General features: G+C 54.9%; 89 protein-coding genes and 1 riboswitch. Of the genes, 59 read left to right on the top strand and 30 right to left on the bottom strand.

What is annotated here, in order from left to right:
- The first annotated feature begins 132 nt into the window (after window positions 1-132).
- From IXC47_RS13125 to IXC47_RS13115, 3 genes are all read left to right on the top strand, one after another.
- Window positions 133-876 (top strand): phosphoribosyltransferase family protein, encoded by a 744-nt coding sequence (locus tag IXC47_RS13125; RefSeq protein WP_175624844.1) that lies wholly within the window; start codon window positions 133-135, stop codon window positions 874-876.
- 75 nt (window positions 877-951) lie between these two features.
- A complete protein-coding gene (gene trmL / locus IXC47_RS13120; protein ID WP_195875894.1) occupies window positions 952-1,434 on the top strand; it encodes a tRNA (uridine(34)/cytosine(34)/5-carboxymethylaminomethyluridine(34)-2'-O)-methyltransferase TrmL in 483 nt (160 codons plus the stop codon).
- Between the two features lie 89 nt (window positions 1,435-1,523).
- Window positions 1,524-2,006: a copper chaperone PCu(A)C gene (locus IXC47_RS13115; protein ID WP_195875893.1), complete on the top strand. Its 483-nt coding sequence runs from the start codon at window positions 1,524-1,526 to the stop codon at window positions 2,004-2,006.
- Window positions 2,007-2,074: 68 nt separating this feature from the next.
- Here the strand turns inward: IXC47_RS13115 and IXC47_RS13110 are convergent, their stop codons facing one another.
- Both IXC47_RS13110 and IXC47_RS13105 read right to left on the bottom strand, forming a co-directional pair.
- Window positions 2,075-2,530 carry a DUF411 domain-containing protein gene (locus IXC47_RS13110; protein ID WP_175624841.1) on the bottom strand — a complete coding sequence of 152 codons (456 nt, stop codon included), beginning with the start codon at window positions 2,528-2,530 and terminating at the stop codon, window positions 2,075-2,077.
- A 68-nt stretch (window positions 2,531-2,598) separates the two neighbouring features.
- Entirely contained in the window at window positions 2,599-3,447 is an 849-nt protein-coding gene (locus tag IXC47_RS13105; RefSeq protein ID WP_175624840.1) for a ferritin family protein, read from the bottom strand.
- Window positions 3,448-3,800: 353 nt separating this feature from the next.
- Here IXC47_RS13105 and IXC47_RS13100 point away from each other — a divergent pair, with 353 nt between their 5' ends.
- The 4 genes from IXC47_RS13100 (at window position 3,801) to IXC47_RS13085 (ending at window position 7,503) form a co-directional block, all read left to right on the top strand.
- Window positions 3,801-4,382 (top strand): glutathione peroxidase, encoded by a 582-nt coding sequence (locus IXC47_RS13100; RefSeq protein WP_175624839.1) that lies wholly within the window; start codon window positions 3,801-3,803, stop codon window positions 4,380-4,382.
- Between the two features lie 222 nt (window positions 4,383-4,604).
- The gene (locus tag IXC47_RS13095; RefSeq protein WP_175624838.1) at window positions 4,605-5,294 is read left to right on the top strand and encodes a response regulator transcription factor; all 690 of its coding nucleotides are present in this window, start codon (window positions 4,605-4,607) and stop codon (window positions 5,292-5,294) included.
- On the top strand, window positions 5,281-6,531 hold the full coding sequence (locus IXC47_RS13090; protein ID WP_175624837.1) for a sensor histidine kinase: 1,251 nt from the start codon (window positions 5,281-5,283) through the stop codon (window positions 6,529-6,531). The genes IXC47_RS13095 and IXC47_RS13090 overlap by 14 nt, the downstream gene beginning before the upstream one ends.
- Window positions 6,532-6,786: 255 nt before the next feature.
- A complete protein-coding gene (locus IXC47_RS13085) occupies window positions 6,787-7,503 on the top strand; it encodes a TerC family protein (protein ID WP_175624836.1) in 717 nt (238 codons plus the stop codon).
- 96 nt (window positions 7,504-7,599) lie between these two features.
- On the opposite strand, the gene IXC47_RS13080 is transcribed toward IXC47_RS13085, so the two are convergent.
- On the bottom strand, window positions 7,600-8,007 hold the full coding sequence (locus tag IXC47_RS13080; RefSeq protein ID WP_175624835.1) for a hypothetical protein: 408 nt from the start codon (window positions 8,005-8,007) through the stop codon (window positions 7,600-7,602).
- A gap of 157 nt (window positions 8,008-8,164) precedes the next feature.
- Between IXC47_RS13080 and IXC47_RS13075 the strand changes: the two genes are divergently transcribed.
- A complete protein-coding gene (locus tag IXC47_RS13075; protein WP_195875892.1) occupies window positions 8,165-8,626 on the top strand; it encodes a ProQ/FINO family protein in 462 nt (153 codons plus the stop codon).
- 41 nt (window positions 8,627-8,667) lie between these two features.
- On the opposite strand, the gene IXC47_RS13070 is transcribed toward IXC47_RS13075, so the two are convergent.
- On the bottom strand, window positions 8,668-9,462 hold the full coding sequence (locus tag IXC47_RS13070) for a sulfite exporter TauE/SafE family protein (RefSeq protein ID WP_195875891.1): 795 nt from the start codon (window positions 9,460-9,462) through the stop codon (window positions 8,668-8,670).
- A 413-nt stretch (window positions 9,463-9,875) separates the two neighbouring features.
- Between IXC47_RS13070 and IXC47_RS13065 the strand changes: the two genes are divergently transcribed.
- Window positions 9,876-11,123 carry an MFS transporter gene (locus IXC47_RS13065; protein WP_175624832.1) on the top strand — a complete coding sequence of 416 codons (1,248 nt, stop codon included), beginning with the start codon at window positions 9,876-9,878 and terminating at the stop codon, window positions 11,121-11,123.
- 5 nt (window positions 11,124-11,128) lie between these two features.
- On the opposite strand, the gene IXC47_RS13060 is transcribed toward IXC47_RS13065, so the two are convergent.
- Window positions 11,129-11,692, bottom strand: a complete 564-nt coding sequence (locus IXC47_RS13060; RefSeq protein WP_195875890.1) for a PhaM family polyhydroxyalkanoate granule multifunctional regulatory protein — start codon at window positions 11,690-11,692, stop codon at window positions 11,129-11,131.
- 63 nt (window positions 11,693-11,755) lie between these two features.
- The gene (locus IXC47_RS13055; protein ID WP_175624830.1) at window positions 11,756-13,027 is read right to left on the bottom strand and encodes a branched-chain amino acid ABC transporter substrate-binding protein; all 1,272 of its coding nucleotides are present in this window, start codon (window positions 13,025-13,027) and stop codon (window positions 11,756-11,758) included.
- A 90-nt stretch (window positions 13,028-13,117) separates the two neighbouring features.
- Here IXC47_RS13055 and IXC47_RS13050 point away from each other — a divergent pair, with 90 nt between their 5' ends.
- The 4 genes from IXC47_RS13050 (at window position 13,118) to IXC47_RS13035 (ending at window position 17,862) form a co-directional block, all read left to right on the top strand.
- Window positions 13,118-14,191, top strand: coding sequence for a DUF3108 domain-containing protein (locus IXC47_RS13050; RefSeq protein WP_195875889.1), 1,074 nt, complete (start codon window positions 13,118-13,120; stop codon window positions 14,189-14,191).
- 37 nt (window positions 14,192-14,228) lie between these two features.
- The gene (locus IXC47_RS13045; protein WP_195875888.1) at window positions 14,229-14,981 is read left to right on the top strand and encodes a DUF3108 domain-containing protein; all 753 of its coding nucleotides are present in this window, start codon (window positions 14,229-14,231) and stop codon (window positions 14,979-14,981) included.
- A gap of 122 nt (window positions 14,982-15,103) precedes the next feature.
- Window positions 15,104-15,811 carry a 7-cyano-7-deazaguanine synthase QueC gene (gene queC / locus IXC47_RS13040; RefSeq protein ID WP_195875887.1) on the top strand — a complete coding sequence of 236 codons (708 nt, stop codon included), beginning with the start codon at window positions 15,104-15,106 and terminating at the stop codon, window positions 15,809-15,811.
- Window positions 15,812-16,191: 380 nt separating this feature from the next.
- Window positions 16,192-17,862 (top strand): L-lactate permease, encoded by a 1,671-nt coding sequence (locus tag IXC47_RS13035; RefSeq protein WP_195875901.1) that lies wholly within the window; start codon window positions 16,192-16,194, stop codon window positions 17,860-17,862.
- Window positions 17,863-17,931: 69 nt separating this feature from the next.
- Here IXC47_RS13035 and IXC47_RS13030 read toward each other — a convergent pair whose 3' ends face one another.
- Window positions 17,932-18,384: a hypothetical protein gene (locus IXC47_RS13030; RefSeq protein WP_195875886.1), complete on the bottom strand. Its 453-nt coding sequence runs from the start codon at window positions 18,382-18,384 to the stop codon at window positions 17,932-17,934.
- Between the two features lie 255 nt (window positions 18,385-18,639).
- Between IXC47_RS13030 and IXC47_RS13025 the strand changes: the two genes are divergently transcribed.
- Entirely contained in the window at window positions 18,640-19,272 is a 633-nt protein-coding gene (locus IXC47_RS13025) for a CDP-alcohol phosphatidyltransferase family protein (protein WP_124574401.1), read from the top strand.
- A 323-nt stretch (window positions 19,273-19,595) separates the two neighbouring features.
- Window positions 19,596-19,877 (top strand): hypothetical protein, encoded by a 282-nt coding sequence (locus IXC47_RS13020; RefSeq protein ID WP_175624825.1) that lies wholly within the window; start codon window positions 19,596-19,598, stop codon window positions 19,875-19,877.
- 35 nt (window positions 19,878-19,912) lie between these two features.
- On the opposite strand, the gene IXC47_RS13015 is transcribed toward IXC47_RS13020, so the two are convergent.
- The 3 genes from IXC47_RS13015 to IXC47_RS13005 are packed head-to-tail and all read right to left on the bottom strand — an operon-like array spanning window position 19,913 to window position 23,869.
- The gene (locus tag IXC47_RS13015; RefSeq protein WP_195875885.1) at window positions 19,913-21,157 is read right to left on the bottom strand and encodes a multifunctional CCA addition/repair protein; all 1,245 of its coding nucleotides are present in this window, start codon (window positions 21,155-21,157) and stop codon (window positions 19,913-19,915) included.
- A 6-nt stretch (window positions 21,158-21,163) separates the two neighbouring features.
- Window positions 21,164-21,877: a glutathione S-transferase family protein gene (locus tag IXC47_RS13010; protein WP_195875884.1), complete on the bottom strand. Its 714-nt coding sequence runs from the start codon at window positions 21,875-21,877 to the stop codon at window positions 21,164-21,166.
- A 42-nt stretch (window positions 21,878-21,919) separates the two neighbouring features.
- The gene (locus tag IXC47_RS13005) at window positions 21,920-23,869 is read right to left on the bottom strand and encodes a lytic transglycosylase domain-containing protein (protein ID WP_195875883.1); all 1,950 of its coding nucleotides are present in this window, start codon (window positions 23,867-23,869) and stop codon (window positions 21,920-21,922) included.
- 115 nt (window positions 23,870-23,984) lie between these two features.
- Between IXC47_RS13005 and IXC47_RS13000 the strand changes: the two genes are divergently transcribed.
- Window positions 23,985-24,539: a 5-formyltetrahydrofolate cyclo-ligase gene (locus IXC47_RS13000; RefSeq protein WP_195875882.1), complete on the top strand. Its 555-nt coding sequence runs from the start codon at window positions 23,985-23,987 to the stop codon at window positions 24,537-24,539.
- Between the two features lie 59 nt (window positions 24,540-24,598).
- On the opposite strand, the gene metF is transcribed toward IXC47_RS13000, so the two are convergent.
- The 5 genes from metF to metK all read right to left on the bottom strand — a co-directional run bounded on the left by metF (window position 24,599) and on the right by metK (window position 29,694).
- The gene (gene metF / locus IXC47_RS12995) at window positions 24,599-25,450 is read right to left on the bottom strand and encodes a methylenetetrahydrofolate reductase [NAD(P)H] (RefSeq protein WP_175624820.1); all 852 of its coding nucleotides are present in this window, start codon (window positions 25,448-25,450) and stop codon (window positions 24,599-24,601) included.
- Window positions 25,447-25,791, bottom strand: coding sequence for a phage holin family protein (locus IXC47_RS12990; RefSeq protein WP_124574394.1), 345 nt, complete (start codon window positions 25,789-25,791; stop codon window positions 25,447-25,449). Before IXC47_RS12990 ends, metF begins: the two co-directional genes overlap by 4 nt.
- A gap of 109 nt (window positions 25,792-25,900) precedes the next feature.
- Complete coding sequence (gene ahcY, locus IXC47_RS12985; RefSeq protein ID WP_195875881.1) at window positions 25,901-27,340, bottom strand: adenosylhomocysteinase; 1,440 nt, start codon at window positions 27,338-27,340, stop codon at window positions 25,901-25,903.
- A gap of 26 nt (window positions 27,341-27,366) precedes the next feature.
- Window positions 27,367-27,445: riboswitch (S-adenosyl-L-homocysteine riboswitch) on the bottom strand.
- A gap of 55 nt (window positions 27,446-27,500) precedes the next feature.
- Window positions 27,501-28,448, bottom strand: coding sequence for a M14 family zinc carboxypeptidase (locus IXC47_RS12980; protein WP_195875880.1), 948 nt, complete (start codon window positions 28,446-28,448; stop codon window positions 27,501-27,503).
- Window positions 28,449-28,530: 82 nt separating this feature from the next.
- The gene (metK, locus tag IXC47_RS12975) at window positions 28,531-29,694 is read right to left on the bottom strand and encodes a methionine adenosyltransferase (RefSeq protein WP_195875879.1); all 1,164 of its coding nucleotides are present in this window, start codon (window positions 29,692-29,694) and stop codon (window positions 28,531-28,533) included.
- A 171-nt stretch (window positions 29,695-29,865) separates the two neighbouring features.
- Here metK and IXC47_RS12970 point away from each other — a divergent pair, with 171 nt between their 5' ends.
- The 7 genes from IXC47_RS12970 (at window position 29,866) to IXC47_RS12940 (ending at window position 36,006) form a co-directional block, all read left to right on the top strand.
- On the top strand, window positions 29,866-30,759 hold the full coding sequence (locus IXC47_RS12970; protein WP_303049233.1) for a lysophospholipid acyltransferase family protein: 894 nt from the start codon (window positions 29,866-29,868) through the stop codon (window positions 30,757-30,759).
- A complete protein-coding gene (locus IXC47_RS12965) occupies window positions 30,756-31,655 on the top strand; it encodes an LpxL/LpxP family acyltransferase (RefSeq protein ID WP_195875878.1) in 900 nt (299 codons plus the stop codon). The genes IXC47_RS12970 and IXC47_RS12965 overlap by 4 nt, the downstream gene beginning before the upstream one ends.
- Window positions 31,656-31,703: 48 nt before the next feature.
- Complete coding sequence (gene dapF, locus IXC47_RS12960) at window positions 31,704-32,555, top strand: diaminopimelate epimerase (protein ID WP_195875877.1); 852 nt, start codon at window positions 31,704-31,706, stop codon at window positions 32,553-32,555.
- Window positions 32,556-32,671: 116 nt separating this feature from the next.
- Window positions 32,672-33,340, top strand: coding sequence for a DUF484 family protein (locus tag IXC47_RS12955; RefSeq protein WP_195875876.1), 669 nt, complete (start codon window positions 32,672-32,674; stop codon window positions 33,338-33,340).
- An 8-nt stretch (window positions 33,341-33,348) separates the two neighbouring features.
- Entirely contained in the window at window positions 33,349-34,308 is a 960-nt protein-coding gene (xerC, locus tag IXC47_RS12950) for a tyrosine recombinase XerC (RefSeq protein WP_195875875.1), read from the top strand.
- A 103-nt stretch (window positions 34,309-34,411) separates the two neighbouring features.
- Entirely contained in the window at window positions 34,412-34,945 is a 534-nt protein-coding gene (locus tag IXC47_RS12945) for a Fur family transcriptional regulator (protein ID WP_175624812.1), read from the top strand.
- Between the two features lie 5 nt (window positions 34,946-34,950).
- Window positions 34,951-36,006 (top strand): CobW family GTP-binding protein, encoded by a 1,056-nt coding sequence (locus IXC47_RS12940; RefSeq protein WP_195875874.1) that lies wholly within the window; start codon window positions 34,951-34,953, stop codon window positions 36,004-36,006.
- Window positions 36,007-36,103: 97 nt separating this feature from the next.
- Here the strand turns inward: IXC47_RS12940 and IXC47_RS12935 are convergent, their stop codons facing one another.
- Window positions 36,104-36,646, bottom strand: coding sequence for a hypothetical protein (locus tag IXC47_RS12935; RefSeq protein WP_195875873.1), 543 nt, complete (start codon window positions 36,644-36,646; stop codon window positions 36,104-36,106).
- On the opposite strand from IXC47_RS12935, the gene dksA reads away from it, so the two are divergent.
- From dksA to IXC47_RS12875, 12 genes are all read left to right on the top strand, one after another.
- Window positions 36,627-37,079, top strand: a complete 453-nt coding sequence (gene dksA, locus IXC47_RS12930; protein ID WP_175624809.1) for an RNA polymerase-binding protein DksA — start codon at window positions 36,627-36,629, stop codon at window positions 37,077-37,079. The two genes, IXC47_RS12935 and dksA, sit on opposite strands and share 20 nt — an antisense overlap.
- Window positions 37,080-37,176: 97 nt before the next feature.
- On the top strand, window positions 37,177-37,842 hold the full coding sequence (locus tag IXC47_RS12925) for an ABC transporter ATP-binding protein (RefSeq protein ID WP_195875872.1): 666 nt from the start codon (window positions 37,177-37,179) through the stop codon (window positions 37,840-37,842).
- Window positions 37,842-39,056 (top strand): ABC transporter permease, encoded by a 1,215-nt coding sequence (locus tag IXC47_RS12920; protein WP_195875871.1) that lies wholly within the window; start codon window positions 37,842-37,844, stop codon window positions 39,054-39,056. Before IXC47_RS12925 ends, IXC47_RS12920 begins: the two co-directional genes overlap by 1 nt.
- An 18-nt stretch (window positions 39,057-39,074) precedes the next feature.
- Window positions 39,075-39,314 carry a hypothetical protein gene (locus IXC47_RS12915; protein WP_195875870.1) on the top strand — a complete coding sequence of 80 codons (240 nt, stop codon included), beginning with the start codon at window positions 39,075-39,077 and terminating at the stop codon, window positions 39,312-39,314.
- Between the two features lie 129 nt (window positions 39,315-39,443).
- Window positions 39,444-39,938 (top strand): DUF3299 domain-containing protein, encoded by a 495-nt coding sequence (locus IXC47_RS12910; RefSeq protein WP_195875869.1) that lies wholly within the window; start codon window positions 39,444-39,446, stop codon window positions 39,936-39,938.
- Between the two features lie 9 nt (window positions 39,939-39,947).
- Entirely contained in the window at window positions 39,948-40,319 is a 372-nt protein-coding gene (locus IXC47_RS12905) for a hypothetical protein (RefSeq protein ID WP_195875868.1), read from the top strand.
- 73 nt (window positions 40,320-40,392) lie between these two features.
- Entirely contained in the window at window positions 40,393-42,420 is a 2,028-nt protein-coding gene (locus IXC47_RS12900; protein ID WP_195875867.1) for a TonB-dependent receptor, read from the top strand.
- Between the two features lie 179 nt (window positions 42,421-42,599).
- Window positions 42,600-44,009, top strand: coding sequence for a hypothetical protein (locus IXC47_RS12895; protein WP_326838402.1), 1,410 nt, complete (start codon window positions 42,600-42,602; stop codon window positions 44,007-44,009).
- 122 nt (window positions 44,010-44,131) lie between these two features.
- Window positions 44,132-44,668 (top strand): ATP-dependent protease subunit HslV, encoded by a 537-nt coding sequence (hslV, locus tag IXC47_RS12890; RefSeq protein WP_175624801.1) that lies wholly within the window; start codon window positions 44,132-44,134, stop codon window positions 44,666-44,668.
- A gap of 59 nt (window positions 44,669-44,727) precedes the next feature.
- A complete protein-coding gene (gene hslU, locus IXC47_RS12885) occupies window positions 44,728-46,077 on the top strand; it encodes an ATP-dependent protease ATPase subunit HslU (RefSeq protein ID WP_175624800.1) in 1,350 nt (449 codons plus the stop codon).
- 44 nt (window positions 46,078-46,121) lie between these two features.
- Entirely contained in the window at window positions 46,122-46,322 is a 201-nt protein-coding gene (locus IXC47_RS12880; RefSeq protein WP_175624799.1) for a hypothetical protein, read from the top strand.
- Window positions 46,323-46,471: 149 nt separating this feature from the next.
- Entirely contained in the window at window positions 46,472-46,801 is a 330-nt protein-coding gene (locus IXC47_RS12875; RefSeq protein ID WP_124574372.1) for a cupin domain-containing protein, read from the top strand.
- 62 nt (window positions 46,802-46,863) lie between these two features.
- On the opposite strand, the gene IXC47_RS12870 is transcribed toward IXC47_RS12875, so the two are convergent.
- The 5 genes from IXC47_RS12870 to IXC47_RS12850 all read right to left on the bottom strand — a co-directional run bounded on the left by IXC47_RS12870 (window position 46,864) and on the right by IXC47_RS12850 (window position 49,635).
- Entirely contained in the window at window positions 46,864-47,859 is a 996-nt protein-coding gene (locus tag IXC47_RS12870) for an NAD(P)H-dependent glycerol-3-phosphate dehydrogenase (protein WP_195875865.1), read from the bottom strand.
- A gap of 7 nt (window positions 47,860-47,866) precedes the next feature.
- The gene (locus IXC47_RS12865) at window positions 47,867-48,316 is read right to left on the bottom strand and encodes an SH3 domain-containing protein (protein WP_195875864.1); all 450 of its coding nucleotides are present in this window, start codon (window positions 48,314-48,316) and stop codon (window positions 47,867-47,869) included.
- 71 nt (window positions 48,317-48,387) lie between these two features.
- Window positions 48,388-48,882, bottom strand: coding sequence for a protein-export chaperone SecB (gene secB / locus IXC47_RS12860; RefSeq protein ID WP_124574369.1), 495 nt, complete (start codon window positions 48,880-48,882; stop codon window positions 48,388-48,390).
- 75 nt (window positions 48,883-48,957) lie between these two features.
- On the bottom strand, window positions 48,958-49,221 hold the full coding sequence (grxC, locus tag IXC47_RS12855; RefSeq protein ID WP_175625206.1) for a glutaredoxin 3: 264 nt from the start codon (window positions 49,219-49,221) through the stop codon (window positions 48,958-48,960).
- A gap of 12 nt (window positions 49,222-49,233) precedes the next feature.
- Window positions 49,234-49,635 carry a rhodanese-like domain-containing protein gene (locus IXC47_RS12850; protein WP_175624796.1) on the bottom strand — a complete coding sequence of 134 codons (402 nt, stop codon included), beginning with the start codon at window positions 49,633-49,635 and terminating at the stop codon, window positions 49,234-49,236.
- A gap of 106 nt (window positions 49,636-49,741) precedes the next feature.
- On the opposite strand from IXC47_RS12850, the gene gpmA reads away from it, so the two are divergent.
- The 4 genes from gpmA (at window position 49,742) to IXC47_RS12830 (ending at window position 54,264) form a co-directional block, all read left to right on the top strand.
- Entirely contained in the window at window positions 49,742-50,488 is a 747-nt protein-coding gene (gpmA, locus tag IXC47_RS12845; protein WP_175624795.1) for a 2,3-diphosphoglycerate-dependent phosphoglycerate mutase, read from the top strand.
- A gap of 83 nt (window positions 50,489-50,571) precedes the next feature.
- Window positions 50,572-51,936, top strand: a complete 1,365-nt coding sequence (locus IXC47_RS12840) for a murein hydrolase activator EnvC family protein (RefSeq protein ID WP_195875900.1) — start codon at window positions 50,572-50,574, stop codon at window positions 51,934-51,936.
- 2 nt (window positions 51,937-51,938) lie between these two features.
- Window positions 51,939-53,420, top strand: a complete 1,482-nt coding sequence (locus IXC47_RS12835) for a S41 family peptidase (protein WP_175624794.1) — start codon at window positions 51,939-51,941, stop codon at window positions 53,418-53,420.
- 91 nt (window positions 53,421-53,511) lie between these two features.
- On the top strand, window positions 53,512-54,264 hold the full coding sequence (locus IXC47_RS12830) for a HesA/MoeB/ThiF family protein (RefSeq protein WP_175624793.1): 753 nt from the start codon (window positions 53,512-53,514) through the stop codon (window positions 54,262-54,264).
- 12 nt (window positions 54,265-54,276) lie between these two features.
- Here the strand turns inward: IXC47_RS12830 and IXC47_RS12825 are convergent, their stop codons facing one another.
- A complete protein-coding gene (locus IXC47_RS12825; protein WP_195875863.1) occupies window positions 54,277-55,083 on the bottom strand; it encodes a type IV pili methyl-accepting chemotaxis transducer N-terminal domain-containing protein in 807 nt (268 codons plus the stop codon).
- A gap of 286 nt (window positions 55,084-55,369) precedes the next feature.
- Here IXC47_RS12825 and IXC47_RS12820 point away from each other — a divergent pair, with 286 nt between their 5' ends.
- The 3 genes from IXC47_RS12820 to IXC47_RS12810 all read left to right on the top strand — a co-directional run bounded on the left by IXC47_RS12820 (window position 55,370) and on the right by IXC47_RS12810 (window position 58,100).
- Entirely contained in the window at window positions 55,370-56,005 is a 636-nt protein-coding gene (locus IXC47_RS12820; RefSeq protein WP_195875862.1) for a Spy/CpxP family protein refolding chaperone, read from the top strand.
- 99 nt (window positions 56,006-56,104) lie between these two features.
- The gene (locus tag IXC47_RS12815) at window positions 56,105-56,824 is read left to right on the top strand and encodes a response regulator (protein ID WP_230089544.1); all 720 of its coding nucleotides are present in this window, start codon (window positions 56,105-56,107) and stop codon (window positions 56,822-56,824) included.
- Window positions 56,817-58,100 carry a sensor histidine kinase gene (locus IXC47_RS12810; protein ID WP_175624790.1) on the top strand — a complete coding sequence of 428 codons (1,284 nt, stop codon included), beginning with the start codon at window positions 56,817-56,819 and terminating at the stop codon, window positions 58,098-58,100. The genes IXC47_RS12815 and IXC47_RS12810 overlap by 8 nt, the downstream gene beginning before the upstream one ends.
- Window positions 58,101-58,116: 16 nt before the next feature.
- Here the strand turns inward: IXC47_RS12810 and pabB are convergent, their stop codons facing one another.
- From pabB to IXC47_RS12795, 3 genes are all read right to left on the bottom strand, one after another.
- Complete coding sequence (pabB, locus tag IXC47_RS12805; protein ID WP_195875861.1) at window positions 58,117-59,958, bottom strand: aminodeoxychorismate synthase component I; 1,842 nt, start codon at window positions 59,956-59,958, stop codon at window positions 58,117-58,119.
- Window positions 59,959-60,098: 140 nt separating this feature from the next.
- Window positions 60,099-60,674 carry a nucleoid occlusion factor SlmA gene (gene slmA, locus IXC47_RS12800; protein ID WP_175624788.1) on the bottom strand — a complete coding sequence of 192 codons (576 nt, stop codon included), beginning with the start codon at window positions 60,672-60,674 and terminating at the stop codon, window positions 60,099-60,101.
- 54 nt (window positions 60,675-60,728) lie between these two features.
- Complete coding sequence (locus IXC47_RS12795; protein WP_175624787.1) at window positions 60,729-61,454, bottom strand: pyrimidine 5'-nucleotidase; 726 nt, start codon at window positions 61,452-61,454, stop codon at window positions 60,729-60,731.
- 54 nt (window positions 61,455-61,508) lie between these two features.
- On the opposite strand from IXC47_RS12795, the gene IXC47_RS12790 reads away from it, so the two are divergent.
- Window positions 61,509-62,447 carry a TraB/GumN family protein gene (locus IXC47_RS12790; protein WP_195875860.1) on the top strand — a complete coding sequence of 313 codons (939 nt, stop codon included), beginning with the start codon at window positions 61,509-61,511 and terminating at the stop codon, window positions 62,445-62,447.
- A gap of 236 nt (window positions 62,448-62,683) precedes the next feature.
- A complete protein-coding gene (locus IXC47_RS12785; RefSeq protein WP_195875859.1) occupies window positions 62,684-64,360 on the top strand; it encodes a putative bifunctional diguanylate cyclase/phosphodiesterase in 1,677 nt (558 codons plus the stop codon).
- 67 nt (window positions 64,361-64,427) lie between these two features.
- Here the strand turns inward: IXC47_RS12785 and argB are convergent, their stop codons facing one another.
- Window positions 64,428-65,321, bottom strand: coding sequence for an acetylglutamate kinase (gene argB / locus IXC47_RS12780; RefSeq protein WP_175624784.1), 894 nt, complete (start codon window positions 65,319-65,321; stop codon window positions 64,428-64,430).
- 230 nt (window positions 65,322-65,551) lie between these two features.
- Here argB and IXC47_RS12775 point away from each other — a divergent pair, with 230 nt between their 5' ends.
- Complete coding sequence (locus tag IXC47_RS12775) at window positions 65,552-65,767, top strand: cysteine-rich CWC family protein (RefSeq protein WP_195875858.1); 216 nt, start codon at window positions 65,552-65,554, stop codon at window positions 65,765-65,767.
- Between the two features lie 8 nt (window positions 65,768-65,775).
- Here the strand turns inward: IXC47_RS12775 and IXC47_RS12770 are convergent, their stop codons facing one another.
- From IXC47_RS12770 to IXC47_RS12760, 3 genes are read right to left on the bottom strand one after another with little or no spacing between them, the layout of a single operon-like run.
- A complete protein-coding gene (locus IXC47_RS12770; RefSeq protein ID WP_175624782.1) occupies window positions 65,776-66,501 on the bottom strand; it encodes an SPOR domain-containing protein in 726 nt (241 codons plus the stop codon).
- On the bottom strand, window positions 66,495-67,277 hold the full coding sequence (locus tag IXC47_RS12765) for a type III pantothenate kinase (RefSeq protein WP_195875857.1): 783 nt from the start codon (window positions 67,275-67,277) through the stop codon (window positions 66,495-66,497). The genes IXC47_RS12770 and IXC47_RS12765 overlap by 7 nt, the downstream gene beginning before the upstream one ends.
- Before the next feature lie 2 nt (window positions 67,278-67,279).
- Window positions 67,280-68,071, bottom strand: a complete 792-nt coding sequence (locus tag IXC47_RS12760) for a biotin--[acetyl-CoA-carboxylase] ligase (protein ID WP_195875856.1) — start codon at window positions 68,069-68,071, stop codon at window positions 67,280-67,282.
- A gap of 107 nt (window positions 68,072-68,178) precedes the next feature.
- Between IXC47_RS12760 and IXC47_RS12755 the strand changes: the two genes are divergently transcribed.
- From IXC47_RS12755 to IXC47_RS12695, 13 genes are all read left to right on the top strand, one after another.
- Entirely contained in the window at window positions 68,179-69,312 is a 1,134-nt protein-coding gene (locus IXC47_RS12755; protein WP_195875899.1) for an MlaE family ABC transporter permease, read from the top strand.
- Window positions 69,312-70,175, top strand: a complete 864-nt coding sequence (locus tag IXC47_RS12750) for an ABC transporter ATP-binding protein (RefSeq protein WP_230089543.1) — start codon at window positions 69,312-69,314, stop codon at window positions 70,173-70,175. The genes IXC47_RS12755 and IXC47_RS12750 overlap by 1 nt, the downstream gene beginning before the upstream one ends.
- 9 nt (window positions 70,176-70,184) lie before the next feature.
- Complete coding sequence (locus IXC47_RS12745; protein ID WP_195875855.1) at window positions 70,185-71,099, top strand: MlaD family protein; 915 nt, start codon at window positions 70,185-70,187, stop codon at window positions 71,097-71,099.
- Between the two features lie 23 nt (window positions 71,100-71,122).
- On the top strand, window positions 71,123-71,728 hold the full coding sequence (locus tag IXC47_RS12740; RefSeq protein ID WP_175624778.1) for an ABC-type transport auxiliary lipoprotein family protein: 606 nt from the start codon (window positions 71,123-71,125) through the stop codon (window positions 71,726-71,728).
- Window positions 71,698-72,852, top strand: coding sequence for a VanZ family protein (locus IXC47_RS12735; RefSeq protein WP_195875854.1), 1,155 nt, complete (start codon window positions 71,698-71,700; stop codon window positions 72,850-72,852). The genes IXC47_RS12740 and IXC47_RS12735 overlap by 31 nt, the downstream gene beginning before the upstream one ends.
- A gap of 52 nt (window positions 72,853-72,904) precedes the next feature.
- The gene (locus tag IXC47_RS12730; protein WP_175624776.1) at window positions 72,905-73,225 is read left to right on the top strand and encodes a (2Fe-2S) ferredoxin domain-containing protein; all 321 of its coding nucleotides are present in this window, start codon (window positions 72,905-72,907) and stop codon (window positions 73,223-73,225) included.
- Window positions 73,226-73,286: 61 nt separating this feature from the next.
- A complete protein-coding gene (locus IXC47_RS12725; RefSeq protein WP_175624775.1) occupies window positions 73,287-73,913 on the top strand; it encodes an alpha/beta hydrolase in 627 nt (208 codons plus the stop codon).
- Between the two features lie 121 nt (window positions 73,914-74,034).
- Window positions 74,035-75,183, top strand: a complete 1,149-nt coding sequence (locus tag IXC47_RS12720; protein ID WP_175624774.1) for a D-alanyl-D-alanine carboxypeptidase family protein — start codon at window positions 74,035-74,037, stop codon at window positions 75,181-75,183.
- Between the two features lie 183 nt (window positions 75,184-75,366).
- Entirely contained in the window at window positions 75,367-76,218 is an 852-nt protein-coding gene (locus tag IXC47_RS12715) for a D-amino acid aminotransferase (RefSeq protein ID WP_195875853.1), read from the top strand.
- Between the two features lie 58 nt (window positions 76,219-76,276).
- A complete protein-coding gene (locus IXC47_RS12710) occupies window positions 76,277-76,573 on the top strand; it encodes an HP0495 family protein (RefSeq protein WP_175624772.1) in 297 nt (98 codons plus the stop codon).
- A 10-nt stretch (window positions 76,574-76,583) separates the two neighbouring features.
- Window positions 76,584-77,234: a lipoyl(octanoyl) transferase LipB gene (lipB, locus tag IXC47_RS12705; protein WP_175625201.1), complete on the top strand. Its 651-nt coding sequence runs from the start codon at window positions 76,584-76,586 to the stop codon at window positions 77,232-77,234.
- Between the two features lie 136 nt (window positions 77,235-77,370).
- Window positions 77,371-78,366, top strand: coding sequence for a lipoyl synthase (gene lipA / locus IXC47_RS12700; protein ID WP_175624771.1), 996 nt, complete (start codon window positions 77,371-77,373; stop codon window positions 78,364-78,366).
- Between the two features lie 59 nt (window positions 78,367-78,425).
- Window positions 78,426-79,745 carry an MFS transporter gene (locus IXC47_RS12695; RefSeq protein ID WP_195875852.1) on the top strand — a complete coding sequence of 440 codons (1,320 nt, stop codon included), beginning with the start codon at window positions 78,426-78,428 and terminating at the stop codon, window positions 79,743-79,745.
- 75 nt (window positions 79,746-79,820) lie between these two features.
- Here the strand turns inward: IXC47_RS12695 and IXC47_RS12690 are convergent, their stop codons facing one another.
- Entirely contained in the window at window positions 79,821-81,674 is a 1,854-nt protein-coding gene (locus IXC47_RS12690; protein WP_195875851.1) for an ABC transporter ATP-binding protein, read from the bottom strand.
- Window positions 81,675-81,839: 165 nt separating this feature from the next.
- On the opposite strand from IXC47_RS12690, the gene IXC47_RS12685 reads away from it, so the two are divergent.
- The gene (locus tag IXC47_RS12685; protein ID WP_195875850.1) at window positions 81,840-82,286 is read left to right on the top strand and encodes a DUF4149 domain-containing protein; all 447 of its coding nucleotides are present in this window, start codon (window positions 81,840-81,842) and stop codon (window positions 82,284-82,286) included.
- Window positions 82,287-82,796 lie beyond the last annotated feature (510 nt).

Here is an 82,796-nt window from a genome sequence, read left to right as displayed (position 1 = left end):
TCGTCGGAAAAAAGTTTGAGGGCTTTCGGTTTCTTGGGCTTTTTTACTGTGCTCATCGATGTAGTCATGGTGTTTCCCTTTCGGTATCATCTCATGACCTTCGGCACACAAAAAATCTGACAGGCTCGCGCGATGCTTTATCGTTTTATTGACTGGTCTCGTCGTTTGGCCCGGCATCTGCCCGCTGGCCTGCCCTCGTCCTGCGCGCTCTGCGGCATCGCTGGCGCGGCAGCCTTGTGCACACCCTGCCATGCGCAATTCTTCAGCCACCGCCCGCCACGGTGCACCCAGTGCGCCTACCCGCTGCCTGACGGCGAACACGCACCACGCGTATGCGGCACCTGCCTGCGCGCACCGCGCGCCTTCGATACGACCATCGTCGCCAGCGATTACAGCGCGCCTATAGACCACCTGGTACTCGCGCTCAAATTCGGCAATCAACTGGCACTGGCGCCCTTGTTTGCCCGATTGATCGCTGATGCACTGTTACGGGACCGCAGTTTCTCGCTGCCCACCATCATGGCCGCCGTGCCACTCGGCGAACAACGCCTGGCCGAGCGCGGCTTCAACCAGGCGCTGGAAATTGCCAAACCCTTGTCCAAAGCCATTGCGATCCCCTTGATGCCGCAACTTATCTCGCGCAGCCGTGAAACTGCCATGCAATCCAGCCTGGCGCCAGACGCCCGCATACGTAATATGCGCAATGCCTTTGTATTGGATCCGCAAGCTGCCGAATTGGTACGCGGCCAGCACGTCGCCGTAGTCGATGACGTCCTGACCACCGGCGTAACCCTGAATGAAATCGCCACCTTGCTCAAACGCTACGGGGCGGCACGCGTAAGCAACTTCGTGTTTGCCAGAACTCCGCCACGCTGAAGCCGCCGCAAAAAATCCCAACCAGCAGCGCACTTTCGCAATAAACTGGCGACCTGTACGCTAAGGAGAAGCACTTTGTTTCATGTAGTACTGGTCGAACCAGAAATCCCACCCAATACCGGCAACATCATTCGCCTGTGCGCCAACACTGGCGCGCAATTGCATTTAGTCGAACCACTCGGCTTCCCGCTGGATGACGCCAAGATGCGTCGCGCCGGACTCGATTATCACGATTACGCGGAAATGAAGGTACACGCCAACTGGCAAGCCTTCCTGGACTCGTTCCCGCCGGAACAACCGCTCAATACCGAGCGCATGTTTGCACTCACCACGCATGGCTCCACACCGTTTGCCAGCATGGTTTTCCAGCCTGGCGATGTGTTTGTCTTCGGCTCAGAAACCAGGGGACTGGAAACCAGTTTGCGTGAATCGTTCCCGCCATCGCAACGCATACGCCTGCCGATGCGCCCGGACAATCGCAGCCTGAATTTATCAAATACCGTCGCGGTCGTGGTGTATGAAGCGTGGCGACAAAACGGTTTTGCCGGCGGCCAGTAATCGCTGCCGGGCATCACTGCCTTTTACTTTTACGTTAGGATAAGGGCTCTTTTTATTCGTCGCCTGCATCTTGCTAACCGAGGAACTCAATGAATCTGCGTCAACTTACTTTCGCCGCCATCACTTTATGCATCAGCGCCAGCAGTATGGCGCACGACTATCGCGCTGGTGATATCTCCGTTAGTCACCCTTATGCACGCGCGACCGTTGCCGGACAAACCAGTGGCGGCGCCTACCTGACACTGGAAAACAAAGGCAATAGCGCAGATACGCTGGTATCCGCCAGCTCCCCCGCTGCCAGCTCGGTAGAAATCCACTCCATGGCGATGACAGCTGATAACGTCATGCGCATGCGTGAAGTCGGCAGCCTGGACATCAAGGCCAAGGAAAAGATCACCATGCAGCCAGGCGATGGCTATCACATCATGCTGATAGGCCTGAAGGCTCCGCTCAAGACTGGCGATAAATTGCCGCTGACACTGACCTTTAAAAAGGCAGGAAAGATAGAAGCAGCAATAGTGGTTGAAGAAAGCGCTAAAAAAGCAGACAAGATGGAACATCACCATCATTGATTGGCATTACTCCAGACAAATAAAAAAAGGACGTTTAAAAACGTCCTTTTTTATTTGTGCTGCTGAAATTACTTGGCAGCGTAGCGGCTAAACACACGGGTCTTGCCATCAGCCTGGAATAACAAAACATCATAAGCGTCAGCACCATGCCCTTCCACTTCCATACCCGGTGACCCCATAGGCATACCCGGTACAGCCAGACCTTTGGCTTTCGGCTTCTCGGCCAGCAAGCGCTTGATATCTGAGGCCGGTACATGACCCTCCAGCGCGTAGCCATCAATGACACCGGTATGGCAGCTACCCAGTGCGGATGGCACACCATACTTGCTGCGATACTCAGCGGTATTCGGCACATTATGACCATTCACCTTAAAGCCATTCTTTTCCAGATGGGCGATCCACTCGGTGCAGCAACCGCAAGTCGCACTCTTATACACATTGATTACCGGCTGCGCTTTGGCAAACGAAAGTCCGGGCAACACACCCGCCAAAGCCAGTGCACCTAATACTGTACGTCTTTGCATGATGAGTCCTTTCCAATAAACAAAAAGTCGCAAACAGACTTGCGGCTTTTAGGTTCAGCTGTACGAAATCAAGCTGCTTGTGCAGCAGGCAAACGTGCAACGATTTCTTTGCGGTAGCGATTCAATTCCTGCACGGTACCGAAGGTGCGCTCAAACAGCAGCGACATATTGTGCAGGATGCGATCAACGACTTTCTTTTCCCACTCGCTGTCGAACTTGATCTGGCCATCGAGCCAGCGTTCCAGCCACTCAGGATCAGGCAAACGCGATTGCACAGTATCGTTAGGGAACAGGGACTGGTTCACGTGCAGATTGGTCGGGTGCAGCGGTTTTTCGGTACGACGGGCCGATGCCATCAACACGCCGATCTTGGCAAACGCAGCACGTGCGCTATCACCAACTTCGACCAGTGCTTTTTTCATATAGCGCAGGTAAGCACCACCGTGGCGTGCTTCATCCTGGCTAATGATTTTGTAAATTTGCTTGATGACCGGTTCTGTGTGCCAGTCGGAGGCACAACGGTACCAGTGGTTCAAACGGATTTCGCCGCAGAAGTGCATCATCAGTGTTTCCAGCGCAGGCGCCGGATCGAATTCGAAACGTACGTTATGCAACTCTTCTTCGGTCGGAACGAATTCCGGACGGAAGCGACGCAGGTACTCCATCAGTACCAGCGAGTGCTTTTGTTCTTCAAAGAACCATACCGACATGAAAGCGGAAAAGTCACTGTCACCGCGATTGTCACGCAAGAACATTTCGGTTGCAGGCAGAGCAGACCACTCTGTAATCGCATTCATGCGTATGGTTTGTGCCTGCTCATCGGTCAGTTTGGAGCCGTCGAACTGATCCCACGGAATATCTTTTTCCATGTTCCAGCGAACCTGCTCTAGCGATTTAAACAATTCTGGGTACAGCATACGCGCCTTAAAAATTGAGTTAAGTCTTTGATTCTACCAAGAAATTCAGCGCCTACCCAGCCTCAGCGGCTAAACATAAGCGTATTTCTCTGAAAAAACACTGCCTGATTCGATTCTTTTCAAGTATCGAAAAGGCGTCTATCCCGCGCCGTTACTTGTTTTTTTAATGTTTTCTTAACGAACGGGGCTAATGCAAAAAAATCTCATTCAGCACAAAAAATTAAACATTCCGACACCGAAATTCACCGTTTTCGTGCTTTCTTTCAGCTTAGAAGATTATTTTTTCAGCGCCATGACAAACCGACAGTCTTGGTGCAATATGAGTCACGCTTCTTGCCCCATCACCCACCATCATGACAAAACAATTCATCCGCCCGCTCGTAAGCCTTATTTTTCTGGCCGGTCTCGGCCTCGGCACGCAGGCCTACGCCCAGACCAGCAGCCCCGCAGCCTGTCCAGCCACGTTGAACTACACGGTTGCCCGCCTGCAAGATGAGGCACCACAAAATCTCTGCCAGTACGCAGGCAAAGTGATTCTTGCTGTCAACACCGCCAGTTATTGCGGCTTTACCGTGCAATATGAAGGGCTGGAACAGCTGTATGCCAAATACAAGGATCGCGGCCTGGTGATACTGGGCTTCGCATCCAACGATTTTGGCCAGCAGGAACCAGGTGCAAACAAGGAAATCGCCGAGTTTTGCCACAATACCTATGGCGTGAAATTCCCAATGTTTGCCAAAAGCTCGGTGATAGGCCCGAACATCAATCCCTTCTATAAATCACTGATGGCGAACGGTGCGACGACACCTAAATGGAACTTCCATAAAATCCTGCTGGATCGCAGCGGCAAGGTCGTCGAAAGCTATCCGTCGAAAGTGACACCTGCTGACAAAAAGCTGGTGGCAGATATAGAAAAAGCATTGGCGCAAAAATAGAACAATTTCGATGCGGGCAGAGTCAAAAGCCATAGCCGAACAACAACGGTGCAATGCGGAATTTCTGCAAGACCTTGTACGCGCAGGCATAATGACGATGCGCGCATCTGGCCACTTTTCAGGCCGATGCACTAGCCATCTCTCGGACGATAAAACTGAGTGATTTTTTCAGACCAGACACATATTTCATAGATAAAGAGGCGAGCAATCGCCATCACCACCATGCGCATTCTGATTATTGAAGACAATGCCGATATCGTCGCGAATCTGTACGCTTTCCTTGAGCCGCGCGGCTACGTACTCGATTCCGCTGCCAACGGATATGCAGGCTTCGCGCTCGCAGCACAACATGATTACGATGCCGTCATCCTCGACATCAAACTGCCCGGCATAGACGGCCTGACACTGTGCCGCAAGATGCGCGATGAATTGCAAAAAGACACTCCGGTACTGATGCTGACCGCACGCGATACGCTGGACGACAAAGTCGCTGGCTTCGACAGCGGCGCAGATGACTACCTGGTCAAACCATTCTCGCTGCTGGAAGTGGAAGTGCGCCTGAAAGCACTGGTGCGTCGCGCCCGTGGCAAAAACCAGGGCACCAACTTCCTGAGCGTAGGCAATCTGGTATTCGACACCTCGACCTACCAGGTCAAACGTGACGGCATTCCTATTTCACTGACCAAGACCGGCTTCAAAATCCTGACCTGCCTGATGAAAGAAGCACCGAAAGTCGTATCACGCGAAACCCTGGAGCTCGAAGTCTGGGGCGATCACCCACCTGATAGTGATGCACTGCGCACCCACATTCATGCATTGCGCCAGGCACTGGATAAATCGCATCCGTTTGCCATGCTGCGCACCGTACAAGGCATAGGTTATCGCCTGGTAGATGCGGATGAAGCGCCCTAGTACGCTGCGCCGCCGCATAGTTGTAGCCTATCTTTACTTTGCGCTGGCGGTTTGTACTTTCGTTGGTGTCGTCGCTTCAGTTGCAATTGTCGGCATAGAAGATTTACTGGTCGACGAACACCTGCGCAGCATCGCTGCGTGGGCCTCGCCACGCCATGCAGCTGGGATGCCGGTAGAAATGCCATCCGACGTCAGCTTCTACCACGGCACCGCCATCCCGCCTGAATTACACAACTTGCCATTCGGCGTTGCCAAGCGCGTATTCGAAGATCAATACGTGCATTTACTGGTCGGGCAGGATGCCGCTGGCCCTTATGTCGTGATCGACCGCGCCAGTGAATACAAAAATATCGAACACGTGATCTTCGCGATGCTGGGCGCTGGTTTCCTCGGCTTCGTCGCACTCTCCCTCTTCCTCGGCAGCTTCATCGCGCGTGGTTTTGTCGATCCCATCATTACGCTGGCCGATGCGGTAATGGACAAAAAGACCAATGCCGAACTGCCCCTGCTGAATCATCAGGATGAATTGGGCGTACTGGCACGCGCCTTCGCCGAACACACGGCCGAACTCAAGCAATTCCTCGCACGGGAACGCTTCTTCACCGGCGACGTCAGCCACGAACTGCGCACTCCGCTCACCATCATCATCGGTGCCGCCGAACTGCTGGTTGAGCAAACCGCTGACCAGCCTGCAGTGCAGGCACCGGCACGACGCATCATGCGCGCTGCCAAAGAAGCAACAGACTGCGTCAGCGTGCTCTTGCTGCTGGCCCGCCGTCCGGACACCATAGACCGGCCGCTCACTTCCATTTCAGAAGTCATCCGTGCCGAAATAGAACGTGGCCAGCCACTGGTACGGGACCGGCCTATCAGCCTGCATTTCCAGGAAGGCAAGGATTTTTCGGTATTCGGACGCAAGGAACTGCTGTCATCAGCGATCGGCAACCTGATCCGCAATGCCTGCGAATACACTGACGAAGGCTCGGTCGTCGTCTCCATCCAGGACCACAGCGTGCTGGTCGAAGACACCGGCCCCGGCGTGCCGGACATCATCCGCGCCCGCCTGAAGAACGACCCCACCCAACCCGCACTTATAGGCTCAGCCGGATCAGGTCTCGGCCTGGCGCTGGCCATCCGCATTTGCGAATACCTCGGAGCCAAGCTTGAGCATGACGACAGGCCGCAAGGGGGTAGTATTTTCCGCATCCACTTCCAGTCAGTTTTAACGAAAAAATAACGCTAATATCACGTTAAATTGAGTTCTTCCGAGCTAACCTGCGCCTGCGTGGGGGACGTTCGCAGCTGTAAATAACCGTCCCTTCCGGTCTGGGTTTTTGTCTCTATACTGGACTTAAGCCCATACGTATTGATTAGTAGGAAATTTGCACACGTTAGCAAGTAGTGGCCAAAAGATGTTTGTGGTTTCCACGGACAGATAACTACATGGTCGTATGCCGACTGCCGCTTATATTCAATAAACTTTGAGGAAGACATGGACTTACTAGGAACTCCAGCATTTTGGGCCGCACTCGGCAACATCATCCTGATTAACATCGTGCTGTCCGGCGATAATGCAGTCGTCATTGCATTGGCCGCTAAATCACTGCCACCAAAACAAAAGAAAATGGCCGTCATCTACGGTAGTGCTGCCGCCATTATCCTGCGTATCGTTCTGACCATTTTCGCGCTGCAATTGCTGACCCTGCCTTACCTCAAACTGGTAGGCGCGGTTCTGTTGTTCTACATCGGCGTCCAATTGCTGGCCGAAGACGGCGGCGAAGAAAACATTGAAGGCCACTCCAACCTGTGGGGCGCCATCAAAACCATTCTGATCGCCGATCTGGTCATGAGCCTGGACAACGTCCTCGGCGTTGCTGCAGCAGCAAACGGCAATGTCGTATTGCTGATCATCGGTCTGGCCATCAGCGTTCCGCTAATCGTGTTTGGTAGCGCACTGGTACTGAAGTTGATGGAAAAATTCCCTATCATCATCACACTGGGCGCAGCACTGCTGGGTTACCTGGCTGGCGAAATGCTGTTCTCTGACACAGCAGTCACACCTTGGATCGCAGCGAACATGCCACACCACGAAATCGGTTTGTTCGGCAGCAGCCACCTGAGCATTCCAGGTCTGGTACTGGCTATCGGCGTCGTCATCGTTGGTACCTACCTCGGCAAGCGTCACCACAAAACAGAAGCAACAGCTTAATAAGCTGTGCGCCGTCGTCCAGCGACGACGGCTGCAAACAAAAGGGCGAACCGATTGGTTCGCCCTTTTTGTTTATGCTGACTGAAATGTCTCGCTTCAATATTTCTTCAGATTAAAGCTGTGATCCGTCACCAGTCGTGTCATCGCCAGCAATGGACTCAGCCCCAGTACCAGTTGGGTTAATTTATCGCCGGGCAAAGCCCAGATCTGTGAGCGTGGCGCGTCCACCTGCGTCACTGCAGTAATCAGGGGCGCAACCCATTCCGCTTCCGGCGTCACATCCAGCAGGACGTCGCCTTCCGACGTGGTATGCATATAGATCTCGCCGCCTTCGGTCAGCTCAAAGCAAATTCCCCAGCCGTTGTTCTTATTGCCTTTGATCAGATACTGGATATTGCGGTTCTGATGGTCTATCCATGCTTCCACGTCATACGTGGTCTTCAGGACTATCCACGGCCGCGCCAGCGACTGATCCTGCGCTTCTTCATCATCTTCGTACATCATCGCGTTTCATTTTTGTATGGATAAGGCATGCAGCACTGTACACCGGGTACGAAAATTCGGTAGCATCACTGTGGACAAAAAACACACAACTGCAGGCAATTCCGCTCCGTCGTGCTATCCTGCGCACCCTGGATACCCAATTGCTGAACCGCTGTAAATGACGACTACCGAAACTACGCCTAACCCAATTCAATCTGCCCGTACCTTGCTCAAGGAACTGCAGGAAAAATTCACCGTGTTCGGCGAACACCTGCCGCTGGCCATCGGCATCGACAAGCAATTGATCGCGCAAATCCCGGATGTCAGCCGCAAATCGCTGCGCACCGCACTCGGCATACACACCAATTCCCTGCGTTACCTGAAGGGCATGGAAAAAGCGACCGTACGCTTCAACCTGGATGGCAGCAATGCAGATGAAGTCACGGACGTCCATCGCACACACGCGACCACGACGCTGAAAGAACGCTTCAAAAAGAATGCAGAGCACCGCAAGGCACAGCGCCAGGCTGAAGAAGCCCAGCGCAAGGCCGCAGCAAAACAGCGTGAAGCAGAAGAAGCTGATCGCCTGCGCGCAGAAAAACTGACCCAGTTAGCAGAGAAATTCTCGCGCAAGAACTGATGCCCTGACTTGCCTGCACTTCTGCAGGCAAGCCCTCTCTCCTACCAGTAAGTCCACAACATCTTCGCCGCCAGCACATACAGCAGGCAGGCGAAGATGCGTTTCAATACTGGCACCGGCAGGCGATGTGCGAGTCGCGCACCGAAAGGTGCAGTAAAAACACTGCCGCAGACTATGCCTGCCAGTGCAATGATGGAAATGAAGCCGACTGCATCATCCGGCAAGCCCGGTACACTCCACCCCGAAATCACATAACCTATGGTACCGACCACGGCCAGGGGTATGCCCATCATCGCACCAGTACCTATGGTTTTCTTCATAGGCACACCGCACCACAGCATGAATGGGATAGTCAGGAATGCACCGCCTGCAGAAACCAGGCCGCCGATGATGCCGATGATGAGACCAACGAAAAACAAAGGACCGGCGGAAGGCAGTGTACGCGCCGCTTTCGGTTTCTTGTTCAACAGGATTTGCGTCGCGCCGAAGAACACGATCACGGCAAAACTCAGGGCCAGATGACGTTGCGGTATCCATGCAGAGACTGAAGTCGCCAACAAACTGCCGACTACCAGCCCGGGAGACATACGTTTGACGATATTGAAATCGACGCCATCGAACTTCAAGTGCTCACGCACGCTGGAGCCGGAAGTAAATACGATGGAAGCCATACAGGTGCCGAGCGCCAGATGCACGATATGGTCAGGTGCGAAGTGCTGCGCCGCGAACAAGGCCGCCATGATAGGTACCAGCGTCATACCGCCACCTATGCCCAGCAAACCGGCTAACACGCCGACAAATGCACCTGCCAATACATACGCCAGAAACCAGACCATGCCCGCACCCTTGTGATTATTTTTTATCTGCGAACTGTAGCAGTATCAGCGGCAATGAGAGCAACATTTTTTCTCTAAAAAACAGAGCATCACTCTCGCATTACAGAAGGTCGATTATTCATTAGCTGCAACAGATATATACGCCAGACGCCATACCGACAGCACCATGCATAAGTAAAATGGCAGCTACCTGCCTCTGTACTTTGCTGATTCCGTGCCGCATCCGGCAGCACTTTTAAAAAAGTATTAGACTAAGCAACGCAGAATCCTCATGCATCTGGTCGTCCGCTTAAAAGAATTCAAACTCTCGCGCCACATATCCACACGTATCCAGCACCCGTATCAGATTTTCTCGCTAGTCCGGATTCACGTCATCCCAGACAGCCCCTACAATATTTATTCAGCAGGTTCTATTGCACTCTTCTACCCACACTCCCGTCATCAAAAATGAACGCCTGTTCTTGCTGACCATCGCCGGCATACAGTTCACGCACATTCTTGATTTCATGATCATGATGCCGCTTGGTCCGCAACTGATCAGGCTGTTGCACATCGATACCCATCAGTTCGGCCTCTTGCTGTCGTCTTATACATTTACTGCAGCCGCATCCAGTCTGTTGGCAGCGACCTATATTGATCGCTTTGACAGACGCAAACTGCTGCTGGTCCTGTACGCCTGCTTCATCATCGCCACGCTGTGTTGTGGACTCGCGCCCAACTTTACCTTCCTGCTCATCGCACGTGCATTGGCAGGCGCGTTTGGCGGCATCCTCGGTGGTCTGGTGCAAACCATGGTTGCTGATGTGATTCCATTTGAACGTCGTGGCAAGGCACTCGGTACCGTGATGGCGGCATTTTCGATTTCGACTGTGGCCGGTGTGCCGCTGGGCTTGTTGCTGGCGTCTACCTTCACCTCGCTGGGATGGCGCGCGCCCTTCTTTTTCATCGTGCTGCTATCAGGGATTTTCTGGTTCATCGGTTACAAACTGCTGCCCAACCTGACCGCGCATTTGCACAACAAACCAGTCGGCAATATCTTCCAGCGTATCTTTGCGGTCGCCAAAGAGCCGCGACATCTAACCGCCTTTGCCTTTATCGCGATGATCATGATGGCGGGCTTTACCGTCATCCCCTACATCGCCTTATACATGACGACGAATGTAGGTTTGCCAGAATCATTCATCACCGTGGTGTATCTGTGCGGTGGTGCGGCGACTTTCTTTACTTCGCAGCTGATAGGCCGCATGGCGGATAAGTACGGCAAGCTGAAGGTGTACAGGATCGTGGCGGTCGCCTCATTCATCCCCTTGCTGATCACAACTCATCTGGTGCCGATTGCATGGTGGCTAGTGCTGATCAACTCGACGATATTCTTTATCCTGGTTCCGGGTCGCATGGTACCGGGCATGGCGATGGTAAGTGCAGTGCCGGAGGCGCATGTACGCGGCACGTTCATGACATTGATTTCATCGGTGCAGATGTTGTCATCCGGGCTGGCGACGCTGATTGCAGGCCTGATCATTACGCGTACGCCTAACGGCCAGATCGAACACTATGACACTGTCGGTTATCTCGCAGTGGCATGCGGTGTACTGACCATCTGGCTGGCACATAATTTACGGATACCACCCGACCCTGCCAGCAACAAACCTGCGGCTTAAGCGCTTCAGGGTTTTGCAACAGGCGTGCGTTTTTTTGCAGGCTTGTTAGCGGAGGATTTCGCTGCGGGCTTTTTAGTTGCCGTGCTTTTCCTGGCTGCAGGCTTGGAAGCTGTTTTCTTTTGCAAGGCAGCTTCTTCTGACATCACGCTGCGGACCGCCTGATTGAATTGATCCTGCAACATATTCCACCAAGCTGCAGGATTCGCAGTGCCAGCGCTGCTATGCAAAGGATCGGATACAGTAGCAACTGATGGCTCGACCGGTGCTTCTGCTTTGGGCGGGGCCGCAAAGGTCTGCCCCATGCTTTGCAGGGTGCTGATCGTCGCGCTTTGCACTTCCAGCGCCTGTATCGTCCCGCGCAACATATTCATATTCGCAGTCAACCAGGCTTCGACCGCTTTTAAGTCGGTGATTTGCTTATTGATTTCTTCCACCGACAAAGTCGGCATCACCATCCCCGGAATCGCACCAGCCGGTGGCTTCATTCCACCCCACATATTCTTGACGAATTCCATGGTGTCGGCCATGGCATCGAAGCCGGGAAGATTGGGCATATTGGGCTGAGTCATGACTACGCTCCTGGATGCAATGCAGGTCTAAGTACCCTAAGCGTAGCAGATAAAGTGGCCTGGCTAGCGCAATGGGCGCTGCATCTTGCAACTGGTCGGCAAGGCGGTGCGGGCTGCGGGCAGATACAACTCCGTCTTGAAACCATAACCACTGCCTTCGTTATCGAAGCGCATGCCACCATCCGATTTCTTGCGCATCACCGATACGTATAGAGGCTGGATCAACTGATGATCGGCGGCGTGCATGGTCGCTTCGTGGAATGCGTTCTGATAATGCGCACCTTCCAGCGCTTTCGCCACGGCCAGCGCATCGGTCGACTTCGCTTTTTCTATCGCCGTCACCAGCATCTCTATCATGAGGTGCATGCGCAGATGTACATAATCATCCTTGGGCTGCGGATAGCGCTCACGGAATGCGTGATAGAAGCGATCACTGGCGCCATCTTTCGCGCCGTCACCCACATTCGGATGCCACTCGGCCACTGCACGTACCCGATCCACACCAGCATCACCGATGGCAGCGGGGGCGCCCAGGCCATTACCGTAAAAGGTGTAGAACTTGGTATTCAGACCAAACTCTTTTGCTGCTTTTACCAGCAAGGTCAGATCATTCCCCCAGTTACCGGTGATCACCGCATCAGCTCCGCTGGCCTTGATCTTCGCAATATAGGGCGCGAAATCCTTGATCTTGCCGATAGGATGTAACTCATCACCGACGATCTGGATATCCGGTCGCTTCGCGGCCAGTTGTGTACGCGCTGCCTGCGCGACCAGACGGCCGAAGCTGTAGTCCTGTCCGATCAGATAAATACGATGAGCGCGGTTATCACGCTTGATGACTTCGGTTAATGCATTCATGCGCATATCGGCATTCGCATCAAAACGGAAATGCCAGTAGCTGCATTTCTCATTCGTTAGCGCCGGATCGACCGCTGAGTAATTCAGAAAGAGCACGCGATTATTCGGCAGCCGCTGATTATGCTTGTTGACCGCATCGAGCAAGGCGGCCGCAACTGCCGAGCTGTTTCCTTGAACTATAAATGGTATGCGCTGGTCGGTCAGTCGCTTGAACTCGAGCAATGATTCTTCTACGCCCAGTTTGTTATCAAAGATTTCCAACGCCAGCGGATGTGCACCATCCGGCAGCTTGACGCCGCCGCGCGCATTAACCTTATCTATAGCCACTTGCAGGTTACGCACGACCGCCTCACCCGCGTTGGCAAATGCACCAGACATGCCATCTATCATGCCTATGCGTATGGGTTCAGCCGCTTGCGCCACGGTGCAGGCGCACAGCAGGACGCACGCCAGTATATTTTTGCCTTGGATTTTCAATGCAGGACTTTCTTAAAACGGCCATTTTACGCGGCTGCCTACCAGCCCGCTTGTGCACCGAATCGCGGCCCTTGCGTTTACACTAGCGCCATGACGACAGAGATACCGCCATCCCCGCATAAACAGCCGCGCAAAAGGCTACTGACTGGCGGGCTATTGGTTTTGCTGGCATCCCTGTTGCTGCACCTGATCATCATTTCCTGGGCACGCGGCTTGCTCGTACTGCCATCTGGCAAACCACAAGATGACACCATGGTCGTCGCCGCAACGCTGGAAAGCGAAGCACCCGTCATCCCAAAACCGAAAATAGTCGCCGCCAAACCCAAGCCACGCCCGCGCCGGCCTGCCCCTGCTCCGGTAATTGAGTCGCCTGCGCCTGTCGCCGAAACGACCAGCCCGCCGGCCAACGAGCCATCCACAGCAAGCACCAGCGACGACAAAATCGTGGCAGAAGAAACACCAGAGCCAGCCGCGCCGGAAGCGGAAACAGGCATCGCCTACAAAATCGATTTGCCACCTTCCGCCAGCCTGAAATATGACATCCAGAAAATCCCTAAGGAAGGGGCGCCTACTTATGGCAGCGGCACCATCAGCTGGCGTACCGATGGTCAGCTATACACGGTGGATGGTGAATTTGGCGTGCTGTTCATTACCGCCTTGCGCTTCAGGAGCAGCGGCAGCATCACAGACATCGGCATCGTGCCCGAGCTGTATAGCGAAAAGCGTTTTCGCCGCTCCGAAACCAATACACACTTCCAGCGCGATCCTGAGTTGATCAGTTTTTCCGCATCGACCAAATCCTATCCGCGCACCGGTGGTGAACAAGACCGCGCCAGTATCATCTGGCAGTTGGCAGGTATAGGACGCGGCGATAGTGAAAAATTCGTTGCCGGAGCCAGCATCGATTTATTTGTCGCCGGTACACGCGATGCAGAAACATGGCACATACTGGTGATCGGCCAGGAAGACATCGTGGTCGACGGCACCACTATCAGCGCCTGGCATGTAGCACGCGCGCCTAGACGCGGCTCCTACGACCAAAAACTGGATATCTGGCTCGCGCCGCAATTAAACTGGTATCCGGTACGCCTGCGCTATACGGAAGCCAATGGCGATTATCTGGACATGTCCTTAAGCAATCTGAACGTTTCCCCGTCACACTAGTCATATAAACTTAACAATATTTCATTTTGGTGCCCCAATGAAGCGTAACCTTTACCGTAATCTGGAATCCATGTTGCTCGCCACCGTGATCGCTACCTCAGCGAGCGTCACACTGGCCCAAACACCCGCCAAGCGCAGTTTCAACCTGCCGCCATCGGCCGACCTGAACTATGCAATCAATGCCAACCAGCGTGGCTTGCCGCTGAACGGCACCGCCATCATCCACTGGAAGACGGACAAGGCAACTTACTCGATAACAACTGAAACCAAAGCCATGCTGCTGGGCAAGATACTGGAAGCCAAAAGCGAAGGCACTATTGATGCATATGGCCTGGCACCGTCGACTTCGACAGAAAAGCGTTATCGCAAAGATCCAACCACCGCGACTTTTAATCGCGACGCCAAAACCATCACCTTTACCGCATCCGACGCCAGCTATCCGATCAAGGGCGGCGAACAGGATCGCAACAGCATAGTCTGGCAACTGGCGACCATCGCACGCAGCACACCGAATAAATTCAAAACCGGCGCCAGCATTCCGGTAACCGTAGTCGGACAAAAAGATGCGGATGCGTGGGTCTTCAAAGTCAACAAGGCCGAGAAAATCAAAACCGCGACCGGCGATCTGAACACAGTGAAAGTCAGCCGCGTCATCAAGGATGGCGACCATGCACAGAAACTGGATATCTGGTTTGCGCCGTCCATGGAATGGTATCCGGCACGCGTACGCATCACCGAGCCTGAAGGCGACTTCATCGAACAAACCCTGACCAAAGTCGATCCGGTATAAGCAACAGACATAGCGAAAGTTCAGCTGGGCATATAATTCGGCCTGGCGCGGCGATGTAAACTATCGTCCGCGATAGATACTCGCTGTCGATTTTTTGCTGTTGTTTGTTACTGAAGGAAATTATGAGTTCTACAGATGGTGCGCTGGTCTTGTTCAGCGGTGGACAAGACTCCACGACTTGCGTCGCATGGGCGCTGAACCGCTACGCCAAGGTTGAAACCATCGGTTTCGATTACGGCCAGCGGCATGCCGTCGAACTGGAAGTGCGCCCGAGCGTACTGCAATCCTTGCGCGGCATTCATCCGGAGTGGGACAAGAAGCTGGGCGAAGATCACATGATAGATCTGTCGCTCATCTCCAAAATATCCAACACCGCGATGACGCAAGACGTAGAAATCACCATGATGGAAAACGGCTTGCCGAACACCTTTGTACCCGGCCGCAATTTACTGTTCATGACTGTCGCGGCGACTGTCGCCTATCGCCGCGGACTTGATGTGCTGGTCGGTGGCATGTGCGAAACCGACTTCTCCGGTTATCCGGACTGCCGCGACGACACCATGAAAGCATTGCAGGTCGCACTCAATCTCGGCATGGCAACACGCCTCAAGCTGGAAACTCCACTGATGTGGATAGACAAGGCTGACACCTGGCAACTGGCACAAGACCTGGGCGGCAATGCGCTGGTCGACCTGATACGTGCTGGCACCCATACATGCTATCTGGGCGAACGTGGTGCCTTGCATGACTGGGGATACGGTTGCGGCAAATGTCCGGCTTGTGAGTTACGCGCACGCGGCTATGCGAACTTCATTGCCCCAGCAAAGTAAGCATGTAGTAAGGCATATTAATTAAACGTTAAATTGCAACAGTCGAAAACTTCGACGACCACGTGCACATCAAGAAACATCTTGATGGATCACTCTCCCCCATCCCTCTGTAACTCCGCATTCCAGACGCGCCAGACCGGTGCGTCTCCTCTTGCGCACAACCCGGCGCACTACCTAATTCACGCTTGAAAATTTGCAGCAGCGTAACTGCGCAAAAGAAGTCTCAGAATCCTCGGATTGAGGTATCAAAATATCGTATCGATGGGTTAAATTTATGCATCAATGTGCTTGTGAGTGGCTGATATGGTGGCGTGCCCCTGCGCTGCAACGATCAGCGAGGGTTAAAAACTATAGTTACCCAATCAAAGGACACGACCATGATATGGCAACAGATTTACGATCCGCTTAACAGCTTCGGCTTCTCCACTATCGCCGCCGGCATCCCGGTTGCAGTACTTCTCGCAGCACTCGCATTTTTCCACATGAAAGCCCACCTCGCGGCGGGTCTCGCACTCGTCGTCGGCATCGTCATCGCCGCATTTGTATTCGGCATGCCGGTTGCAATGGCGGGTAAGGCAGCAGGCTACGGCATCGCCGCAGGTCTGTTCCCTATCGGCTGGATCGTGCTGAATATTATTTTCCTGCATCGCCTCACTACGCTGAATGGCTATTTCAAGGTGCTGCAAAACAGTATCAGCGGCATCACCGAAGATCGACGTTTGCAATTGTTGCTGGTCGCGTTCTGCTTCGGCGCATTCTTTGAAGGTGCAGCAGGCTTCGGTACTCCCGTTGCTGTTACCGGTGCGATTCTGATCGGCCTTGGCTTCTCGCCGCTGGCTGCTTCCGGCCTGGCGCTGATCGCTAACACGGCACCTGTCGCGTATGGCGCGCTTGGCGCACCGGTGATTGCGTTGTCGGCTGTAACCGGTATCGACTTGCTGCATCTGTCGTCGATGATCGGTCGTCAATTGCCGTTCTTCTCGGTATTGGTTCCGTTCTGGCTGATCTGGGCGTTTGCCGGTTTCCGTGGCATGCGCGAAATCTGGCCTGCGATCCTGGTCGCTGGTGTGTCGTTTGCGATCCCGCAATTCGTCGTATCGAACTACCACGGCCCTTGGCTGGTAGACGTGATCGCCGCGATTGTGTCTATGGGCTCGCTGACTCTGTTCCTCAAAGTATGGCAGCCGAAGAAAATCTGGACCTCGACCGCCCTGCGCAATCGCAATGACAATTCCAAGGATGACATCAAGCCTGAACCAGAATCGGAACAGAAACCAGTACTCGCCAATATCAGCGTCGCGAAATCGTGGATGCCATGGGTGATTTTGTCGGTGTTCGTCTTTATCTGGGGTACGCCATTCTTCAAGAAAGCAATCGACGCAATCTGGTCATGGAAGTATGCGATTCCAGGCCTCGACAAGATGGTTATGAAAATGCCGCCGGTAGCCAAAGAGCCTTTCCTCGAAGCCGCAGTGTTTAACTTCAACGTGCTGTCGATGGCAGGTACCGGCATCTTGGTATCGGCGATCGTTGCCGGTGTGTTGATGGGCTACTCGTTTAAACGTCTGCTGCAGGAGTACTGGCAAACCATCAAACTGGTGCGCTATTCCCTGCTGACGATTTGCGCCATGTTTGGCGTCGGTTACCTGACCAAGTACTCCGGCCTCGACGCTACGCTCGGCCTGGCGTTCGCACATACCGGTGTGTTCTATCCCATGTTCGGCACCCTGCTCGGCTGGCTGGGCGTGGCTTTGACCGGCTCGGATACGGCTGCCAACGTGCTGTTCGGCAGCTTGCAGAAAACCACCGCAGAGCAGCTGGGCTTGCCACCAGTCCTGATGGCATCTGCAAACAGCTCAGGCGGCGTCATGGGCAAAATGATCGATGCGCAATCGATTGTGGTCGCATCGACGGCAACCAAGTGGTACGGACACGAAGGCGACATCTTGCGCTATGTCTTCTTCCATTCGATTGCGCTGGCTATCCTGGTCGGCTTCCTGGTCACGCTGCAAGCCTATGTGATTCCATTCACATTGATGGTTGTTCAGTAAAACCTGTAAAAATGCACACGGCAAAAAGGCCCCGGTATGGGGCCTTTTTTATTGTCTGGCGAATTCCGTTTAACGCGGTGCAGGCATGTTCGGATACATCGGCTCAGGCGCTGGCGCCGCAGGTGGCGGTGGGTCTGGCACTATCGTCGTGGTCTCACGCAAGATACCGCCACCACTTACGCTGCCACTGATCGTCGTATCGCGACCACTCATGCGTACCAGGCAATCCTGCCTGTCGGCATCCGGCAAGGCATTGCAGCGTATGCGTGCATTTTGTTGATAGACCAACGCATCGTCATCTTTTAATTTACCGTGGCGCGCTTCATTCAACGCAGCACCGACATCGCGCAAACAGGTCGCCCTATCCTGTGTCGACCGGCCATCCATACAATCGGCCCGGTCTTGCTTATAAGTGCTAGTAGCGGTGTCAGCCGCTGACGCCAGACTCGCGGCAAAAGCAAGGTTCAAAGCACACAGAGAAAAACCCAGTGCCTTATACATGGCATTTTTCTTGAATTGCATGGCAGCCTCCAGTGAAGGAAAGTTTCAGTCTAAAACCCCGATTTTGTATCGTATGTGCGGTAACCGACTTATACCTGCTTGGAATTGCATCATAACAAGCGGACGGCTGAACCGGTGCGCTAATTAAAATCCTGGCTATTTCCGTGCACAACCATTTAATTCAATGACATACTTGCCGCTACAACACGGCCGACGAGGGTGTAGATCCTTCATTCCGGTCGGCAATTAAAAATAGATTATTCAAGAGAGACCGTAATGCCTCCATCCAAAGCGCCTCGCAAGCATTTTTCCATGTTGCGCGGCTTTCACCTGGCTGATTTTTTTACGCTGGGTAACGCAGCCTGCGGTGTAGCGGCCGTATTTTTTGCCATGCTGTATATGGCCAGCCAGTCCCTGCATCATTTCTATGCTGCGGCGGCGATGGCACCCGCTGCCTTTATATTCGACGTCCTGGATGGTCGCATCGCGCGCTGGCGGCGTCAGCATTCGGCGATGGGGCGTGAGCTGGATTCACTGGCCGACGTAATTTCGTTTGGACTGGCACCGGTTACGCTCGGTTTCGCAGCGGGTCTGACTGGTGGCTGGGATTGGGTTGCAATGATTTACTTCGTCTGCTGCGGCGTCAGCCGCTTGGCTCGCTACAACGTCACGGCCGAAAGCCTGTCCGAAGGTGCAGATAAGGTGGCTTACTTTGAAGGTACGCCGATACCGACCAGCGTCATCATTACCGGCATCCTGGCGTGGCTGGCATCCATAGGCAGCGTAGGAGCAGCCATTTACGGTGGCGTATGGCAAGTCGGCCCATGGGAATTACATCCGTTAGCATTGCTGTTTGCACTGTCCGGTACCTTGATGATCAGCAAGACTTTGCACATCCCGAAATTCTGATCAGTTGTAAGCAGCTGCGCTGTCCTATAAACGATAGATCAGCGCAGCCAGCACGACTGCCGCGGCAGAAACTGCGGTGAAGGTATCAAGCAAATCCAAAATAGTCCCCTTCTGCAAAAATTGATGGCTGTCATCAGCTTAGGCAGGGAACACATCATTTCCAACGAAGTCTTTGTTGGACTCTTATGCGAAAAACGCATATTGCCTTGTATCCATTGTTTTGTATCAAATGTAACAAGGCGTAAATGCGTTGGCGGATTAAGCTGAATAATCTTTCAATGGATGCTTCAAACACGTATTCGTGCTTGTAAAGGGGAGTAACCATGAAGAAAAAGCTTATCGCACTGACGATAGCACTGGTCGTCGTCAACGCCACCGCCGCACAACTATCTGCCGAAGCCTATAGAAGCAAGCATGCGCAGGACAAGACTGCGTCTTACAAGGCACCGGTACAAAGCATTACCAAATCCGAAGCGCAAGCAGCCAATATGGCGCTGATCGTCGAAAACTTCGAACGCATAGACGCCAACAATGACGGCATCGTCACACGCAATGAGTTGCGTGCCTATGTACTGTCGACCCGCCGTCACGTACCGATGACCTGAAACAGGCTAGCCTGAAGACTGCATGCATACTGCGCTTATTCTTCAGGCGCGGTTTCCTTGATCGCAGCGGCAACTGCCCGCACGCGTGCTTCATGAATAGCTTCCGGTATGCGCTGCTGCTGATCCGGATATCGCTGCCGCGTTAGCTCGGCAATTTCCCCACCATTCACCGTTAGCGCTACTGTCAGCGCCGCCTGCAGATACGCTCTTTGTGGAAACGGTTTCTCTGTAAAACCGGTACGTCCGCGATGGTCGCACTCGGATGCCACCAACATATCGAGAAAGCGTTGCGGCTTACGGAAAGCATCGCAACGCTCCAATAAATTCACTATCGTTTTTGCACGCAGTTCCAGCGCACGTCCGACATTGCCGTGTTCACGCGCTGTCATCAATGCCAGGTCACGACATTCGTTCGGGATTTTCAGGCGCTTACAAACCGCATCCACCAGCTTCACGCTATGCATTTCATGGCCGTGATGGCGCGGCCACATCTCGGGCGGTGTGACGCCCTTGCCGAGGTCATGCAATAAGGCTGCGCAGCGCGTAGGCAGATCAGCATGGATGCTGGCCGCGTAATCGATCACCAGCATAATGTGCGCCCCGGTATCGATTTCCGGATGATAGAGCGCCGGTTGCGGCACGCCCCACAAGGCATCCAGCTCCGGCAGTATGCGTTGCAAGGCGCCGCAATCGCGCAGCACCGCAAACATCCGTGACGGACGCACTTCCATCAGGCCACGCGCCAGTTCCTGCCATACTCGCTCTGGCACCAGCGCATCAACTTCACCGGCCACCACCATGCCTTGCATCAGTTCATTGGTTTCCGGTGCTACTGTAAATTCTGGAAAGCGCGCGGCAAAGCGCGCAATGCGCAATATGCGCACCGGATCTTCGGAGAAGGCTGGTGACACATGGCGGAATATGCGTTGCTTGAGATCACGCTGGCCGCCGAAAGGATCGACGATGCGGCCGTCTTCATCCTGCGCCATCGCATTGATGGTGAGGTCACGGCGGATTAAATCTTCTTCCAGCGTCACGCTGGCATCGGTATGGAAGACGAAACCCTTGTAACCAGGCTCAGTCTTGCGCTCGGTACGCGCCAGAGCGTACTCCGCGTGTGTCTTCGGATGCAGGAAAACCGGGAAGTCTTTGCCGACCGGGGTATAACCTTGCGCAATCATGGCCTCCGGCGTTGCGCCGACCACCACGTAATCGCGATCCTTGACGGCCACGCCCAGCAATTCATCGCGTACTGCGCCGCCAACGATGTAAGTCTTCATATCAGTTCAATCGGGATAGCTGTCGTACTTTTCGATATGGTCAGTCTCGGCCAGCGCACCGGTTATCCACTGCGCGACTGCAGGGTGTGCCGCGACCCGTTCGACATAGGCATCCAGTGCCGGTGCCAGCACGACTTCGTAGGTACGGAAACGCATGACCACAGGTGCGAAGTAGGCATCGGCAATAGAGAACTCACCAAACAAGTATTCACTAGGTCCGGACATGGCCAGACAGGTTTCCCAGATTTCGCTGATACGACCGATATCTGCCTGCGCTTCCAGCGTACGTCCCTTGCCTGGGAATTTGGCACGTATATTCATCCACATCGCGGAACGAACGCCGGTAAAGCCGGAGTGCATTTCGGCACAAATCGAACGCGCCAGCGCACGTGCAGCCACATCTTCCGGCCACATTTTCTTTTCCGGGAATTGCTCCGCCAGGTATTCGCATATCGCCAGCGAATCCCAGATCACGGTTTCACCTGCCAGCAATACCGGCACCCTGCCCGCGGCTGAATAATGCGCGATCTGCGCCGTCGTATCCGAACGATCCAGCAAGACTGAAATTTCCTGGAACGGGATATTAAAAGCCGTCATCGCCACCCACGGGCGCATAGACCATGACGAATAGTTCTTGTTCGCGATGACCAGCTTCAGGCCATTTTTTTCTGCATTACCCAGTGTTTGCGATAAGGTCGGATCGAGTTCTGTCGTTTGCATAGTGTCCGTAACGATAAAGTTCTTATATATTGCTGTGCTGTTTTACGGCAGATCCGTTGGTACAAATGCAGTCGGTGTGACGCTACCCAGGCGATCCTTCAATGATTGCGGTTTGCTTTCAAACATCGCTGCATAGTAAGTCGCATTGGAGAGTACTTTTTTCACATAGTCACGGGTTTCCGAAAACGGAATCGACTCTGCAAAAATCGCTCCTTCCACCGGACGCGTCAGCGTCGAACGCCATGCACGCGGACGTCCCGGACCGGCGTTGTAAGCAGCTGTTGCCAATGTTTGCGAACCGCCCAGATCGTTCAGGACCATATTCAAATAACTGGTACCGAGCAGGATATTGGTTTCAATTTCATTGACTTGGCTATGCGCGTAATCGGTCATGCCTATCTTCTTGGCGACATGACGCGCAGTAGTAGGCATCAATTGCATCAGACCCGATGCACCCACATGCGAACGTGCATCCATGATGAAACGGGATTCCTGGCGGATCAGGCCATACACCCAGGCCATTTCCAGACCCAGCTTTTGCGTGGCGGTGCGCATGACGTCGCGATACGGCGATGGGAAGCGTTGCGTGAAATCTACTTCTATCTTGGTGCGATCAGAAGTATTGACCATGCGATCCAGCACTTCACTACGGCGTGCGAATTCGGCGGCAGCCAGATGCTGGCGCTCATTCATCTTGCGTAGCTCCCAGTTCCACTCGCGATAACCTTCGAAGCGCAAACCCAGATCAAAGAATTTGAAAGCGCGACGGAAGCCCTGATTGGCCGCCATCGGCGCGATCTCTTCTTCAGTTACTGGTGTCGCACGTGGCGGTATCGTGATTTTCTGACCCAGCTCTTCCAGTGCCAGCTGGCCATAGAAATTGGTTTGTGATGCGATCGACTGCATCAATGCATTCGCCTCATCGCGCTTGCCCTCTTCGCGCAGTGCGCGCGCCAGCCAGTAGGTCCAGGTCGCATCGTCGCGCAATGCGGCAGGCATCGCTTCGACGCCTTGTTTGACCAATTTCCAGTCACCGGCACGCAAAGCGGCGCGGATTTTCCATTGATGACCTTCAAGTGATAACGGTGCATTACCTGCCTTGCGCCAGTAATCTGCCGCCTCCGGCGCCAGCTTCATCGAAGCCTGCAAGGCAATTTGCGCCCAGCCTTGAGCTTCCTGCTTTTTATTCAGCAACAGCGTGTTTCCGGATAAAACTTCAGCGGCCTGTGCCGGATTATTTTTTGCGATGCGCCCCAGCGCGACGATAAACACTTCATGCTTCACACGACGGAAACCCACGCCCTTGGAAGTAATCAGCGCTGGTTTTTCCATCGCCGTCACCAGCGAACCATCATCTATGCCAGTGAACGGCACCAGGCGGCGCACGAAATCGGTAGAACCGGTTTCTGCTGCCAGGCGGATCTGCGCCCACAAATCATCTTCATTGAACTGACTGTTTTCCATCAGCATGCCGATCAGCGCAACGCAACCCTCACCATAGTTCTTCGGCACGGTCAGCAAAGCACGCGCATCCACCGCGACATTCAAGCCCTTCTGCGCCTTGGACATCAGCGCATAGCATTTCAGCTGGGTGTCGTCATTCAACTCGAACAGCGGATATTGTTCATCGAAGGTGACCCAGTCGCGGCGCTTGCCAACTTCAAGCAGCCAGTCATTGCGCAGGCGGTCAGCGATGGCACTGCCGCTATATTTATTCAGATACGCCAGGATTTCAGTCGGGCTGGCATCCTTGATACGCGGCCTGAGCTGGTAGTAATCAACGTAAGACGGGATGGAGTAATTACCGAGCTTGGATGCGATATCGGCTGCACGCACAGCATCACCGCGGCGTGATGCATCACGCAATGCTAAAAATGCATCGTCATCACTGGCAAAGCCCGCCGCGCGCTTTTGCGCATGCGCCGCCGGTACCAGGAACACGGCGGATGCCGCCAACAGCATGACGCGTGCGAATAATTTATGCGAAAACATGAATATCGTGACCCCTATTTTTTATCCTGCTTATACTGGAACCCAGGCCGGATAGCTATAAAATGAGTTCCCATCTCTGGCACCTAGAATAGCACGCGATTCTCTTCCCGTACCCATGCAAAATAAGCTCGATTTACGTCGTACCCTGCTCTCAAAGCGTAGCGCACTTGCCGCGGATCAACGCGCCCTTTTTGACCGTCGCCTGGGCGATAAAATCATGCAATGGTGGCGTAGTGAAAAGCCAGCCAGCCTGGGTGTGTACTGGCCTATGCGTGGCGAACCCGATGTACATCAGGCGTATGCAGAATTGCATGCAGCGGGCGTACAACTGGCCTTGCCGCTGATCGCAGGCGACAACGTCCCCCTGCAGTTCGTGGAATGGGCGCCGGGTGAGGCATTGCGCAAGGACAGGTTAGGCACCGACATTCCAGTCGCTGACAATCCACTGATACAGCCGCAAGCACTGCTGATACCTTGCCTCGGCTTCAATGCAGACTGTTTCCGCCTCGGCTATGGCGGCGGTTTTTACGACCGGACGCTGGCAGCAGAACCACGACCACGCACGCTGGGTGTGGCTTATGCATTCGGTGAAGTCGACTTTGCCTCTGAGGTATATGACATCGCCCTCGACGCGGTCGTGACGGAAGAAGCGACCTTCCACGCCCGCTGAAATAAAAAATGCCCTGTCCATTTCTGGCACAGGGCACTCCTGACTTTCTGACTTGCTGCTTATTTCTGCGACAAATTCAAACGTGTCCAGATAGTCTGCGTCGCCGCGGCCTGGTTCAATGAGTAGAAATGCAAACCAGGTGCGCCACCTGCCAGCAAACGTTCGCACAGATCCGTCACCACATCGAGACCGAAGGCGCGTATCGATTCAGCATCATCACCGTAGCTCGCCAGCTTGAGGCGTATCCAGCGCGGGATTTCAGCGCCACATGCATCAGAGAAGCGCATCAACTGCGAGTTATTGGTGATCGGCATAATGCCCGCAGTCACCGGTATATCGCTACCAGCCTTGCGCGCATCATCGACGAAACGGAAGTAAGCATCCGCATTGTAGAAATACTGCGTGATCGCCGAATCGGCACCCGCTTTGGCCTTACGGACAAAGTTGGCGATATCGTCTTGCGGCGATTTGGCTTGCGGATGCATTTCCGGATAAGCGCCGACTTCAATGTGGAACCAGTCGCCGGTTTCAGCGCGTATGAATTCCACCAGTTCATTTGCATAGTGAAATTCACTGGACGACATATCCATGGAACCGTAACCACTAGGCAAATCACCGCGCAAGGCAACGATGCGCTTGATGCCATGCGATTTGTATTCGGCCAGGATCGCACGCAGGCTTTCACGCGAGCTACCGAGGCAGGACAAGTGCGGCGCGGCATCCTGCCCGGCACCACGGATTTCCAGCACTGTTTCCAGTGTGCCTTGTTGCGTCGAGCCACCGGCGCCGAACGTGACCGAAAAATACTTGGGATTCAACTCAGACAGTTTGGCGCAAGTGACGCGCAGTTTTTCCACACCCACAGGTGTCTTGGGCGGGAAAAACTCTATGCTGAAATTCTGTTCTTTCATTTTTCTTGTAGTAAAAGCGCGGACAATATCCACGAAATAATGCTGTACAGGATCGCTCCGCCTACCGCCGACCAGAAACCAGCGACATGGAAACCACCTACCAGTTGCGAGACCGCCCAGAACATCAGACCGTTGATGACGAAGATGAACAAGCCCAGTGTCAGCAAGGTGACAGGCAAGGTCAGCAACACCAGTATCGGACGTATCAGGGTATTCACCAGGCCCAGTATCAGGGCAGCGATGATGGCCGTGCCGACACTATCGACCCTGATGGATGACATCAGAAAGGGAAGCGCAAAAAGTGCCGCTGCATTGATTGCCCAGATGAGGATGATGCGCATACGATTTCTCCTTTTTTCAGTACTGAACGTCAGGAAATCGCTGCCCCATATACGCTATGGGGCAGCTCAGGCAAAACACTGAACGACTATAACCTACTACTGCAAGTGCTTAGTAGCGATAGTGCTCTGGCTTGTAAGGGCCCGCTTGCTGTACGCCGATGTAGTTAGCCTGTTCTGTGGTCAGAGTCGTCAACTGTGCATTGAGTTTCTTCAATTGCAGGCGTGCGACTTTTTCATCCAGATGTTTAGGCAGGGTATAGACACCGACCGGGTAGTTTTTGGTGTTTGCGTACAGTTCGATTTGTGCAATCGTTTGGTTCGCGAACGACGAGCTCATCACATACGATGGGTGACCGGTACCGCAACCGAGGTTAACCAGGCGACCTTCAGCCAGCAAGATGATGCGTTTGCCGTCAGGGAAGATGATGTGGTCGACTTGCGGCTTGATGTTTTCCCATGTGTATTGTTTCAACGCAGCGACTTCGATTTCATTGTCGAAGTGACCGATGTTGCAGACAATCGCCTGGTCTTTCATCTTCTTCATGTGCTCGTGGGTGATCACGTGGTAGTTACCGGTACAGGTAACGAAGATGTCGCCGTGTTCTGCCGCGTATTCCATGGTCACGACGCGATAACCTTCCATCGCTGCCTGCAATGCACAGATAGGATCGATTTCAGTTACCCATACTTGCGCGGACAGGGCACGCATCGCTTGTGCCGAACCTTTGCCGACGTCACCATAACCAGCGATGACAGCGATCTTGCCGGCGATCATGACGTCGGTCGCGCGCTTGATACCGTCTACCAGCGATTCGCGGCAGCCGTACAGGTTGTCGAACTTGGATTTGGTAACGGAGTCGTTAACGTTGATAGCCGGGAAAGCCAGTTTGCCTTCCTTGTGCATTTGGTACAAACGATGCACGCCGGTGGTGGTTTCTTCCGTCACGCCGAGGATTTGCGGCAGGCGTTTCGAGTACCAGGTCGCGTCTACAGCCAGGTGTTTTTTGATCGAATTGAACAAGCAGATTTCTTCTTCCGAACCTGGGTTGTTCAATACCGATGCGTCTTTTTCAGCACGGGTACCGAGATGCAGCAACAAGGTTGCGTCGCCACCATCGTCGAGAATCATGTTCGAATAAACCGGCGCACCTTTGTCGTCGTTCGGCCATTCGAAAATGCGGTGGGTGTATTCCCAGTAGTCGTCCAGTGTTTCGCCTTTGACTGCGAATACTGGGGTACCAGCGGCAGCGATTGCTGCAGCTGCATGATCTTGTGTCGAATAGATATTGCACGATGCCCAGCGTACTTTTGCACCCAGCGCTTCCAGCGTCTGGATCAGTACTGCGGTCTGGATCGTCATGTGGATGGATCCGGTGATGCGTGCGCCCTTCAACGGTTGCGCTGCCGCGAATTCTTCGCGGATGGCCATCAGGCCTGGCATTTCGGTTTCAGCAATACAGATTTCCTTGTCGCCCCAAGCGGACAAGGACAGATCGGCGATAACGTAATCGGAAAAATTGGTAGAGGAAGTCATTACTGCGGCGTTCATCACGCCCTCCTTTCGTTAGAAAAAAAGAAACGTGAGCGCGGTTGCAGGTACTGACCGCATCAAGCCTGGCAGATCGAACGACCTGTCGCAACGCTCCTTGATGCGGGTGCCATTTTAATCGAAAAAAACGCGCGCGACCACCTCAGGCCGCTAACGATTGTTATTTCTTCAATGGCTCTGAGCTAGGCAGGGATACCGAATGGACCTTGGCCAGCTCCGACTGGGATTCCACGTTTTCAGTGATCCAGCGCAACATATCGAGCCAGATGCGCTTCACTTCGGCATCTGATGGCATTTTTTGTGCATTCGGCAACTCGATGGTGATTACCGGCACATTTTTATGCACCCCGCTGTAATTTCCCAGCGAGCCCGGATAAACACCGACCCGGTTCAGCAACAAACGGCCAAAACGGCGCGGCGGTTGCGCCGGGCCATCAAAATCCAGCACGCCAAACGGTGCATGGACGGAAATAATAACGTCTGGCCGGAAGCGCAGCATTTCATCGTGCACCCATTTGCTTTCAGGCTCGGACAAAGGGGCAGAACCGGGGAAACGACGCGGGTCCTTTTTGGTCCGATTCGCCCAGTAGCGCGGTGCATCCTGCTGCCAGCCTGGGGTCGGGAAATTACGGTTCAAATCCACACCATTCGCATTCACACGCTTGGCCTTGGGCGCCAGGAAACCATCCGGATTCACCACCGGCACTACGCTCCAGTCAAATTGCTGTGCGGCCGCAGTCGGCATCCATTGCAACCAGCGGAATACCACCGAAACCGAGGTCAGCTCATCACCGTGGATACCCCCCATCAGCAGCACGCGCAATGGCGCTTGATTTCGTTTGGTCTTTTTTGCCGGGATCTGGCGCGCCAACAAGGGGAAACCCTGCAGCGAATTGACACCTGTAGGCAACAACTCACTCTGCATGCACATCGCGTTGGATACACCCGGCATGCGTACGACCAGGCGTTTGCACCAGTCAGCAGGATGTGCCGGCGGAGTAATAGTAGCGGAAGCATTGCTGGCACTGGCAGGCAGGCTGAACCCGACAAAGAGCGGGAGCAAGAGGGAGATACGGAGGATGTGCCTGGCTAGGGGTGCGATATGCATCAGCGCCTCTGAAAACAAAAATGGTCGGATTAATTCTTTGCAGAATTCTATCCGACCATCGAACAACACTACAGACTAATTATTACAAACCGGCTGCTGCGCGCAGCGCTGCGGCTTTGTCAGTACGTTCCCAGCTGAACTCTGGCTCTTCACGACCGAAGTGACCGTACGCTGCAGTTTTTTGATAGATAGGACGCAGCAGATCCAGCATTTGCACGATGCCTTTTGGACGCAGGTCAAAGTGTTCCTGCACCAATTGAGCGATTTTTTCATCGCTGATTTTGCCGGTACCGAAAGTGGTGACCATGACCGAAGTCGGTTTCGCCACGCCGATTGCGTACGAAATCTGGATTTGTGCACGTTCAGCCAGGCCAGCTGCAACGATGTTTTTCGCTACGTAACGACCTGCGTATGCGGCGGAACGATCCACTTTCGATGGATCTTTACCGGAGAATGCACCGCCACCGTGTGGCGCTGCGCCACCGTAGGTGTCAACAATGATCTTGCGACCGGTCAGGCCGCAATCGCCTTGCGGGCCGCCGATGACGAAACGACCTGTCGGGTTCACCAGGAAACGTGTGTCTTTCAGCCATTCTGCTGGTACGACTGGTTTGATGATGCTTTCGATGACCGCTTCTTCGATGTCTTTGTGCTGCATTTCCGGCGCATGCTGGGTCGACAACACGATGGTGTCGATGGAAACAGGACGACCGTCAACATAACGCAGTGTAACTTGCGATTTGGCATCCGGACGCAACCAAGGCAGGCGACCATCTTTGCGCAATTCGGATTGACGCTCAACGATGCGGTGCGCGTAGTGAATCGCAGCAGGCATCAGTTCCGGGGTTTCATTACAAGCGTAACCAAACATCAGCCCCTGGTCACCAGCACCCTGGTCGAGATCAATACCTGCACCTTCATCCACGCCTTGCGCGATGTCCGGTGATTGCTTGTCGTATGCGACCAGCACGGCACAGCTCTTGTAGTCAATACCGTAATCAGCGTTGTCGTAACCGATGCGTTTGATGGTTTGACGCGCGACTTCGATGTAGTCGACGTTAGCGAAGGTGGTGATTTCACCGGCCAGGACAACCAGACCAGTGTTGCACAGTGTTTCTGCAGCAACGCGTGCTTTTGGATCTTGCTGGAAAATTGCGTCGAGGATCGCGTCGGAGATTTGATCCGCTACTTTGTCCGGATGGCCTTCGGAGACGGATTCAGAGGTAAACAGGTATTCATTTGCCATTACAGGTTCCTTAGTACACTTATTTAAGTTGGCTTGATGTCGCGGTCAACCTAATGAACCTGCGACGCTTTAGCGAAATTTATATACCGCCTCGCAAGTTGTCATTAACTCGGCGGTTGCTACTTTGTGCTATTTTACGCCTCTTGAAAAAAATCGGCAAAGACTCTTGTTATAAGAGCACGATGCACGACCCGCATGCTTGTTTTCCTCTTCCGCCTGCTGTCCTTCCTGCCCTTGCCGCTACTGCATGCGATCGGGCTTGTGATCGGCTGGGCGGTCTATCTGGCATCCGGTTCATACCGCCGCCGCCTCAAGGAAAATATCAAGCTGGCAGGTTTTGACCAGCATTTGTCGAAAGCGGTCGGCGAAGCAGGCAAAAACATGCTGGAGCTACCCTTCATCTGGTGCGCGTCGCCGGAGCGCGTCCTGCGCTCCATCCGTATCGAGAACTGGGATATCGTTGAGCAGGCCGCCGCTGCCGGTAAAGGCATCATCTTTCTGACACCCCATCTTGGTTGTTTTGAAATTTCGGCACAGGTTGCCGCTGCCCAGTTGCCAATTACCGTGCTGTATAGACCACCACGGCAGGAAGCTTTAAAACCACTGATAGAAGGTGCACGTGCGCGTCACAACCTGTCACTGGCCCCCGCCAACCTGAGTGGCGTACGCACCTTATTTAAAGTACTGAAGCGCAATGGTGCTATAGGATTGCTGCCGGACCAGGTTCCGCAAAACGGTGAAGGCGTCTGGGCTGACTTCTTCGGCAAACCGGCTTACACCATGACCCTGCCAGCCAAAATGCTGGAAATGACGGGGGCCGCCATGATCCTCGCATTTGCCGAGCGTCGTCCTTATGGCCAGGGCTATGTCCTGCACCTGCAACAATTCAGCATCCCCGAAGGTTTACCACTGGAAGCACAGGTGCGCGCCATCAATGCCGCGATGGAGCAATTAATCGCACTGTGCCCGGAGCAATACTTCTGGAGCTACAACCATTACAAAATCCCGGCTGGCGTCGCAGCACCGCAACGCGCCGAAACAACCGAGAGCGGAAGTACTTCATGAGATTCCTCGTTGCCCTGATGTGGTGCCTGCACTGGCTACCACTGCCTGTCATAGCGCGCCTGGGCGAAGTCATAGGCAATTTGCTGTACGCCTACAAAAAATCACGCCGTCGCATTACCCTGATCAACCTTGCCCTGTGCTTCCCCGAAAAGTCGGAACAGGAGCGTGAAGCGATCGCGAGAAAGCACTTCCAGAACTATGCCCGCAGCGTGCTGGAACGCGGCATCCTGTGGTGGGGTTCGGAAGCACGTTTGCGTAGATTAATCGTAGTGGAACCAGGCGTACCTGTGGAAGCCATCAAGGCCAGCCCGACTATTCTGCTGTGCCCACACTTTGTCAGCCTGGATGTGGCCGGTGTCGCCGTGATGCTGGAATCGTCGCTGTGCTCCATTTATACACAGCAACTGAATCCGGTCTTCGATGAAGTCTTGCGCAAAGGACGCTCACGCTTCCGTCCGGTCAAACTGTTTTCCCGTAATGACGGCATCAAGCCCATCATCCGCGCCATGCGCGATGGCCTGCCCTTCTTCATGTTGCCGGATATGGATTTTGGTGAAAAGGATGCTGAATTCGTACCGTTCTTCGGCGTCCCAGCTGCCACACTGACCGCACCAGCACGCATTGCTGCCGCGACCAATGCCAAAGTCATCCCGGTCATAGCGACCTATCTTCCCGGCTACCGTGGCTGGAAAGTGACTTTCTATCCGGCATGGGAAAACTATCCGGGCGACGACATTACCGCAGCGACCCGCTACATGAACGCCTTCATCGAAGAGCGCGCACGCGAAACGCCATCGGAATATTTCTGGACCCACAAGCGCTTCAAGACGCGCCCGGTTGGCGAACCCAGCTTCTACGCCAACAACAATACCGACGAAGCACCGCCTGCTTACTAGAACTCATGCAGGCAGTACGCACTTGCCTGCCACGGCTATAATCGCAATATGAAACTCAAATTCACAAAAATGCATGGCGCAGGTAACGATTTCGTCGTGATTGATGCAATCAATCAGGCGATCGATTTCACTCCAGCGCAATGGCAATACCTGGCGGATCGCCGTTTTGGCGTCGGTGCTGATCAAATGCTGGTAGTCGAAAAACCGCAAGCAGCCGGTGTCGACTTCCGCTATCGCATCTATAACGCCGACGGCGGCGAAGTCGAGCAATGCGGCAACGGTGCACGCGCGTTCGTCCGCTTTGTTACCGACAAAAAACTCACCGACAAACACTCGATCAAGGTCGAAACCATGTCGGGCATCATCGAACCTCGCCTCGAAGCGAACGGCCAAATCACGGTAGACATGGGCGCACCCATCCTGACGCCGGAAGAAGTACCGTTCGACACGACTGATTTGCTCTGCAAAGCTGAAGGTGAAGACAACTTATGGCCGCTGGATGTCAAAGGTGAGACCATCTGGATCTCCGTCGTATCGATGGGCAATCCGCATGCGGTGCAAGTCGTGGCTGACGTCGAGACAGCACCGGTGCGCGAAGACGGCGTACTGATAGAACACCATCCGCGCTTCCCGAAACGCGTCAATGCCGGCTTCATGCAAGTCCTGGATCAGCATCACATTAAATTGCGCGTATTCGAACGCGGCGCAGGTGAAACCCTGGCTTGCGGTACCGGTGCCTGCGCTGCTGTCGTCGCCGGCATCCGCCGTGGCTTGCTGGCATCGCCAGTCAAAGTACAAACCCGCGGCGGCGAATTAGTCATCGCCTGGGGTGGCCATGATGCACCAGTCATGATGACCGGCCCGGCCGTCACCGTATTCGAAGGCGAAATCGAGATTTAAGGACACTGCGCGGAATTGTTTTCCGCGCCCGGTTGTCGGTTAAAATCATTGCCAATTAAAGCAAGGCCGCGTCGCACAGGTGACGCGCTTTCTAACTACACTCACAGACACGACAAATGACTTCTCCACTGGACTCCAATACCGTTGCCGATTATTTGCTGGATAACCCGCAATTCTTTGAAGAACATGCCGAGTTATTGTCCAGAGTTAAATTATCGAGCGCACTCGGTGGCCGCACCCTGTCGCTGCAAGAACGCCAAATGGACGTCTTGCGTGAAAAGCTCAAGGTCATGGAACTGCGCCTCGCCGAACTGATGCGCATAGGCCAGGAAAACGACCAGATCACACATAAGTTTCACACCTGGACGCGCGCGCTGTTGCAGGCACGTAATGACGTCGATCTGCCGCACACGCTGACCACCGGCTTACAAAGCGCATTCTCGGTACCGCACGTCACGCTGCGCCTGTGGGGTGTATCGGAAGCATATGCACACACATGGTTTGCGGCACCGGTTTCCGCTGACTCACACCTGTTTGCCAACGGCCTGACCACCCCTTTCTGTGGCAGCAACAACGACTTTGAAGCAGCATCGTGGCTGGAAGATGCACCGGCGATCCAATCGGTTGCACTACTGCCATTGCGCCTGGACGAGGCGACCGAAGCGTTCGGCCTGCTGGTACTCGGCTCGCCCGATCCGCATCGCTTCACCTCCGACATGGCCACCGACTTCCTGACCAACATTGGCCAGACTGCCAGTGCCGCCTTGTCGGGCATGCTCGATTAAATCGCATCGTGAGCCTAGTCAGCAATCAGGCTTACCTTGACGGTTATCTCGATAACCTGATCAGCCAGCGCCAGCTGGCAGCATTGACCACCGTCAGCTACCGTCGTGACTTGCTCGAACTGATCGCTTTCACGACGGCCAGCGACAGCAAGGCGACGCTGACCAGCGTCAGCCATTTCCAGATCCGTAAATTCGCTGCGCAATTGCACGCGCAAGGTTTGAATGCGCGCTCCATCGCGCGCAAACTATCTGCCTGGCGCGGCTTCTTCAATTGGCTCTCCGAGCAAAATGCCATCACCTCGAATCCAGTCGATGGCATCAAGGCACCGAAGCGCAGCAAACCGCTGCCGAAAGCACTGGCCGCAGATGATGCGGTACGACTGGTAGCCGAACCTGCGCCAGGCAAAAACGCCGACTCCGCGATGCAGCGCTGCAATCACGCGATGTTTGAATTGCTGTACTCGAGCGGTCTCCGCGTCTCCGAGCTGGTCGGGCTGGACCTGCGTTATGCGCAAGAAGCGCGCTACGTCTCGGCGGGCTGGATAGATTTCGATGCGCATGAAGTCATGGTGACCGGTAAAGGCAACAAGATGCGCAGCGTACCGATAGGCCAGGCGGCGATGGATGCGCTGCAAGCATGGCTGGCAGTGCGCGACACTCTGGTCAAACTGGACCCGCATCCACTCTTCCTCAGCGAACGCGGCACCCGCGTCTCGGCACGCGTGGTCCAGTTACGGCTGAAAGCACATGGCCAGGCCATAGGTTTGCCGACTGATGTACATCCGCACGTCTTGCGCCACTCCTTTGCGTCGCACGTACTGCAATCGTCCGGTGACCTGCGTGCGGTACAGGAAATGCTGGGCCACGCATCGATCGCGGCCACGCAAATCTATACCTCGCTCGACTTCCAGCGCCTGGCCCAGGTATACGATGCAGCCCATCCGCGCGCCAAGAAAAAGCCCGCCTGAGCATATTGCAGCAGCACTCATCCATAGATATAGCGCAGACACTTTGCAACTGAATTGCAAATTTGCGGCATAATCTAGTCACTACCCATCGAAGCTGTCCATTATGAAAAAATTATCTTCCCCGGATTACCCGGCACTGGCCGAGAGCCAGTTGCGTGAAACATCGGTACGCGCCACCGATGCCCGCATCAAGGTATTGGCAGCCTTGCTGGGTGCGCCCTATGCGCTGTCGCACCAGGATGTGCAGGACAAGCTGACGGATATGGACCGCGTCACTTTGTACCGCGCGCTCGATTGCCTGACCGATGCCGGACTTGCGCACAAGATCGCCGGTGACGATCGCGTGTTCCGTTACAACGCAGGGGCCGAGCATAACGAACCCGGCAATCACAATGCCTCGCCACAACATCAGCACGGCCATTTCAAATGTACGCGCTGCGCCAAAGTATTTTGCATCGACAATGTCGATGAACAATTGTTTGCTGCAGACAACAAGGCCAGCAGCAAATCTCCGACCGCAACCTTGCGCCAGCAATTGCAGAATGTATTGCAGGCGACGCTAGGAAAAGGTTTCCAAAGTCACGAAATCGAGCTCACCATCAAAGGATGGTGTGCAGATTGCGCTCACCAGGTTTAATTCATATGGCACTGATCCCTACTACCATCCTGACCGGCTTCCTCGGCGCAGGAAAAACCACCCTGCTCAACCGCATCCTGCAAGAGCCGCACGGCTTCAAAATTGCGGTCATCGAAAATGAATTCGGCCAGGAAAATATCGACAATGAAATCCTGGTGCAGGACGGCACCGAACAAATTGTAGAAATGAATAACGGCTGCATTTGCTGCACCGTACGCGGCGACCTTATCATCGCACTCACATCACTAGCGCAAAAACGCAATGCCGGTGAACTGCAGTTTGATCACGTCGTGATTGAAACCACCGGCCTCGCTAATCCTGGCCCGGTCGCACAAACCTTCTTTGTCGATGAAGAAGTCGCTTCCGAATACCTGGTCGACGCCATCATCACCGTGGTCGATGCCAAGCATGCGATGCATCAGCTCGACAGCTATGAAGAAGCGCAACGCCAGGTTGGCTTCGCAGATAAATTACTGCTCTCCAAAACAGATCTGGTCAGCGCTGATGAATTGAAAGTACTGACAGAACGTATCAGGCGCATCAATCCGCGCGCACCAATCAGTACAACTAATTTTGGCAGTGTAGCGATCGCCGATGTACTCGACCTGCGCGGCTTCAACCTCAACGACAAACTGGAAATCGATCCAGACTTCATCGCGGCGGAAGAGCATGCACACGAGCACGATCATGAGCACGGCCACGATCACAGCTGCGACGCACACTGCGAACACGATCACCACGACCATCATCACGGCCATCACAGCGATAACATCGCAGCCTTTGTCTTCAAAAGCGATCGTCCTTTCAATACTGAAAAACTGGACGAGTTCCTGGGCAGCCTGGTGCAGGTCTTCGGCCCGCGCATGTTGCGTTACAAAGGCGTACTCTGGATGGATGGCGCTGACCGCAAGGTTGTGTTCCAAGGCGTGCACCAGATCATGGGTACCGACATAGGCGCCAAATGGGGGGAAAACGAAGTACGCTCTAACAAAATGGTGTTTATCGGGCAGAATCTGCCGAAAGAAACGTTTATTTTCGGATTGGAACAATGTTTGGTATAAACTACCGTGGTTTTGAGCTCAGGGTATGGCTACCTGGGTGTTGCTAAAGGTGTGAGTCTCGCACGCAGGGCACGATAAGATCCGAGTGTGGGAAAGTTCATTGAGGACAAGGGACTATGAACGCAACCGTCACAAAATCTGCAAAAAGCGCAAAAAAAATTGCCCCAAAGAAGGCTACTGCGACTACTCGTGCAAAGCCTGTTAGCAAGGCACCCGCCAAAAAAACCGCTGCGAAAACAATCGCAGGCAAGGCCGTCAAGCCCGCCAGCAAAGCGGCCAAACCGGTCGCCAAACCAGCAGCTAAAGCGGTGAAAAAGACACCGGCCAAGAGTGCGGTAAAATCGCCGACAGCCGCTGTCAAAACAAAAGTTACAGCAGCAAAAGCAACAGCAGTAAAATCAAGCGCCGTCAAAAGCGCAAAACCATTGGCTAAACCGGCAGCAAAGCCGGCCGTCAAAGCGAGCCCAGCAACAAAAGCCACGGCTACCGCCAGCAAAGCGGCAACCGTGACAGCAAAACCGATTAAAGACGCATCTCGATCGACAACGGCAAGCAGTTCCAGGACTCCTGCCAAGGTCGCAGATAAAATTGAAAAACCCGTAGTTTTGAAGGCAAGCGAAGTGGCAACCAAATCAAGCAAATCAACATCCGTCGCAGGCGACACCACATTGTTAACCGAAGCGCAAATCCTCAAGATGGGCGAAAAGGACTACATGAATGACGCGCAACTCGCATTTTTCAGAGATCGTCTGCAGCAACTCGAAAAAGAGTTATTGAAAAACGCCGATGAAACCACCGAGCATCTGCGCGAAACCGTGCTGGTCCCTGATCCAGCCGATCGCGCAACGATAGAAGAAGAACATGCACTCGAGTTGCGTACCCGTGACCGCGAACGCAAGTTGTTGAAAAAAGTCCAGCAATCGCTGCTCAGCATCGATTCCGGCGAGTACGGCTGGTGCGAAGAAACCGGCGAACCTATCGGCGTTCCACGCCTGCTAGCTCGTCCGACCGCGACCCTGTCGCTGGAAGCGCAACAACGTCGTGAACTGAAACAAAAACTGTACGGCGACTGATCACAGGCGGGGTCAGCCGATCCCTCCATCTGTTTACCTGTAAAAGAAAGCGCGCGGCGCACTATCCGCGCGCTTTGTTTTTTTGTAGAATGCAACCATGTTGCAAATAGCCAATCTGACGCATCGCTATCCCGGCGCGCCCACTCCCCAACTCCATGTCCCGGCTTTTACGCTGGCGCAGGGTGAGCACGCGATCGTGATCGGGCCATCCGGCAGCGGCAAGTCCACCTTGCTACACCTGATCGCCGCCATCCTGACGCCGCAAAGCGGCGACATCACAGTGGCAGATACGTCTATTGCAACACTAACGCCACGCGCAGCCGATCTGTGGCGCGGACGGCATATCGGTTTCCTGCCGCAAAAACTGGCGCTGATACCCAGCCTGAACGCACGCGACAACATCCTGCTCTCAGCTTATGCCAGCGGCCAGGCCAACGACAGCAGCCGAGCGGATGCCTTGCTCAGCGCACTGGGACTGGGCGACAAAGCCACCGCCAGACCACATCAATTAAGCCAGGGGCAAAAGCAGCGCGTCGCTTTGGCACGTGCCATGTTCAACCGCCCGCAATTATTGCTGGCGGACGAACCGACTGCCAATCTGGATGACTCATCTTGCGATGCAGCCATCGCCCTATTGCTGGCGCAAGCCAATGAGATAGGCGCATCACTGGTACTGTCGACGCACGATGCCCGTGTATTACAAGCACTACCGCAAGGCAAAGTATTACGCCTGCAGGCGCCCGTAGCAGGAGCATCCATCTGATGACGCTCAATGCCTACACACTGGCGCTGCAATCGCTGCGACACAAGCCGCTTGCCACCATCCTCAATGTGCTGTTGATGGCCATCGGCATTGCAATGATGACTTTTGTGCTGTCTGCGTCCACGCAACTTGCCGACAACGCATTGCGCGATGCGGAGGGAATAGACCTGGTCGTTGGTGCCAAAGGTTCGCCACTGCAATTGATACTGTCGTCCATCTATCATGTCGATACGCCGACCGGCAATATTCCGCTCTCAGCAGAAGAGCTGTTGAAAAAGAATCGCATGGTGAAGGCCGTCATGCCGCTGGCCTTGGGCGACAGTTATCACGGCTTCCGCATCGTCGGCACCAATACCGACTACATCACGCATTACAAAGGCGAGCTGGCCAAGGGCAAATTGTTTGACGCACCCATGCAAGCCGTATTCGGCGCGCAAGCTGCACAGCGCACTGGTGCACAGCCTGGCGCCAATTTCTTTGGCTCACACGGCCTGGCTAGCGCAGTTGAAGTACACGACGATGCACCCTTTGAAGTCGTCGGCATCCTGCAGCCTACCGGCACCGTGCTGGACCGTCTGATCCTCACACCAGTAGCCTCGGTCTGGCAAGTACACGACAAAACACACGGACTGGACGCCAACGATCCGCAGGAAAAAGAAGTCATGGATGAGTCGCGTGAGTTGACCGCACTGTTGGTGCAATACGCATCGCCGTTGGCGGTTGTCACCCTGCCGCGTTTCATCAATAGCCAGAGCGAACTGCAAGCGGCACAACCGGCACTGGAAGCAGCCAAGTTATTCCGCCTGCTCGGCGTCGGCATCGATGTCTTGCGCGGTATTGCACTCATCGTCTTGCTGTCTGCTGCGCTGTCCATGTTTGTCGCGCTGTACAACGCACTGGAAGAACGCAAAATCGACCTCGCCATCCTGCGCACCCTGGGTGCGACACCGGCCAAACTATTTATATTGTTGCTGACCGAAGGTATCTTGCTGGCATTGATAGGCGCAGCTGTAGGCTGGTTGCTCGGCCATCTTGCAGTTGAAATATTGGGTCGCATACTGAGCGCAGATCAGAATCTGTCATTGTCCGGCTTTGTTTTTAGCGCGGATGAGGCATGGTTATTATTGGTTGCAGTTGGTACAGGTTTGCTGGCAGCGCTACTGCCCGCCCTGCGCGCTTATCGCACCGACATTGCCAGCACACTGGCGCACTAATTTGGGAACGGAACCGATATGAAATATTTATTGATCACCTGCGCCGCGCTCCTGGCGTTTTCTGCGCAGGCGCAAGACAGTGAGAAAGAGCACAAGAAAGAAACCATTGCCCAGCATCAGGCAATCGCAGCCGCGCACTATGCTGCGGCACGTTGCATCAGCAAGGGCAAGGATGAAAAAGTTTGTCATGCGGAACTTGCTAACGCCTGCAAAGGTCTTGCATTGGGCAAGTTGTGCGGCATGAAGCATGTGCATTAAACCCTGCCCTGCTATATGACACGGCCGGTACAATGTCTAGAACTCATTTCACAAATAGCCGCGTTCGCACTCGCGGATATTTGTGAAATGAGTTCTAACCACACTTTACGACTACTTGACGGAATGACCATGCGCCCTGTTACCAGTATCCTGTTGCTCGCCTTGCTGGCACCGGCATTTGCACTCGCTCAAAGCCAGCAACACGTCGCGCCACCAGGTGTCGGCAATACGCCCGGACAAATGCCGGTGCTGTACGACATCCAGGGCGTGACTTCGTGGAGCACGCTGGCAAAAGTGAAGCAGGTGAAGGTAAAGAATCGTATCCTGCCTGAATTCAGCAAAGACATAGCAGCGCTGAACAATCAGGAAATCAAGGTACAGGGCTTCATGATGCCGCTGGAACCGGGCGAGAAACAAAAGCATTTCCTGATTTCGCTGGTGCCGCAAAGCTGCAGCTTTTGTCTGCCGGCCGGACCGGAAGGCGTGGTTGAAGTGAAATCAAAAACCCCGGTCAAATACACACTGGAACCCATCATCGTCTCCGGCAAAATGGAAATCATGAAAGACGATCCCATGGGCTTGTACTACCGCATGAATAACGCAACACTGGCTTCAAATAAATAAGACTTCAACGTGAAATCCGCCCTCCCGTCATCTGCCAACACGACTCGCCGCCTGTGCTTCGCCGCACTGCTGGTCGCGCTCGTGCTATTTGCGCAGTGGATGGGCTTGCGACACCGGATAGAACACGCAGACTGGGGCAGCATCCAGCACCACCAGATGGAAGAGCACGGCACCGCAGTAGCGGAGCTGGAATACGCTGGCGATAAATCGCACTCCTGTATCCTGTTCGATGGCATGGCGCTGGCCGATGGCGCGCCACTGCTACCCTTCTCCCCCGTGCTGCAAACCAGCGTACGTGTACTCGCACTGTGGGCAGCCTACATTTCGTGGGATGCACCACTACTCTGTCACTTCTCTTCCCGCGCCCCGCCAGCGGCGTAAACGTAACCATCTCCTGCTGCAATCAGACGCCGTCTGAATTGCACTCGCATACATTCGTTTTCAAGGAAGTAACATGATCGCCCAACGTACCCTGTTGGCCAGCGCCGTTCTGTCCGCGCTTGCCTCCCTCTCCAACTCCGCTCTTGCGCAAGAGCAGGAAAAAATCTTGCCGTCCGTGGTCGTCACCGCCTCGCCCTTCAGCAATGAAGAAAACGCACAAATCATGGCGCCCGCCAAAGTGCTGTATGGCGATGAACTGCGTGAAAAGCTCGGCAACTCATTAGGCGACACCCTGTCGCAAGAGCTCGGTGTATCGGCTTCGGCATTCGGTGCCGGTGCTTCGCGCCCCATCATCCGCGGCATGGAAGGCCCACGCGTCAAGATCCTGCAAAACGGCATGTCGGTCATGGATGCATCCAGCCTGTCGAACGACCATGCGGTGGTCGGCGAATCGGCGACCGCGCGCCAGATTGAAATCCTGCGCGGCCCGGCGGCATTGCTATACGGTTCCGGCGCCATCGGCGGCGTGGTCAATATCGTGAATGACCGCATTCCGACCATACTCAACAGCAAACCGACCGGTGAAGCGGAAGCCCGTTTCGGTACAGCCGACAAAATGAAAAATGGATCTTTCTCGATCGATGGTGCAGCTGGCGCTATCGGCTTGCATGTCGATGGCAATGCACGTGATGCAGATGACTACAAGATCCCTGGTTACGCCAATGCCAGCGATCCTGCCCAGGGTTCAGGTCGCCTGCCCAACTCGTATGCGCGTTCCAACAGCGTAGGCTTTGGTGCTTCCTACATCCAGGACTGGGGCTACATCGGTGCGTCGGTCGGCGCGGACGACAATCGCTACGGCATCCCGACCGAAGAGAAGTCCTACATTACACAGAAGCAAACCCGCTACGACGTCGCTGGCCTGATCAAGAATCCATTTGGAAATTTTGAGTCCTTCCGCTTCAAGCTCGGCTACACCGACTACAAGCACACGGAAAACCTGGAAGACGGCACACCTGCAACCGAGTTCAAAAACAAGGCTAGTGAAACACGCTGGGAATTAACGCATAAGCCACTCGCAGGCTGGCGCGGCACTTTCGGCCTGCAAACCGAAAACTCGGAGTTCTCGGCCTTGCCGGTAGATGATGATCACGGCCATGGCCACAGCCACGCCACGGTTCCGGTCACCAAGAGCCAGACGATTGCAGGCTTCCTGGTCGAAGAGCGTGATTTCGGTCCGGTCCGCGCCAGCGCGGGTGCCCGTATCGAATCCGTCAAACGTCGTCCGGATGCAGCTTCCGGCCTGGTGCAACGCGACTTCAACCTGGGCTCCTACTCGCTCGGCGGTTTGTGGACCTTTACCCAGGGTTACGGCCTCGGCCTGACCGCATCGGTGGCACAGCGTGCACCAGCTATCGAAGAACTGTATTCGAACGGCCCGCATGAATCGACCGCCACCTACGATATTGGCGACGCCAATCTGCGCAAGGAAACTTCACGCAATATCGAGCTGAGCCTGCAAAAGACCGAAGGCCTGCTGCGCTGGAAAGCCAATGCCTACCAGAACCGCGTGAAAAACTATGTCTATGGACGCACCGACGGCACCATGGTGGATGACCACGGTGATGCTGACCCTACCGGCGAATTCCTGCAACGCTTTTGGTCGCAAAACGACGCCACCATCCGCGGCCTGGAAGCCGAGGTCAGCTACAACCTGCGTGGCAACGGCTTCTCATGGCGCACCTTTGCCGACACCTCGCGCGGCACTTTGAGCGGCGCTGGCAACCTGCCCCTGCAGCCGACCACCCGCTTCGGCGGAGAGATCGGCTACCGCGAAGGCAACTGGCGCTCCGGCCTGAAGGTTTTGCATGCAGAGAAACAGAACCGCCTGGCCAGTTTTGAGACCTATGCCGCACCGTCCTATACCCAGGTCGATGCCAATCTGTCTTATACGCAAAACTTCCAATCGACACCTATCACCTGGTTTGCGATCGCCAAAAATCTGCTGAATGAAGATATACGACTATCAACTTCGGTATTACGCGAAGTGGCACCGTTGTCCGGCCGCAGCCTGATTGTTGGTGTACGTACCAGTTTTTAAGCCGTTTTGTATCGCGGTAGCCTGAATTTTGGCTACACTAGTGACCTGCCCTCATCGGCAGGTCGCTTACTGCTAACCTGTGTTACCTTTAAGCAGATTTTTTGGTGCCGCCTCGAAAGAGGCCTCTTACAACTTGACGTGCTCCTCAGAATTGCACGCCATTGCTTACCAGGATAGACGTGGGGATTTTCTCGCTCTTTGGCAAGAAGGATAAACAGCCGGCTCGCAAGCCGACTGAGGCGGAATCTTCGCAAAAGAAACGCGAAGACTCGCGCGTCCAGGCAAAAAACGAAAACGACTACGTACAGCGCATGGCGGCACACGCCACTGCGATGAAAATCGATGCCATCGAATCAGAAATGTCATCGGAATTCGTCAAGCCGCTGCCCTTCAGCGGCAACACCATGCCCGGGCCTGCCAGCCAATTCCTCAACACCAACGTCCGCAGCCCCGATACCCAGGCCACCAAAGTCCCTGACACCGCAACCCATCTGGGCCAGCCCTCGATGCTGCCCGACATCATGGGTGCCAGTACCGCCTTCCTGCTCGGCGCAGAAACCGTCATCGGCCCGGTCGCCATTTCCAAATCAGAAGCTCCGCTGGCCATAGAAGAAGCCGCCATCCTGTTTGCCAACGGCCAGACTGACCTGATAGAACCGGTACTGCTCAATGCCATCGCCGAAGACTCATCTGGTGAGGCCCGATTAACGGTATGGGGCATGTTGTTCGACCTGTACCAGGTCACCGGCCAACGCGATTTATTTGAAAACCTGTCGATAGAATTTGCCAACAAATTCGAAATGTCACCACCGACGTGGCGTGTAGGTGGCAGCGCTGAAAACAGTCAGGCACCGGTGGCACGCAATAACACCATCCCCAGCATCGCCTTCCCGGCCAAACTCGACGCCGGGATTATCAAGCAACTGGAACGCATCAAAAACCTGGCCGAAATGAGCCCTGTGCTCAAGCTGGAATTTGCACGTGTCACGCAGGTCGATCCGGTTGGCTGTGGCCTGCTGCTGAATATACTGAAGCGTCTGCAAAAATCCGGACACAAACTGATACTGGTCGGCGCACCGGAGCTGGCGGAAAAAATCCAGGCCATCCTGCTGGTCGGCCGCCGCGATGAAACCGAAGCACCGTGGCTACTACTGCTGGAAGTATTGCGCCTGTTGAACCGTGAAGCCGACTTTGAAGAGCGCAGCATCGATTACTGCATCACCTTTGAAGTGTCGCCGCCTGCCTTTGTATCGCCACAAGACAAAGTAACAACGGATCACGAAGAGACAGCGGCAGCCGACGAAACCAGCAGCGATCATTTCGTGATGCCGGTCCTGATAGACGCGCGCAGCGATACCTTGGGGCAGAATATTGCCGCTTATGCACATACGCATAACCCGGTCATCCTCGACTGCAGCCAGCTCACACGCATGGATTTCAACGCCGCCGGACGCCTGTTCGGTGACCTGATGCCGCTGATCAGCAGTGGCAAAACCATAGAATTGCATAGCCCGAACCACTTCATCGTGGCATTGTGTAATGTCATGGGCATGACCGACAGCGTACGCATCGTCCCCCGTAAAAACTGAAATCCGTGCCCGTATGCGGCACAATTTCGACTTGTAATCGCTCAGGCCGCCCCCACTTTTTCATGAATCTCCGCGCAAGGCGCGATTATTCATCAGCTCGGCACTTCATTTCAGAGGCAAGCATGGAACAATTTCACGGCACCACCATCCTGTCAGTACGTCGCGGCAACATTGTTGCACTCGGTGGCGATGGCCAGGTCACATTAGGCAATATCGTCATGAAAGGCACTGCGCGTAAAGTGCGCAAGGTCTACAACGGCAAAGTACTGGTCGGCTTCGCAGGCGGTACCGCCGATGCCTTCACCCTGCTGGAACGTTTTGAAAGCAAGCTGGAAAAGCATCAGGGCCATCTGATGCGCGCCTCGGTCGAACTGGCCAAGGACTGGCGTACCGACCGCATGCTGCGCCGCCTGGAAGCGATGCTGCTGGTTGCAGATAAAGAAACTACCCTCATTATTACCGGCAATGGCGACGTACTCGAACCGAACGACGGCATAGGCGCGATCGGCTCCGGCGGTACTTACGCACAATCGGCGGCCAAGGCACTGCAGGAAAACACCGATTTGTCTCCCGCAGACATCGTCAAAAAATCACTGACCATCGCGGGTGAACTCTGCATCTACACCAACCTGTCGCACATCATAGAAACGCTGGATTAATATCCGCAGCGCAGACCGAATACGTTAATACGCACCCTGTAAATTTTGCGAAAAACATCATGAATATGACACCGAAGGAAATCGTTTCAGAGCTCGATAAACATGTCGTCGGACAAGGCCGCGCCAAACGCGCCGTCGCGATCGCACTGCGCAACCGCTGGCGTCGTCAGCAGGTTGCCGAGCCTTTGCGTCACGAAATCACGCCTAAGAACATCCTGATGATAGGCCCGACCGGCGTCGGTAAAACTGAAATCGCGCGTCGCCTGGCCAAACTGGCAGATGCGCCTTTCATCAAAATCGAAGCGACCAAATTCACCGAAGTCGGTTATGTCGGCCGTGACGTCGACACCATCATCCGTGACCTGATCGACATCGGCATCAAGCAAACCCGCGAAGCAGAAACCCGCAAGGTACGCGCACGTGCCGAAGATGCCGCAGAAGACCGCATCATCGACATCCTGGTGCCACCGGCGCGCGACTTCGGCTTCCACCCATCGTCGTCAGGCAGCACGCCGGACAGCAATGCCAGCGGCAATGCGACTCGCCAGACTTTCCGCAAGCGTTTGCGTGAAGGCACGCTGGACGATACCGAGATCGAAATCGAATTGGCCGAAGCTGGCCCGAGCATGGAAATCATGGCACCACCGGGCATGGAAGAAATGACCGAGCAAATCAAATCCATGTTTTCAGGTGTAGGCGGCACACGCAAAAAGGCGCGCAAGGTCAAGATCAAGGAAGCGATGAAGCTGCTGATCGAAGAAGAAGCGGGCAAGCTGGTCAACGAAGATGAGCTCAAGCAGAAAGCCATCACCAACGTTGAGCAGAACGGCATCGTCTTCCTCGATGAAATCGACAAGATCGCCACCCGTTCGGAAAACGGCGGCGCTGATGTTTCGCGCGCCGGTGTGCAACGCGACTTGCTGCCACTGGTCGAAGGGACAACCGTCAACACAAAGTACGGCATGATCAAGACTGACCACATCCTGTTCATCGCGTCCGGCGCCTTCCATCTGGCCAAACCGTCAGACCTGATCCCGGAACTGCAGGGACGTTTCCCTATCCGCGTCGAACTGGAATCGTTGTCAATCGCAGACTTTGAGCGCATCCTGACCAGCACTGATGCCTGCCTGACCAAGCAATACGAAGCATTGCTCGGCACTGAAGGCGTGAAGATAGAGTTCGCGCCGGACGGTATCAAGCGCATGGCGGAAATCGCCTACTCGGTCAACGAAAAAACGGAAAACATAGGCGCACGTCGCCTGTACACCGTGATGGAAAAATTACTGGAAGAAATTTCATTTTCCGCGACCGACAGCCCGGAACAAACGCTGGCGATTACTGCAGCTTATGTAGATGAAAGACTGGGCGCATTGTCAGTGAATGAAGATTTGTCACGTTACGTCTTGTAAGATGAGGGCCCGCATGGATTACCCGCGCGGGCCTTATTTACATCATGGCCAATAAAGCACTCGCGAAACGACAAAAGCTCACGATACGCATAGAGCCCTCGCAAAAAGCGCTGAAACCGCGCAATCACGTCGCACTCGCCGCCAAGCAGCGTGTCGGCGGCCCGCATCAGAAATCCATTTCCGGACAACGGCAAGAATTGAAACGTTTGCTGCAAACCAAGTTGTCAGAACCGGAAGAAAAATAAGCCGCCCAGCATCCGCGGGCAACAGCAAATACCCGACTGAATCTATCGACAATAAGTTTGCCGATTGCTCCTGTCCGTTTTGTTTGTTATAACAAATGCGGGACGCTCGTTACTCGTAACACACGTGACAACAGCTAGAGGAGAACATTATGGCTCTACCGCATGCAACATCCGGCCAGTTGATCGATATACGCCCACTCGGCACCCGCATCTCCAGCTCCGTCTCGAACGCCTTGTTCAAAACCCCGCAACTCGAATTGATGCGCCTGGTACTGCCATGCGGCAAAGGCATGCCCGAGCACTCGGTTCCGGGCGCGGTCACTATTCAGTGCCTGGAAGGCGCAATCGAGCTACACGCACATCAATCCACGCAAACCCTGCGCGCCGGTGAACTGGTGTATCTGGCAGGTGGCGAGAAACATTCGCTGCATGCGCTGGAAGACTCGTCGGTTTTATTGACGCTGCTCTTGCAGCATTGAGGGGAAAAGCGGGCAGCGCCGGACGGCACTACCGCAGAACAAGCCAGGGGTTGGCTGATGCTTCAGGCGATTTCATCGCGTGGATCGCGGGACAGCAAACGCTTGACCGTGTCACGCGGCGAGTCGCCGTCAAATAGTACTCCCGCTACCGCATCCGCTATCGGCATATCAACGCCGTGCTCCCGTGCCAGCTCACGCACTGCTTGCGCACAACGCACACCTTCAGCCACGTGCCCCAGTTCAGTCACAATCTGCGCCAGCTTCTTGCCTGCGGCAAGGCCGAGTCCGACTTTACGATTACGCGATAAATCACCGGTACAGGTCAGGATCAGATCACCCATACCCGCCAGGCCATTAAAGGTTTCAGCACGTCCACCCAGCGCCACGCCGAGGCGCGTGATCTCGGCCAGGCCGCGTGTAATCAAAGCAGCACGTGCATTCAGACCAAGGCCGAGGCCATCAATGATGCCGGTGGCAATCGCCAGGACATTCTTTACTGCGCCACCGACTTCGACACCTGTCAAATCATCGGTCGCGTATATGCGTATGGCCGGGCTGTGCACGACTTGCACCACACGCTCACGCAAGGTGGCGCTATCCGATGCAATCGCCAGCGCGCACGGCAAACCACGCGCCACTTCCTGCGCAAACGAAGGTCCGGACAAGGCGCCAGCAGGAACCGCATCACCGAGAATTTCATGCACGATTTGATGCGGCAATAAATGTGTTTTTTCTTCGAAGCCTTTGCACAGCCAGACCAGATTCGGGATGGCATAGGCCCGCAATTGCGTCGTCAACGGCCGCAAGCCAGCCAGCGAAGTTGCCACGATCAGCAAGCCATCGCTGCCCACATGCGCTATCGCGGCATCCAGATCGGAACCGAGCAGGAGGCTGTCAGGGAAACGGAAACCAGGCAGATAGGCCACGTTCTCGCGTGCCTCTTGTGCCGCCTGCATTACGCCTGCATCGCGGCCCCACAACATGACGCTATGACGTTCGGCCAGCGACATCGCCAAAGCCGTACCCCATGCACCTGCGCCTAGTATAGAAATATTCATGCGGCGCTTACTCGCCCCACACTTCACTGGATTTGGCAAAACCGGTCTGCCCATCACGATGCTTGAGCTTGACCCAGCCCGCAGCAGGTGGCGCGACCAGCTCCAGCAACACTCCTTTGTCGGCTGTTGCCACCACAGCGGATGCATCTTCTGCTGCTGCATGCAGCTTGAGATTGGCGGCCGTCACGACCACATTGCGTTTCGAACTTAAGGCCTTCGCTTCTACCCAGGCCAGGTCGCCTGCAACGTCACGCACTTTGCTCCAGCCAGTCTGCGTCAGTACAACTTCGACCGGCATGCCACGCGGCGCGACAAACACTTTGCGACCTTTTTCGGTCGGCGCGTTGTACAGCACAGCAGGATTGTTACCTACGGATTTGTACTCAACCGCATACGCGGCACTCGTACCCAGCATGGTCACCAGCAAAACAGGAATAAACGGGGCGGACCATTTCATAAATCACCTTAGGGAGAGTCTGGCGCGCTGCAGGTGCGTTCGGCAACGCACGCTGCAGGCAAATTGAAAACTTAGTGTCTTGCTGCCGAACCGTCTGCCATCACGATGCCGGGGCTGCTTTCAGCTTGCTGCTTGGCCAGGGCTTCCAGACGTTGCTGGTAAAACGCTTCAAAATTGATTTCGCTCAGGTGTACTGGCGGGAAACCGGCACGGGTAATCACATCAGCGATATTTGCACGCAGGTATGGATAAATCACGTTCGGGCAACCGATGCCGAGCAGTGGGTCCAGTTGTTCGTCAGGGATGTTGCGGATTTCGAAAATACCAGCTTGTTTGCCTTCAACCAGGAACGCAGTCTTGTCTGCAATTTTCGCAGTAACGGTAATCGTGACGGTCGACTCGAAGATGCCTTCGGCCAGCGGTTGTGCGCCTACATCTACGGCGACTTCAATATTTGGCTGCTCCTGTTCCAGGAAGATGGCTGGGGAATTCGGTTGTTCGAGCGACAGATCTTTCAGGTAAACACGTTGGATCTGGAATAAAGGTTGCAGATTTTCGTCAGCCATGAAGCACTTTCAATAGGATTAGATAAAGAGGGGATCACCCCTCCTGCTTACTTGCAAATAAAAGAATTTATACGCTTACGCGCTTTGCAGCAAGGCGTCCAGCTTGCCCTGGCGCTCAAGCGCGTTCAAATCGTCAAAACCGCCGACATGGGTCTCGCCCACATAAATTTGCGGCACGGTACGGCGGCCGGTCTTTTCCATCATGGCAGCACGTTGCGCCGGATCAAGGTCGACACGGATTTTTTCGATATTCGAGATGCCTTTGGCGGTCAGCAGGCGTTCTGCCATCGTGCAATAAGGGCAAACTCCGGTGCTATACATCACTACATGCGCAGTCATCATTACTCCTTCTTACTTTGTGACCGGCAGGCCTTGCGATTGCCAAGCATCCTGCCCACCGAGTAAACTAACGGCTTCGGCGTAGCCTTCTTTTTTCAAAAGTGCGGTTGCTTTGTTCGATTGCAAGCCCTTGTTGCAGACGACGATCACCGGGCGGCCTTTGAATTTTTCCAATTCCGCCACGCGACCTTTCAATTCTTTCAATGGGATGTTTTTCGCATCGCGGATGTGGCCAGCTGCGAAATCAGCCGCGGAACGCACGTCCAGGACCAGTGTTTTGCCCTGGTTAATGATTTGGGTTGCTTGCAATGCGGTAACTTTTGCACCTACGCGTTGCAGGGTATGCGCGACCAAAGCGCCGCCGGACAAAATGATAATACCGATGAGGAAAATGTTATCAAGGAAGAATTTCACGGTGATCCAATTAGTTGAAAGAGTGTTCGCATTATAAAATAGAAGACCGAATACAATTCGGATTCGGCATTTTGCATCAAAAAACCATTAATTATCTAATTGAACCATGTACAAAATCGTATTGATGCGCCACGGCGAGTCCACATGGAACCTCGATAACCGCTTCACCGGCTGGGCCGATGTCGACTTGACGGAAAAAGGTCGCAACGAAGCCAAACATGCTGGTGTATTGCTGCGTGAAGCAGGCTTTACGTTTGATCTGGCCTATTCCTCCGTCCTCAAACGCGCCATCCGCACCCTCTGGATTGCGCTCGACGAGATGGATTTGATGTGGATACCGGTAGTCTGCGACTGGCACCTGAACGAACGCCATTACGGCGCGCTGCAAGGCATGAACAAGGCCGAAACAGCTGAGAAATACGGTGCCGACCAGGTTTTACAATGGCGTCGCAGCTATGACATCCCGCCGAAACACCTGGCGGAAGACGATCCTCGTACCATGTTTGATGATCCACGCTACGCCCATCTGCAGCGCGAACAAATTCCGCTGGGCGAATGCCTGAAAGACACCTTGCTGCGCGTGGAACCGTACTGGAACGACACCATCGTGCCTTCGATACGTGCCGGCAAACAAATCATCATTTCTGCTCACGGCAACAGCCTGCGCGCGCTGATCAAGATACTCGACGATATCAGCGACCAGGACATCGTCTCACTCAGTATTCCAAACGGCCGTCCTATCGTCTATGAACTGGACGAAAACCTGAAACCGATACGACATTACTACCTGGGCGACCAGGAATCACTGCAGGCAGCTGTCCAGGCCGCCGCCAGCCATGGACCAAGCAAGTAATCGCAGTGCTCATTTCATTGCTAACACGCACTAACAGCAAATCTGCCATGCCCGTCAGCCAGCACCAGCCAGGCCGCACGGGCATGCGCATTTTTGCCGCCCTCTCCGCCCTGGCACTGTGCTTCAGCCTGGCCGATTACGCCCACGCGCAAAAAGCGACCGACCGCAGCAAACAAAAGAAGATTGCCGAAACCGAACGCGCCGACCTGCGCCAAAAGCTCAACACGCTGAAACGCAGCATAGACAAGACCGAAACCGCCAAAAGCTATGCCGCCGACGCGCTGGCCCAGTCGGAAGAAGCCATTTCCGACGCCAAACGCAATCTGAACGACCTGGCGCAGGAGCAAAGACAAACCGAAGCCAAGCTCGGTGAGTTATCGAAGCAACAAGCAGCGCTGCAGAAAATTGTCGACGCCCAGCAAACCCAGCTGGCCAAGCTGCTGCGTGAGCAATACGTGGCTGGCAATGAAGACCGCATCAAACTGCTGCTTTCAGGTGATAACCCGAACCGCATCAACCGCGAGTTGCAATACATGGGCTATGTCTCGCGCGCGCAGGCAAGCCTGATCGAATCACTGCGCGCCAACCTGGCTGCGATCGAAGAAAACCAGGCTGAAGTACAAAATGCCAAGCAGGAACTGGATGAAATCGCCACCGAAGCACGCGAACAGCATGCCATCCTGCAAAAGGAAAAAACCCAGCGTTCCGCCCTGCTGGCACAACTTTCCAGCAAATTAACGGCGCAGCGCAAAGAAGTCGGTGCCATCGAACGTGACGAGCGTCGTCTCTCCAGCCTGGTCGACAAGCTGGCCGTATTAATCCAGGAACAGCGTAAAGCCGAAGCCGCCGCAGCCGAAAAGCGCCGCCAGGAACGCATTGCACGCGCCCAGGCCGAACGTGAAAAACGCCAGGCGCAGGCCAAAACCCGCAATACGCCTGACCGTACCGCCAACGGCAAAATCAGCAATCCGGACGCGATAGAAGACGACGAACCGCCAAGCAAAACCCTGGCGCGCAATGAACTCACACCTGACGCTGGCGTCCAAGACGGAGCGTTTGCCGCTCTGCGCGGACGTTTGCGCCTGCCGGTACGCGGTGACCTGGTCGCCAAATTCGGCAGCAAACGGGGCGACGGCCCAAGCTGGAAAGGCTTGTTCATACGCGCCGAGGAAGGCAGCGAAGTCAAGGCAGTGGCAGCTGGTCGCGTCGTTTTTGCGGAATGGCTGCGCGGATTTGGCAATTTGATCATTGTTGACCACGGCGGGCAGTACATGACGATTTACGGCAATAATCAATCCGTGCTAAAACACGCTGGCGACACCGTCAAATCCGGCGACGTCATTGCCAGCACAGGTAATAGCGGCGGCAATGAGCAATCAGGTTTATACTTTGAAATGCGGCACCAAGGCCGTGCGTTTGACCCGCTCAGTTGGGTAACTATTAGGTGAACATGGGAACGAAACTCAAGAATATCGGACTGGTCGGTTTAGGCATGGTTGCCGGCGTGATCGCGATGGGGACACAATTGGACGCGATGGCGCAAAAAAATGCCGCCGGTACGCCCTTGCCTCTAGAAGAATTACGCCAATTGTCCGAAGTATTCGGACTCATAAAATCGGACTACGTCGAGCCAGTCGACGACAAGAAACTCCTGACCGAAGCGATTTCCGGCATGGTGTCATCGCTGGATCCGCACTCTGCCTACCTCGACAAGAAAGCATTCAAGGAATTGCGTGAAGGCACGCAAGGCAAGTTTGTCGGCCTCGGCATCGAAGTCGGGATGGAAGACGGCTACGTCAAAGTTATTTCTCCTATCGAAGATTCGCCTGCTTATCGCGCCGGCATCAAGGCAGGCGATCTGATCACCCGCCTGGACTCAACCCCGGTCAAAGGCATGACGCTGGACGAAGCAGTCAAGCGCATGCGTGGTGAACCAAATACCAAGATCACGCTGACCATCGCGCGCAAGGATGAAGATAAACCTATCATCATCACCATCACGCGCCAGGAAATCCGTGTGCAAAGCGTCAAGGCAAAAATCGTTGAGCCAGGCTATGCATGGCTGCGCGTCTCGCAATTCCAGGAGCCGACGGTAGACGATATGGCGAAGAAAATCGCTACCCTGTACGCACAAGACCCTAACCTCAAAGGCCTGGTACTCGACCTGCGCAATGATCCGGGTGGCGTATTGCCAGGTGCGATCGGTGTGTCTGCCGCATTCCTGCCCAAAGACGTCGTCGTGACTTCGACCAATGGTCAATTGCCGGATTCCAAAGCGAGCTTCTATGCGCGCCGCGAATTCTATGCAAGCCGTTCGGTTGGTGACCCGCTGGCCAAATTGCCGGAAGCATTGAAAAAAATCCCTATGGTCGTACTGGTCAACTCCGGTTCGGCATCCGCGTCTGAAATCGTGGCCGGTGCTTTGCAGGATTACAAGCGCGCCACCATCATGGGCACCCAGACCTTCGGTAAAGGTTCGGTACAAACCATACGTCAATTGTCTGCCGATACCGCAGTCAAGCTGACCACCGCGCGTTACTACACACCGAACGGCCGCTCGATCCAGGCCAAAGGCATCGTGCCGGATCTGATGGTCGATGAAACCGCAGATGGCGATGGCCTGAACGGCCTGCGCCTGCGCGAAGCAGACTTGCAAAAGCATCTGTCCAATGACAAAGACAAAGGCCCTGAAGTACACGCCGCTGTCGATGAACTGGAAGAAGAGCAACGCCTGGCTGCGCTCGAGAAAAAACGCAAACCACTGGAATTCGGTAGCAAGGATGACTTCCAGTTGACGCAAGCCCTGAACCACCTGAAAGGTTTGCCGGTAGTGCTGTCCAAAGCGAAACCTGAGCCGAAGAAAGAAGAACCCGGCATCAACAAGCCCAAGACAGACCCTAAAGCAGAACCGAAAAACGGCGACAAAAAATAGTCGTGACCGCTAACAAAAAAGGCCGCAGCGATGCGGCTTTTTTTGATTGTCCCGACTGCTTTTCTGCCGCACCACGCTATACGGATTACTTATGAACGACCAGCAACTCCTGCGCTATTCACGTCACATCCTGCTCGATGAAATCGATATCGAAGGACAGGAAAAACTGTTGGCAGCCCATGTCCTCATCATAGGCGCTGGCGGCCTCGGTTCGCCCGCTGCTTATTACCTGGCTTCGGCTGGCGTAGGCACCATCACGCTGGTCGATGACGACACGGTAGACCTGACCAACCTGCAGCGACAAATCCTGCACACCACACAACGTGTGGGGCAGGCCAAGGTTGCATCCGGCAAGCAGACACTGGAAGAAATCAATCCGACCATAGAAGTAGTGGCGCTGCAAGAACGCGTTTCCGGTGAGCGTCTGGACGAGCTGGTACGTAGTGCGACCGTGGTACTCGACTGCTGCGATAACTTTGCCACGCGTCATGCCGTCAATCGTGCCTGCGTCGCCAATAAAGTACCGCTGGTATCCGGTGCCGCCATCAAGTTCGACGGGCAAATCAGCGTATTCGATCAGCGTGACGCACAAGCGCCCTGCTACTCCTGCGTCTTCCCGCAAGACCAGGAATTCGAAGATGTGAATTGCGGCACCATGGGTGTCTTTGCACCATTGGTCGGTATCGTCGGCAGCATGCAGGCAGCAGAAGCATTGAAGCTCATCGTTGGCATCGGTGAATCACTGGCCGGACGTTTGCTATTGCTGGATGCGCGTTCCATGGAATGGAGCAGCATCAAAGTCAAACGTAATGCCAAATGCGTGGTGTGCGGCCAGGCACACTAAGATCTGCTTCATCTAACCCAGCTGTTCATACATACCGGTAATCCGGTCCATGGTTTCCAGTATGCGTTCGCTACTGGTCGCGACATTGGTGGCGAAACGCAGCTTGGTATCATCGTTGATCGCGTTGCTCTTCAGAGCCTGATCAAAGAAAAACCACTGCTGCTGCGCCAGCAGGATGTCCTGCTTGATAGGCGTCGTATTTTTGGATGAAGCCGATAACTCTGCCATCGCCGCCAGGAATTCATCACGCGCCTTAATCAGCCCCGGCAACGCGTCGGACGACGCAACACCCCAATTAATCGCCTGATAAAATTTCGCCATGCGCTGCGACAACATGCGTTGACGTCCGGCGATATTCACCAGATGACCGACAGCGGTATCGGAAATCTTTTCCAGTTGCAGTGTGGATGCATGTGCCAGCGCCAGCACTTCTTCGCTGAGTCGCATCACAGCCTTCGCATCCTGCAGGTTCGGTGTCTGACCCAGCAAAGCATTCTTGTACGCGCTCCAGGTCTTTTTCAGGCTCGCCAGCGTCGCTTTGTTTTCTGCATTCGGCGCATACGATTCGAGCTCGCCCAATTGCTTTTCAAACAGTGTCAGCGACGCATTGAATAATTTTTGCGACCGTGGCATATCGATCGCCTGGCCGATCTGCAAATAACACTTCGCCAGTCGTTGCGACAACATGCGTTGACGTCCGGACTTGTTGATCGCGTCGTTGATATGCGCAATCCGCGTATCGACTGCCTGCGCCCGGGACACGAGTAGCAATACGGGAGTAGCCAGCAAGCTGGTCTGGAGAAAATGGCGCCGGTTCATTGTTATTCCTTATTATTGTCAGGCTGCTGTCTGTGAGCACAGACACCATTTCCGTGGTGCAAAAGCTATGCCAAGCGCAGCCGTTCTCCACGCTGTCTACTGCAGCCCAAAGCGGTGCGAAATACGGCTATCGGGGCAAATAATGCTGCCCAAAATGCACCAAGTCGGCCGCCACCACCCTTTACATAACTTTACGGCTCGCAAGCGAATCCGCAACAGTGGACTCCTAAAGTATCAACATGCCTGCACCACACAGCAGGCACCATAGCCAAACAAGGAGCTTAGTATGAATAGCCAAACCCGCAATACCGTAGCCACTGTCCCTGCTGCCGGTCGCGCACGCCGCCTGATGATGGTAGGTGCAACTGCTGCGATCTTCAGCGCTCTCTCCATCGTCGGCGTCAGCCACGCACAGGAAGGCCAGGCACCACAAGCTACCCAGCAACAGAAACAAGGTGGCCCACACGGCAAAATGAATCCTGAACGTGCCGAAAAGCGCTTCGACCACATGCTCAAACGCGTCGTACCGGATGCCACACCAGAGCAAAAAACCAAGCTCGGCGCAATCGCCAAGTCGGCTTTCAACGACCTGCGTCCCATCATGGAACAAAACCGTGCAGCGCATGAGCAAGGCCTGAAATTGCTGGCACAGCCAAGCATCGATCGCAAGGCGCTGGAACAAGTACGTCAGACCGAGCAAAAACTGGCTGATCAACGTTCGCGTCGCATGACCCAGGCATTTGCTGATGCAGCCGAAGTGCTGACCCCGGCACAACGTGTGAAAGCAGTTGAACAACTGAGCAAACACCGCGGTGGTTTCGGTCATCGTTTTGGTCACCGTTTTGGTCATGAAGGCCATGACCGTGACCACGGCCGCAAAGGACCACCACCAGCACCGGCAGCAGCACCAGCTGCCCAGTAAAATAAATCCGGTAGCATGAACGCGCCAGCCTCCATTAATTTGGACGCTGGCGCTAGTCACAACGACTCACTGCCGGACACTACGCGTTACACTAGCCCCATGACACAACGCCTACTGATGATAGAAGACGACCAGCGCTTAGCCAGCATGGTCGCCACTTACCTGAACCAGAACGGGTTCGAGGTCACGCATGCCGGTACTGCCAGCGAGGGCCTGCTGCAATTGCAGCAAGCTGCCGCCACGCAAGCCTACTCCATCGTGCTGCTCGACCTGATGCTGCCGGATGCCGACGGTCTTGACGTCTGTCGACAAATTCGCGGCCAGGCACAACCATTGGCATCCATGCCCATCGTCATGCTGACCGCGAAAGGCGATCCTATGGATCGCGTGGTCGGACTGGAACTCGGCGCCGACGACTACATACCAAAACCATTTGAACCGCGCGAGTTACTGGCGCGGCTACGGGCGGTATTACGCCGTCAACAAGGCGTAGCGACCAACAATGAACGCGTGCTGCGCTTCGGCCGTCTCGAGATCGACCTGGATGCCCGTGTGATCCGACTCGATGACCAGGAAAAGCCAGTCACTTCGTATCAATTCAATTTACTGGCAGCGATGGCAGATCGCGCCGGACGTGTGCTCTCGCGCGAACAATTAATGGACGTCGTCAAAGGTGAGCCGCTGGAAGCCTTTGATCGCTCTATCGACGTCCATATCGGTCGTTTGCGCGCAGCGATAGAAGATGACCCCAAACAGCCTAAACGCATCATCACCGTGCGTGGTGCAGGCTATGTATTTGCAAAGGCGCAGGATGTCTGACGCAGCAACACCAGGACGTTTCAGCTGGTCACACCGGCTCTACATCCGCATCTACCTCGCCATGCTGATCAGCCTGACGATCGCAGGCATATTGTTCGCGTCGGCCTGGCGCATCAATACCGAATCACGTCAGATTGGGCCTAGCCTGGAATCGTTTGCGGCGATTGCTGCCGACGTCTTGCCACCAGCTGATGCGAGCAATGAAGAACAGCAGGAAGCATTGAACCGCTGGCGTCAGCGCATGCGCGCCGACCTCACGCTGTATTCGGCCAAGCGCGAAAAAATAGCTTCGATAGGCCGTGAATTGCCACCGCTGGATGAAACCCAGACCACGAGCGGCTGGCTCGGTGGCGGGCCACCGGTCTTCGCCGTCAAATTACCGGATGATCGCTGGCTGGTGGGCCAGCATCCGGGCCGACGCAAACCACCATTCAGTTTCTTCACCACGCTGGTCATCATCGGCCTGGCGATGGGCATAGGTGCCTACCCTATCGTGCGCCGCCTGACGCGCCGCCTGGAGCGACTGCAAACCAGCGTCGAAGCCTTGGGTGCCGGTCAGCTGTCGACCCGTATCGCAGTCGAAGGCAAGGATGAAGTCGGACGCCTGGCGACCAGTTTCAATCGCTCGGCAGCGCGTATCGAAGCGCTGGTCGATGCGCAAAAAGCGCTGCTGGCCAATGCCTCGCATGAGTTGCGCTCGCCACTGGCACGCATCCGCATGGCCGTCGAATTGATGGCGGCCGATGCACAGCCGGAGATGCGCAATGAACTCAAGCGCAATATCGGCGAACTCGATCAACTGATCGATGAAATCCTGCTGGCCAGTCGCCTCGATGCAACTACCGATGCAGCACAGATCTTTGAGCCTATCGATTTAACCGCGCTGGTCGCCGAAGAATGCGCACGCATGGACGCGCAACTGGAAACCGAATCGGTAGAGATTCCCGGTGACGCACGCTTGCTGCGCCGCCTGGTACGCAACCTGCTGGAAAATGCACGGCGCTATGGCAATGGCACACCTATCGATGTCAGCCTGCAGAAAACAGGCAACAAGGTTGTCCTGCAAGTGTGCGACGGTGGCCCGGGTGTGCCGGAAGCGGAGCGCGAAAATATCTTCGCACCTTTCTATCGCCTGCCGGGTGCCAGTGAGCGTGAAGGCGGCGTTGGCTTGGGTCTGAGCCTGGTGCAACAGATCGCGCGTGCGCATGGTGGTGAAGTCATCTGCAGCGGACGCGCAGGTGGTGGCAGCTGCTTCAAGGTGACGCTGCCAGCGTAATGATTTGATTGCTTCGTTACGGCCAGACGATCACAGCCGGAACAACGCCACGCAATGCATTGCAAACAAAGATTTGCTCTGCATTGCGTACATCCTCAAGCGTCAGGATACGCTCCTGCGCATTCCATACCGCATCATCCAGTATCGCTGCACGCATCACGCCAGGCAGCAAGCCGCTACTGAGTGGCGGCGTATACCACTGCCCCTGCAATTTGACGAAGAGCGTGCTGCGCCCGCCTTCAGTCACCTGCCCTTGCGTATTGCAAAACAGTTGATCGAAAGCACCCTGCTGTTCTGCTGCACGCCATGCCGCGTCATAGGCAGTGCGTATCGTGGTTTTATGGCGCAGGAAGAGATCGCTGGCATCCACGGTTTGTTCTGCCAGTAGCAGCCTCACTGGCTCAGCCAGTGGCGTGAGGACCGCACTTTGTATCGTATGACTGCCGTCCTGTTTCAATGCGAAGCGCAATCTGCGCGCAGCCCCATCATCAAATGCACCGCATGCTGCATGCAAGGCTGCACGGATTGTTGCTTCGTCATAGGCAAAGCTGAAATAAGCTGCAGAGGCAGCCAGGCGTCGCAAGTGTCTGTCCAGATGCCGCACACCATCGTCACGCGTCGCATACATGGTTTCGAATAATTCAAACTCAGCCTGCATACCGATCAGGAAGCGCGCTTTCAGGCGGCACTCTTCATATTCATCGGCAGCCACACTGTCATGCACGATGCCAGCGCCCACGCCCATCTCACCCTTGCGTATGCCATCCTGGTTCCGTGCCTGCAATTGCAGGGTACGTATAGGCACTGACAGGCAGAAATTCCCCAGGGTTTGCTTTGCTAGTGGCGGATCGAAGTAGCCGATCGCACCTGTGTACCAACCGCGCGGATTAGTTTCCAGCTCGCGGATGATTTGCATGGTGCGATGTTTGGGCGCACCGGTAATCGAGCCACAGGGATACAGCGCGTCAAATATCTCTGCCAAACCCGCTGCTTCATGCAGTTGCGCATGCACGGTAGAAGTCATTTGCAGCACGCTGCTATAGCGCTGCACATCAAATAATTTATCAACCTTGACCGAACCAGTCTGCGCGACCCGCCCAAGATCATTGCGCAAGAGGTCCACTATCATCAGATTCTCGGCGCGGTTCTTGGTATCAGCCGCGAGCGCATCGGCGGCTAGCTGATCCTGCTGCACATCACCGCTGGCAGCGGCCGTACCCTTCATAGGTCGCACAGTCAGCACACCATCGTCGTGACGCACGAACAATTCCGGCGACAGCGACAAGGCGGCATGCCCATCCGGCAAGCCGATCAGCGCGCCATACGGCACTGGCTGACGCGCACGCAAACGACGATATAGGGCATGCACCGAGCCATAGGCATCGAAACGCAGGCGGTAGGTGTAGTTCACCTGATAGGTATCACCGGCTGCGATGTAATCATGTATGCGCGCGATCGCGGCACTGAAGGCAGCCTCATCGGTGTCGGCCACCACCTGCGCAATACCGGCAGCGGCTGGTGCCTGCGCCGCCAGCCATGCCTCTACCTGTGCCGATGTCAGGTGTGCGCAATGTTCGAATAAAAGGATTTCAGCCCAAGGCTGCTCGCCCGCATGGGGGACGATGTTGTGCAAGGCCGCGCCTAGCTCATAGCTGAAGAGACTGACGGCAAATTTCCCTTGCCTCAACGCCTGCTGCATCTCATCCAATAGCGCAGGAAGTTGCGACGCCTGCTGGCACGACAACACACCGAGATAACCTGTGTACAGGCGTGAACGTGCATCGGCCGCACTCGCATCTATATCGTCGAGCAAGGCAAAACAGGCGTCAGCGGTAACAGCAGGGGTAAAGAGAGACATAAAACAGGGGCGTGAGTCAGGCCGTGAGTACGCGGGAAGTCGCTATTGTACGACCAAGCGGCTCCGGAGTTTTTCAGACTGCTCTGACGGCACGTAACCTGCCTAGTCGGGAACGATCAAATCAACAGAGTGGCCCGCGATCAGGCCAGCAACATCGCTATCTGTGCCGATGCATGCTCGGACGGGTTTTGCTTGAAGCCGGTTTTGGCATAGCGCTGCCAATGACCGAGCACCGTATTCGCAATCAGGTTGGCACGTACCGCAACCTCGGCTTCATTCGCCTGCCCTTGCGTCGCCGCAATACGCAGTGATTGTTTCAATGCCAGTTCAATACGGTCTATGAATTGATTCATCCGCGTTTGCAGACGTTCGTCTTCGTTCACCAGTGCATCACCTATCATCACACGCGTCATGCCGGGATTGCGTTCGGCGAAGTTGAGCAGCATGAGGACAATGGCCTGCACTTGCGACAAGCCATTCTCCTGTTGCTCGGTGATTTTATTGATGAGGCCGAAGACGGTCGATTCGATGAATTCGATCAGGCCTTCAAACATTTGCGCCTTGCTGGCGAAATGCCGGTACAGCGCTGCCTCGGACACGTCGAGACGTGCCGCCAGTGCTGCCGTGGTAATTTTTTCCCCTTTGGGCTGCTCCAGCATGGTGGCCAATGTCTGGAGTATTTGCAGCTTGCGTTCACCTGGTTTTGTAGTTGCCATAATATTCTTATAAGTAAGTTAGCAATCTAAAACTCATACCGCGGGTAGCCCCCGCTAGCGCAATCGGTGCAACTGCCTGAATAGTTGCCCTACGGATTTTACTTTGACATCGACATAAATTGGGCGTTTTGTGTAGGTGATTGTTGCGCGCTCGCCAGTTGATGCCTGCTTGTTCGAATCGCTGGCCAAATATTGGGTAACCCATGCGGTCGCCATGCCCAGTTCCTTGGCCCCTTTCAGGTGAGCGATGGTGTCCTCTACCAGCACACAGTGGCGCGCACTGATCTTTTCGCGCGCCATCAGTTTACGTAACATTTGTTTCGACGGTTTGGGTCGCAAGCGACCATGTACACGCATCGCTTCGATAGGAATATGCCGGGCAAAATGCTTGTGCAGTCCCAGATGGCGTAATACCTCGCGTGAATAACGACGTGGTGCATTCGTCAGCAATATCTTGCGGCCCGGCAGCCGACGCAGCAAGCGCGCCAGCCCCCGTTCGGCACGTATCATGGTCGGCAAATCATCAAAACGATGTGCTTCACGCAAGAAATCTTCAGGCCGGACCTGATGATGATTTACCATACCGAGCAAAGTCGCACCGTAGCGCTGCCAATACGTCAGGCGCGCAGCATTCACCGCCGCCTCATCCGAAGCGTGTCCGCCCTCATGCAGCACCTGGGCGATGTAGGCATTCATATTCAGATGTATCGCGGGGAAGATCGCATGCGATGCGTTATGCAGCGTGTTATCCAGGTCGAACAGCCAGGTCAGCTTGGGCATCGTCTATATTCGTTTATCTGTATATCGGGTATTTAAAACAATCAAGGGAGTTGCATGCGTCGTACCATCGTTTTTGTTTTCACCTTGTTATTAGGCTTCTTCAATCCCAGCGTACAAGCTGACAACCCTGCCGCAAGTAAAGCCACTGCGGCCGCACAAAAGCAAACCATCCCGCAGCGCGGCACGCTGTATCGCGTCACTTATCGCGGCAATACCAGCTATCTGTTCGGCACTGTGCATGTCGGCAAGACTGCATTTTACCCACTCGAACCAGAAGTGACACGCGCCTTCTCCGCCGCCAGGAAACTGGTCATCGAAGTTGACGTCCGTAATACAGAAGCGATGCGCCAGGCCGTTATGCGCCACGGCCTCTATCCGGCCGGACAAACCATTAACCAGCATTTGTCGGCAGATGCCAGCGCCCAATTGCGCCAGGCCTTGCGCCGCTATGGCACACCATTTGAAAGCATCGCGCGCATGAAGCCGTGGATGGTGGCTAATCTCTTGCTGGTGCAGGAAATGGCACGCCAGGGCTTTCCCAGTGAACAAGGTATAGAGCTGCACTTCCTGTCGCTGGCCGAGAAACAAAAGAAAACCGTGCAGGAACTGGAGACAGCGGATTACCAGTTGTCACTGTTCGACAGCATGAACGATGCCGAACAAGAGGAGTACCTGGTAGAGAACCTGACCGAGTTGGCCAACGGTGCTGCCATGCAAAAAGCACTGGATCTGATCACAGCCTGGCAAAGCGCCGATGCGAAGGCGCTGGATGCTGCCCTGCTGGAGATGCAAAAAGGTGAAAACGCCTCGGATCGCTTCCTGCAGAAGGTCTTGCTGGATCAGCGTAATCCGGCCATGGCGCAGCAGGTAGAAGCCTTGCTCAGGACTGACAAAACCAGCTTCGTCGCGGTGGGTGCATTGCATTTGCTGGGAGCCAAAGGCGTGCCCGGCTTGCTGCAACAACGTGGCTACACGGTACAAAAACTGTATTAAAACCATCTGTTCCGGACGCTGCACGGCCCTATTTTTCGCAAAAATATTTCAAAAAGGAAATATTTTTGCGCATTTTTTTTCGCCATGGCAAGATGCATTTAAGAAATCGCCCATGAAAAAAGACGCATAAATTGGCTCCTCGCTATACCCGGGCAGCCATATCGCCATATCGTTTTGTGAGCGCCATCTAGCAAACTGAAGTACCAAGCTGATGTTGCCTCACAAAGGAATGTCTGATGAACACTACGCGATTGTTTGAATGGCTAGGCGTGCATATCCGTGCAATACGGATCATCATGGTTCCCATCCTCATCATCGCCGTCTGTGGTGTCTATGCGCTGGTATATGCAACCGGCGGCATCAAATTCGTTTACTCCCATTCGATGTACCTGCCCATCATGCTGGCAGGTTTTGTTTTTGGCATGCGCGGCGGCCTGGTAGTGGGCCTGATCGGTGGCATCGCACTCGGCCCCTTCATGCCCATCGATGTCATCACCGGCGAACAGCAAGCCATGCTCAACTGGCTCTACCGCACCGGATTTTTCATGCTGGTCGGATTTGCCTGCGGCGTCGCCAGTGACAGCGTCAGGTCTTACCTGAAACATTTGAAATGGATAGCGCGGCACGACCCGGCTACGCAGCTGCCCAACCGCAGTGCCTTGCTGGGCGCACTGGCACAACTGCCCAAAGTCAAAAGCAATGCCAACCTGCATATGCTGGTCGTAGTCTCACTGCAAAATGCGATGGAGCTAAAGTCTGCATTTGGCTTTGACGTCATCAAGGAAGTCGCACAACAATCGGCGGCCCGCTACACCTACATCTTGCAGGACAAAGTACAGGTCTACCGTATCGACCCAGAGCAGTTAGGCATCCTGATCCGGGATCGGGATGCCCAAACCATCAAGCTCCTGCTCGCAGATTTAGTCAGGGGCGCACGACAACCCTACCAGTTCAACGACATCCCCATCCACGCCGACTCCCGTCTCGGCTACGCCACCTTCAGCAAGATCACGCAGTCACCCGATTTTTACCTGCAAAGAGCGGAATCAGCATTGATCTCCGCCGATGAAGAAGCACTGGATTGTGTCGCCTACAGTCCGGAAACCAGCAACTTCGCAAAAGAAAACCTTTCTATACTCGGCAGTCTGATGAGCGCCATCAAGGAAGGCCAGCTCTCGCTGCATTACCAGCCCAAGATTTGCATACGCACCGGCGAAATACACAGTGTCGAAGCGCTGATGCGCTGGAACCATCCGGAACGCGGCAACATCCCTCCCGGCATTTTCATTCCACGCGCAGAACAAAGTACGCTGATCAACCTGATCACCGAGTTCGCGCTGGAGCAGGCGATGAAACAAATCGTGGCGTGGCGTCAGCAAGGCATACACCTGCCGATCGCGGTCAACATCTCACCACGCAATTTATTGCAGCCCGGCTTCTCCGATCTGGTGCTGTCCTTGTTGCAGCGCTATGAAGTCAGCGGTCAGTCACTGGAGCTGGAAGTCACGGAAGGTGCGCTGATGCACGACATCGCACGCACGATAGTAGAACTGAGCCGTCTTGCCGATGCCAAGATCACGATTTCGATAGACGATTTCGGCACGGGTTACTCGTCGCTGCAATATTTGCATCAACTGCCGATTTCACTGATCAAGATAGACCAGTCTTTCGTACGTCGGCTGCCGGATGACAAAGGTGCTGTACACATTGTTGAAGCTGCGGTTACGCTGGCGCACAAGATGGGCATGCAAACCATAGCCGAAGGCGTGGAAGAAGAAAATGCCTACAAATTACTGTCTGACCTCGGCTGCGATATCGCGCAAGGTTTTATGATTTCGCGCCCGCTACCGGCAGCGGAATTTGAAAAGTGGCATGCGCAGTACCAGGCCGAGATTTTGTCGCTACCTGCTTAAGCGTTGAGAGAATAAAAAAAGCGTAAGGACCTGAAGTCCTTACGCTTTCTTATTGAATTGAATCTGTTCAGTGCGAGCGGATCATGGTGCCGAACGCTTGTTCGGTCAACACTTCCAGCAGCAGCGAATGTTCGATACGACCATCAATGATGTGCACGGTATTGACGCCGGACTTGGCCGCATCCAGTGCCGATGAAATTTTAGGCAGCATGCCACCGGAGATGGTGCCGTCTTCAAACATCTCATCAATCTCGCGTGCCGACAAATCGGTCAGCAAATTGCCCTGCTTGTCTTGTACGCCAGCGATGTTTGTCATCATGATCAGCTTTTCAGCTTTCAGGATTTCAGCGATCTTGCCCGCAACCACGTCAGCATTGATGTTGTATGCCTGACCATCATCACCGAAACCGATAGGCGAAATGATAGGAATGAAAGCATCGTCCTGCAACGCTTTGACAACCGCAGGATTGATCGCTTCGATGTCGCCGACAAAACCGATGTCGAGGAATTCGCCCGGATGTTCCTTGTCCGGCATTTGCATTTTCTTGGCACGGATCAAACCGCCATCTTTGCCGGTCAGGCCGACTGCCTGGCCACCGTAGTGGTTGATCAGCATCACGATGTCTTGCTGCACTTCACCGCCCAGCACCCATTCCACGACTTCCATGGTTTCTTCATCGGTAATGCGCATGCCTTGCACGAAGGTGCCTTGCTTGCCGATCTTCTTCAGCGCGTTATCGATTTGCGGACCGCCGCCGTGCACCACGACCGGGTTCATGCCGACCAGTTTCAATAAAATCACGTCGCGCGCAAAGCCATGCTTCAGGCGCTCTTCGGTCATGGCATTGCCGCCGTATTTAACGACAATGGTCTTGCCGTGAAATTTGCGGATATACGGCAGCGCCTCGGCCAGAATTTGCGCCTGTATTTGTGGCGAAACTACAGTAAGATCAGCGTTCATATCGGTCAAGTTGGGTAGTAGTGGTTCTGAAAAAAGGATGACCGCGATTTTACAGCGAATGCCAATTCATTTCTTGGCTCTTTGCCGGAAATGCCACGAATATTCAGTCCCTGTCTTGCCCAAACGACAAAACCACCGCAGATGCAGCCCGTTTGCCCGCCTGTAACAGCCGTCACGGCTGCCGTGCGATTTGTCGACAAGCAATATCAGAAAATGAAAACGGAAGAAAAATGAGTAGTTGTTCACAATGCGGCACCACTTTCTCCTGTGGCATGGTGGACACGACAAGCGCTCAAGCCTGCTGGTGCACCGCCCTGCCGACAGCACCCAAAGGCGAGATAATGCGTGACGCGAGTGGCAAGGCCAAAACCTGCATGTGCCAGAATTGCCTGTCTGCGCTGCGGGCGCGCCGACTGGCCGCCGCCAGCTCAGCGCCTAAGACTTAACCCGGCGCTCAGGTACAGGCACGTGCTTCCTGGCGTGGGAAGGTCGTGCGTATCTTGTCCAGGTTCGCCTTGGTCGCTGCGTCTATACGACGGAACTGGAACGCGACTTTAGGTGCGCTTAGGTGATGCGGCCCGACCTTGGCGCTACGCACACCTTTTTGATTCAGCGCCGCCAGATGATTGCGCGCCGCTTCTTCCGATTTAAAAATTCCCAGCGAAATACCCCACTGCAAAGCCGTGTGTTCAGTAATGACAAAGAAATCATCGACACCCAGGCGCTTCAGCTCACCGCCTTTTTTATCCGCAGTTTCCTTGTTGGCGAGAGGCGGGATATAGACGATAAAACGCGCATTTTCCTGTATCTGGCGACGCGACAAGCGCTCACCCAAAGCCAGGCTAGTCAGCTTCGCTTCAAAATTCTTTGCTTCGGCGGCATCAAAATTACCGATCTCGGTGCAGGCCAGTACTTCAACCGGTTTCTCTACCGGCTTTTCCGCTGGTTTCTCTACCGTTTGCGGAATCTTCTCCGGTTCGACCGCAGCTACTTTTTCCGCCTTCCCGGCTTCGGCTTTTTCTTTATCCAGCGGCACCAGTTTCAGCAAGTCTGGATTCAGTTGCTGCTTCAGGCGCAAAGGATCGTGGCTGGGCGGGATCAGGCTATTCAGATAGCCATGCTCAAACGCGTACAAGCCGCCGTTGATCACCAACAATAAGCCGAACAGGATTTTTAGCATGGGGAAGTATGTTGTAACGCTACTGTATGCAAACCGATTAAAACCAGATTATCGACGCGTGTGTAATCTATAGCGAGCTGCGGTGCAATCAAGTCTGCCGCACCGCCTGCCAGTATGCAAGGAATCGGCAGATTCGGATATGCCCGCATTTGCGCCGCCACCGCACGCTCTATCGCGCCCGCCTGCGCCGCCAGGCAACCGCTGACGATGGCGGCATCGGTGTTGTCGGCAAACGGTTGCGTCAAAGTACTTTGCAATGCGACTTGCGGCAACTGCGCAGTATTTCTGGCCAGCGACGAGGCCATCAAACCCAGCCCCGGCAAAATCATGCCGCCTATGAATTCACCGTCTGCACTCAAGGCATCAACCGTGGTCGCAGTACCGCAAGTGGCAACCACCAGCGGCCCGTCAGGGAACAAGGCATGCGCACCTATTGCAGCAGCAAAGCGGTCTGCACCTAGTTGCGTCGGATTCAGATAACGGTTCTTCACCCCACCCAGCTCCGCCGCCGAAGCAAACCATTCCAGTGCCACTGGTTTGGTACCCAGCGTATGCAATACCGCGCGCTCCAGTTCGCCCCGCAATTCATGCCCGGCCACATTCGACAACATGACGCGGCCTATACTGAAACCACGCCAGGCCTCAATCAGTGCCCCAGCTTCTGCCCGTGCGACGCTGCCATGCTGCAGCCATTTGCCAGGTGTCTGCTCAGGCGCGGAACGATCAACCAGCGCCCATTTAATACGTGTATTTCCTGCATCGACCAATAAGAGCATCGTCATTCCTCCCTGATCCGCAACGATACATCGCCTGCGGCTATCGTGATGCGCCCTTGTGCCGTATCAAGCAGCAAGCGTCCGCTTGCGTCCACTCCGGCGGCCTGGCCGCTATGCAGCACCTGACCCTGATCAAGAATATTAACCGTCTGCCCGGCATATGCATCCAGCGTATTCCATGCCTCGACAAACGCGGCAAATCCATGCTGCTCGAATACCGGCAAAGCTTGCGCAAAGCCGTCCAGCAAGGTGGCCATGACACGCTCAGGCTCACGCGCCAGCTCGGTCGCTGCACCTATCGCACGGCCGGTTTGCGCACTCAGGTCAGCCGCCTGTGCAATATTAATCCCGACACCGATCACCGCCCACGTGGCAACCTGTCCCGACTTGTCGACGACTGTTTCGATCAGGATGCCAGCCAGCTTGCCCTCATCCTTCAAGACATCATTAGGCCACTTCAGGCGCGCTTCAACACCATAGCTACGCAAGGCTTCAGCGATCACGACACCAACTGCCAGCGGCAAACCCAGCAAGCCTTGCAGCGGCAAATTGAATTTCCAGGCCAGTGAAAAAGTCAGCGCAGAACCAGGCGGCGTGTGCCAGGCGCGACCAGCGCGTCCCTTGCCCGCTGTTTGCAACTGTGTCCATAACAGGGTTGGTTGCTGCAGATGGACGGCACGTGCCAGCAAGTCGGCATTGGTGGACCCTGTCTCCGCCACGATCTCCAGCGCGATGCCTTGCGCAGCGGGTGCGCACAGGCTGGCCAGTCGTTGTGGTGTGGGGAGTGCAGTCATGTGCGCATTGTAACGGGATGCTTGCCCCGGCGAAACTGATGTCCGTGCAAATCTGCGGCTGAAGTGCTGGCGTGACGCAAATTGCAATCTCCCTTACACTTGCCTGCATGCATAACTACGCGTTGCCCACCCTGAGCTACACGCAGAACGACCAGGCCACTGTGATTGCAGCAGGCTCATGGCAGGTGCGTGCGCTAGCCGATCCGGCGCAGCCAGGGGTGATGGAGAAAATCAGCGCCACGCTGCGCGGGGTGCGCAAAGTCGATGAAACGCACTGGAATCTGTCACAGATAGAAGCGCTCGATTACATCGGTGCACAACTACTATGGAATGCCTGGGGCAAGAAACGCCCGGCCCGGCTGACACTGGCACCGCAGCATGAAACCTTCTTCCAGCGGCTGGAACAAACCGGCACCCTGCAGGTAAAGAAAGTCCCGCAACACCGCTGGTACACCCTCTCTGCCTATCTGCAATTCAAAATGCGCATGGTCGACCATGTGCTCGGCTTCATCACGCTGATAGGCCAACTGGTGATGGACCTGGGACGCTTCCTGCGCCTGCCGCAACGCGGACCGTGGAAGGAAATATCGGCCAATACTTTTCATACCGGTTATCAGGCGCTGGGCATTACTGCGCTGGTCGGCTTCCTGATTGGGGTCGTGCTGTCTTATTTGTCGGCACAACAATTGCATCAATTCGGCGGTGATATTTTCCTCGTCAACATCCTCGGCATGAGCGTGATCCGCGAACTCGGCCCTTTGCTGGCAGCCATCCTGGTGGCCGGTCGCTCCGGCTCGTCGATTACCGCGCAACTAGGCGTCATGCGCGTCACCGAAGAACTGGATGCGATGCTGGTCATGGGCTTGCCGCATGGCTACCGCCTCATCATGCCCAAGGTCATCGCACTGGCGATCTCGATGCCACTGCTGGTGGTCTGGACCGATGCAATGGCTTTGCTGGGCGGCATGGTGGCGGCGAATGCGGAGCTGGGGCTGTCCTTCAAATATTTTTTACGTGAATTGCCGGATGCCGTACCACTGGCCAATTACTGGATAGGTTTGGGTAAAGGCGTCGTCTTCGGCAGCCTGATCGCACTGGTAGCCTGCCACTTTGGCTTGCGCATCAAACCCAATACCGAAAGCCTGGGCGCAGGCACGACGATCTCGGTCGTGACCGCGATTACCGTTGTCATCCTGGCTGATGCCGTGTTTGCGATCGTCTTTAGCGGAGTGGGGTTCTGATGCTGCCCGAAATCGATCCCAATCTGGCCGCCTGCACGGATGACCATGCGGAGAATCCGCAAACGATTATAGAAATCGATAATCTGAGCACGCGCTTTGGCGATGTGGTGGTGCACGAAAACCTGAGCCTGAAAATCAATCAGGGAGAAATCGTTTCGCTGGTGGGTGGATCCGGCTCCGGCAAAACCGTGCTGCTGCGCCAGATGCTGGGGCTGAATCAGCCAGCCAGCGGCACTGTGCGCGTATTTGGTGAAGACATTAATCGCATCAGTGCAGAGCATCTGCAGCAATTACGCAATCGCTGGGGTATGCTGTTCCAGCAGGGTGCATTGTTCTCGGCGCTGACAGTTTTTGATAATGTCGCGCAACCTATGCGCGAATTGCGCGTCCTACCCAGACAATTGATACGCGATGCCGCTTTGCTGAAGCTGCAAATGGCGGGCATAGGTCCGGAACATGCACTGAAGATGCCATCCGATTTATCCGGCGGCATGATCAAGCGGGTCGCGCTGGCACGTGCATTGGCGCTGGAACCGGAACTATTGTTCCTGGATGAGCCTACCGCCGGACTGGATCCAAACGCATCAGAAAGCTTCGTCAACCTGATACGTGAATTGCGCGACGAGATGCATCTGACCGTGGTCATGGTGACCCATGATCTCGATACCTTGTTTGCGTTGTCGTCGCGGGTAGCAGTATTGGCAGACAAACACATCATTGCCTATTGCAGGCCGGATAAGGTCGTCGAGTTCAAGCATCCGTTTATCGAAACATTTTTCCGCGGTGAACGCGGACAACGCGCATTTGAAGCATTACCCGAGAAACCGGGGCAGAACCAGGGAGGAGAGTCGTCATCACTCTAAAGATCAATTATGGAAAATAAAGCGCATGCATTAATGGCCGGTATTTTCACGATCGTCCTGTTGATCGCCGCGGTGCTGATCGCACTCTGGTTCAATCGTGATCGCGTCGAACGCGTACCTTATGAAATCGCCACCACCCTGTCCGTACCGGGCCTGAATCCACAGGCCGGCGTGCGCTATCGCGGGCTGGATGTCGGCCGCGTCGATGCGGTCTTGTTCGACCCGCAAAAACCGGGACAGATCCTGATCCGTTTCAGTGTCTCCAAAGACACGCCGATTACGCATTCCACTTTTGCCACGCTCAGCTATCAGGGCGTGACCGGTCTCGCTTACGTACAGCTGGATGACGATGGCTCGCAACCAGAGCTGCTGCCTTCGTCGAAAAACAAAGTGGCACGCATCACCTTGCGCGCCAGCCTGCTCGACACACTGCAACTACGTGGCCTGGCGATCCTGAAGCAAACCGAAGAACTGGCATCCAAGGTCAATGGGATGTTGTCTGAAGAAAGCCAGAAAACCATACTCGGTGCATTCAGCGATGTCAGTGCCGCCGCTAACAAGATAGAAAAAATCCCGCAACAGCTGCAACCGACGCTGGATAAACTACCCGCCCTCGCCAACAAAGCCGATAGCGCGCTCAACTCGATCAACCGTTTCTCCGATGAAGCGTCGCAAATCACGAGCAAGCTGAACGCAACCGGTGGCCCGATAGACAGCTTCAGCGATACCATAGGCAAGGTTGGCTCTGCTGCTTCGACAGTCGAGTACCAGGCGTCGCCATTAATAGATGAAACCCGTACTTCGATGCGCTCACTGAATCGCGCACTGGAATCATTTAATCAGCGACCACAAGGCATACTGTTTGGCCCCGGCCGGATACAACCCGGCCCAGGTGAAGCCGGCTTCAGTGCGCCAGCACCATAAGATCACTGCCAAGGATAGCCAAGATGACGATCGCTCGCAGACTACTGATAACACTTGCACTGGCAAGCAGCGCCGTGCTCGCTGGTTGTGTTGGTAATACATCCGCACCCGCACTGTATGACCTCGGCCCGCTTAAAGCACAGGCGACGCAGAACGCGAACCTGCCAGCCATCAGCGTTGCCGATGTGGTAGCGCCTAGCTGGCTGGACACGCCGATGATGTTTTACCGTCTCAATTACGCGAACGGCCAGCAACCACGCCCGTATGCAGGCAGCCAGTGGGCGATGCCGCCAGCCGAATTGCTCGAGCAAAGATTGAAAACACGCTTGTCGCAAGCAGGCGGCATCGTGGTTCCGGCGGATAATGGCGCAGCGAACTTGCCGATACTGCGTATAGAGCTCGATGATTTTTCCCAGTCATTTGATAGCGCGCAGCACAGCACGATATCGATCGCAATGCGCGCGTCATTGTTTGATGGCCGCAATTTGCGTGCGCAAAAAATGTTTAGTCGACAGCTGCCAACTGCGAGCGCAGATGCACAAGGCGGCGCAGCAGCACTGGCAGCAGCCAGCGATGACATCATTAATGAAATAGCAGCATGGTTATCAACAGTAGCGACGAAAAAATAATCCCGGCACCAGCGCCACTACCGCAAGCATCGACGTTTTCACGCGGTGGCTTGCTGGCTTATCTATTCCTGATTGTTTATGCGAGCCTGTTTCCATTCACTGGCTGGCAGGACGTCGGCATCCCGCTGCAAACTTACTTCCTGGCGACCATCCCGCCGCGTTACTGGACCGGATTTGACCTGCTGACCAATATCCTCGGTTATATTCCGCTCGGCATCCTGGCGGTGTATGCGCTGTATCCGCAGGTACGCCGCTTTGGTGCGTTATTGCTCGCCACCCTGCTCGGCATCGTCTTGTCTGGTGCGATGGAAGCAACCCAAGCTTATTTACCCAGCCGCGTGGCCTCCAACCTGGATTTACTGACCAATAGTTGCGGAGCATTAATCGGCGCCATCATAGGTGTCGCCAGCAGCCACCTGGTACTGGAGCGTAGCCGCCTGCGCCATATCCGGCAGCGCTGGTTCACGGCAGAAGCCAGCCGTGGCCTGACTATTTTTGCACTTTGGCCGCTGGCGCAAATTTATCCGCAAAGTTATTTATTCGGCCAGGGTCAGCTCTTCCCTATCCTGTCCGACTGGTTATCGGAATGGCTGGCCACACCTATCGACCTCGGTAGCTTCTTGCGCAATGGCGTACAACTTACAGTCGAACAGTACTGGCTGACCGAAGCCATCATTACCGCCTGTGGTGTTGCCGGAGCCTTGCTGGCGCTCGCCTGCATGCTGCGCGACAAGGCACCGCGTGTCGTCCTCCTGCTACTCCTGTTGCTGGCAGCACTCGCGGTCAAAGGGCTGGCTACCGCCATCTTCTTTAGTCCGGATGCGGCCTTTGCCTGGATGACACCGGGCGCACAAGGTGGCTTGCTGCTGGGACTGGCCTTGCTGACCGGCCTGGCTTTCCTGTCGCGCACCCATCAGCGACGCGCTGCGGCTGGCTTATTGATCGCAGGCCTGATAGTCGTCAACATTGCTCCGGCCAATCCTTACTTCATTGCCACGCTGGAAACCTGGGTACAGGGCAAATTCCTCAACTTCAACGGTGCTGCGCAATTCCTGTCGCTGTTCTGGCCATTTGCCGCCTTGTGGTTCCTACTGCATTCCAGTCATCGCGTGAAGCGAAAATGACAGGGGTGTATCATCTTGGTCTTTAATGCAGATCACGCCTCATATTCCCCTCATGTCTGAAAACAAACAGTTTTTTGGCCAACACTTATTCATTTGCATGAATCAGCGCGACGATGGTCGCGAGTGCTGCGCCGAACGCGGTGCGCATGCCGCACAAAAGCACCTGAAGGCACGCGTCAAGGAGCTGGGCCTTAGCCGCAGTGGCGAAGTCCGCGTCAACCAGTCCGGTTGCCTCGGTCGCTGTGAAGAAGGCCCGGTCATCGTGATCTATCCGCAAGGCACCTGGTACACCTATGTCGACAATGAAGACCTTGATGAAATCATCGACGTCCATCTGGTTGGCGGCAAAGTTGTTGAACGTCTGAAAATCTGAAACCCGGCATGCTGCGCACGATCTGCGCGGCTGCCTCCATCCCATTCATACGCTATACGTCATGAACGCACAAACACAATACTTCACGCTGGACGGCATCGCCGGTACGCTGGAATGCGCCCTCGACCTGCCAGCCACGGATACCCCACGCGGCTTCGCGCTGGTCGCCCATCCGCACCCGCTGTATGGCGGCACCATGGATAACAAAGTCGTGCACACGCTGGTGCGCTCCTTCGTCACACTCGGCTATGCCGCCTTCCGCATGAATTTCCGCGGCGTCGGTGCATCCGGCGGCGTACACGATGGTGGCGCAGGTGAAACCGACGACATGGCGCAACTGTTAGCGTATGCACAAGAAAAATATCCGGAACTGCCATTTGCGCTGTCCGGCTTTTCTTTCGGCACCTTCGTCCAGGCGCAATTGCAAAAACGCCTGGAAGAACAAGGCCGCTCCGCCGAGCGCCTGGTACTGGTCGGCACCGCCGCCGGCAAATGGCCGCTGCCTACGGTTCCGGCCGGGACTATCCTGATCCACGGCGAGCAGGATGAAACCATCCCGCTAACCAATGTATTTGAATGGGCACGTCCGCAAGACCTGCCTGTATTGGTGGTTCCAGGCTGCGATCACTTTTTTAATCGCAAACTGCAACATATCAAGAATCACGTTGTCGAAGTGTGGCCGCGCTAAGCTGCCGCATTGATAAACATTCATCTTGCGTGATCGATCTGCAGCACGCGCAGCGCTATAATCCGATAACTTTTCCAAATCGAAGCCCGCATTTGTACGCGGGCATCCACCACAGAGTCCAATGAAAAAATTACTTGCGGCTATCGCTGCTACCGTCCTATCGCTTTCCTCCGCTTTTGCCCAAAGTGTTCCGTCGCCTACCATTGCCGCCAAATCGTGGTTACTGCTGGATGCAACCAGCAACCAGGTACTGGCATCGAATGAACCTGATATGCGTATTGAACCGGCATCGCTGACAAAACTGATGACTGCGTATGTAGCCTTCACCGCAATCCAGGACAAAAAACTGGACCTGAACCAAATGATCACGATTTCCACCAATGCGTGGAAAGTGGATCCGAGCAGCTCGAAAATGTTTATCGAACCGCGCGTACCAGTCAAAGTAAATGACTTGCTGTACGGCCTGATCGTGCAATCCGGCAATGACGCTGCGGTAGCAATCGCCGAAGCCGTTGCCGGTACCGAAGATGCCTTCGTCGCGCTGATGAACCGCGAAGCCGAACGCATGGGCATGAAGTCCACCCACTTCGCCAACCCGCACGGCCTGCCTAGCGCCAGCAACTACTCGACCGCACGTGACCTGTCGGTACTGGCGTCGCACCTGATCAACGATCACCCTGAGTTCTACAAGATTTATTCGACCAAAGAATATACCTACAACAACATCAAGCAACCTAACCGCAACCGCCTGCTGTGGCTGGACCCGACCGTAGACGGCATGAAAACCGGTTACACCCAGGGCGCTGGTTACTGCCTGATCTCAACCGCCAAACGTCCTAACGGCACCGGCGAACGCCGCCTGATCTCGGTCGTACTCGGCACCATTTCCGACCAGGCTCGTGCCCAGGAAAGCCAAAAACTGCTGAACTGGGGTTTCCTCAACTTCGACACCGTCAAGCTGTACGCGAAGAACGAGCCTATCGCCACTCCGAATGTCTGGAAAGGCACACAAAACACCGTCAAGATCGGCTTCACCCGTGACGTCTACGTGACCGTCCCTAAAGGCGTCGCCAATTCGATGAAACCAGTACTGGCACGCAAGGACCCACTGGTTGCACCTATCGACAAAAACAGCCAGGTCGGCACCATCAAGGTCATGTCGGCTGACGGCAAAGTGGTTTCCGAATTACCTGTCCTGGCGCTGGAACAAGTCGGACAGGCTGGCCTCTTCGGTCGCGCGCTGGATTCGATCCGCTTGTGGGTGCACTAATCCACTGATGCTTACGCGGCGTGAGGCCTGATCCTCACGTCACAATAACGGCAGGCTCAACTTCGGTTGACCCTGCCGTTTTTGTTTGGCGCAAGCATGCCGTCCGTCAACATCTGTAGGCAAGGCACCGCCGGTCCGGGGTTTGTGCCAGAATTGGGTTCTCCCCACTGAAGGAATGGTGACATGGACCACGATCCCCTCGTCTACCTGAACGGCAGTATGACGCCTCTCTCCGAAGCCCAAATATCTGTATTGGACCGGGGCTTTATTTTTGGCGACGGCATCTACGAAGTCATACCCATTTACGCCCGCAAACCATTCCGGCCACAACAACACCTGGCGCGGCTGTCCCGCGGCCTGGCCGCCATCGGCATCAACAACCCGCATACCGAAGAGGAGTGGCTGGCGCTAGTCACGCGCGTAGCGACAGCGGCAAGCACGCCGGATCAGCTGGCGTATATACAGGTGACGCGCGGTGTAGCGAAACGTGCGCATGCCTTCCCGAATGTGGAATTGACGCCTACGGTATTCATCATGGCGAATCCGCTCACACCTCCATCCGAGCAGGTACGCACCCATGGCGTGGCTTGTGTCTCGATGGAAGACAAACGCTGGCTACATTGCGAAATCAAATCCATCTCGCTGCTGGGCAACGTGCTGGCTGCGCAAAATGCAGCGGAACACGATGCCAATGAATCCATCCAGTTCCGCGATGGTTTTTTGACCGAAGGATCGGCCTCCAATGTCTGGATAGTCAGACAAGGTATACTGTCGGGTCCGCCCAGAGATAATTTGATCCTGGAAGGCATACGTTACGGCTTGATGGAAGAGTTATGCGCGGCGAACAATATTCCGTTCGAGTCGCGCCGCATCAGCCGCGATGAAGTATTTACCGCTGACGAAGTACTCTTGTCGTCGGCATCCAAGGAAGTCTTGCCTGTCATCTCCATAGACGGCCAGGCCATAGCAAACGGGCAACCCGGCCCCATTTATAAACAACTATACAAGGCATATCAGGATGCCAAATTTGCCTGAAATGCAGTCCGACAACACTATGTTGCTGGAACAAATGACAACTTAAAAGTAGCCCACTATGACAGAACCAAGCAAACCAACTGATGCAGTCGATCCGATGGAAAACCTGATCGAGTATCCAAGCGACTTCCCTATCAAAGTCATGGGCCTGACGCACGATCAATTCGTCCCGACTATTATCGAAGTCGTCACCATCCACGATCCGGAATTCCACGAAGGCCGCGTAGCGCAACGCCCTTCTTCAGCCGGCAACTATCTGTCGCTGACGATTACCGTGCGCGCCACCAGCCGCGAGCAACTCGACAATCTGTATCGCGCCCTGTCGTCGCACCCTATGGTGAAGTACGTCCTGTAATCCCGTGGACCTGTCCGTGCCACACCAACCCTTGGTCCTGCAACGCGGGCTGGAGGATTACGCCACCACCTTTGCCGCCATGCGTGCATTCACCGATGCGCGTACGGTGGCGACCGCCGACGAACTGTGGATAGTCGAGCACCCGCCCGTCTTCACCCTCGGACTGGCCGCCGACCCCTCACATGTGCTGGACCCGCACGACATCCCTGTCGTCGAAACCGACCGTGGCGGCGAAGTCACTTATCACGGCCCGGGTCAGGTTGTTATCTATTTGCTACTGGATTTGCGCCGTCACAAGGCCGATGCCCGCCTCTTTGCCAGGGAACTGGTGAATAAAATCGAACAGGCTGTGATCGATACGCTGGCGGCGTATAATCTTGCCTGCGAGCGCAAACCCGGCGCGCCCGGCATCTATATGTCGGACGGACCGGCACAAGGCGCCAAAATCGCTGCACTGGGCCTGAAGATACGTGGCAACGGTTGCACGTATCACGGCGTTTCGCTGAATGTTGCGATGGATCTGACCCCGTTTACCTGGATCAATCCCTGCGGTTATGAAGACCTGGCTACCATCGATATGCAAAGCCTGGGCGCGCAGGCAACATTATCTGAAGTGCAAAACGCACTGGCAGACAGATTAAGCAAAAGCCTGTCGCGTTAGACCGGCAGCAACACCGCATTACCCGTAGCACCATTATTTTTATCGTGGCAATGACGAACGTCGGCGCCACGCGTCCTTAGCCAGCACTGTTACCCGGCGCTGACATAAGGGCGACTGACATAAAGCGACCAGCCTGATGACTACCGAGACAAATCCAGCCGTAACGCCTGCATACAACCCTAGCGAAAAGCAAAAGGGCGCCGCCAAAACCGTACGTATCCCGATCAAGGTGATACCGATGGAGCGCCTGCCCAAGCCCGACTGGATACGTGTCAAAGCTGCTTCGCCATCCACCCGCTTCTACGAAATCAAAGACATCCTGCGTGCCAACAACCTCGTCACCGTGTGCGAGGAAGCCAGCTGCCCTAACATCGGCGAATGCTTCGGCAAAGGCACTGCAACCTTCATGATCATGGGTGACAAGTGCACCCGTCGCTGCCCGTTCTGCGATGTCGGCCACGGCCGCCCGGACCCGCTCGACGTCAATGAACCAGAGAACCTGGCCAAGACCATCGCTGCGCTGCGCCTGAATTACGTGGTGATTACATCCGTCGATCGTGACGACTTGCGCGACGGCGGTGCCGGTCACTTTGCCGAATGCATACGCCGGGTACGCGAACTGTCGCCGAACACCCGTATTGAAATCCTGGTACCTGACTTCCGCGGTCGCATGGATCGTGCGCTGGAAATCCTGAATGCAGCACCACCGGATGTGATGAACCACAATCTGGAAACCGCACCGCGCCTGTACAAGGAAGCGCGTCCAGGTTCCGATTACGAATACTCGCTGAACCTGTTGAAACGCTTCAAGGCGCAGCATCCAAACACACCTACCAAATCCGGCATCATGGTCGGCCTCGGCGAGACCGATGAAGAAGTGCTGCAAGTCATGCGCGACATGCGCGCCCACGATGTCGACATGCTCACCATCGGCCAGTATCTGATGCCTAGCGGCGACCACTTGCCAGTGCGCCGTTACGTGCACCCTGACACCTTCAAAATGTATGAAGAAGAAGCCTACAAAATGGGCTTCGCACACGCAGCTGTCGGCGCGATGGTACGCAGCTCTTACCATGCCGACCAGCAGGCACATGGCGTGACCACCGCACTCAACGATGTCGTTAACAAGTAAATCGAAATAACTCAGCAACCCGCAACGCGGTTAAATATCAGGGAAGAAGGAAAGTAACAATGAATGACCGTAACGCGGGTAGCGAAAAGAAAAATTCGCCGGCTACCGTTTTATTCGCCAGTCTGATCGGCACCACCATCGAATTTTTCGATTTCTACATCTACGCCACTGCAGCAGTCCTGGTTTTCCCCACCCTCTTCTTTCCTTCATCGAATCCCACCGCTGGCATGCTGCAATCGCTGGCAACCTTCGCGATCGCTTTCTTTGCCCGCCCGGTCGGCTCCGCCGTGTTCGGTCACTACGGTGATCGTATAGGCCGCAAGGCAACGCTGGTCGCCGCTTTGCTGACCATGGGTATCTCTACCGTGGTGATCGGCTTGCTGCCGACCTATGAAGCAATCGGCACGCTCGCGCCGCTGCTGCTGGCTTTGTGCCGCTTCGGCCAGGGTCTGGGCCTGGGTGGTGAGTGGGGTGGCGCGGTCTTGCTGGCAACTGAAAACGCACCACCGGGCAAAATCGCCTGGTATGGCTGCTTCCCGCAACTGGGCGCACCACTCGGCTTCTTCCTCTCCGGCGGTATCTTCCTGCTGTTGAGTGAAACCCTGACCAATGAACAATTCTTCAGCTACGGTTGGCGCATTCCTTTCATCGCCAGTGCGGTGCTGGTACTGGTCGGCTTGTATGTGCGCCTGAAAATTACCGAGACACCCGTGTTCCAGAAGGTGATCGATAAAAACGAACGCGTCAAAGTGCCTATCGCCACCATCTTCAGCGAACACAGCCGCCTGCTGGTACTCGGCACTATCATCGCTACCGCGACCTTTGTATTGTTCTACCTGATGACCGTATTTGCGCTGAGCTGGGGTACCACCGGCCTGGGTTACACCCGCAAGGAATTCCTCATCCTGCAATTGTTTGCGGTTGTCTTCTTCGCGCTGACCATCCCGATCTCCGCGCTGCTGGCAGATAAATATGGCCGTCGCATCACCATGATCTTGGTATCTATCGCCATCGTGCTGTTCGGCTTCCTGATCGCGCCTATGTTCGTCGCGAATGATGCAATCGGCGTCACACTGTTCCTGTCGCTCGGCCTGGCGCTGATGGGCATGACCTACGGTCCGCTCGGCACCATGTTGTCGGAATTGTTCCCAACTGAAATCCGTTACACCGGCGTTTCGCTCACATTCAATCTCGGTGGTATCGTCGGCGCATCGCTGGCGCCATATGCTGCGACCTGGCTGGCGACCAATTATGGTTTGCACTACGTCGGTTACTACCTGTCGGGCGCAACCGTATTGACACTGCTGGCATTGCTGCTGGTAGGCAAGCAAAAATCGATCACGGAATCGGCACTTACGCCATCCGGCAGCAATACCTGATCAGGTATTACTGACTATAAAAAAGTCCGGTACAGCATCAGCTGACCGGACTTTTTTTATGCGATACGTAATGGCTTACGCAGGCAAAATTTCTTCGGCATCATCTTCCTCACCGAGGAAGCCACCACTCTGATGCGCCCACAGCCGCGCATACAAACCATTGCGTTCCAGCAGCTCACGATGCGTGCCTTCTTCCACGATGCTGCCTTTATCCAATACGATCAGCCTGTCCATTGCCGCGATAGTCGACAAGCGATGCGCAATCGCGACCACGGTCTTACCTTCCATCAGTTGATACAAACTGGTCTGGATCGCGGCTTCCGCTTCGGAGTCGAGCGCACTGGTCGCTTCATCCAGCAACAGGATAGGCGCATCCTTCAGCATTACGCGTGCAATGGCGATGCGCTGACGCTGGCCACCAGATAACTTCACGCCACGCTCACCAACGTGCGCATCGTAACCGGTGCGACCTTTGGCATCGCTCAGGGTCAGGATGAAGTCATGCGCTTCTGCGCGCTTGGCGGCAGCGATCATTTGCTCATCCGACGCATCCGGACGACCATACAGGATGTTGTCGCGTACCGAGCGATGCAGCAGCGAAGTATCCTGCGTCACCATGCCAACTTGTGCACGCAAGCTGGTTTGCGTCACATGCGCGATATCCTGACCGTCTATCAGGATCCTGCCCTGCTCGATATCGTAAAAGCGCAGCAAGAGATTCACGATGGTGGACTTGCCCGCACCGGAGCGACCAACCAGGCCGACCTTCTCACCCGGACGTATCGTCAGGTCCAGCTTCTCTATCACCGAGCGCGTACCGCCATAAGCAAAGCCGACACCTTCAAACACCAGCTCACCTTTATCTACCTGCAAGGGCAATGCATCCGGTGCATCGACCACAGTGTGCGCACGCGACAAGGTATTGATACCGTCCTGCACGGTGCCGACCTGCTCAAACAGGCTGGCCATTTCCCACATCACCCAATGCGAAATACCGTTCAGGCGCAAAGCCATCGCGGTTGCCGCTGCGACCGCTCCTATGCCGACCTGTCCGAGTGTCCATAACCACAGCGCCACACCTGCAGTGCTGAGGATCAGCAACATGCTCAAAGCATGGTTGACGATTTCAAAGCCGCTGACCAGGCGCATCTGGTTATGCACCGCCCCCAGGAATTCCTGCATCGCATTGCGCGCATAGCTGGCTTCACGTCCCGCATGTGAAAACAGTTTTACCGTGCCGATGTTGGTATATGCATCGGTGATGCGGCCTGTCATCAGCGAACGCGCATCAGCCTGACGTCGTGAAACCTTGCTCAGACGCGGCACGAAGTAACGCAGGGCAACGCCATACAAGGCTGCCCAGGTCATGAAAGGTGCCAGCATCCACAGATCGAAGGTACCAACCACACTCACCAGGGTGACGAAGTAAATCAGTACGAATACCAGGATGTCGCCCATGATCATGCAGACGTCGCGCACTGCGAGCGCAGTCTGCATCACCTTGGCCGCGACACGACCGGCAAATTCATCCTGATAAAACCCCATGCTCTGGTTCAGCATCAGGCGATGGAAGTTCCAGCGCAGCTGCATAGGGAAGTTGCCTGCCAGCGCCTGGTGCTTGAACAAGGTTTGCAAGGCGACCAGGATCACGCTGAGTATCAGCACCCCGGCCAGCATCAGCAGGCTCTGGCGCTCCTGCGTCCACAACAGTGCAGGCTGCACTTTGCTAAGCCAGTCAACAATGCGTCCCATCATCGCAAATAGCAGCGCTTCAAACACGCCGATAGCAGCCGTCAACAAAGTCATGGCCGCGATATAACGGCGCGCGCCTTTGGTACAGGCCCAGACAAAGGCAATAAATCCATTTGGTGGTGTAGCAGGCACTTCTTCCTGATACGGGTGCAACATTTTTTCAAACCAGACAAACATTCACTTCTCCAAATTAGCCGGATAGCCGCCACGCTCAGGCGATCCGGTCTGTGACAGCCACCACGCTCACAACGCGCGTGCGACGATCTTCATGCAATTTTCTTTGTATTCCGCCGACCTTCGGCTACCCTATGGCTCTCTTATCCATTTCCCCAGAGGACGCCCATGATCATTGCGAAATTCCTACACATCCTCGGCTTCACGGTCTGGGTCGGCGGCATGTTTTTCGCGCACAATGCTTTGCGCCCGACTGCAGCCACCGTGCTGGAACCACCGCAACGCCTGACTTTGCTGTCAGGTGTGTTCAGCAAATTCTTCGTCTGGGTCTGGATCTCGGTCGCACTGATACTCGGTAGCGGGCTGTATATGATGGCCCTGATGGGCAAACCACCGCTTTATGTCACCTTGATGTCGGTCATCGGCATCGTCATGATGCTGATTTTCGGCCACATCTTTTTCGCACCTTACCGTCGCCTGCTGCGCGCTGTTGCAGCGCAGGAATGGAAAGCTGGCGGCGCCGCGATGGCGACTATCCGCAAACTGGTGGGAATCAACTTGATACTCGGGTTGGTGACGATCGTCATCGGTACGCTGGGACCGCTGCTGCAATAAATAACTCAGTCCGCGCATGGAATGTTTCTGAAACAGAAGTATTCCATGCCGTACAGCATACATGAATTGTCATTTTCGCGAACGATGCCGCTTTGCGAACAGTAAACTCCCCCGCCACACCGCAAAAAATAAGGCACTCACCTCAATTTTAAAAAGTTGCAGGCGAGCATACAAAGCAAGTCTGTTATTATTGACGGGCTGAAAAAATCGGCAACAGGATTTTATAAGCAGTGCGCAACATGCGCGCGCACGGTTTAGACATGCTGACCTCCGGTCAGTACCAGATGGGCCAATGGCGACCATCCGTCGGTACAACGCCATGTGTATCCAGATACGTTCAGGATGTTCAAGGAAGAAATACAAGCTGCACTTGCCCGCTCTAAGCGCGCGAGGCTAAGCCGGCGGTGTGCGCTGCAATAGCAGGCAGGAATTTTGCTAAAGCAGCAAGTACGCGATGCCTTTCTTGTGCATTGAATTTTGATAAGTCCGTCTTCTATATAGATCTCGCGG

Source organism: Herminiimonas contaminans, from assembly GCF_015645465.1.
GTDB classification, from domain to species: Bacteria; Pseudomonadota; Gammaproteobacteria; order Burkholderiales; family Burkholderiaceae_D; genus Oxalicibacterium; species Oxalicibacterium contaminans.
Note: the sequence above shows the minus strand (reverse complement) of the source record. Positions and strands in the feature narration are given on the sequence as shown.

Excerpts from the sequence above, each read along its gene's own strand:
- IXC47_RS13125 (WP_175624844.1), top strand. The coding sequence starts at position 133 with ATGCTTTATCGTTTTATTGACTGGTCTCGTCGTTTGGCCCGGCATCTG.
- IXC47_RS13115 (WP_195875893.1), top strand. The coding sequence starts at position 1,524 with ATGAATCTGCGTCAACTTACTTTCGCCGCCATCACTTTATGCATCAGC.
- IXC47_RS13110 (WP_175624841.1), bottom strand. The coding sequence starts at position 2,530 with ATGCAAAGACGTACAGTATTAGGTGCACTGGCTTTGGCGGGTGTGTTG.
- IXC47_RS13105 (WP_175624840.1), bottom strand. The coding sequence starts at position 3,447 with ATGCTGTACCCAGAATTGTTTAAATCGCTAGAGCAGGTTCGCTGGAAC.
- IXC47_RS13100 (WP_175624839.1), top strand. The coding sequence starts at position 3,801 with ATGACAAAACAATTCATCCGCCCGCTCGTAAGCCTTATTTTTCTGGCC.
- IXC47_RS13095 (WP_175624838.1), top strand. The coding sequence starts at position 4,605 with ATGCGCATTCTGATTATTGAAGACAATGCCGATATCGTCGCGAATCTG.
- IXC47_RS13090 (WP_175624837.1), top strand. The coding sequence starts at position 5,281 with ATGAAGCGCCCTAGTACGCTGCGCCGCCGCATAGTTGTAGCCTATCTT.
- IXC47_RS13085 (WP_175624836.1), top strand. The coding sequence starts at position 6,787 with ATGGACTTACTAGGAACTCCAGCATTTTGGGCCGCACTCGGCAACATC.
- IXC47_RS13080 (WP_175624835.1), bottom strand. The coding sequence starts at position 8,007 with ATGATGTACGAAGATGATGAAGAAGCGCAGGATCAGTCGCTGGCGCGG.
- IXC47_RS13075 (WP_195875892.1), top strand. The coding sequence starts at position 8,165 with ATGACGACTACCGAAACTACGCCTAACCCAATTCAATCTGCCCGTACC.
- IXC47_RS13070 (WP_195875891.1), bottom strand. The coding sequence starts at position 9,462 with ATGGTCTGGTTTCTGGCGTATGTATTGGCAGGTGCATTTGTCGGCGTG.
- IXC47_RS13060 (WP_195875890.1), bottom strand. The coding sequence starts at position 11,692 with ATGACTCAGCCCAATATGCCCAATCTTCCCGGCTTCGATGCCATGGCC.
- IXC47_RS13050 (WP_195875889.1), top strand. The coding sequence starts at position 13,118 with ATGACGACAGAGATACCGCCATCCCCGCATAAACAGCCGCGCAAAAGG.
- IXC47_RS13045 (WP_195875888.1), top strand. The coding sequence starts at position 14,229 with ATGAAGCGTAACCTTTACCGTAATCTGGAATCCATGTTGCTCGCCACC.
- queC (WP_195875887.1), top strand. The coding sequence starts at position 15,104 with ATGAGTTCTACAGATGGTGCGCTGGTCTTGTTCAGCGGTGGACAAGAC.
- IXC47_RS13030 (WP_195875886.1), bottom strand. The coding sequence starts at position 18,384 with ATGCAATTCAAGAAAAATGCCATGTATAAGGCACTGGGTTTTTCTCTG.
- IXC47_RS13025 (WP_124574401.1), top strand. The coding sequence starts at position 18,640 with ATGCCTCCATCCAAAGCGCCTCGCAAGCATTTTTCCATGTTGCGCGGC.
- IXC47_RS13020 (WP_175624825.1), top strand. The coding sequence starts at position 19,596 with ATGAAGAAAAAGCTTATCGCACTGACGATAGCACTGGTCGTCGTCAAC.
- IXC47_RS13015 (WP_195875885.1), bottom strand. The coding sequence starts at position 21,157 with ATGAAGACTTACATCGTTGGCGGCGCAGTACGCGATGAATTGCTGGGC.
- IXC47_RS13010 (WP_195875884.1), bottom strand. The coding sequence starts at position 21,877 with ATGCAAACGACAGAACTCGATCCGACCTTATCGCAAACACTGGGTAAT.
- IXC47_RS13005 (WP_195875883.1), bottom strand. The coding sequence starts at position 23,869 with ATGTTTTCGCATAAATTATTCGCACGCGTCATGCTGTTGGCGGCATCC.
- IXC47_RS13000 (WP_195875882.1), top strand. The coding sequence starts at position 23,985 with ATGCAAAATAAGCTCGATTTACGTCGTACCCTGCTCTCAAAGCGTAGC.
- metF (WP_175624820.1), bottom strand. The coding sequence starts at position 25,450 with ATGAAAGAACAGAATTTCAGCATAGAGTTTTTCCCGCCCAAGACACCT.
- IXC47_RS12990 (WP_124574394.1), bottom strand. The coding sequence starts at position 25,791 with ATGCGCATCATCCTCATCTGGGCAATCAATGCAGCGGCACTTTTTGCG.
- ahcY (WP_195875881.1), bottom strand. The coding sequence starts at position 27,340 with ATGAACGCCGCAGTAATGACTTCCTCTACCAATTTTTCCGATTACGTT.
- IXC47_RS12980 (WP_195875880.1), bottom strand. The coding sequence starts at position 28,448 with ATGCATATCGCACCCCTAGCCAGGCACATCCTCCGTATCTCCCTCTTG.
- metK (WP_195875879.1), bottom strand. The coding sequence starts at position 29,694 with ATGGCAAATGAATACCTGTTTACCTCTGAATCCGTCTCCGAAGGCCAT.
- IXC47_RS12965 (WP_195875878.1), top strand. The coding sequence starts at position 30,756 with ATGAGATTCCTCGTTGCCCTGATGTGGTGCCTGCACTGGCTACCACTG.
- dapF (WP_195875877.1), top strand. The coding sequence starts at position 31,704 with ATGAAACTCAAATTCACAAAAATGCATGGCGCAGGTAACGATTTCGTC.
- IXC47_RS12955 (WP_195875876.1), top strand. The coding sequence starts at position 32,672 with ATGACTTCTCCACTGGACTCCAATACCGTTGCCGATTATTTGCTGGAT.
- IXC47_RS12945 (WP_175624812.1), top strand. The coding sequence starts at position 34,412 with ATGAAAAAATTATCTTCCCCGGATTACCCGGCACTGGCCGAGAGCCAG.
- IXC47_RS12940 (WP_195875874.1), top strand. The coding sequence starts at position 34,951 with ATGGCACTGATCCCTACTACCATCCTGACCGGCTTCCTCGGCGCAGGA.
- IXC47_RS12925 (WP_195875872.1), top strand. The coding sequence starts at position 37,177 with ATGTTGCAAATAGCCAATCTGACGCATCGCTATCCCGGCGCGCCCACT.
- IXC47_RS12920 (WP_195875871.1), top strand. The coding sequence starts at position 37,842 with ATGACGCTCAATGCCTACACACTGGCGCTGCAATCGCTGCGACACAAG.
- IXC47_RS12915 (WP_195875870.1), top strand. The coding sequence starts at position 39,075 with ATGAAATATTTATTGATCACCTGCGCCGCGCTCCTGGCGTTTTCTGCG.
- IXC47_RS12910 (WP_195875869.1), top strand. The coding sequence starts at position 39,444 with ATGCGCCCTGTTACCAGTATCCTGTTGCTCGCCTTGCTGGCACCGGCA.
- IXC47_RS12900 (WP_195875867.1), top strand. The coding sequence starts at position 40,393 with ATGATCGCCCAACGTACCCTGTTGGCCAGCGCCGTTCTGTCCGCGCTT.
- hslV (WP_175624801.1), top strand. The coding sequence starts at position 44,132 with ATGGAACAATTTCACGGCACCACCATCCTGTCAGTACGTCGCGGCAAC.
- hslU (WP_175624800.1), top strand. The coding sequence starts at position 44,728 with ATGAATATGACACCGAAGGAAATCGTTTCAGAGCTCGATAAACATGTC.
- IXC47_RS12880 (WP_175624799.1), top strand. The coding sequence starts at position 46,122 with ATGGCCAATAAAGCACTCGCGAAACGACAAAAGCTCACGATACGCATA.
- IXC47_RS12875 (WP_124574372.1), top strand. The coding sequence starts at position 46,472 with ATGGCTCTACCGCATGCAACATCCGGCCAGTTGATCGATATACGCCCA.
- IXC47_RS12870 (WP_195875865.1), bottom strand. The coding sequence starts at position 47,859 with ATGAATATTTCTATACTAGGCGCAGGTGCATGGGGTACGGCTTTGGCG.
- IXC47_RS12865 (WP_195875864.1), bottom strand. The coding sequence starts at position 48,316 with ATGAAATGGTCCGCCCCGTTTATTCCTGTTTTGCTGGTGACCATGCTG.
- secB (WP_124574369.1), bottom strand. The coding sequence starts at position 48,882 with ATGGCTGACGAAAATCTGCAACCTTTATTCCAGATCCAACGTGTTTAC.
- grxC (WP_175625206.1), bottom strand. The coding sequence starts at position 49,221 with ATGACTGCGCATGTAGTGATGTATAGCACCGGAGTTTGCCCTTATTGC.
- gpmA (WP_175624795.1), top strand. The coding sequence starts at position 49,742 with ATGTACAAAATCGTATTGATGCGCCACGGCGAGTCCACATGGAACCTC.
- IXC47_RS12840 (WP_195875900.1), top strand. The coding sequence starts at position 50,572 with ATGCGCATTTTTGCCGCCCTCTCCGCCCTGGCACTGTGCTTCAGCCTG.
- IXC47_RS12835 (WP_175624794.1), top strand. The coding sequence starts at position 51,939 with ATGGGAACGAAACTCAAGAATATCGGACTGGTCGGTTTAGGCATGGTT.
- IXC47_RS12830 (WP_175624793.1), top strand. The coding sequence starts at position 53,512 with ATGAACGACCAGCAACTCCTGCGCTATTCACGTCACATCCTGCTCGAT.
- IXC47_RS12825 (WP_195875863.1), bottom strand. The coding sequence starts at position 55,083 with ATGAACCGGCGCCATTTTCTCCAGACCAGCTTGCTGGCTACTCCCGTA.
- IXC47_RS12820 (WP_195875862.1), top strand. The coding sequence starts at position 55,370 with ATGAATAGCCAAACCCGCAATACCGTAGCCACTGTCCCTGCTGCCGGT.
- IXC47_RS12815 (WP_230089544.1), top strand. The coding sequence starts at position 56,105 with ATGACACAACGCCTACTGATGATAGAAGACGACCAGCGCTTAGCCAGC.
- IXC47_RS12810 (WP_175624790.1), top strand. The coding sequence starts at position 56,817 with ATGTCTGACGCAGCAACACCAGGACGTTTCAGCTGGTCACACCGGCTC.
- pabB (WP_195875861.1), bottom strand. The coding sequence starts at position 59,958 with ATGTCTCTCTTTACCCCTGCTGTTACCGCTGACGCCTGTTTTGCCTTG.
- slmA (WP_175624788.1), bottom strand. The coding sequence starts at position 60,674 with ATGGCAACTACAAAACCAGGTGAACGCAAGCTGCAAATACTCCAGACA.
- IXC47_RS12795 (WP_175624787.1), bottom strand. The coding sequence starts at position 61,454 with ATGCCCAAGCTGACCTGGCTGTTCGACCTGGATAACACGCTGCATAAC.
- IXC47_RS12790 (WP_195875860.1), top strand. The coding sequence starts at position 61,509 with ATGCGTCGTACCATCGTTTTTGTTTTCACCTTGTTATTAGGCTTCTTC.
- IXC47_RS12785 (WP_195875859.1), top strand. The coding sequence starts at position 62,684 with ATGAACACTACGCGATTGTTTGAATGGCTAGGCGTGCATATCCGTGCA.
- argB (WP_175624784.1), bottom strand. The coding sequence starts at position 65,321 with ATGAACGCTGATCTTACTGTAGTTTCGCCACAAATACAGGCGCAAATT.
- IXC47_RS12775 (WP_195875858.1), top strand. The coding sequence starts at position 65,552 with ATGAGTAGTTGTTCACAATGCGGCACCACTTTCTCCTGTGGCATGGTG.
- IXC47_RS12770 (WP_175624782.1), bottom strand. The coding sequence starts at position 66,501 with ATGCTAAAAATCCTGTTCGGCTTATTGTTGGTGATCAACGGCGGCTTG.
- IXC47_RS12765 (WP_195875857.1), bottom strand. The coding sequence starts at position 67,277 with ATGCTCTTATTGGTCGATGCAGGAAATACACGTATTAAATGGGCGCTG.
- IXC47_RS12760 (WP_195875856.1), bottom strand. The coding sequence starts at position 68,071 with ATGACTGCACTCCCCACACCACAACGACTGGCCAGCCTGTGCGCACCC.
- IXC47_RS12755 (WP_195875899.1), top strand. The coding sequence starts at position 68,179 with ATGCATAACTACGCGTTGCCCACCCTGAGCTACACGCAGAACGACCAG.
- IXC47_RS12750 (WP_230089543.1), top strand. The coding sequence starts at position 69,312 with ATGCTGCCCGAAATCGATCCCAATCTGGCCGCCTGCACGGATGACCAT.
- IXC47_RS12745 (WP_195875855.1), top strand. The coding sequence starts at position 70,185 with ATGGAAAATAAAGCGCATGCATTAATGGCCGGTATTTTCACGATCGTC.
- IXC47_RS12740 (WP_175624778.1), top strand. The coding sequence starts at position 71,123 with ATGACGATCGCTCGCAGACTACTGATAACACTTGCACTGGCAAGCAGC.
- IXC47_RS12735 (WP_195875854.1), top strand. The coding sequence starts at position 71,698 with ATGGTTATCAACAGTAGCGACGAAAAAATAATCCCGGCACCAGCGCCA.
- IXC47_RS12730 (WP_175624776.1), top strand. The coding sequence starts at position 72,905 with ATGTCTGAAAACAAACAGTTTTTTGGCCAACACTTATTCATTTGCATG.
- IXC47_RS12725 (WP_175624775.1), top strand. The coding sequence starts at position 73,287 with ATGAACGCACAAACACAATACTTCACGCTGGACGGCATCGCCGGTACG.
- IXC47_RS12720 (WP_175624774.1), top strand. The coding sequence starts at position 74,035 with ATGAAAAAATTACTTGCGGCTATCGCTGCTACCGTCCTATCGCTTTCC.
- IXC47_RS12715 (WP_195875853.1), top strand. The coding sequence starts at position 75,367 with ATGGACCACGATCCCCTCGTCTACCTGAACGGCAGTATGACGCCTCTC.
- IXC47_RS12710 (WP_175624772.1), top strand. The coding sequence starts at position 76,277 with ATGACAGAACCAAGCAAACCAACTGATGCAGTCGATCCGATGGAAAAC.
- lipA (WP_175624771.1), top strand. The coding sequence starts at position 77,371 with ATGACTACCGAGACAAATCCAGCCGTAACGCCTGCATACAACCCTAGC.
- IXC47_RS12695 (WP_195875852.1), top strand. The coding sequence starts at position 78,426 with ATGAATGACCGTAACGCGGGTAGCGAAAAGAAAAATTCGCCGGCTACC.
- IXC47_RS12690 (WP_195875851.1), bottom strand. The coding sequence starts at position 81,674 with ATGTTTGTCTGGTTTGAAAAAATGTTGCACCCGTATCAGGAAGAAGTG.
- IXC47_RS12685 (WP_195875850.1), top strand. The coding sequence starts at position 81,840 with ATGATCATTGCGAAATTCCTACACATCCTCGGCTTCACGGTCTGGGTC.